Source organism: Actinobacillus capsulatus DSM 19761, from assembly GCF_000374285.1.
Taxonomy (GTDB): Bacteria; Pseudomonadota; Gammaproteobacteria; order Enterobacterales; family Pasteurellaceae; genus Actinobacillus; species Actinobacillus capsulatus.
The window spans coordinates 1-115,343 of the sequence record NZ_KB893931.1 but is presented as its reverse complement, the minus strand read 5'-3'; the positions used below and the strand labels follow the sequence as shown (position 1 = coordinate 115,343).

General features: G+C 40.0%; 86 protein-coding genes, 1 tRNA gene and 3 pseudogenes (1 of these 90 running past the window's edge). 55 read left to right on the top strand and 35 right to left on the bottom strand.

What is annotated here, in order from left to right:
* The 4 genes from C228_RS0101935 to tsf all read left to right on the top strand — a co-directional run.
* Nucleotides 1-1,310, top strand: the 3' portion of a protein-coding gene (locus C228_RS0101935; protein WP_018651027.1) for a TonB-dependent siderophore receptor. The gene continues 829 nt to the left of window position 1, outside the view; only the last 1,310 of its 2,139 coding nucleotides appear in the window; its start codon lies off the left edge, out of view; its stop codon occupies nt 1,308-1,310.
* A gap of 106 nt (nt 1,311-1,416) precedes the next feature.
* Complete coding sequence (locus tag C228_RS0101930; protein ID WP_018651026.1) at nt 1,417-3,201, top strand: ABC transporter ATP-binding protein/permease; 1,785 nt, start codon at nt 1,417-1,419, stop codon at nt 3,199-3,201.
* 262 nt (nt 3,202-3,463) lie between these two features.
* Nucleotides 3,464-4,180: a 30S ribosomal protein S2 gene (gene rpsB, locus C228_RS0101925; protein WP_014991581.1), complete on the top strand. Its 717-nt coding sequence runs from the start codon at nt 3,464-3,466 to the stop codon at nt 4,178-4,180.
* A 96-nt stretch (nt 4,181-4,276) separates the two neighbouring features.
* On the top strand, nt 4,277-5,128 hold the full coding sequence (gene tsf, locus C228_RS0101920; RefSeq protein ID WP_018651025.1) for a translation elongation factor Ts: 852 nt from the start codon (nt 4,277-4,279) through the stop codon (nt 5,126-5,128).
* Nucleotides 5,129-5,338: 210 nt separating this feature from the next.
* Here the strand turns inward: tsf and C228_RS0101915 are convergent, their stop codons facing one another.
* The 7 genes and pseudogenes from C228_RS0101915 to C228_RS13150 form a co-directional block, all read right to left on the bottom strand.
* Nucleotides 5,339-8,164, bottom strand: coding sequence for a lactoferrin/transferrin family TonB-dependent receptor (locus C228_RS0101915; protein WP_018651024.1), 2,826 nt, complete (start codon nt 8,162-8,164; stop codon nt 5,339-5,341).
* 11 nt (nt 8,165-8,175) lie between these two features.
* Entirely contained in the window at nt 8,176-9,891 is a 1,716-nt protein-coding gene (locus tag C228_RS13865; RefSeq protein ID WP_018651023.1) for a transferrin-binding protein-like solute binding protein, read from the bottom strand.
* A 21-nt stretch (nt 9,892-9,912) separates the two neighbouring features.
* Nucleotides 9,913-10,317: an ExbD/TolR family protein gene (locus tag C228_RS0101905; RefSeq protein ID WP_018651022.1), complete on the bottom strand. Its 405-nt coding sequence runs from the start codon at nt 10,315-10,317 to the stop codon at nt 9,913-9,915.
* Complete coding sequence (locus C228_RS0101900) at nt 10,317-10,991, bottom strand: MotA/TolQ/ExbB proton channel family protein (RefSeq protein ID WP_018651021.1); 675 nt, start codon at nt 10,989-10,991, stop codon at nt 10,317-10,319. Before C228_RS0101900 ends, C228_RS0101905 begins: the two co-directional genes overlap by 1 nt.
* A gap of 18 nt (nt 10,992-11,009) precedes the next feature.
* A complete protein-coding gene (locus C228_RS0101895; protein ID WP_050560370.1) occupies nt 11,010-11,852 on the bottom strand; it encodes an energy transducer TonB in 843 nt (280 codons plus the stop codon).
* 76 nt (nt 11,853-11,928) lie between these two features.
* Complete coding sequence (locus C228_RS15110) at nt 11,929-12,156, bottom strand: IS3 family transposase (protein WP_081618457.1); 228 nt, start codon at nt 12,154-12,156, stop codon at nt 11,929-11,931.
* A gap of 337 nt (nt 12,157-12,493) precedes the next feature.
* A pseudogene (locus C228_RS13150) lies at nt 12,494-14,056 on the bottom strand (phosphoethanolamine transferase).
* A 91-nt stretch (nt 14,057-14,147) separates the two neighbouring features.
* Here C228_RS13150 and pyrH point away from each other — a divergent pair.
* Together pyrH and frr are read left to right on the top strand one after the other, a co-directional pair.
* A complete protein-coding gene (gene pyrH / locus C228_RS0101885; protein ID WP_014991578.1) occupies nt 14,148-14,861 on the top strand; it encodes a UMP kinase in 714 nt (237 codons plus the stop codon).
* Nucleotides 14,862-15,066: 205 nt separating this feature from the next.
* Complete coding sequence (gene frr / locus C228_RS0101880; RefSeq protein ID WP_018651017.1) at nt 15,067-15,624, top strand: ribosome recycling factor; 558 nt, start codon at nt 15,067-15,069, stop codon at nt 15,622-15,624.
* A gap of 76 nt (nt 15,625-15,700) precedes the next feature.
* Here the strand turns inward: frr and pdxR are convergent, their stop codons facing one another.
* The 5 genes from pdxR to pnp form a co-directional block, all read right to left on the bottom strand.
* Entirely contained in the window at nt 15,701-17,089 is a 1,389-nt protein-coding gene (gene pdxR / locus C228_RS0101875) for a MocR-like pyridoxine biosynthesis transcription factor PdxR (protein ID WP_018651016.1), read from the bottom strand.
* 10 nt (nt 17,090-17,099) lie between these two features.
* On the bottom strand, nt 17,100-17,699 hold the full coding sequence (gene tadA, locus C228_RS0101870) for a tRNA adenosine(34) deaminase TadA (protein ID WP_018651015.1): 600 nt from the start codon (nt 17,697-17,699) through the stop codon (nt 17,100-17,102).
* Nucleotides 17,700-17,716: 17 nt separating this feature from the next.
* The gene (locus tag C228_RS0101865; RefSeq protein ID WP_018651014.1) at nt 17,717-19,552 is read right to left on the bottom strand and encodes a DEAD/DEAH box helicase; all 1,836 of its coding nucleotides are present in this window, start codon (nt 19,550-19,552) and stop codon (nt 17,717-17,719) included.
* Between the two features lie 232 nt (nt 19,553-19,784).
* Complete coding sequence (gene nlpI, locus C228_RS0101860; protein WP_018651013.1) at nt 19,785-20,723, bottom strand: lipoprotein NlpI; 939 nt, start codon at nt 20,721-20,723, stop codon at nt 19,785-19,787.
* Between the two features lie 64 nt (nt 20,724-20,787).
* Nucleotides 20,788-22,929, bottom strand: coding sequence for a polyribonucleotide nucleotidyltransferase (pnp, locus tag C228_RS0101855; RefSeq protein WP_018651012.1), 2,142 nt, complete (start codon nt 22,927-22,929; stop codon nt 20,788-20,790).
* A 281-nt stretch (nt 22,930-23,210) separates the two neighbouring features.
* Between pnp and parC the strand changes: the two genes are divergently transcribed.
* The 5 genes from parC (at nt 23,211) to C228_RS0101830 (ending at nt 32,776) form a co-directional block, all read left to right on the top strand.
* Entirely contained in the window at nt 23,211-25,457 is a 2,247-nt protein-coding gene (gene parC, locus C228_RS0101850) for a DNA topoisomerase IV subunit A (RefSeq protein WP_018651011.1), read from the top strand.
* A 139-nt stretch (nt 25,458-25,596) separates the two neighbouring features.
* On the top strand, nt 25,597-26,928 hold the full coding sequence (mukF, locus tag C228_RS0101845; RefSeq protein WP_018651010.1) for a chromosome partition protein MukF: 1,332 nt from the start codon (nt 25,597-25,599) through the stop codon (nt 26,926-26,928).
* Nucleotides 26,929-27,007: 79 nt separating this feature from the next.
* Nucleotides 27,008-27,721, top strand: coding sequence for a chromosome partition protein MukE (gene mukE / locus C228_RS0101840; RefSeq protein ID WP_018651009.1), 714 nt, complete (start codon nt 27,008-27,010; stop codon nt 27,719-27,721).
* Nucleotides 27,722-27,741: 20 nt separating this feature from the next.
* The gene (gene mukB / locus C228_RS0101835; protein ID WP_018651008.1) at nt 27,742-32,232 is read left to right on the top strand and encodes a chromosome partition protein MukB; all 4,491 of its coding nucleotides are present in this window, start codon (nt 27,742-27,744) and stop codon (nt 32,230-32,232) included.
* 76 nt (nt 32,233-32,308) lie between these two features.
* Nucleotides 32,309-32,776: an MFS transporter gene (locus C228_RS0101830; RefSeq protein WP_018651007.1), complete on the top strand. Its 468-nt coding sequence runs from the start codon at nt 32,309-32,311 to the stop codon at nt 32,774-32,776.
* Nucleotides 32,777-32,829: 53 nt separating this feature from the next.
* Here the strand turns inward: C228_RS0101830 and acnB are convergent, their stop codons facing one another.
* Nucleotides 32,830-35,436 (bottom strand): bifunctional aconitate hydratase 2/2-methylisocitrate dehydratase, encoded by a 2,607-nt coding sequence (acnB, locus tag C228_RS0101825; protein WP_018651006.1) that lies wholly within the window; start codon nt 35,434-35,436, stop codon nt 32,830-32,832.
* A 119-nt stretch (nt 35,437-35,555) separates the two neighbouring features.
* Between acnB and C228_RS0101820 the strand changes: the two genes are divergently transcribed.
* The 3 genes from C228_RS0101820 to C228_RS0101810 all read left to right on the top strand — a co-directional run bounded on the left by C228_RS0101820 (nt 35,556) and on the right by C228_RS0101810 (nt 39,098).
* Complete coding sequence (locus C228_RS0101820; RefSeq protein WP_018651005.1) at nt 35,556-36,296, top strand: GntR family transcriptional regulator; 741 nt, start codon at nt 35,556-35,558, stop codon at nt 36,294-36,296.
* A 190-nt stretch (nt 36,297-36,486) separates the two neighbouring features.
* Complete coding sequence (locus C228_RS0101815; protein ID WP_018651004.1) at nt 36,487-37,950, top strand: anion permease; 1,464 nt, start codon at nt 36,487-36,489, stop codon at nt 37,948-37,950.
* A gap of 80 nt (nt 37,951-38,030) precedes the next feature.
* Nucleotides 38,031-39,098: a 4-oxalomesaconate tautomerase gene (locus C228_RS0101810; protein WP_018651003.1), complete on the top strand. Its 1,068-nt coding sequence runs from the start codon at nt 38,031-38,033 to the stop codon at nt 39,096-39,098.
* Nucleotides 39,099-39,216: 118 nt separating this feature from the next.
* On the opposite strand, the gene C228_RS0101805 is transcribed toward C228_RS0101810, so the two are convergent.
* Both C228_RS0101805 and C228_RS0101800 read right to left on the bottom strand, forming a co-directional pair.
* A complete protein-coding gene (locus C228_RS0101805; RefSeq protein WP_018651002.1) occupies nt 39,217-40,947 on the bottom strand; it encodes a DUF3413 domain-containing protein in 1,731 nt (576 codons plus the stop codon).
* A gap of 2 nt (nt 40,948-40,949) precedes the next feature.
* On the bottom strand, nt 40,950-41,171 hold the full coding sequence (locus C228_RS0101800; RefSeq protein ID WP_018651001.1) for a YejL family protein: 222 nt from the start codon (nt 41,169-41,171) through the stop codon (nt 40,950-40,952).
* A 248-nt stretch (nt 41,172-41,419) separates the two neighbouring features.
* Here C228_RS0101800 and C228_RS0101795 point away from each other — a divergent pair, with 248 nt between their 5' ends.
* From C228_RS0101795 to glmU, 4 genes are all read left to right on the top strand, one after another.
* Nucleotides 41,420-41,998, top strand: a complete 579-nt coding sequence (locus C228_RS0101795; RefSeq protein WP_026313136.1) for a TetR/AcrR family transcriptional regulator — start codon at nt 41,420-41,422, stop codon at nt 41,996-41,998.
* Nucleotides 41,999-42,026: 28 nt separating this feature from the next.
* A complete protein-coding gene (locus C228_RS0101790) occupies nt 42,027-43,232 on the top strand; it encodes an efflux RND transporter periplasmic adaptor subunit (protein ID WP_018650999.1) in 1,206 nt (401 codons plus the stop codon).
* A gap of 15 nt (nt 43,233-43,247) precedes the next feature.
* Nucleotides 43,248-46,364: an efflux RND transporter permease subunit gene (locus C228_RS0101785; RefSeq protein ID WP_018650998.1), complete on the top strand. Its 3,117-nt coding sequence runs from the start codon at nt 43,248-43,250 to the stop codon at nt 46,362-46,364.
* A 213-nt stretch (nt 46,365-46,577) separates the two neighbouring features.
* Nucleotides 46,578-47,942: a bifunctional UDP-N-acetylglucosamine diphosphorylase/glucosamine-1-phosphate N-acetyltransferase GlmU gene (glmU, locus tag C228_RS0101780; RefSeq protein ID WP_018650997.1), complete on the top strand. Its 1,365-nt coding sequence runs from the start codon at nt 46,578-46,580 to the stop codon at nt 47,940-47,942.
* A 106-nt stretch (nt 47,943-48,048) separates the two neighbouring features.
* Here glmU and C228_RS0101775 read toward each other — a convergent pair whose 3' ends face one another.
* Together C228_RS0101775 and C228_RS0101770 are read right to left on the bottom strand one after the other, a co-directional pair.
* Nucleotides 48,049-48,363, bottom strand: a complete 315-nt coding sequence (locus tag C228_RS0101775; protein ID WP_018650996.1) for a CHY zinc finger protein — start codon at nt 48,361-48,363, stop codon at nt 48,049-48,051.
* 3 nt (nt 48,364-48,366) lie between these two features.
* A complete protein-coding gene (locus tag C228_RS0101770; RefSeq protein ID WP_026313135.1) occupies nt 48,367-48,987 on the bottom strand; it encodes a DUF1919 domain-containing protein in 621 nt (206 codons plus the stop codon).
* Nucleotides 48,988-49,423: 436 nt separating this feature from the next.
* Here C228_RS0101770 and C228_RS0101760 point away from each other — a divergent pair, with 436 nt between their 5' ends.
* Both C228_RS0101760 and C228_RS13145 read left to right on the top strand, forming a co-directional pair.
* Nucleotides 49,424-51,082, top strand: coding sequence for a phospho-sugar mutase (locus tag C228_RS0101760; RefSeq protein WP_018650993.1), 1,659 nt, complete (start codon nt 49,424-49,426; stop codon nt 51,080-51,082).
* 140 nt (nt 51,083-51,222) lie between these two features.
* Nucleotides 51,223-51,792, top strand: a complete 570-nt coding sequence (locus C228_RS13145) for a peptidoglycan-binding protein LysM (protein ID WP_245552740.1) — start codon at nt 51,223-51,225, stop codon at nt 51,790-51,792.
* A gap of 213 nt (nt 51,793-52,005) precedes the next feature.
* Here C228_RS13145 and guaA read toward each other — a convergent pair whose 3' ends face one another.
* Both guaA and guaB read right to left on the bottom strand, forming a co-directional pair.
* Nucleotides 52,006-53,577, bottom strand: coding sequence for a glutamine-hydrolyzing GMP synthase (gene guaA / locus C228_RS0101750; RefSeq protein WP_018650992.1), 1,572 nt, complete (start codon nt 53,575-53,577; stop codon nt 52,006-52,008).
* Nucleotides 53,578-53,712: 135 nt separating this feature from the next.
* The gene (guaB, locus tag C228_RS0101745; protein ID WP_018650991.1) at nt 53,713-55,179 is read right to left on the bottom strand and encodes an IMP dehydrogenase; all 1,467 of its coding nucleotides are present in this window, start codon (nt 55,177-55,179) and stop codon (nt 53,713-53,715) included.
* Nucleotides 55,180-55,437: 258 nt separating this feature from the next.
* On the opposite strand from guaB, the gene rlmE reads away from it, so the two are divergent.
* From rlmE to glnD, 5 genes are all read left to right on the top strand, one after another.
* Nucleotides 55,438-56,064: a 23S rRNA (uridine(2552)-2'-O)-methyltransferase RlmE gene (gene rlmE / locus C228_RS0101740; RefSeq protein WP_018650990.1), complete on the top strand. Its 627-nt coding sequence runs from the start codon at nt 55,438-55,440 to the stop codon at nt 56,062-56,064.
* A 103-nt stretch (nt 56,065-56,167) separates the two neighbouring features.
* Nucleotides 56,168-58,093, top strand: a complete 1,926-nt coding sequence (gene ftsH / locus C228_RS0101735) for an ATP-dependent zinc metalloprotease FtsH (RefSeq protein WP_026313134.1) — start codon at nt 56,168-56,170, stop codon at nt 58,091-58,093.
* Between the two features lie 231 nt (nt 58,094-58,324).
* Nucleotides 58,325-59,539 (top strand): aromatic amino acid transport family protein, encoded by a 1,215-nt coding sequence (locus C228_RS0101730; protein ID WP_018650988.1) that lies wholly within the window; start codon nt 58,325-58,327, stop codon nt 59,537-59,539.
* A 97-nt stretch (nt 59,540-59,636) separates the two neighbouring features.
* Complete coding sequence (locus C228_RS0101725; protein WP_018650987.1) at nt 59,637-60,854, top strand: aromatic amino acid transporter; 1,218 nt, start codon at nt 59,637-59,639, stop codon at nt 60,852-60,854.
* 138 nt (nt 60,855-60,992) lie between these two features.
* On the top strand, nt 60,993-63,548 hold the full coding sequence (gene glnD / locus C228_RS0101720; protein ID WP_018650986.1) for a bifunctional uridylyltransferase/uridylyl-removing protein GlnD: 2,556 nt from the start codon (nt 60,993-60,995) through the stop codon (nt 63,546-63,548).
* A 59-nt stretch (nt 63,549-63,607) separates the two neighbouring features.
* Here the strand turns inward: glnD and C228_RS0101715 are convergent, their stop codons facing one another.
* Complete coding sequence (locus C228_RS0101715; protein ID WP_026313133.1) at nt 63,608-63,997, bottom strand: Z-ring associated ZapG family protein; 390 nt, start codon at nt 63,995-63,997, stop codon at nt 63,608-63,610.
* A gap of 309 nt (nt 63,998-64,306) precedes the next feature.
* Between C228_RS0101715 and rplM the strand changes: the two genes are divergently transcribed.
* The 7 genes and pseudogenes from rplM (at nt 64,307) to C228_RS13140 (ending at nt 69,705) form a co-directional block, all read left to right on the top strand.
* Nucleotides 64,307-64,735 carry a 50S ribosomal protein L13 gene (gene rplM / locus C228_RS0101710; RefSeq protein WP_018650984.1) on the top strand — a complete coding sequence of 143 codons (429 nt, stop codon included), beginning with the start codon at nt 64,307-64,309 and terminating at the stop codon, nt 64,733-64,735.
* Nucleotides 64,736-64,751: 16 nt separating this feature from the next.
* Nucleotides 64,752-65,147, top strand: a complete 396-nt coding sequence (gene rpsI / locus C228_RS0101705) for a 30S ribosomal protein S9 (protein ID WP_005622826.1) — start codon at nt 64,752-64,754, stop codon at nt 65,145-65,147.
* Between the two features lie 120 nt (nt 65,148-65,267).
* Nucleotides 65,268-66,050: a peroxide stress protein YaaA gene (yaaA, locus tag C228_RS0101700; RefSeq protein ID WP_018650983.1), complete on the top strand. Its 783-nt coding sequence runs from the start codon at nt 65,268-65,270 to the stop codon at nt 66,048-66,050.
* Nucleotides 66,050-66,595, top strand: a complete 546-nt coding sequence (locus C228_RS0101695) for a hypothetical protein (RefSeq protein ID WP_018650982.1) — start codon at nt 66,050-66,052, stop codon at nt 66,593-66,595. Before yaaA ends, C228_RS0101695 begins: the two co-directional genes overlap by 1 nt.
* 28 nt (nt 66,596-66,623) lie before the next feature.
* The gene (locus C228_RS0101690; protein WP_018650981.1) at nt 66,624-67,547 is read left to right on the top strand and encodes a cation diffusion facilitator family transporter; all 924 of its coding nucleotides are present in this window, start codon (nt 66,624-66,626) and stop codon (nt 67,545-67,547) included.
* Nucleotides 67,528-68,298 (top strand): Zn-ribbon-containing protein, encoded by a 771-nt coding sequence (locus tag C228_RS0101685; protein ID WP_018650980.1) that lies wholly within the window; start codon nt 67,528-67,530, stop codon nt 68,296-68,298. Before C228_RS0101690 ends, C228_RS0101685 begins: the two co-directional genes overlap by 20 nt.
* 202 nt (nt 68,299-68,500) lie before the next feature.
* A pseudogene (locus tag C228_RS13140) lies at nt 68,501-69,705 on the top strand (cation:dicarboxylate symporter family transporter).
* Nucleotides 69,706-69,807: 102 nt separating this feature from the next.
* Here the strand turns inward: C228_RS13140 and C228_RS0101660 are convergent.
* Nucleotides 69,808-70,470, bottom strand: a complete 663-nt coding sequence (locus tag C228_RS0101660; protein ID WP_018650979.1) for an NAD(P)H-dependent oxidoreductase — start codon at nt 70,468-70,470, stop codon at nt 69,808-69,810.
* A gap of 278 nt (nt 70,471-70,748) precedes the next feature.
* Here C228_RS0101660 and pheS point away from each other — a divergent pair, with 278 nt between their 5' ends.
* From pheS to C228_RS0101640, 4 genes are all read left to right on the top strand, one after another.
* The gene (pheS, locus tag C228_RS0101655; RefSeq protein WP_018650978.1) at nt 70,749-71,735 is read left to right on the top strand and encodes a phenylalanine--tRNA ligase subunit alpha; all 987 of its coding nucleotides are present in this window, start codon (nt 70,749-70,751) and stop codon (nt 71,733-71,735) included.
* A 145-nt stretch (nt 71,736-71,880) separates the two neighbouring features.
* Nucleotides 71,881-74,268 (top strand): phenylalanine--tRNA ligase subunit beta, encoded by a 2,388-nt coding sequence (gene pheT, locus C228_RS0101650; protein WP_018650977.1) that lies wholly within the window; start codon nt 71,881-71,883, stop codon nt 74,266-74,268.
* A 17-nt stretch (nt 74,269-74,285) separates the two neighbouring features.
* Nucleotides 74,286-74,582 carry an integration host factor subunit alpha gene (locus C228_RS0101645; RefSeq protein ID WP_005596864.1) on the top strand — a complete coding sequence of 99 codons (297 nt, stop codon included), beginning with the start codon at nt 74,286-74,288 and terminating at the stop codon, nt 74,580-74,582.
* Between the two features lie 62 nt (nt 74,583-74,644).
* Nucleotides 74,645-75,172, top strand: coding sequence for an NlpC/P60 family protein (locus C228_RS0101640; protein ID WP_018650976.1), 528 nt, complete (start codon nt 74,645-74,647; stop codon nt 75,170-75,172).
* Nucleotides 75,173-75,531: 359 nt separating this feature from the next.
* On the opposite strand, the pseudogene tnpA reads toward C228_RS0101640, so the two are convergent.
* The 3 genes and pseudogenes from tnpA to C228_RS0101630 all read right to left on the bottom strand — a co-directional run bounded on the left by tnpA (nt 75,532) and on the right by C228_RS0101630 (nt 78,139).
* Nucleotides 75,532-75,986, bottom strand: a pseudogene (gene tnpA, locus C228_RS13135) (IS200/IS605 family transposase).
* 173 nt (nt 75,987-76,159) lie between these two features.
* Nucleotides 76,160-76,879, bottom strand: a complete 720-nt coding sequence (gene bioD, locus C228_RS0101635) for a dethiobiotin synthase (RefSeq protein ID WP_018650975.1) — start codon at nt 76,877-76,879, stop codon at nt 76,160-76,162.
* 66 nt (nt 76,880-76,945) lie between these two features.
* Complete coding sequence (locus C228_RS0101630; protein WP_018650974.1) at nt 76,946-78,139, bottom strand: ROK family protein; 1,194 nt, start codon at nt 78,137-78,139, stop codon at nt 76,946-76,948.
* A 200-nt stretch (nt 78,140-78,339) separates the two neighbouring features.
* On the opposite strand from C228_RS0101630, the gene rnd reads away from it, so the two are divergent.
* The 7 genes from rnd to C228_RS0101595 all read left to right on the top strand — a co-directional run bounded on the left by rnd (nt 78,340) and on the right by C228_RS0101595 (nt 87,371).
* On the top strand, nt 78,340-79,455 hold the full coding sequence (gene rnd, locus C228_RS0101625) for a ribonuclease D (protein WP_018650973.1): 1,116 nt from the start codon (nt 78,340-78,342) through the stop codon (nt 79,453-79,455).
* A gap of 140 nt (nt 79,456-79,595) precedes the next feature.
* Nucleotides 79,596-80,078: a leucine-responsive transcriptional regulator Lrp gene (lrp, locus tag C228_RS0101620; RefSeq protein ID WP_005596879.1), complete on the top strand. Its 483-nt coding sequence runs from the start codon at nt 79,596-79,598 to the stop codon at nt 80,076-80,078.
* A gap of 9 nt (nt 80,079-80,087) precedes the next feature.
* Complete coding sequence (locus C228_RS0101615; protein WP_018650972.1) at nt 80,088-83,006, top strand: DNA translocase FtsK; 2,919 nt, start codon at nt 80,088-80,090, stop codon at nt 83,004-83,006.
* Nucleotides 83,007-83,190: 184 nt separating this feature from the next.
* Nucleotides 83,191-84,051, top strand: a complete 861-nt coding sequence (gene ypfJ / locus C228_RS0101610) for a KPN_02809 family neutral zinc metallopeptidase (RefSeq protein WP_018650971.1) — start codon at nt 83,191-83,193, stop codon at nt 84,049-84,051.
* 130 nt (nt 84,052-84,181) lie between these two features.
* Nucleotides 84,182-85,258, top strand: coding sequence for a 3-deoxy-7-phosphoheptulonate synthase AroG (gene aroG, locus C228_RS0101605; RefSeq protein ID WP_018650970.1), 1,077 nt, complete (start codon nt 84,182-84,184; stop codon nt 85,256-85,258).
* A gap of 108 nt (nt 85,259-85,366) precedes the next feature.
* On the top strand, nt 85,367-86,062 hold the full coding sequence (gene tsaB / locus C228_RS0101600) for a tRNA (adenosine(37)-N6)-threonylcarbamoyltransferase complex dimerization subunit type 1 TsaB (RefSeq protein WP_018650969.1): 696 nt from the start codon (nt 85,367-85,369) through the stop codon (nt 86,060-86,062).
* 100 nt (nt 86,063-86,162) lie between these two features.
* Complete coding sequence (locus tag C228_RS0101595) at nt 86,163-87,371, top strand: sugar efflux transporter (protein ID WP_081618456.1); 1,209 nt, start codon at nt 86,163-86,165, stop codon at nt 87,369-87,371.
* Nucleotides 87,372-87,436: 65 nt separating this feature from the next.
* Here the strand turns inward: C228_RS0101595 and C228_RS0101590 are convergent, their stop codons facing one another.
* A complete protein-coding gene (locus C228_RS0101590) occupies nt 87,437-88,018 on the bottom strand; it encodes a thymidine kinase (protein ID WP_018650967.1) in 582 nt (193 codons plus the stop codon).
* A 58-nt stretch (nt 88,019-88,076) separates the two neighbouring features.
* Nucleotides 88,077-88,295, bottom strand: a complete 219-nt coding sequence (gene zapB / locus C228_RS0101585) for a cell division protein ZapB (RefSeq protein WP_018650966.1) — start codon at nt 88,293-88,295, stop codon at nt 88,077-88,079.
* Between the two features lie 185 nt (nt 88,296-88,480).
* Between zapB and glpX the strand changes: the two genes are divergently transcribed.
* Entirely contained in the window at nt 88,481-89,479 is a 999-nt protein-coding gene (gene glpX / locus C228_RS0101580) for a class II fructose-bisphosphatase (protein WP_018650965.1), read from the top strand.
* 58 nt (nt 89,480-89,537) lie between these two features.
* On the opposite strand, the gene C228_RS0101575 is transcribed toward glpX, so the two are convergent.
* The 5 genes from C228_RS0101575 to mazG form a co-directional block, all read right to left on the bottom strand.
* On the bottom strand, nt 89,538-90,311 hold the full coding sequence (locus C228_RS0101575) for a Nif3-like dinuclear metal center hexameric protein (RefSeq protein WP_018650964.1): 774 nt from the start codon (nt 90,309-90,311) through the stop codon (nt 89,538-89,540).
* A gap of 93 nt (nt 90,312-90,404) precedes the next feature.
* Nucleotides 90,405-92,327, bottom strand: a complete 1,923-nt coding sequence (locus C228_RS0101570) for a MacB family efflux pump subunit (RefSeq protein WP_018650963.1) — start codon at nt 92,325-92,327, stop codon at nt 90,405-90,407.
* Between the two features lie 135 nt (nt 92,328-92,462).
* Entirely contained in the window at nt 92,463-93,863 is a 1,401-nt protein-coding gene (cpxA, locus tag C228_RS0101565; RefSeq protein ID WP_018650962.1) for an envelope stress sensor histidine kinase CpxA, read from the bottom strand.
* 76 nt (nt 93,864-93,939) lie between these two features.
* A complete protein-coding gene (locus C228_RS0101560) occupies nt 93,940-94,668 on the bottom strand; it encodes a response regulator (RefSeq protein WP_018650961.1) in 729 nt (242 codons plus the stop codon).
* A gap of 90 nt (nt 94,669-94,758) precedes the next feature.
* Nucleotides 94,759-95,541: a nucleoside triphosphate pyrophosphohydrolase gene (gene mazG / locus C228_RS0101555; RefSeq protein WP_018650960.1), complete on the bottom strand. Its 783-nt coding sequence runs from the start codon at nt 95,539-95,541 to the stop codon at nt 94,759-94,761.
* Nucleotides 95,542-95,883: 342 nt separating this feature from the next.
* On the opposite strand from mazG, the gene accD reads away from it, so the two are divergent.
* The 9 genes from accD (at nt 95,884) to C228_RS0101505 (ending at nt 105,574) form a co-directional block, all read left to right on the top strand.
* On the top strand, nt 95,884-96,774 hold the full coding sequence (accD, locus tag C228_RS0101545) for an acetyl-CoA carboxylase, carboxyltransferase subunit beta (RefSeq protein WP_018650958.1): 891 nt from the start codon (nt 95,884-95,886) through the stop codon (nt 96,772-96,774).
* A 54-nt stretch (nt 96,775-96,828) separates the two neighbouring features.
* Nucleotides 96,829-98,133 (top strand): bifunctional tetrahydrofolate synthase/dihydrofolate synthase, encoded by a 1,305-nt coding sequence (gene folC, locus C228_RS0101540; protein WP_026313129.1) that lies wholly within the window; start codon nt 96,829-96,831, stop codon nt 98,131-98,133.
* Between the two features lie 86 nt (nt 98,134-98,219).
* Nucleotides 98,220-98,296 (top strand) — tRNA-Met (locus tag C228_RS0101535).
* A 219-nt stretch (nt 98,297-98,515) separates the two neighbouring features.
* Nucleotides 98,516-98,977: a ribosome maturation factor RimP gene (rimP, locus tag C228_RS0101530; protein WP_018650956.1), complete on the top strand. Its 462-nt coding sequence runs from the start codon at nt 98,516-98,518 to the stop codon at nt 98,975-98,977.
* A gap of 16 nt (nt 98,978-98,993) precedes the next feature.
* Nucleotides 98,994-100,475 carry a transcription termination factor NusA gene (gene nusA, locus C228_RS0101525; protein WP_018650955.1) on the top strand — a complete coding sequence of 494 codons (1,482 nt, stop codon included), beginning with the start codon at nt 98,994-98,996 and terminating at the stop codon, nt 100,473-100,475.
* Nucleotides 100,476-100,496: 21 nt separating this feature from the next.
* Entirely contained in the window at nt 100,497-102,959 is a 2,463-nt protein-coding gene (infB, locus tag C228_RS0101520) for a translation initiation factor IF-2 (protein WP_018650954.1), read from the top strand.
* A 170-nt stretch (nt 102,960-103,129) separates the two neighbouring features.
* The gene (gene rbfA, locus C228_RS0101515; protein ID WP_018650953.1) at nt 103,130-103,513 is read left to right on the top strand and encodes a 30S ribosome-binding factor RbfA; all 384 of its coding nucleotides are present in this window, start codon (nt 103,130-103,132) and stop codon (nt 103,511-103,513) included.
* Nucleotides 103,514-104,431, top strand: a complete 918-nt coding sequence (gene truB / locus C228_RS0101510; RefSeq protein ID WP_018650952.1) for a tRNA pseudouridine(55) synthase TruB — start codon at nt 103,514-103,516, stop codon at nt 104,429-104,431.
* A 54-nt stretch (nt 104,432-104,485) separates the two neighbouring features.
* Complete coding sequence (locus tag C228_RS0101505; protein ID WP_018650951.1) at nt 104,486-105,574, top strand: lytic murein transglycosylase; 1,089 nt, start codon at nt 104,486-104,488, stop codon at nt 105,572-105,574.
* Nucleotides 105,575-105,648: 74 nt separating this feature from the next.
* Here C228_RS0101505 and dld read toward each other — a convergent pair whose 3' ends face one another.
* Nucleotides 105,649-107,343, bottom strand: a complete 1,695-nt coding sequence (gene dld, locus C228_RS0101500) for a D-lactate dehydrogenase (RefSeq protein WP_018650950.1) — start codon at nt 107,341-107,343, stop codon at nt 105,649-105,651.
* Nucleotides 107,344-107,518: 175 nt separating this feature from the next.
* Between dld and C228_RS0101495 the strand changes: the two genes are divergently transcribed.
* Nucleotides 107,519-107,701, top strand: a complete 183-nt coding sequence (locus C228_RS0101495) for a YegP family protein (RefSeq protein ID WP_005622847.1) — start codon at nt 107,519-107,521, stop codon at nt 107,699-107,701.
* A 101-nt stretch (nt 107,702-107,802) separates the two neighbouring features.
* On the opposite strand, the gene pta is transcribed toward C228_RS0101495, so the two are convergent.
* Both pta and C228_RS0101485 read right to left on the bottom strand, forming a co-directional pair.
* Nucleotides 107,803-109,941, bottom strand: a complete 2,139-nt coding sequence (gene pta, locus C228_RS0101490; RefSeq protein ID WP_018650949.1) for a phosphate acetyltransferase — start codon at nt 109,939-109,941, stop codon at nt 107,803-107,805.
* A 54-nt stretch (nt 109,942-109,995) separates the two neighbouring features.
* Nucleotides 109,996-111,204 (bottom strand): acetate kinase, encoded by a 1,209-nt coding sequence (locus C228_RS0101485; protein ID WP_018650948.1) that lies wholly within the window; start codon nt 111,202-111,204, stop codon nt 109,996-109,998.
* Nucleotides 111,205-111,512: 308 nt separating this feature from the next.
* On the opposite strand from C228_RS0101485, the gene cpdB reads away from it, so the two are divergent.
* The gene (gene cpdB, locus C228_RS0101480) at nt 111,513-113,495 is read left to right on the top strand and encodes a 2',3'-cyclic-nucleotide 2'-phosphodiesterase (RefSeq protein WP_018650947.1); all 1,983 of its coding nucleotides are present in this window, start codon (nt 111,513-111,515) and stop codon (nt 113,493-113,495) included.
* Nucleotides 113,496-113,579: 84 nt separating this feature from the next.
* Here cpdB and C228_RS0101475 read toward each other — a convergent pair whose 3' ends face one another.
* Entirely contained in the window at nt 113,580-115,058 is a 1,479-nt protein-coding gene (locus tag C228_RS0101475; protein WP_018650946.1) for a nicotinate phosphoribosyltransferase, read from the bottom strand.
* Nucleotides 115,059-115,343: the final 285 nt, after the last annotated feature.

Below are 115,343 nucleotides of genomic sequence, written 5' to 3'. Positions count from 1 at the left end.
GTAAAACTAACTTAAATCCGCATTGGTTAGGGCAGACCACTAAAGATGAAACCGTGATGGGGACATTCGAATATGATTTGCCTTACGGAATGATGTTATTCGGCGGTTTAGGCCATATGGAGTCTCGTTATTCGGGTGCATTCGGACAGATTACTTCGCTTAAGCAGAATGGAGAATTTGAAGTAAGCGGTATTCGTGGTATTGATTTCCGTTCTCGTACTACCAGCGGTAATTTGAAATTACAAGGCGACTTTGAAACAGGGGCAATTTCACATAATTGGAATTTAGCCTTTGATTCGGTGGTACGCCAGCGAGATCATGACCAAAGCAGTAAAACTAACGGAAAAATTAAAGGCGGTACAATCTATGCACCAAGCTTTGCGCCGTTAAAAAACTTTGATTTAACTGCAAATACCCAAGGGGTGGATTCAAAACTGAGCGCCAATAGCCTTGCCTTTGCGGATACCTTAGGTTTTATTGAGAATAGCGTTCGTCTAACTTTAGGCGGTCGTTTGCAATGGATTAAACAACAAGATAAAAAAGCCGGTACGGAAGTGAAAGCGGATCGCTTTAGCCCGATGGTAACCCTTGCTTATGTGCCGAATCCGGATTTAGTGCTTTACGGCAACTATTTGGAAGATTTAGAACCGGGGAATATTGATGTTGAAACTGGTGAAATGAATAATCCTCGTGTCAGCAAGCAAATCGAAGTTGGGGTGCGTAAAAATTGGGATAACTGGCTCACTACTACGTTAAGTGCTTATGAAATTCGCCGTCCGGGGATTATTCGTGGTAATCAAGCCACATTGAAAGCACTTGCGGGTAAAGCGCATGGCAAAGAGCGTAACCGTGGAATTGAATTTAATACCTATGCGAGTTTGCTAAATAATACGTTACGTCCGTCCTTAGGTATAACTTATAACCAAGCGAAATTATTTGATTTCCCAACCTATAAGGATACTTTTGTTGACGGCGTACAAGTCACCAGCCCTCGTTGGATGGCAAAAGCGAATGTGGAATGGGATACGCCGTTTGTGGCTAACTTAACGCTGAATGCCGCATTACAATACTATGGAAAATCTTACCAAGATAGCGCAGCGAATTATCGTTTACCGTCTTATACTACGGTGGATTTTGGGGCGAAATATGTGGTGAAAGTAGCGGATAAACAGACGCTGACCTTACGTGGCGGGGTGGAAAATGCCTTTAACAAACGTTACTGGCAGGTGCAACGAGGTCAATATGACCGCAGTTTTGCCGTGTTAGGTATGCCTCGTACTTACTGGGCAAATATGGAATATTCATTTTAAATAGGCTTTGGCAAGCGGTCGGATTTTGCAAAAAATTTGCCAATTCTGACCGCTTGTTTTTTTTTATTTGGAAACGTAATTTGGTATTTTTTTAGACAGTGGTTAAATGAACTGGCAAACAGAATTAAATAATAGTTTTTTGTGGTTAATAAGTGCGCTTTGTTGTGTGTCTGCCGGACTTTTGCTTGCGGGCTGGTTACTCAAACAAACCGAATTCGGTCAGCGCTTTTGGCATATCACTCGCCCTTGTTGGCAAAAAAGCCATAAAGCAAAAACACTCGGCTTACTTTTATTGCTGATCTTTTTTATCCTACTTGAAGTACGGATTAGCGTATTAAATACCTTTTTCTACAATGGCTTATATAAATCGTTGCAAGACAAGGCGGTCGAGGCGTTTTGGTTTTTTGCAGGGATTAATGCGTTATTGGTGGTGGTGAAGATTATTCACTCGATTATCAATTATTTTCTTACCCAATCGTTTGAAATTAAGTGGTTGGAAAAGCTCAACAGTGAGATGTTAAATCGCTGGTTGCAAAATAAAAATTACTATCTGCTACAGTATGAGCAAACGTTGCCGGATAATATCGATCAACGTATCGAACAAGATGCGACTGCTTTTGTAACGGGGACAGTTGAAGTCACTCGAGGCGTGATTAATTCGATTGTGGCAACGATTGAATTTACTATTATCTTATGGGGCTTGTCGGGACTACTGACACTATTTGGTGTAGATATTCCGAAAGGCGTTGTGTTCTTTATTTATTTGTTCATCATTTTTGCGACCGCTTTATCGATTTGGATTGGACGACCGCTGATTCGTTTAAATTTTAATAAAGAAAAGCTACAAGGGGATTATCGTTATTCGCTGATTCGTGTGCGAGACAATGCCGAAAGTATCGCTTTCTATTCGGGTGAATCACGAGAACAGCATAATTTAACCGCTAAATTCGATTATATTATTGCCAATCGCTGGAAAATTGTGCGCAAAATGTTGGGGTTGGACGGTTTTAATACCGGTGTGACACAAGTTGCGATGATTTTACCCTTGATGCTACAAGCGCCTCGTTTTTTTGCTGGTCAAGCGACTTTAGGCGATATGCATCAAACGGTACAGTCGTTTAACCGCTTAATGCGTGCGTTGTCTTTTTTCCGCTTGTTTTATGAAGAATTTACCTTATACCAAGCCCGTTTGAATCGTTTATACGGCTTTTTCACTACCTTGGATAAGCTCGACCAAATGCCGGTAAATGCGCCTTACCCGTGTTCAAGAGGCTTTGTGCTGAAAGATTTTGGCATCAAAGACGCAAGCGGTCAAATTTTGCTGAAAAATATCAATATAGAATTACAAGCTGGAGATTCATTGTTAATTCAAGGGGCTTCCGGTACGGGCAAAACCACCTTATTAAAAGCATTGGCAGGCATTTATCCATTTGAAACTTTCGGCGTGGCGGAACGTGCTTGTTTAGAACAACCGCTATTTTTACCGCAGCGCCCGTATGTGCCGCAAGGGAGCTTGCGTGAAGCGATTTGTTATCCGAATTTAGTTGTGACGGATGAACAATTAAAAGCAGCAATGCAACAGTGTTGTTTGAGCAAATATGTGGGTTCACTGGATTTTGATACCGATTGGCAAGCAACGCTTTCACCGGGTGAATTGCAACGAGTGGCATTTGTACGCATTTTATTAGCGAAGCCGGAGTTGATCTTTCTTGATGAAACGACATCGGCATTAGACGAACCGACCGAAGCGATTTTGTATCGGACAATTCGAAAGCAATTACCGAATAGTATTATTATCAGCGTAGGGCATCGCTGCACTTTACAACAGTTCCATAACAAGCAAATTAATTTGACTGAAAGGGAACGTTGTGAGTGTATGAATTGCGGCTAATACAAGCGGTGAAATTTGCCGGTATTTTTGCAAAAAACTGCTGGCAATTTTGTCCGTTTTTTGGCATAATTCGCCCCGTTTTTTGTCTGAAGAATTTTGGGCGAGAAACATTCACATTTATTTTTAACACTAAAACACACACATATTGCAAGCTAATGATCGGGGTGCTACGTAAGTAGTTGATTTATTAGGATATGTGGAGGCTAAACCCCGCTTTGTCTTTCATAAGTGACAAAGCAAACAACATTTAAGGAAAATTCTTATGGCACAAGTTTCTATGCGCGATATGCTTAATGCGGGCGTTCACTATGGTCACCAAACTCGTTACTGGAACCCAAAAATGAAACCATTCATTTTCGGCGCACGTAACGGTGTTCACGTAATCAACTTAGAAAAAACTTTACCTTTATTCAACGAAGCTTTAGCGGAATTAACTCGCATTTCAAGCAACAACGGTAAAATTTTATTCGTTGGTACAAAACGTGCAGCGTCTGAAGCAGTTAAAGCAGCAGCAGTAGATTGCCAACAATTCTACGTAAACCACCGTTGGTTAGGTGGTATGTTGACTAACTGGAAAACAGTACGTCAATCAATCAAACGTTTAAAAGATTTAGAAGCTCAAACTCAAGACGGTACTTTTGACAAAATCACTAAAAAAGAAGCGTTAATGCGTACTCGTGAGTTAGAAAAATTAGAGTTAAGCTTAGGCGGTATCAAAGATATGGCTGGTCTTCCGGATGCAATTTTCGTAATCGGTGCTGATCACGAACATATCGCAATCAAAGAAGCAAACAACTTAGGTATTCCGGTATTTGCTATCGTTGATACAAACTCTACGCCAGACGGTGTTAACTACATCATCCCTGGTAACGATGACGCAACACGTGCAATCCAACTTTACTTAGATGCAGCATCAGCGGCAGTTAAAGAAGGTCGTGGTTCAAACGTTGAAGCTGAGTTAGAAGCGACAGCTGAATAATCGTTATTAAGGCATAGCCCTTAGATCACTTTGGAGCAGGGGCGATTTTTTATCCCCCTGCTTTTCTTATCTAATTCAACCTTAGAGGAATACAAAATGGCTGAAATCACAGCATCACTCGTAAAAGAACTTCGTGAACGTACTGGCGCAGGTATGATGGAATGTAAAAAAGCGTTAGTTGAAGCAAATGGTGATATCGAATTAGCAATCGACAACATGCGTAAATCAGGTCAAGCTAAAGCGGCTAAAAAAGCAGGTAACGTGGCAGCTGAAGGTGTTATCTTAGCTCGCGTTGCTAACGGTTTCGGTGTGTTAGTTGAAATGAACTGCCAAACTGACTTCGTAGCAAAAGATGCTGGTTTCTTAGAATTAGCAAACGAAGTTGTTGATTACGCAGCAGCAAATAAAGGCATCGCAATTGAAGCATTAGCGGCACAATTTGAAGAAAAACGTGTTGCATTAGTTGCTAAAATCGGTGAGAACATGAATATCCGTCGTGTTCAATACTTAGACGGTAACGTAATTGCACAATACTTACACGGTGCGAAAATCGGTGTGTTAGTTGCAGGTGAAGGTTCTGAAGAAGAATTACGTAAAGTGGCAATGCACGTTGCAGCAAGCAAACCTGAGTTTGTAAACCCTGAAGATGTTTCTGCAGATGTTGTTGCTAAAGAGCGTGAAATTCAAATCGAAATCGCGATGAACTCTGGCAAACCAAAAGAAATCGCAGAGAAAATGGTTGAAGGTCGTATGGCCAAATTTACCGGTGAAGTTTCATTAACCGGTCAGCCATTTGTAATGGATCCATCACAAACCGTAGGTGTGTACTTAAAATCAGTAAACACCTCTGTATCCAACTTCATTCGTTTAGAAGTGGGTGAAGGTATCGAGAAAGTGGAAGAAGATTTCGCAGCGGAAGTTGCTAAAATCAGTGGCGGTAATGCTTAATATTCATTATGAGACAAGAAAAGCAGGCGAAAGCCTGCTTTTTTGTATATTAAGAAATAAATAGGCATATAGGACTAATATTTGATCTTGTCAGTATGTTTAACATATCTTTTAAAATTCCATGTCTTCCATAGCACGTAATTGATGGAAATGTATATACCTTTTAAGATTTGTTCACTGCTACACGGATTATCAGTGTAGCAGGTATTCTTAGAACTTCATTTCAAGCGAAAGGGTGTAGTTTCGCCCAGGGGCTGCGTAGCGTGCGTAATTGCCAACATTACGTTGCTGATGCACTGCATTGGTTGAAGATTGACGGAGTGATTCCCACGTTACATAGCGGTGATTGAACAGGTTATAAATGCCTGCTCGAAGCGTAATATTTTTGTTGAATTTGGCATAGCCAGCCAGATCCACAATTTGCCAGCTACGGCTAGCTTTTGAGGTGGCACTGATATTGTACACACGCTTACCGTGGGTCGATTTTCCGATTAATTCATTAGGATCTTTTCCTTTTGAATAAGTCATCATCGCATTAATCCCCCAACGTTCATCAGGATCGTTGTAGCCTAAGCCAAGGATATAACGCGAGGGCTGGATTGCATCAAGTAAGTAGGTATCAATGCTAGTGAAGCCTGCTCGGTTATCAATACGTGTAGGCTTAACACGGTTATAAGCGAGGGTAGAATATAAGCCTTCAGGTAATTTATCCCAAATGCCGTTCCAGTCAAGTTTTCCGATCAGATTGTAGCCTTGCAATTTGACATCTTGTACATTGTGATAGCCGAGAGAGAATGACTGTTCCGCCTTTCTCGCCAAAGCAATTAAGCCTTTGTAATTATTTTGGAAATAACTGGCTTCCAAGGTTCCCCAATCACCTTTAAAGCCAATTCCGACTTCTTGGTTAAAGGATTTTTCAGGGGCAACATCAGTCGGCTGATATGGATATTTACCGTATTGTTTTTGATATTCCGCTGCATCGGATTTGGAATAACCTGGCACACGGAAGCCAAACATCTCTTGGAAACTTGGCACTCTAAAGCCTGTCGAGGCTCGATAGGCGAGGCTGATTTGTGAGGTTGGTTTAACTACCACGCCTGCATTCCACGAGAAATTTTTGTAGGTTTTGCTGGCAGTCCATTGATCGTTAGAACGTGAACGATAGTGGTCATAGCGTCCGCCTAAGCCTAATTCCAAATATGGGTTTACTTTAATTTTATCTTGCAAGGCAATAAACGTGTTCCGCCCTGTGATTTTACGTTGTCCGCAATTCCAAGGTCCTTCACTTTGGTCATCACAGCCATTTTCCGTGATCAATTCAGGCTTTTCTTTTCGATAAAGATAAGGATCATCAAAATTACCTCGCCCTAATTTGTTTTCACCTCGCACATTGCGATCAAGTAATGTCCATTTTTGTTGCACATATTGGCTGAGACGCTCGCGACGAGTTAAGGTTGAATTGAAAAAATCAGCCCCGAACTGACCGCTTAATTGATGCGTGATCGAGCCTGTTTTAGCTTTTTTATCAAATTGAAGCTGAACAAGACGATGTTTTTCTTGATAGCGATTTTTCTCGGAATGGGTGTAGCTCCAAGGTTTATCTAAGGTCGCTTGGCAATTTTTATCTGCGGTTGGATAAGGCGAGCAGTGCAATTTTTTCAGCTGACTATCCAGTTGAATTTGCTGTTCGTCATAGGATAGCGAAAGATTATCGAACAAGCGGTGGCTTTCTGGCGAAAAACGGTAAAGTAGCCCTTTTCGCACTTTCTGATGCCGTTCATCAAAAAATTGGGTGCGAGACCAATTGAGTGCAGCCTTATCGAAAACGATCCCCTCACCGTAATTTTGCCCAGAGTAAAGTCCTCGATTGGTTGCACGTATTTGCTTGCTATTGCGATCCGCCCCTAAATAATACGTAGGCATACTCATATCACGTATATCATAGCCTTGACGAGTATCTTCTAACACCGCTCCCACATAATGTTGTGGTGAAAACTGATAGCCCAATTTAACTAACCACGAATGGGTACGGTAACGCATTGGATTCGGCAACACGCGGTCCTCTCCTGTGTAATCTTTGGCACTCACCTTTTCGGTTGGGTGGATCAAGCGTTTGGCTTCCGCTTGTTCTTCGGGCGTATAAGGCTCATAACCATTGACGGTACGATCATAGGGGAACTGGTTAGTCGTAGGTTGTGAGGTCGATTTTGCGTTGCAGTTGAGGCTTGGACATTCATCTTCTACGATAAACCAACTGCCACTATTTTTGAGATTAGGTTCACCTCGGAAATCGTAGAGATGAGGGTATGCAGAGAGGCGGGTAATTTCATAGCGAGTGCTTTTATCCGCATCTTTATGCACCTGAGTTTCTCGCCCTGTGCGATGAGTGTATTGTACCAAAGCTTCAAAACCTTGCTGGCGAGTGGCAAAGCCAAGTGATTGGGTGAACTGGCGATTTTTAGTGCTATAGGCACTTTTGCTGGTGAGTCCCCAGTTTTTATCTTTGATTAAGAAATCATCAACCTCTTTGGTACGGAAACCAATCGCTCCCCCTAAGGCACCGTTTCCATATTCCGCTGAGCTTGCACCTTTGCTTAATTCAATCGCGCGCACATTTTCGTATTCTATTTCATTGATTGCCCCGCTTCCGCTATTTACCCCTTGAATAAGGTAAGATTGAATTTGTGGCAAATTGTCCACTAAGAGGGCGACACGATTGCGATCCACCCCACGAATCGCATAGCCTGAACTCGCTCCTCGCCCCTGTTCCACCACGGAAATCCCTGGATCGTAACGGGTAAGATCACGGATATTCAGCACTTGCTCCTTATTCAATGAAGCGGTTGTTTTCACTACTTTGCCTAGCCCTGTCACTTCATTACTTTTGCGAGTGACTTTCTTTTGACCTTTAATGACCACATCATTTAATTGCACAGCCGTCTCCGCTGATGTTTCAGCGAAGGCAGTGGGTATAATGAGGATAACCAATGCGAGGCTGATCGCATTGATTTTAAATGTTGGGGAAGTAGTACGCATTTTGTCTCCTTTTATTGATTTTTAACTTGACGTTTCGCCCCGAAGACGACACCAAAGTTAATCTCTTTATTTATGTTTTCATAGCCAGAGTGAATGCCTGAAAAAGCACCGCCTAACTCTTGAGCTTTGTCGCCATAAAAGCCACCTTTAACTTCACTTTTAATATGGACAATTTGAGTATCATGGGTGTTTTGTGGATCTAAGCTAAAACCCTTGGTACCTGTTTTTGCTTCACCGACAAAGCCATTTTTTTCTAGTTTGCCATTGATAGTAAAGGTTGGGAAAAGGCGATCTTCACCAATTAATTTGCCTTCAATAGTTTTATTGGCAAAATCCACGTTAAATTGTGCCTTGCTTCCCGTCTCAGCATTGCTGGCTGAAGTACTCCATTCCGATTTGCCTGAAATATAAGCGTCCCAAGTGCCTTGATAATAGGCTTGCCCTGCTTGAGGAATATTTGCTGTCGGTGTACGTTCACCTTGCAAAAAATATTGCATATTTCTGTTTTGATATAGTGTACCGAATCGCACATTGTCTAAATTGTGACAGCAAATATTTGCTTGGATCTGACCGCTTGTCGTCTTCATGACAAAACCTTTCTCGTTAGGATAGAGAGGGATTTTTTGGTTATCGACCAATAAAGTGGTTACATCACCGAAAGTGGTCAGATTCTGTGGGGTAGATTTCGGCGATTGTTGATTGATGATTTTCGCATCAAATACGGTTTCTGTTGGCACAACATTACTTTGTTTACCCGAAAATACCGCAAATAAACTATTGTCATTGGCAAGGAATTTTCCGCCTAATTCTTGTGCTTGAACACCATAAAATCCGCCTTCTAGCAGGGAAGAGCTACTGCCAAAAATCGAATCATCGGGTTGAGCGGCTTTGGCACTGCCTCGAAAACGATTGCCGACAATATCTGCTTCCAGCGTATAACGCACTTTTTCTTTATTTTTTTGGACTTCGGTTACTCGCAACGTTTCTTTAAGTGTCCCGGTCAGTTTTTTATTGGCGAAATCCGCTTGAAATTCACTTTGCTGACTTTCCACATCCGCCATTGATGACACTGCACCATAACGATCCGTAGCACGGCTATCATCGAAACCTAGCTCTCTACCTTCGCGCCCACGTTTTGCATCGGTGACATACGCCCAAGTGCCTTGGTAAGTCGCGGTTTTGCCAACGGGCAATTCGGTGGCAGGATTTACACCTTGATAATACACATAGCCATTTGCTCCTTGGCGGAAGGTGGTTATTTTGCCATTATTTCGTTCTATTAAACGAGAAGCAGGATCATAAACATAACCTGCGTGGACAAATTCAAAATTATTTGCTTTATCTTTAAGGGATGCATAGTAGTCGCTTGGCATTTCATCTTGATGAGGAATTTGCTTCGGATCGCCAGCAATCGCTTTGACATTATCCGCCGAAAGTGCGACCTCTTCTTCGGCGTGTTTACCGTCAGGAATTCTATTGCCGTCTTTGTCAAACGGCGAAACATTACGGCGAGGAATAGCCATTTCATAGCCGAGGGCAGGTTGCATAATGCCTTCTACCTGCTTGGGCGTTTGACGAGGTTGACTAGTTTCGTCTTTCCAAACTTTCGGGGCAGGTTTGGGATCGTTATCGACTTTCACGTCTTTGGTTTCAAAACTGCCTCCCGAGCAGGCGGAGAGGGTCAAGGATAGCGAGAATAAAACACTACGTTTGAGTGGAAAAGTCATATTGTCTCCTTAAAATGATGACTAAGGTTGGGTAATGAAGCCGATTTTTTTCAAGCCTGCGTTTTGGGCTAATTCTAATACTTTAGCAATATGTCGATATTCGACCGCCACATCTGCAGAAATGGCTACCACGGTTTCTTGATTTTCGGTAAAAGCCTGTTCAAATCGTACCGCGAGTTGTTCGATTTGAATCGGCTGATTGTTTAAATAAAATCCCTCTTGATTGATCGCAATTTGCAAAATGCTTGGTTGAACGGCCTGTTTTTCCACATTCGCTGTGGGCAATTCGAGTGGGATCGAGTTGGTTAAAATCGGCATTGTGATCATAAAAATAATCAGTAACACCAACATTACATCGACTAAAGGCGTAACGTTGATTTCCGACATCACACTCTCTTGGGATGAATCAAAATTACCAAACGCCATTATTTTTCTCCTGAAAGATTGAGTAGCTGAATGTAAAGATCGTGAGCGAAAGCGTCCAAATCTTGTGAAAGAGTGCGATTAAGGCGAGTGATAGCGTTATACGCTAGCACCGCAGGGATCGCTACAAAAAGCCCTAACGCAGTGGCAATCAACGCCTCACCAATTGGGGCAGAAACGGTGGCAATGCTCACTTGCCCTTGCTGGCTGATATCCATTAAAGCATTGAAAATCCCCCAAACTGTGCCAAATAAGCCAATAAAAGGGGCGACTGAGCCAATTGAGGCTAATGCCACTAAGCCTTGATCAAAACGGCGTAAAACCTTGCTGGTGGCATTGCGAATAATCAAAGTAAAGTAATCTTTAGCGGTCAGTTGATTTTTCAAACCGCCTAAAGTCGGGTAATACTTTTGCTGATAGATTAAATAGGATTGCCAAACCTCTTTCAGCACAATTGCAACTGCCGAATGGTCGTGCTGATTGGTTTCCACCATTTCAGCTAAAGACCCCGATTGCCAAAATTGGGCAAGGGTCTGTTGATTTCGTCTTTTCACGTAAAATTGGCGAAGCAATTGAATGATAATAATCGACCAAGAGAGGACGCTCATCATCACCAAAATTGAAAAAGAAATGGTTAGCACAAGATCTTGTTGTGCGAGTAGTTGGGTTAAGTTCATTCATTGACCTCCAAAAAATTATGCCGAAGCACCGCATTTAAAATGAATGGTAAAACGTACATTGCCTTCCACCGCTTTACCATTGATCCGAGCTGGGCTATAGGTATGGGCTTGGGCAATGCGTTTTGCCTGATTATCCAATCGCTTAATCCCTGATGAAGATAAGAGATTAACCTGTGTCGCTTGTCCCGTTGGAGCCAGCGAAACTAAAACTTGAACACTGCCTTGATCATCAGCTTCATCAGAAAGCTCCGAACAACGGCCTGTTAAGGTTTGTCCATAGCCTGCCCCTAGTGAAGCATTGACGTGGCTATTGCCTTGAGCCGAGTTGCTCCCAGCTTTTCCTAATGGATTTCCCTCTTCTTGAAAGGCATTTGGAGAAGCATTGGCTATGCCGCGTTTCTCTCCAGAATGAGCTGTAGAGCTGTAAGAGGCTGGTTTGTCTCTCTTTTTTGCCTGCTTATTTTCTACCTTAGCTATTTTTGCTGTTTTAATTTTTTCTGACTTATGCACTACAGGTTTTGGCTTTTCTTGAGCTAATTTGGGAGCTGGTTTAAGAATAAAATCCGCCTTAGGGAGGGGAGATTTCACTGTTGTAATGACCTCCGCTCCTGATTCAGGTGGAGGGGAGTCCATTACAGGAGCTGGTTCTTTAATTACAGGAGGCGGAGACGAAACTTCGACTTGAGATTTGGCAGAGCCTAATTTCACTTCCACCATCTGAATTGAACCTTGGAACGAGGTAACAGTTAAAGATGGCGAACGATCAATGGCTAGCCACAGCAAGAGAGCTGCGTGGCAAACCGCCACAATAAAAAGAATAAATCCACTTAAGGTGAATGGGATAGATAAAGGAAACATTGGATAGATTGCAATTGATAATAATTCTCATAATATATCCATAAAAAAACTATTTGTAAATATTTTTAGTTTTAATTTACAAAAGAACAAAAAGAGTACAATTTAAGTGGATGAGAAAAGAGGTAAGATTTTGATTTGTTCCTAAAAAGTTAGGCAAAGTCCACGTCCTGTATTCTACAGGGCTCAGTCCTTTTAATTTCGTTTGAATCTGTTCATTGTTGTCGTAATGAATGTACTCGTCAATTATTTGTTTAAGTTCGGAAAAAGTGTTAAACCATCTGCTCAAATAATATTCGGTTTTCAATCACCTAAAAAAGTTCTCCATAGGTTCATTATCCAAGTAATTTCTTTTTTTCTACATGCTTTGCACAATGCTGTTTGTGACTAATATCGCTTGATGGTCTTACTGATATTGTAAACTTTGTGCGGAATGTAATATTAGTCTTGTATCAGCAAGCTTTGTCACTTTGAAGATAAAACCCGATCGCTTTGTTTGAAAGATTGGTTATATTTTGTCATAAAATCTGCATCTTAATCAGTTGGTTGTTAGCCTAACTTTTGGTGTGCAGATCAAAAATCTTGCTTTTTAGTTTTTAAGAAACAAAGAATAATGTAGCAACACAGCTGCTAAATTTTTGTAATTATTTAGTTGCTTTATATAAATGCCTATTAGGAATTGGTACAGCAGGATCGTCTACTGTGCAATTTTCCTTAATAATTTTCTTTAAGCCATAATCGCTTTTATCGCTTTTGTTATTAAAGAGATTAATCTCTTTATCTAATAAAGTATTCTCAATACCGATCCAATTTGCAATACTGTTTGTAAAATTTAACCCTGATTTAAATGCTTTATGAACATTACGTGTTGTATCATCGCTTGATATTTTAAACAGTGGAATATCGTAATGTAATCGGCTTCTGTCTTTTCCGTTATGAATCACAATATTCTCTTTAGATATTTCGTGTGATAAGCCATGGTCAGATAGATAAATCATTGAGAAAGAGCGTTGATTAATTTTTTGATTTTCCACTAATATTTCATAAACACGATTCAATAACTCGTCGGTTTTTTTAATAGAAGAAATATAACAATTCACATTAAAATAGCGTTTAGGCAACTTTTCATCATCAAATATTTTTGGGTAATCGGTTAAGCGATCGCAAGTAATAGAGTGTGAGCCGTATAAATGTAAGAAAATAAAAGGTTTACCCTTAGTAGGCTCTTCGATTACTTTGGCAAAGTGAGGAAACAGCTCAAAATCACTAACATTCGTATTAAGCGAGTCTCCTGCTTTAGTGAAAATTTTTACATCACTCTTATTGCCGATAGAGGAAATAGGCGTATCATAATTTCCCAAATAGCCTTGGTTAGAAAGCCAATAGGTTTTAATGCCTGCAGATTTAATTAAATCTATGAGTGTTAATTGATAATTTGCCTCCCATTTTTTTGTATCGGGCTTAGTTAGCATTAAACGTAATGAAGCGATAGTATTTGTTCCCCCTGAGGTTAAACCATCAACAAGCGTACCCTTTGCTGAACTCATAAACGGTGTGTTGGGAATGGGATAGCCATAGGCATGGTGGTAATCTTTTCTTGCACTTTCACCCATAATTAGTACATAGTCATCGTAAGTTGAGCTTTCACCTAGTGTCGATTCTCCCCATTCGGAATCTAGCGTTAAATTATTCAATACATCTAACTCTTTTTTCACTTTTAGGCTTGATTGATAAAATTCTTGGAAGAATTTAAATGGAGCAAGTGAGAATAGCATAAGTACAAATGCCACTATTACAAATGTCTTGTTTTTTAAAAAATGAATATTTTAGCGATGTGTAATTTTTCGGTAAAAAATGACCGCTAGCACAATCGCAATGCCTGCCAAAATATGGAGTATAGGAAATTGAGTAATGAATTCTTTACTCTCCATCATATCGGTTGCAAAAATGGAGGCAATATATTCATAAGTTGGCTTGCCGAACTTAAGCCCAACGGGTGTGTATAATGCGTAACTAATGCTAATTGGTAGTAACAGAAAGTAGTAAGTCCATTTGTTGCTGGTAAGCACAATAATTAAGAATATACCGAACAGTATTTCCAAAATAGTCGGTTTAGGAAAAAATCCTGAACCTATCAACATTAAGTAGCTGGCAAATGTTGCTAACAGAAATGCAGCAATAACGCTAAAAACAGAGATTGATTTCATTTTGTTAAAATTTTTCAGTTTATCGTAGAGCAGGATTGCTCTATAATAACGTAATTTTGTGTTTAGTCCATACAGTTAAGAGGCAATTAAAATGAGTAAACCAATCTACAACCGTATTTTATTAAAGTTAAGTGGCGAAGCGCTACAAGGTGATGAAGGCTTCGGCATCGATCCATCAATTTTGGATCGTATGGCGTTAGAAATAAAAGAATTAGTAGAAATGGGCGTAGAAGTTGGCGTTGTGCTTGGTGGCGGTAACTTGTTCCGTGGCGCAAAATTAGCAAAAGCGGGTATGAACCGTGTTGTGGGCGACCATATGGGCATGCTTGCAACTGTAATGAACGGTTTAGCAATGCGTGATGCATTACACCGTGCTGATGTAAATGCAAAATTAATGTCGGCATTCCAATTAAACGGTATTTGCGATACTTATAACTGGTCTGAAGCGATCAAAATGTTACGTGAAAAACGTGTGGTGATTTTCTCTGCCGGTACAGGTAGTCCGTTCTTTACCACAGACTCTGCAGCGTGTTTACGTGGTATCGAAATTGAAGCGGATGTGGTATTAAAAGCAACTAAAGTTGACGGTGTATATGATAAAGATCCGGCTAAATTTGCTGATGCGAAACTTTACAACCAATTAAGCTATGCGGAAGTTATCGACCAAGAGTTACAAGTAATGGACTTAGCGGCATTTACGTTGGCGCGTGATCATAGTATGCCGATTCGTGTATTCAATATGGTTAAACCGGGCGCATTAAAACAAGTGGTAACTGGTACAACTGAAGGTACGATTATTTCTTAATTATCTGAATGATCTACAAGCGGTCTGTTTTCTTTAATGATTTGCAAATCAGGAAAACAGACCGTTTTTTATTGCCTGTTATTTGCTTTTAACGTCTGTAAAATGTTTGAACAAAACGAGAAATTTGGTGTTAGGACTATGAAAATGAAAGGGATTTAGGTAGAATTGGCAAGTTTATTGACTCAAATATTGAAAGGAACAACAAATGATCAACGAAATTAAAAAAGATGCGCAAGATCGTATGGAAAAGAGCTTAGAAGCGTTAAAAAGCCATATTTCTAAAATTCGTACCGGTCGTGCACAACCAAGCCTTTTAGACGGTATCCAAGTAGAATATTACGGTTCTGCGACACCACTTCGTCAAGTAGCAAACGTGGTTGCGGAAGATGCGCGTACATTAGCGGTAAACGTATTTGACCGTTCTTTAATTAGCGCAGTAGAAAAAGCGATTTTAACGTCTGATTTAGGTTTAAACCCTTCATCAGCTGGTGCAACAATCCGTGTTCCACTTCCACCATTAACAGAAGAACGTCGTCGTGATTTAATTAAAATAGTAAAAGCAGAAGGCGAGCAAGGTAAAGTGGCGATTCGTAACGTACGCCGTGATGCAAATGACCAGATCAAAGCGTTATTAAAAGATAAAGAAATCAGTGAAGACGAAGAGCGTAAAGCACAAGATGAAATCCAAAAAATCACTGACGGCTATGTGAAAAAAGTCGATGAAGTATTAGCGGCAAAAGAAAAAGAATTATTAGATTTCTAATCTTTGCTGAATGAAGAAAAAGGCGCGTATTTACGTGCCTTTATTTTTGCAAAAAATCGCTAAATTTGACCGCTTGCTAGCGAGCAATATCCCAACAATGCAACAACTTATTCAATCCTTCCCGAAGCTGTTCCTTCGATAAATGGCCGAAACCTAAACTAAATAATCTGCGTTGCTGATGATGAATCGGATAGACCTTAATTTTCTGTGTTTTTGCCAGTTCAACTAATTGATCTAATGATCTTGTTTCGTTTAATAATTCGATCAGTAAATAGAAGCCGGAATGTTCGCCATAATATTTAATCTGTTTAGTATGGAGCGAGAGTAGCTCACACAATAATTCCATTTTACGGCGGTATACTTTACGCATTCGGTTAATGTGCTTTTCAAATTCACCGGATTGAATAAATTTGGCTAAACGCTGTTGTTCCAACCGTGAAACTGAAGCATTAAAAAAGGCACAATATTGTTGATATGCTGCTAATAAATTGCGTGGTAACACTAAAAAAGCAATCCGCAACGAGGGCATAAGTAATTTAGAAAATGATCCTAAATAGATCACTTTATCTTGCCGGTCTAAACTTTGCAATGAGGGAATCGGTTTGCCGGTATAACGGAACTCACTGTCATAGTCGTCTTCAATAATATAGCGCCCGTCTTGTGCTGTCGCCCATTCGAGTAATTGTTGGCGTTGTCCGATTGTTAAAATATGGCCGAACGGATATAAATGTGAGGGGGTTAAATAAGCGACGTTAATTTGGTTCTGTTCCAAGAAAGGTATATCTAGTTGATAATTTTCCGAGCTGAATGGCATTTTAAAAATCGGCTTTTGATAGAGATTCAACAATTTTTCTACCGTAGGATAACCGTAAGATTCCATCGCCCAATTCATAGTAGGGTTGAGCTGTTGAAATAATAAAATCAATTGCTGTAAGCAGCTTTCTACGCCCGCTCCAATCACGATTTGTTCCGGCTCGCAATTTACCCCGCGTGAAGCCAATAAATATTGGGAGATCTGTTGACGTAAATTGAGGTCGCCTTGCTTGTCACCCATATTTAAAAAATCTTTATTTGTCCAATTGGCACACTTTTTCCAACGGTTCAATGGAAAAGATTGGCTATCGATTTTATTTGAGTTGAAATCTATCTCATACTTTGTAGAAGCGGTCGAATTTATAAAATTTTTTACGACATTAGCACTCGGATAAGTCAGCTCAGCTTGAAAACAGACAAAGAAACCGCTGCGAGGCTTGGATTCGATATAGCCTTCCGCTAACAGCTGTGCATAGGCACTTTCCACCGTGTTTTGGCTGATTTGTAAGTGTTCGCAGAGGTGACGCTTAGACGGCAATTTATCGCCAAGTTGCAATTCTTGGCTATAAATAGACCGCTTGATTTGCTGATAAAGTTGTAAATAAAGTGGTGTAGTTTGCTGCTTATTGAGTAGATAGCTTAATTTTTTCACCGGATATTACCTAAGAGCTTGAGATTGTTTGTTTCTGTTGCTTCTGTTCTTGACGACGACGTTGAAAGAATCGGCTGATTTTTTGGCTACAGTCTTCCGCTAATACTCCTCCTCGAATTTCAAGAAAATGGTTCATTTTGTAATCTTCAAACAGATGAAATCTCGAACCGATAGCACCGGTTTTATAGTCACTCGCACCAAAAACTAAGCGATGTAAGCGACTATGTAAAATAGCTCCGGCACACATAGTGCAAGGTTCTAAAGTGACATATAGAGTACAACCTAATAAGCGATAGTTATTTTGTACTTTACCTGCTTGACGTATTGCAAGCATTTCTGCATGCGCACTAGGATCGGCAAGTTGAATCACTTGGTTCCAGCCTTCACCAATAATGTTTCCATCGCTATCGATCAGAACTGCGCCAACAGGAATTTCACCTATTGCTTCCGCACGATCCGCTAATGCTAAAGCATATTGCATAAAGTGAATATCTTGTGCTGAGATGGCTAGTGAACATTGGGTCGTTTGAGGTTTGATAAACATAATCGTAAAAATTAGAAAAAATTTAACCGCTTGATTGGATAGCAAAATGCCCCAAAACTGGGGCATTTAGTTAACAACGTGAATTAGTCACGACGACCACGACCTTTGCTATTGAAACGTTTTTCTTTAAAACCGCCTTTTTTACGGTCGTTAAAGCCACCTTCACGACGGTCAGAACGACCACCACGATCGCTGTAACCACGATGATCAGAACGGTCATTGCGACGAGTGCCACCACGGCGTTCTTCAAACGGTTGGCTATTCACACCGCCTGCAGGGCCTAATAAAGACATTTGCATTTGTTTATTTAACACTCGTGCTTTTTGTGCAAAGTGTTGCACGATGTGATTCGGCATACCTTGTGGTAACTCAATGGTAGAGTAAGTATCGTGTAATTTAATGTGACCGATATAGCGGCTGCTAATATCGCCTTCGTTAGCGATAGCACCTACGATATGACGTACTTCCACACCGTCTTCACGACCTAATTCGATACGATATAAATCCATTGCTACCCCGTTATTTTCACGGTGTTCACGGCCACCACGACGGTCATTACGGTCTCTGCGACCACGTTCGCCACGAGCTGCACGAATTTCCGGATCCGGCGGAAGAATGAGTTTTTGTTTCTCTTGAAGCATCATCATCATTGCCGCTGCTAATTCCTCGTGGTCTTGGTCGGCAGTAAATAAATCTTCAAGTAATTCACGGTATTTCTCTAAATCGTGGTGTTCTAATTGTGCTGAAACACGTGCTTTGAATTTCTCGCGACGTTTTTCCATTAGAATTTCGTGATTTGGAATTGCCACTTCATCGATCGGTTTTTTCATTAAGTGTTCGATATTACGCAGTAAACGACGTTCACGAGGTTCTACGAATAATAACGCACGTCCCGAACGACCGGCACGACCGGTACGACCGATACGGTGAACATAAGATTCCGCATCTAACGGAATATCAAAGTTTACTACAAGGCTGATGCGTTCGATATCAATACCACGAGCTGCAACGTCGGTTGCAACTAAGATATCTAAACGACCTGATTTTAATTTTTCTAATGTTTGCTCACGTGCCTGTTGAGTCATATCACCATTTAGTGCCGCTGCACGGTAGCCGTTACGCTCACATAATTCGGTAATGTCAATTGTACCGGTTTTGGTACGGGTAAAGATAATTGCAGCATCAAATTCTTCTACTTCTAAGAAACGTAATAATGCATCATTTTTACGGAAGCCGTTTACTAGCCAGTAGCTTTGCGTGATATCTGGCGCAGAACGTTGAGTTGCTTGAATTTTAACTTCTTGCGGATCTTTCATAAAGCGACGAGTAATACGACGAATCGGTTCAGGCATCGTCGCAGAGAATAATGCTGTTTGGTGATTTTCCGGTAATTCCGCCATCACTGTTTCAACATCGTCAATAAAGCCCATACGTAACATTTCATCCGCTTCATCTAATACGATAGATTGAAGTGCAGATAGATCTAATGTGCCACGACGAATATGGTCAAGAATACGACCCGGAGTACCAACAATAACTTGCGAACCTTGTTTTAGTGCACGTAATTGAATGTCATAACGTTGACCACCGTAAACGGTTACAACACGCACGCCTTTCATATTTTTAGTAAATTGTTCGCACGCATCTGCTACTTGGATCGCTAATTCACGAGTTGGTGCCATCACTAACATTTGTGGGTGGCGTTGTGTTGGATCAATTTGTGCAAGTAACGGTAAAGAGAATGCTGCTGTTTTACCACTACCGGTTTGTGCCATACCAAGTACGTCACGACCAGCCAATAAATGTGGGATTGTTTCTTGTTGAATTGGCGATGGGTTTACAAAGCCGATTTCATTTACTGCGTCAAGAATTGATTGTGGAAGACCTAAGTCTGCGAAAGTTAAAGAATTAGTTGTCATAAAAAACCATAAGTAATGGGTAATGGACTTAACATAGATAATTTAATTATGGATTACAATGCATAACAAATTATCTCAAGCTCCATTATCAATTGATAATAAATTGTTGAGTTTAGGAAAGAAAAAATAAAGTAATGAAGCAAATCAGATGCTTTTAACAATTTGTCCCAAAGAAGAGTTGAAGCGGTCTGTTTTTACAAAAAATTTGCAAAATTAGACCGTTTAAATCGTCCTAATTATTCCCAACAACGGGAGTAATTTGAGCTGCTGCGCTATTACTACGTAGCTGAGAAAGCTCAAATAAGGCAAAACGATACTCAACAAAGTTAAACACTTGATTTGCAAGAGAGAGACGGAAAAGCGTAGTTGCTTCGTCCGTTTTATTTAGTTTGAGTTGTTGTTTTGCTAGATAAAAATACGTTTCGGTTAGAATTTCCGCATAAGAAGCAGTATTTGGTTTCGCTTCTTTTTCTATTCTATCACGAAGTTGTCCAAGAGTTAACTCCCCTAAGAAATAATGTACCACATTTGTTCCCCAAAAATCTGGAGATAATGATTTGGCTCGAACAATTAGATTTGCTTTTGCTTCATTAGGTTTGAGTTCTAACTCATTGAAATATAACCATAATGCACGATATGGATCTTGCTTTTCTTCTTCATAAAAACGCAATAAATCACGTTCTGCTTCCGAATAACGTCCACTATAATAAAAAGCTAAACCACGGTTTAAGTAGGTATAATTATAGTTTGGATCAAGTTCCAATACGGCATTGAAGGCATCAATAGCGCTGTCGTAATCATCTTCAAGTAACAGATATAAACCCATATAGTTATAAGCTGCAGCCATTTTTTGACTGAGACCGATAGCTTGAGCAAAATCATAACGAGCAAGTGACCATAACCCTAAGCTGTCATAGAGCACACCTCGTTCAAAATGAAGATCTGCACGTTCGGCAGGGCTTAATTTTGCTTCTTGTAATACCTGTGTTAAACGAACAACCATCACTTCTTGTTCAAAGCGTAATTGCGGGTTTAATTCGGCTAATGCTAAATGATTTGACGAAACCATTTCTGAAATATTGCGATTGACACAACCGGTCAGAAATAAGAATGTGAAAAGATTGAACATTAAGAAGCGGATATGAAACACTTTAAATATCAGTGAAAACATTAGATAAGCAGCCTTTGAGAAAATATCTACCCTCTGCTAAAGAGGATAGATTGTGTGAGTGCGATTAGATCTCAGCTTGTTGCTCTTGGGGCTGAGCTTCAGTTTCTTCTGCTGGGGTTGCAGCATCATTGTTGATGTCTTTCATCGTTAAACGAATACGGTTTTGACGATCGATTTCAACCACTTTCACAGTCACTTCTTGACCTATGCTTAAGTAGTCGGCAACACGTTCAACACGTTCATTTTTGATTTGTGAAATGTGAACTAAGCCTTCTTTACCGCCTAAGATAGATACAAATGCACCGAAGTCTACAACACGAGTAACTTTACCTTTGTAGATCGCATTTACTTCAACTTCTGCAACAATATCTTCGATACGAGCCATTACAGTTTTTGCTGCATTGTTATCAGTTGCCGCAATTTTCACAGTGCCGTCGTCATCAATATCAATTGAAGTACCGGTTTCTTCTGTTAATGCACGAATTACCGCACCACCTTTACCGATAACATCTTTGATTTTCTTCGGATCAATTTTCATTGTGTGGATTCGAGGCGCAAAATCAGAAATGTCTGCACGAGGTGCCGGAATTGCTTGTTCCATTATGCCAAGGATGTGCATACGAGCACCTTTCGCTTGGTTTAATGCAATACGCATAATTTCCGGAGTGATACCTTCGATTTTGATGTCCATTTGAAGTGCAGTTACACCTTCACGTGTGCCGGCTACTTTAAAGTCCATATCGCCTAAATGGTCTTCATCACCTAAGATGTCTGAAAGTACTACGAATTTCTCTTCTTCTTTTACTAAGCCCATTGCAATACCGGCAACTGCCGCTTTAATTGGCACGCCAGCATCCATTAATGCTAAAGATGCACCACATACAGAAGCCATTGAAGATGAACCGTTTGATTCGGTGATTTCAGAAACCACACGTACTACATATGGGAATTCTTCCGCCGTTGGCATTACCGCTAACACACCACGTTTTGCTAAACGACCGTGACCGATTTCACGACGTTTTGGCGAACCGATCATACCTGTTTCACCTACAGAATATGGAGGGAAGTTATAGTGGAATAAGAAGCGGTCAGATTTCTCACCGGTTAATTCGTCAATAATTTGCGCATCGCGCTCAGTACCTAAAGTCGCAACTGCTAATGCTTGTGTTTCACCACGGGTGAAGATCGCAGAACCGTGAGTCCGAGGTAAAACGCCGGTACAAATATCTAACGCACGAACTGTATCTACGGTACGACCGTCAATACGTGGTTCGCCTGCAAGAATACGACCACGCACTACAGAACTTTCTAAAGCGGTAATGATATCAACGATTGCACCTTCAGAAATTGTTTCGTCTTGTGCGGTTAATTGTGCGATAACGTCTGCTTTAATTGCATCGATTTGTTCATAACGTGCTTGTTTTTCAGTGATACGGTATGCGTCACCGATACGCGCTTCCGCTAATGCTTTAACTTGATTGATTAATGTAGTATTCGGCTCTGGAGCAACCCAATCCCAACGCGGTTTACCTGCTTCTTTTACGAATTCTTTGATGTTTTCGATTACAACTTGTTGTTGTTGATGACCGAATACAACCGCTGATAACATTTGTTCTTCAGAAAGAATATCCGCTTCAGATTCAACCATTAATACCGCTTTATCTGTACCGGCAATCACTAAATCTAAACGGCTTTGTTTTTGTTCTGAAATAGTTGGGTTAAGTACGAATTGGTCATTAATGAAGCCAACACGTGCCGCACCGATAGGACCGTTGAAAGGTACACCTGATAATGAAAGTGCTGCTGAAGCACCTATCATTGCGACTAAATCTGGGCTAATTTGAGGGTTTACAGAAACAACGGTTGCAACCACTTGGATTTCGTTGAAAAAGCCTTCTGGGAAAAGTGGGCGAATAGGACGGTCAATTAAACGAGCGATTAATGTTTCGCCTTCGGACGGACGGCCTTCACGCTTGAAGAAACCACCTGGGATACGACCAGCTGCATAAGTACGTTCTTGATAGTTAACGGTTAACGGGAAGAAATCTTGGCCTTCTTTTACATCTTTTTTAGCCACTACGGTAACGAATACAGTTGTATCGTCCATACTTGCCATAACTGCTGCCGTTGCTTGGCGAGCGATAGCACCTGTTTCTAATGTTACGGTATGTTGACCGTATTTAAATTGCTTAACAATTGGATTCATTTTTGAAATTCCTTAATTTACTTTTTAATCGTTTCATTTTATTTCTTTAAATTGCGACTAACAAAAACTCTCTGGGTGCTAGCAAACAGCTTTTGATAGCCGCCTCTCTAAAATCAAGAAATAAAACGAATCCATTATACAGAAAAATTTATAGAAAATCGTTAATTATTTTAGCGGTGGTTAGATTTTTACAAAATCCTAGCGCTTATAATTTTTAAGGTGGACAAATATCCATAAATCATAGAAAATAAGCGGTCTTTTTTACTAAATTATTTGCAAAAATGAGTACAGAAATTAATTACGAAGGCGTTGAACAAATGCCGATTAAGCGTTTCACCGAAGACGCTTACCTCAACTATTCGATGTACGTCATTATGGACCGTGCTTTGCCGTTTATCGGTGATGGTTTAAAACCCGTACAACGCCGTATTATTTATGCCATGTCCGAATTAGGCTTAAATGCTTCGGCAAAATATAAAAAATCTGCGCGTACGGTCGGGGATGTGTTAGGTAAATTCCACCCGCATGGTGACAGCGCTTGTTATGAAGCAATGGTATTAATGGCTCAGCCGTTCTCTTACCGTTATCCGCTGATTGACGGACAAGGAAACTGGGGAGCACCTGACGATCCGAAATCTTTCGCCGCAATGCGTTATACCGAATCGAAATTGTCAAAAATGGCGGAGGTATTGCTTGGCGAATTAGGACAGGGTACGGTTGATTACCAATCAAATTTCGACGGCTCGCTTGAAGAACCGAAATATTTGCCGGCACGTTTACCACATATTTTACTGAACGGTACGATGGGGATTGCGGTCGGTATGGCAACCGATATTCCGCCGCACAATATTAATGAATTAGCTGATGCGAGCGTGATGTTGTTGGAAAACCCGAAAGCAAATCTTGCCGAATTAATGACGGTAGTGCAGGGTCCGGATTATCCGACCGACGCGGAAATTATTACCCCTAAGGCCGATATTGCCAAAATGTATGAGCAAGGCAAAGGCTCAATCAAAATGCGTGCGGTATGGAAAAAAGAAGACGGAGAAATTGTGATTTCGGCATTGCCGCATCAAGCTTCGCCGTCAAAAATTATTGAACAAATTGCCACCCAAATGCGTAATAAAAAATTACCTATGGTGGATGATATTCGTGATGAATCGGATCATGAAAACCCAATTCGTATCGTGATTGTTCCTCGTTCAAATCGCATTGATCTTGAGGCGTTAATGGATCATTTGTTTGCCACAACCGATCTGGAGAAAAGCTATCGAGTCAATATGAATATGATTGGGCTGGATGGTAAACCGGCAGTAAAAAATCTGAAATTGATTTTAACTGAATGGTTAACATTCCGCCGTACTACGGTAACACGCCGTTTAAATTACCGTTTAGATAAAATTTTAAACCGCTTACATATTTTAGACGGGTTGATGATCACCTTCCTCAATATTGATGAAGTGATCGAAATTATCCGCAATGAAGATGAACCCAAAATGGCATTAATGGCTCGTTTTAATTTGAGCGAAGTACAAGCCGAAGCAATTTTAAATTTACGTTTACGTCATTTGGCAAAACTGGAAGAACACGAATTGCAGGCGGAAAAATTACAGCTTGAAAAAGAACGTGATGAATTACAATTAACGCTTGGTTCGGAACGCCGTTTAAATACGTTGATCAAAAAAGAAATTCAGGCGGATGCAAAAGCGTTCGCCAGCCCTCGTCGTTCGCCATTGGTTGAGCGTGCTGAAGCAAAAGCGATTTCTGAAAGTGATTTAAGCCCGACTGAAGATGTGACGGTGATTCTATCGGAAAAAGGTTGGGTGCGTTGTGCGAAAGGGCATGATATTGACGTACAAGGATTAAGTTATCGTGCCGGTGACGATTATCTTGCACATGCTCACGGCAGAAGTAATCAGCCGGTCGTGTTCCTAGATAGCACGGGGCGAGCTTATGCGCTTGATCCGACTTCGCTACCATCGGCACGTTCTCAAGGTGAACCGCTTACTGGTAAGATTACTTTACCGGAAGGGGCAACCGTTCAGCAAGTATTAATGGCGAACACGGAAACCAAAGTCCTGATGGCATCGGATTCCGGCTATGGTTTTATTTGTAGCTTTGAAGATTTAGTTTCTCGCAATAAAGCGGGTAAAGCAGTGATTTCTTTAACCAAAAATGCCAAAGTGTTGCCACCGCAATTAATTGATAACGAAGCTGAACTTTCGCTTGTTGCAATGAGTAGTGTCGGACGAATGTTAGTATTCCCGATCACCGAATTACCACAGCTTTCGAAAGGTAAAGGGAATAAGATTATCAATATTTCCGCACAGGCGGCAAAAGAAGGTAATGAATTACTTGCCCGTTTATTACTGGTTAAACCGACACAATCGTTAGTGTTTATTTCCGGAAAACGCAAAATCACCCTTAAACCGAGTGATATTGATAATTATCGTGGTGAACGTGCAAGAAAAGGTTCTCAACTTGTACGAGGCCTAAGCGCGACTTCGACAGTGGAAATTGTAGACTAATTATTTCCTAATCAGACAAGCGGTTAAATTTCGTAAAAACTTTGCGGAATTTGACCGCTTCTTTTTTTGATTTCATTCCTATTTGATTCACATTCCTGTACAATAAAAGCCATTTTTCATCAACAAACGACAAAGCTGTATGCAAAACGAATTGGCACAGACAATCCCTGAACTGATCAACTGGGCGAAAGAGCGAGAATTTTCACTTGCGTTATCTTCTGATCGCCTTGCCTTTCTCTTGGCGATTTCCATTTACAATAACGAGCAAACGGACGGAGAGCTTTTAGAAAGCGATCTTGTTGATCTTTTCCGTTATGTTTCAGAAGCATTCAACCAATCGGAAGCAACTCTTACACAACGTGCCAATAATGCGATTAATGATTTAGTTAAACAGCGTTTTCTTAACCGTTTCTCCAGCGAATTTACCGAAGGTTTAGCCATTTATCGTGTCACTCCGTTAGGTGTTGGCGTGGCGGATTATTACGTGCGCCAGCGGGAGTTTTCCACTTTACGTTTATCCATTCAGCTTTCGATTGTAGCGGACGAGATTCAGCGTGCTTCATCGGCGGCAGAAGAGGGCGGTGACGAGCGTTTTTGGCGTAATAACGTGTTTGCACCGCTTAAATATTCGGTAGCGGAAATTTTCGACAGTATCGATCTTTCCCAACGTATAATGGATGAAAATCAACACCAAATTCGTGAGCGAATTGCCGAACTGTTAAGCCAAAATTGGCATGAAGCGATTCTTAGTTGTGAACAGTTACTGGATGAAACCTCGGGTAATTTACGTGAGCTACAAGATACGCTTAATGCGGCAGGTGACAAGTTACAGGCGCAATTACTGCGTATCCAAAGCTGCTTGATTGGGCGTGATGATTTGGATTTTGTTGATCAACTGATTGTTAATCTGCAAAACAAATTGGACCGCATCATTAGCTGGGGACAACAAGCGATTGACCTGTGGATCGGTTATGATCGCCACGTACACAAATTTATTCGTACTGCGATTGATATGGATAAAAATCGGGTGTTCGGTCAGCGTTTACGCCAATCTATTCAAGATTATTTCAATGCGCCTTGGTTACTTTATACTGCGAAAGCGGAATCGCTATTAGATCTGCGTGATGATGAAGCGATGCTGAATGAGGCGGAAGCAGTCGGTGAATTACCGAGTGAGTTGGAATATGAATCGCTTTCGGATGTTCAAGAACAAATTATCAGCGTAATGCAAGCGCATTTAGCGCCGTTTAGAGCGGAAGGTAAACCAATCGATCTCGGTGTGGTATTACGTGAGCAATTGGCACTCTATCCGCAATCTCGTCATTTTGATGTAGCACGAATTATTGTGGATCAAGCGGTAAAACTCGGTATGGCAAGCCTTGATAGCCAAGCGGTTTATCCGGAATGGCAAGCAATTAATGATAATGGAGCCGAAGTTCAGGCGAACGTAATCGACCAATATAACAAATAGTAGGGTGGGCATTTTGCCCACCATTGGAAAAACAGAAAGTTTAATGGTAGGCGGAAAGCCTGCCCTACGAGAGTAAAATATGACAGAGCAAATTCAAGACGTTATTTCTCAAAAATTGGCAGTGGCAATTGCCAACCCGATTTTCCCAGAGCTAGACAGCCAACTTCGTGCCGGTCGCCACATTAATACGGAACAGCTGGATGAACACGCTTTTTTAATGGACTTCCAAACCGAGTTAGAAAGTTTTTACCGCCGTTATCACGTGGAATTAATTCGTGCGCCGGAAGGCTTTTTCTACTTACGTCCGAAAGCATCAACCTTGATTGCTCGTTCGGCAATGTCGGAAATGGAAATGTTAGTAGGTAAAGTGCTTTGCTATCTTTACCTCAGTCCGGAGCGTTTGGCACAACAAGGTATTTTCAGTCAAGACGATGTGTATGAGGAGCTGATGAATCTTGCCGATGAAAGCAAGCTACTTAAAGCGGTTAATCCTCGTTCGACCGGTTCTGACTTAGACAAAGCAAAATTAGCCGAGAAAGTTGGTGGTGCGTTACGCCGTTTGGCACGTATCGGTATCATTACCCGTATCGGTGAGCAAAACAGCAAGAAATTTGTCATCTCAGAATCGGTTTTCCGTTTCGGTGCGGATGTTCGAGTGGGGGATGATCCGCGAGAAGCGCAATTACGCTTAATTCGTGACGGCGAAGCGACAACACCAGCAATTTTAGCGGAACAAGCGGTCAAATTTGCAGAAAATTCTGCAACTGACGAATTAGAAGATGAAACAGAATAACGGCTAACGAGATAAAGCAAATGACAGATACAAACGAATTATTTGAAAATCAAACCACTGCGTTGCAAAATTCTGCACCAATCGCACCGCTTGCTAATCCTCAACATACAGTGAGTCGTGGTAAATTCCGTTCGCTTACGTTAATTAACTGGAACGGTTTTTTTGCACGTACCTTTGATTTAGACAAGTTGGTGACCACGCTTTCAGGCGGTAATGGTGCGGGTAAATCCACCACAATGGCGGGCTTTGTGACCGCTTTGATCCCCGATCTTACCCTATTAAACTTCCGTAATACGACAGAAGCCGGTTCAACCTCGAGCTCTCGCGATAAAGGTTTATACGGTAAATTAAAAGCCGGTGTATGTTATGCAGTATTAGAGTCGCTGAATTCACGTGGGCAACGTGTGATTACCGGTGTACGTTTACAACAAGTAGCAGGACGTGACAAAAAAGTTGATATTCGCTCGTTCTCGTTACAAAACGTGCCGATGAATGATTCAATCATTAGTGTACTGACTGAACAAGTCGGCGAAAAAGCACGTGTATTACCGTTAGCGGATTTAAAAGACAAATTTGATGGTTCGGAAGTGGTATTTAAGCAATATCACTCGATTACTGATTACCACGGCTTTATGTTCGATTTAGGCGTGATTCCTAAACGTTTACGTTCTTCGGCGGATCGCAGCAAATTCTATAAATTAATTGAAGCATCGCTTTATGGCGGTATTTCAAGCGTGATCACCAAATCATTGCGTGATTACTTACTGCCGGAAAATACCGGTGTTCGCCAAGCATTCCAAGATATGGAATCGGCATTACGTGAAAACCGTATGACATTGGAAGCGATTAAAGTCACGCAATCTGATCGTGATATGTTTAAACACTTGATCACCGAATCGACTAACTACGTATCTGCCGATTATATGCGTAATGCAAATGAGCGTCGTGGCAACGTACAAATTGCACTAGAGCAACGCCGTGCATGGTATGAATCGAAATCTAAACTTGAGTTAGAACAGCAGCGTTTAATTGAATTTAGCCGTGAAGTTGCAGATATTTCGGAAAACGAAAGCGGTTTAGAAGCGGAATATAATTCAGCAAACGATCACTTAAATTTAGTGATGAATGCGCTTCGTCACCAAGAAAAAATTGAGCGTTATCAAGATGAAGTTACGGAACTCAATGAAAAGTTAGAAGAGCAACAAATTGCGTTAGAAGAAGTTTCCGAACAAGTGGAATTTGCACAAGCAAGAGCGGATAATGCTGATGATCAAGTGGAAGAATTACGCTCACAAATAGCGGATTATCAGCAAGCGTTGGATGCACAGCAAACTCGTGCGTTGCAATATCGGCAAGCAATCGCCGCTTTAGAAAAAGCGAAGCAACTTTGTGGCTTACCGCATTTAGATCTCCATAATGTGGAAGATTATCATGCCGAGTTTGCCGCACAAGCGGACGATTTAACCGATCAAGTTTTCGAGCTGGAACAGCGTTTATCCATTTCGGATATGGCAAAAACGCAATTCGAAAAAGCTTATGAATTAGTTTGCAAAATTTCCGGCGAAATCGACCGCTCTGAAGCGTGGAATGAAGCGAGAAGTTTGTTGACAGCATTTACCTATCAAAAAATGCAGGCAACACAAGCGGTTGCTTTACGCCAAAAACTTGCAGATTTAGAGCAACGTTTACATCAACAACAAAATGCGGAACGCTTATTAGCCGAGTTTAATCAAAAAGCACAAACGCAATTTGAAACGGCGGAAGAATTAGAAAGCTGTTTCGAACAGCAACAAGCTCGCCTTGAAGATGTGGAATCAGAATTAGCGGAATTTGTTGAAGTGCGTTCGACGCAGCGTCAGCAACGTGAACAGCTTAATCAGCAATATAATCAACTAGCGAAAACTGCACCGGCATGGCATACGGCGCAATCCGCATTAGCTCGTTTAGAAGATCAATGTGGTGAAAAATTTGAAGCCAGCCAATCGGTAATGCAGTTTATGCAAAATATGCTGACCAAAGAGCGTGAAGCCACTTTAGCACGTGATGAATTAGCACGCCGAGAAGCAGCGTTAGACGCACAGATTACTCGTTTAAGTCAGCCGGACGGTTCGGACGATGTTCGCTTAAATCAATTGGCGGAACGTTTTGGCGGCGTATTACTTTCTGAATTATATGATGATGTATCGATTGACGATGCACCATATTTCTCAGCACTTTACGGTGAGACTCGCCATGCAATCGTAGTACGTGATTTAGAAAGCGTTAAAGTACAATTAGAAAAATTAGACGATTGCCCGACCGATCTTTATTTGATCGAAGGTGACCCGTCAGCCTTTGATGATGCAGTATTTACCGTAGAAGAATTAGCCGAAGGTGTTGTGGTCAAAGTATCTGATCGCCAATGGCGTTATTCTCAGTTCCCGGAAGTACCGTTATTCGGTCGAGCGGCACGCGAGAAACATTTAGAAACATTAAAAGCGGAACGTGATGAAGTTAGCGAACAACATGCGGAACGTGCATTTGATGTACAAAAATGTCAGCGTTTACATCAGCATTTAAGTCAGTTTGTCGGTGCGCATTTAAATTTAGCCTTCCAGCCGAATCCGGAAGAGCAAATGCAAGAAATTGCGGCGGAACGTACTGAAATCGAACGTGAACTTAATCAAGCGGCAAGCAACGAACAGCAATTACGTACCCAATTAGATTCGGCAAAAGCGAAATTGCAAATGTTGAATAAAATTCTACCGCTTGTCAGCTTGTTAGAAGATGAAACGCTCGCTGATCGTGCCGAAGAATGTCGTGCACAGTTAGATGAAGCGGAAGAAGATGAACAGTTTGTTCGTCAATTCGGTAATTACTTAACTCAATTAGAACCGATTGCTGCGAGCTTGAAGAGCGATCCGACGAAGTTTGAGCAGTTGGAGCAAGATTACCAACAAGCTAAAGCGGAGCAAAAACAAGTTCAACAAAAAGTTTTTGCACTATCTGATGTGATTCAACGTCGTGTGCATTTTAGCTATGAAGAAGCGATCGGTTCGGAGGGTTCGGCACTGACCGAACAATTACGTGCACGTTTAGAAAATGCGCAGCGTGAACGTGAGCAAGCCCGTGATCAATTACGACAAGCACAAACGCAATTTAGCCAATATAATCAAGTTTTAACCGGTTTACGCAGTTCGTGTGATGCGAAAACGCAGATTTTGCAAGAATTGATTCGTGAAATCGATGACTTGGGCGTACGTGGTGATATTGGTGCGGAAGAGCGTGCAAGAGCTCGTCGTGACGAATTACAACAACGTTTAAGTCAACAACGTTCTCGTAAAGGTTATTTAGATAAACAATTAGGTACGATTGAAGCGGAAATTGATAATTTAACGCGTACGCTACGTAAAGCGGAACGTGATTACCACACACAACGTGAGTTAGTGGTACAAGCGAAAGTCAGCTGGTGTTTGGTACTTAAACTTTCACGTAACAGCAATGTGGAAAACCGCCTGAATCGCCGTGAGTTAGCTTATCAATCGGCGGAAGAATTACGTTCGATTTCCGATAAAGCGTTAGGTGCTTTACGTACGGCAGTGGCGGATAACGAATATCTTCGTGACAGTCTACATGCTTCGGAAGATAGCCGTAGGCCGGAAAATAAAGTGGCATTCTTTATTGCGGTTTATCAGCACTTACGTGAGCGTATTCGTCAGGATATTATTAAAACTGATGATCCGATTGATGCGATTGAACAAATGGAAATTGAGTTATCTCGTTTAACCAACGAATTAACCAGCCGTGAGAAAAAATTAGCAATCAGTGCAGAATCTGTGGCAAATATCTTGCGTAAAACGATTCAACGTGAGCAAAACCGTATCTTGCAGCTTAACCAAGGGCTACAAAATATTGCCTTCGGTCAGGTGAAAGGGGTGCGTTTAGTAGTGAATATTCGTGATACGCACGCAATCTTACTGAACGCATTGAGTAATGGCAGAGAAGAGCATAAAGATTTATTCGATAGCCAAAAACTCAGCTTCTCAGAAGCGTTGGCAATGTTGTATAAACGTGTGAATCCGCATATCGATATGGGACAACGTACGCCACAAACGATCGGTGAAGAGTTATTGGATTACCGTAACTATTTAGATCTTGAAGTGGAAACCTTCCGTGGCGCAGACGGTTGGATGCGTGCGGAAAGTAGTGCGCTTTCAACCGGTGAGGCGATCGGTACCGGTATGTCAATCCTGTTGATGGTGGTACAAAGCTGGGAAGAAGAATCTCGCCGTATGCGCGCGAAAGATATTTTACCGAGTCGCTTATTATTCCTTGATGAAGCGGCACGTTTGGATGCAACTTCAATCAATACCTTATTTGAATTGTGCGAACGTTTAGATATGCAGTTATTGATTGCCGCACCGGAAAATATCAGTCCGGAGCGTGGTACGACTTATAAATTGGTGCGTAAAATTACTAATAACCAAGAGTATGTACACGTGGTCGGATTGAAAGGGTTTGGGCAACACTAAAGTGCGAATTTACAAGCGGTCAGAAATTGCAAAAAAATTGCAAAATCTGACCGCTTAATTTTTTAGGAAGAATAAAATGATTACAAGAAAAGAACAGCGCAGACTTTCATTTTTACGAGTGTTTGCATTTTCACTGTCTGCATTTATTTTTAATACCACAGAGTTTATTCCTGTGGCACTGTTATCAGATACACACGCTATTTTCTTGCCAATAACCGCTTCGCTGGTGATTCGTGTTGCACCGAAAGATAAGAAACAACAGGCGCTAGGGCTATTAGCGTTAGGTAGCTCATTGGCGATGATTCTCGGTTTGCCGTTAAGGCGAATGATTGGGCAAGCGTTCGGTTGGCGTGAAACTTTTGCTCTGATAACGGCAATTTATTCAGGCATTTATAATGTTGGGATTGGTGGCGGCGCATTAATCGGTAGCCAAGTGATTCAACATGTCGGCTTACCTTATATCGGATTAGTTGGTAGCGGATTAGCAGGGATTGCAATCTTGTGGTTTGTGTTTATTTCACTACGCTATCGAGCGATGAAATAACAGTTTTAAAAGGCAAATAAAAAGTGGGCTAATTGCCCACTTTTGGTTTTCGCTTAGAGTGCGGTTTGGAAAATCACACTTTCCGCTTTTTGTGCATAATTTGGTAGCTGATCAAAATTGAGGTAACGATAAACTTCATTGTGTTGTTCATCGAGCGTTGCAACCGCTTCCAAATATTCTTGCGGTGATGGTAAACGTCCTAAAATCGCTGCGACAGAAGCCAGTTCTGCAGATGCAAGATAAACATTAGCACCTTGTCCTAAACGGTTTGGAAAGTTACGAGTTGAGGTTGAAACCACTGAAGAGTTTGGACGTACACGTGCTTGGTTACCCATGCAGAGCGAGCACCCCGGCATTTCGGTGCGTGCGCCGGAACGTCCGTAGATATTGTAGTAACCTTCTTCGGATAAGCGAGCCGCATCCATTTTGGTCGGTGGAGCAAGCCATAAACGGGTATTAATCTCACCACTTACTTGGCTGAGTAATCTACCGGCAGCACGGAAGTGACCGATATTGGTCATACAAGAACCGATAAACACTTCATCAATTTTATTACCTTGTACTTCAGATAATAAATGCGCGTCATCAGGATCGTTAGGTACACATAAAATCGGCTCTTTGATTTCATCTAAATTGATTTCGATAATTTCCGCATATTCCGCATCACTATCCGCTTCTAGCATTTCAGGATTTGCGAGCCACTCTTCCATCGCTTTAATACGATTTTCAAGAGCTTGTGCATCGCTGTAGCCGTCGGCAATCATACTTTTGAGCAAGACAACATTTGAGCGTAAATATTCTTCGATCGAAGCCTGACTTAATTTAATCGTACAAGCAGCAGCTGAACGTTCTGCAGTTGCATCAGAAAGCTCAAACGCTTGTTCTGCGGTGAGGTGTTCTAAACCTTCAATCTCAAGGATTCGACCGGAGAAAACATTTTTCTTATTCGCTTTTTCCACGGTGAGCAAGCCTTTTTGGATAGCGTAATAAGGAATTGCATGAACTAAATCACGTAATGTAATGCCTTTTTGCATGGTACCACTAAAGCGAACTAACACGGATTCCGGCATATCAAGCGGCATCATACCGGTTGCTGCGGCAAAAGCTACCAAACCGGAACCGGCAGGGAAAGAGATCCCGATCGGGAAACGAGTATGCGAGTCACCGCCCGTACCAACAGTAAACGGTATTAACATACGATTTAACCAAGAGTGGATAACACCGTCTCCTGGGCGTAGTGAGATACCGCCACGGCTTGTGATAAATTCCGGTAATGTTTGATGAGTAATCACGTCACTTGGTTTCGGATATGGTGCGGTATGGCAGAATGATTGCATGACAAGCGGTGCGGAGAATTTTAAGCAAGCGAGATCTTTTAATTCGTCACGAGTCATTGTGCCGGTTGTATCTTGTGAACCTACGGAAGTCATTGTCGGTTCACAATATTGTCCAGCACGTACCCCTTTTACGCCACAAGCTTTACCTACTATTTTTTGTGCGAGCGTATAACCTTTGCCGGAGTCAGTGACTTCAGTAAGTTTAGCAAACACATCACTTTCCGGTAAACCAAGTTCCGCGCGTGCTTTAGCGGTTAAGCTACGACCAATAATCAACGGAATTCGACCGCCGGCACGTACTTCATCTAACAACACATTGGTTTTGTATGAGAAGGTAGTAATCACTTCATCCGAATTATGTTTGCATACTTTGCCTGCATACGGGTAAAGATCAATTACATCACCCATATTTAACGTAGTAACATCTAATTCAATTGGTAATGCACCGGAGTCTTCAGTCGTATTAAAGAAAATCGGTGCAATTTTGCCGCCAAGTATAAAGCCGCCGGTGCGTTTATTCGGAATATACGGAATATCGGTACCCATATGCCATAATACGGAGTTTGCTGCAGATTTACGTGATGAACCTGTACCTACCACATCGCCGACATATACTAATGGAAAACCTTTTTCTTTTAAGGCAGCTAATTGTTTTAATGGACCAACAACACCTTCTTGATCCGGTTCGATACCTTCACGTTTCATTTTTAGCATTGCATTGGCATGCAATGGAATATCGGAACGACACCAAGCATCTTGTGCCGGAGAAAGATCATCGGTATTGGTTTCACCTAATACTTTAAATACGGTTAGTGTGATTTTTTCTGCAAGTGTTGGACGAGAAGTAAACCATTCGGCGTCTGCCCAAGATTGGATAACTTGTTTAGCGTAAGCATTGCCTTGTTGTGCTTTAGACGCAATGTCTTTAAAACTATCGAAAATAAGCAGAGTATGAGAAAGGGCTTTAGCAGCAAGCGGTGCTAATTGAGCGTGGTCTAACAAATCAACAAGAGGTGCAACATTATAGCCACCACTCATTGTACCCAATAATTTTACTGCATGTTCAGGAGAAATAAGTGAGCTAGTTATGTTACCATTAGCGACATTCGTGAGAAATTCAGCTTTAACTTTAGCAGCAGCATCCACACCAGCAGGAATGCGTGTTTCAAATAGTTCAATAAGCTCGCTTTCTTTACCAGCAATAGGCGATTGTAGCAATTCGATTAACTGTACAGTTTGTTGAGTATCCAATGCTTTTGGTACAATCCCAATTGCTGCACGTTCGGCAACGTGTTCATAATATGTTTGAAGAAAATTAGACATGACTGTCACCCCACAATAAATTAGAAGTAGAATAAATCTATAAACATATAGATGACTATATGTCGAAACACTACTTATTTTTCGGTAGTGAGTCAATTGATTTTAAGAGAAAAATATAAATGTTTAACTATGATCAAAAATATATCGATTTAAATAAAATTCCCCGTTATCTACAAATTAAATATGAATTGCAAAGATTTTTAGCCGAAAATAATTGGAGCTTTGAGAAAGCAATTCCTAGTGAGCAAGAACTGGCCGCAACTTATGAGGTATCCATCGGAACCGTACGTAAAGCAGTTGAAGGCTTGGTGGAAGAAGGGGTGCTGATTAAGCATCAAGGTAAGGGGACTTTCTTAAAACATCCTGCATTTGTTGAGTCATCGATTGTGCGATTCTATCTGCGTAATGCCAAAGAAGGGAGGCCGGAAACGCCAATCGGTGAAGTTAAATGCATTAAAAGTGTAAAAGCAAACCCGAAGATTAATCAGTTATTAGGCGAGCCTGTGGAACAAGAGCTTATCTACCTTGAGCGTGTCCGTTCCGTAGATAATAAAGTGATCGTGAGCGATAAGATTTGGCTGTCTCCGGAAAAATTTGGTGAATTACTTTCAGTAAAACCAGAGCAATTTGAGAATCTGCTTTATCCGTTTTATTTTAAGAAATGTGGGCAATTAGTCGTCTCAGCAAAGGAGCAAATGACGATTTTATTAAGCCATAGCGATACCTATTTAACGGACGGGCAAGAGAAAACCGTGATTAAAGTGTGTCGTGCAGCGAAAGGACTGGACGGGAGCATTATTGAGTATCGAGAATCTTATGGTCTAGCGGAAGATTTCTACTACGAGACGATTATTACCTAAGAAAGACTTTAAACAAGCGGTCAAATTTTGTAAAAAAAGTGCAAATAATAGAACAATAATGGGCAAAGAGTAATCTTTGCCCTTTTTTATGATTTATCTCAAATTTTTGCGAGATCGGCGCTTGCAAGTGTAAATACAACTAGTTATATATATGACTATACGAATTTATACTTACAATGAGGTATTTCTTATGAACCTGAAAAAACTTTTGCATTATGCAATTATTCTTGCATGCCCTATTGCAACCTATATTTATCCTACACCTGAAGGCTTATCTGTGCTTGGCTGGCACATTTTGGGTGTTTATATCGGCACTATTCTTGCTCTCATTCTCAAACCTTTCCCTGCTCCTCCTCTTCTTCTAGCTGCCGTTGCGATTTCCGCTATTATCATTGGTAATACACCTGCTGAAGTTTTAGCGGACGGTACAAAAGTCGCAGTAAAACAAGGCTCAGTATTAGATGGTTATAAATCAGGTACAACTTGGCTAGTGTTTGCGGCATTCTCTATGAGCGCAGCATTCGTACAAACTGGTTTAGGTCGCCGAATCGCTTATAAAATGATTGGTGCATTCGGTAGCACAACATTACGTTTGGGCTATGTAAATGCGATGTTAGATTTATTAATTTCGCCTGCAATGCCATCAACAACGGCACGTGGCGGCGGAATTCTTGCCCCGATTATGCAATCTATCGCGGTTTCTTTAGGTTCAGAACCTGAAATTTCACCTCGCAAAGCCGGACATTATTTGCTGCTTAATACTTATATGGTGGTTAAAACCACAGGTTTTATCTTCTTAACGGCAATGGCACCAAACGCGGTTGCACTTGAGTTAATGCGCCCGATTTTAAATATTGATGTTAGCTGGACTCAGTGGTTTATAGCCGCATCTGTTCCCGGCTTACTAACTTTATTACTTTTACCTTTTGTCACTTATGTGCTTTACAAACCGGAGCTTAAAAATGTCGATAACAAAACAATCGCCCGTGAAGGTTTAGAAGCAATGGGGCCAATGACGGCAAAAGAAAAAATGTTAGCCGGCGTATTTATCAGTGCGGTCTTAGGCTGGGTGTTCTCAAAACAACTAAATTTATCTGAATTTACTGTAGCGATTGCAGCAATGGCGGCCATTGTGATTACATCCGTATTGTCTTGGGATGATGTGCTTAAAAACAAAGGCGGGTGGACGACATTGACTTGGTACGGTGGCTTATTAGGTATTGCTGCTGTGTTGTCACAAGCAAAATTCTTTGTTTGGTTATCAACCACAATGAGTCAGTTAGTACCATCAGATTTAGGCAGTCCAACAGTCGTGACGATCTTAATCTTAGTATTAAGTATCTTAGCACGTTATGTGTTTGCATCAGGTGCCGCTTATGTGGCTTCAATGGTGCCGGTATTTTGTGCAGTGGGTATAGCAGCCGGTGCTGATCCTGTATTCTTAGCATTCGGCTTATTATTTTCTAATAGCTACGGCAGTATGGTAACTCACTATGCGTCAGCACCTGCTGCGGTTATCTACGGTTTAGGGTATCACGATGTGAAATCATTCTGGATTACCGGTGGAGTGTGTGCGTTAGTGACATTACTTATCCAAGTAACAGTCGGTTTCGGTTGGTGGTCAATGCTCCAAAGTATGGGTATTTTGGGCTAGTAAAATAATTCAAAAATTTGACCGCTTCTCATTTGTAGCAAGCGGTCAAATTTCATAACTTTTTTGCAAAGGTGGAAAAAATGAAAAAAATTCCTTGTATGATTATTCGTGGCGGTACATCAAAAGGCGTGTATTTCTTAAAAGATGATTTACCGGTAGATGTAGCTGAACGTGATAAATTCTTAATGGCAATCATGGGATCAGGCGATCCGACCCAAATCAACGGTTTGGGCGGTGCGACAAGTGTAACCAGTAAAGTGGCGATCGTTTCAAAATCTGAAAAAGAAGGAGTTGATTTAGATTACTTATTTGCTCAAGTCGGTATCGGACAAAAAGTGGTGGATACGGCGCCTTCGTGTGGTAATATTTTATCTGGTATCATTTGTTTCGCGAGTGAAAAAGGCTTAATTGCATTACAAGACGGCATCACGAGCGTAGTAGTAAATAACGTTAATACCAACAGTATTATCGAAGTTTCTGCCGAGTCGCCAAATAAACAATTGAAATATACGGGTAATGCGGAAGTATCCGGTGTACCAGGAACAGGTTCGCCGGTGAATTTGAATTTTAGCCAAATTGAAGGGGCAAAAACCGGTAAAGTTTTCCCGACCGGCAATAAACAAGATAGTATCAATGGCTATAATGTGACTTGTATTGATGTAGCGATGCCGATGGTACTGTTTAATGCGCAAGATCTTGGCTTAACCGGTAAAGAAACCAAGGCGGAATTAGATGAAAACCGTGCATTATTCGAGATTATCGAGCCTATTCGCCGTAAAGCGGGTGAAATGATGGGATTAGGAGATGTGTCCGAAAAAGTTATTCCCAAAATGGGGATCTTATCGGCAGCGGCTGGCAAAGGTAATATTACGTCTCGCTACTTCGTGCCGGACAAATGCCATTCAAGCCATGCGGTAACCGGTTCAATTTGCGTATCTGCAGCGTGTAATATTGAAGGTACGGTTGCACATCCGCTTTATAAAGATACCGGTAGTGTCGTAACTATTGAGCATCCGTCCGGTTTTATCAGCGTTGATATGGTTTGCGAGAACGTAGATGGTGATTATAAATTCACCCGAGCAGCACTGGTGCGTACTGCTAAACCACTAATGGTAGGTGAAGTATATTATGATGAAACGGTAGAATAGTGCGTTAAGTTTTTATATACTGAAAATATAAATGCTTATAGATAAAACAAGCGGTCAAATTTAGCAAAAAATTTGTAAAAAACTCGCTAAATTTGACCGCTTGTTATATTTCTAATCTTTATTTCTCTACAAATTGATTACTTTGCTGAATCATTTGTAAGAAGAGCGGTAAAGGCGGGCGATCGCTTTTCTCTTTTTCGCTCTGAGCATTAAATTTTTCAAAATGGCCTTTACGATCAATACGATATTGTTCACCGTCAGGCATAATTGCAACATTCCAGTTATGGTTAGACGCTAACACCCATAAACGATTATTTTGAGCGGTTAAATTGATCCCTTGTGAATAGTCGCTAAGCGGATTGAGTATGCCAAAGAACTGAGTTAACAGTGTCGGCATAATATCTAAATGGCTTGAGAGTAAATCATATTGTTTTACTTCACCTTGCCAATAGATAATTAGTGGCACTTGCATATCTTGCTGAGCAAAACTCATCTCCCCAGTTGGATTAGCTTGATCAGAAGTAATTATCACTACCGTATTGGCTAATAAAGCATTTCTTTCTAATTGTGACCAAATTTCACTAAATTGCCAGTCGAGTAATTTAGTTTGCTGCTCATAGGTATTAGCCTGCGGTAAATTTAAATCCAAATAGCTGAAAAAAGGCTGATTAACATTACGCTCTTTCACCCATTGCTTCCATTGTGAAATGGCATCTAGATTATTTTTTGATTCAGGTAACAAAATACCAGCAAATGCCGCTTGGTGGTACACAGGATCTGCAAAGCCGTTATGTGAGAACAAACCGAACTGATAACCGGATTGACGGAAGGCGAACATCAGTGGTGATGCTTCTTTATTACCTAATACCGAGTCTAAATATTTACCACTTAAACTATAGAAGATCCCTAATATACCGGCAGAGCGAGAATCTCCGCTGGTATAATGTTGCATAAAGCGTAAGGACTTACGGCTAACTTCAGCCAGTGACGGGGTGTTTTCACTACTGATTGCACTATTACGTAAACCCGACAAATTAATCAATAAAATATTTGAGTGAGGCTTTTTGGTAAAGGTCAGTTGATGTTTCGGATAATTTAAATAGAAACTATCTAAACGACCGTTTTCTTCAATTTCTTGCTGTAACTCGGCACGATCAATTAGTCCATGCTTTTGTAAGAAGGTACGAGCGGTCATTGGATACGATAACGGATAGTTTGCCTTTTGTGCGGTAATCGGACGGTATAACGTCATATCCGCCCAAGCGTAAATCAAATGTGTCGCGGTAAAACAGCTTAAGAAAAAATAAGCAATATATTTACCCCATTTTTGGCGATTAAAGCTACGTAATTTTTGCCAACACCAACGTGAATAGAGCATTTCTGCTAACAAAATAAGTGGCATTGGTACAAAGAGTAATTGCCATTGACGAGTAAGCTCACCTTGTTCGGGATTAACTAATAAGTCCCAAACAAGCGGTGATAAATGCAGATAGAATCGCTTAAATACTTCGGTATCGACTAAAAGAAAAGTTTGCCCGATGGTAGCTAAAATAACTGAAACACCACGGAAGGTGCGATCATTTTTAATTACAAAGCTTAGCGGAAAGAGTAATAATAAATAGCAGGCAAACACAATGAAGCTGAAATGCCCGAATAAACTGGTAAAAAAGTAAAGTTTACCTGACAGTGTATTAGGCCAATCGGCATTAAAAGCGTAGCGGGAAGAAATAAGTAACGCCAACAGCACATTAAAAAGGGTAAACCAATGACCCCATGTAATGCGTTGTGAGGTTTCTTCTCGGTATTGACGAGAATTGGTCGGTAATAATGAGCGAAGGCGTGCAAACATACTTATTTCGTTTTTAAAGAATTTTTTAATGCATTTGAGAAAGCATCCGCTAAAGCATGACGCTGTACTTCGGTTTGGACATTTTCACGTAAGATATTGGTGATCAAATTCCCCAGTGCCATTAATGAAAGATCAACAGGCGCTTTATGTTTTTCAAGAGTAGCAATAAGGTCGCTAGATAATGCACCGAATTGTTTTCTTTGATATTTTGATTGAGTTGCCATATTAAAAGATAGGTTAGAAAAATTTGCTAAATAGTAGCATAAAATTAGCCGAAATGAGAGTAATAAGCGGTGGGATTTTCCATATTTTTGCAAATTAGGGTAAAAAAATCACTATGAAAGGGAGTTAGTGATAAAATGTTCAGTCAATTTTTCTCGAATGTCTATCAGTCGAGATATTTTGCTTTTCAATTATAATGAATAAATATAGAATGAACGACTGTTCATTGGATTTAAACATGGGAGGTTTTATGTCCAGACGAACTGATCCGAATGATATGATCAATCATATCTTATCGACAACGGAGTTACTTGTAGCAAAGGAAGGCTTACAGAATTTATCAATGCGCAAGATAGCAAAAGAAATTGGCGTGGCAGCCGGTACACTTTATTTATATTTTAGTACAAAAGATCAACTATTGAGCCAGTTAGCCAATCATATGTACGAACGTTATAGTTGCTATATCAACATTGATTTTGATTCAAACGAATCTCTCTTCAAGCAATATCGTCAACTGTGGGTTAGAAAGTGGCAGTTCTTGTCTGACAACCCCATGATTGCTATTCACCTGTCCCAATACCAAGCGATGCTTGGTTTCAGCGAAATTGTTTATAGAACAATTAATGATCCAGAATTTATTTGGAACCGATTTGTTGACGAAGGTAAAAAGCAAGGCGTGATTGTCGATTTACCTAACGAGGTGTTGTATTACATGAGTATGGGAACGGCAACGGATATTGCCTATTTACAACAAGTTAAGAAAGATGTGGTTCCGGAAGAATATTTTGAGGAAATTATTTTACGTACTTGGAAAGCTATTACTTTCTAAATTTAGTTAATTTGTCTATGGAGAATATATGACAGTAGAAAGCCAAAAGCCCTCTCGTGGCAGAAAGTTTTTAATTGTGACAACCCTAGCTGTAGTGCTGGTTGCCTTTGGTGGCGTTGCTGGAATGCAAAAATTTATTGCGGGTAAAAAAGCCGAAGCAGCAGCTAATATGCCGGAAACCGTAAGCGAAATTACTGCAATGAAAGTAGAACCACAAGAGTGGACACCGAGTATTGCGGCAGTGGGATACATTCGCCCAAATCAAGGTGCTATGCTAAGTGCAGAAGCAACAGGTACAGTAACTCGAGTACATGTACGCTCGGGTCAGCGTGTAAATAAAGGCGATTTGTTGGTAGAGTTTGATAGTGCCGTTGAAGAAGCTACTTTACGTGCATCGCAAGCGCAATTACCAAATGCAAAAGCAAATTACGATCGTTTCCGTAATTTGGTCACATCAAATAGTGCATCAAAAGCTGAATTAGATAATGCGCAATCAACTTATAACCAATTACTTGCGAATATTGAGTCACTTAAAGCCTCTATCAGTCGCCGTAAAATTTACGCACCGTTTAGCGGTATTGCCGGTATCGTGAATGTAAACGTAGGGCAATATATTCCGGCAGGTACGGAGATTGTGCGAGTTGAAGATCAAAGTGTAATGAAAGTTCGCTTTACTTTACCGCAAACAGATGTACAAAAAATTAGTGTAGGCCAAAAAGTAACGGCAGTAATTGATGCATTACCGGGCCAAACATTTCCGGCGAATATCGTAGCAATCGATCCAGCAGTGGATCATACAACGGGCTTAATTAATGTAGAAGCAGTGATTACAGAGAACCAAAATCTTCTTTTATCAGGTATGTTTGCTCGTCTGAATGTTGCATTACCGACGGAGAAACAGCAAATTGTTGTACCACAAATTGCAGTGACATACACAATGTATGGTGAAACACTTTATGTATTGCAACCGCTTTCTGAGGAAGATAAGCAATTAGTTGCAAAAATGGCAGAGCAAAATCCGAAATTAGATGTGAATAGAATGTATCGCGCAAAACAGGTTGAAGTGAAAACATTAGACCGAAGTGGTATTTATGCACAATTAGCTAAAGGTGCGAAAGCAGGCGATTTAATTGTAACGGGAGGTTTCCAACGTTTAAATAATAATGCACTTGTGATTGTTTCAGAGCAAGAGGCAGTCGGTGTAACACAACCAGCTAAAGTAAGTAGACTTTAATTGAGGTAATAATCAATGAAATTTACTGATGTTTTTATTAAACGTCCGGTACTTGCAGTATGTATTAGTTTATTGATTACAATTTTGGGTTTGCAATCTATTAATAAACTTCAAGTACGTGAATATCCTGAAATGACCATCTCAATTGTGACGGTTAGTGTAAATTATTCGGGTGCAGATGCAAGTCTGATGCAGGCACTTGTAACTTCACAAATTGAGGAAGCGGTATCGAAAGCGGATAACATTGACTATGTGACTTCATCAAGTAGTCCAAGTACTTCAACCACCACAATTAAGATGAAATTAAATACTAACCCGCAAATGGCGCTAGCGGATATTTCTGCGAAAGTGAATGCAATTCGGGCGAATTTACCAAGTGGGATTGATGATCCATCAATCAGTGTTTCATCAGGTTCAAATGATGCGTTAATGTATATTCGATTTGTTTCTGATGAATTGAGTTCTCCACAAATTACCGACTATATTAATCGTGTGGTTAAACCGCAATTCTTTACGGTAAACGGGGTTTCAAGTGTAGATATTTTCGGTGCGGCAAATTTTGGCTTACGCATTTGGTTAGATCCTGACAAAATGGCAGGTAATAATCTTTCTGGTGCAACGGTATTAGCAGCATTAAATGCAAATAACCTTAATACAGCTGCAGGTAATGCGAATGGTTACTACACTGTTTATAAAAATAAAGTGGAATCAAGCACACCATCAGTTGAAGAGCTAGAAAATGTGACGGTAGCAACCACTTCTGATGGTCGAATCATCAAATTACGCGATATTGCACAAGTTGAGTTAGATAGATATCAAGATAGCTCTCGTGTAGTGGCAGATGGTAAAGAAGCGGTAGTTTTAGCGGTAACGGCTTCAACAACAGCTAACTCTTTAACTGTGGCAAAAGATATTTATCCAATGTTTAGACAGGTTCAAGACAACTTACCAGAATCTGTTAAAGGGGAAATTCTTTATGATAAAACGATTGCGATTAACAGTTCAATTAATGAAGTATTCCGTACTATAGCTGAAGCAACAGTTATCGTATTGGTTGTAATTGTTTTATTCTTAGGCTCATTGCGTGCAATGATCGTGCCTGTTGTGACGATTCCGATTTCGATGATCGGTGTATTGTTCTTCTTACAAATGTTAGGGTTCTCAATTAACCTATTGACCTTACTTGCTTTAGTGTTGGCAATCGGTTTGGTGGTAGATGATGCGATCGTGGTACTTGAAAACGTAGAACGTCATGTAAAAGAAGGTAAGTCTCCGTTTGATGCTGCTATTATCGGTACGCGAGAGATTGCTATTCCGGTTATTTCGATGACGATTGCACTTGCTGCAGTATATTCTCCAATGGCGTTAATGGAAGGTGTTACAGGTTCTTTATTTAAAGAGTTCGCTTTAACTCTTGCTGGGGCAGTAATGATCTCAGGGGTAACTGCATTAACGTTGTCGCCAATGATGACCAGTAAAATATTGAAAGAACACAACGAAGAGCATGAAACACGCTTTTCTAAACTGGTAAATAGTACTTTAGATAAAGTAACCTCTATTTATGTTGGTTTATTAAGAGGGGTGATGGCAGTACGTTGGTTCGTGGTGCTATTTGCGCTGGGTATTTTTGTCAGTTTACCAGTATTACTTGGCTCACTTTCATCAGAAGTTGCACCAACGGAAGACCGTGGTTTCGTTGTAGGTATGGGGACAGGTCCTTCTAATACCAACTTGGATTATACGCAAGAGGCAACAGAAAACTTCAATAAAAAAGTTAAAGAACTTCCTGAAGTTCAAGCAATGATGACGGTATCAGGTTTTAACGGTAATAATACTGCACTTTCTATTATTTCATTAAAAGATTGGAACGATCGTGCTCGTGAGCGCGCAGCTATTTCAAATGATGTTGCAGCGATTGGTAAAGAAGTGGTGGGAATGGACATCAATGCGATCTCTTTCCCGGAGATTTCAACAGGTGAAAATGGTTTACCATTCTCATTAGTACTAACCACAGCCGATAACTATGCAAAATTAGCTGATGTGGCAGGTGATTTCCTGAAAAAAGCGCAAGTCTCAGGTCAATTCTTCTTCGCAAGTTTGGACTTGAAATTTGATACGGTAACGATGAAATGGAAATTTGATCGTGAAAAAATGGGAACTTATGGAGTAACGATGCAACAAGTAAGTAATACTTTAGGGGCTTACTTATCAGGTGCGATTATTACTCGGGTGGATATTGATTCACGTGCGTACCCAATCGTGTCGCAAGCAATGCGTAAAGATCGTTTAAATCCTGATGATTTAACTAAGTATTACGTTACTACAGCAAAGGGCGAATCAATTCCACTAAATTCGATTGTTTCACTTGAATTAAGTACAGAACCTTCAGCCTTACCTCGTATGAGCCAATTAAACTCAGCGACGATTTCAGGGGTTGTATCAGGTTCAATCGGTGATGCGGTAAATTGGGCAAAAGGAGAGTTAGATCGTTCATTGCCAAAAGGTTACCAATATGACTTTAAGGCGGAAGCTCGTCAGTTCGTACAAGAAGGTAATGCGATGGCATTAACCTTTGCACTAGCGGTTGTGATTATCTTTATTGTACTTGCGATTCAGTTTGAATCTTGGCGAGATCCAATGGTAATTATCATCTCTGTACCGTTAGCATTAAGTGGTGCTTTGGTTGTGCTGAATGTATTAGCGATTGCTGGTAAAGCAGGTGCGACAATGAATATCTATTCACAAGTAGGTTTAGTAACACTGGTTGGTTTAATTACTAAACATGGTATCTTAATGTGTGAAGTAGCGAAAGAAGAGCAGTTATTACATGGCAAATCTCGTTATGAGGCGATTATCCACTCTGCAACGATTCGTTTACGTCCGATCTTAATGACGACAGCCGCAATGGTAGCGGGTTTAGTTCCATTACTCTTTGCAATAGGTGCTGGAGCAATCTCTCGCTTTAGTATGGGGATTGTGGTTGTGGCAGGTTTAAGTATCGGTACACTATTTACCTTATTCGTTCTACCGGTAATTTATACCTTCTTAGGTGAATCACACAAACCACTACGCGAGTTTGATGAAGAAAAATACGCTAAAGAAGTAGAAAAAATTGAACACGCAAATGCGTAATTAATTAAGAGCTCCGTCCATTGGTCGGAGCTTTTTATTTTATATTTTATAATTGATAAAATATTGCAAAGAGATTCGAGCTACTTGGATGAATTCGTATCCAATAAAAGGAAATTAAGTAAAATGAGTGCTAATTAATATCGCCCATTCTGTTTATTACATTTTTCTATTACAATATTATAGTATTTATTTAATTCATTAAGGGATCACACAATGACTCAACTAAGCGTAGTAATTTTAGCTGCGGGTAAAGGTACTCGTATGTATTCTGATTTACCTAAAGTGCTTCATACCGTTGCAGGAAAGCCAATGGTTAAACATGTTATTGATACGGCAAAGCAGATCGATGCCAAACAAATTCATTTAATTTATGGTCACGGTGGCGAATTATTACAACAACGCTTAAGTTCTGAGCCGGTAAACTGGGTATTACAAGCAGAACAATTAGGTACAGGTCATGCAATGCAACAAGCTGCACCATTCTTTGCTGATGATGAGAATATCTTAATGCTTTACGGTGATGCGCCGTTAATCACTAAAGAAACCTTAGAACGTTTAATTGCAGCAAAACCAGAAAATGGAATTGCATTGTTAACCGTTGAATTAGAAAATCCGACCGGTTATGGACGTATTATTCGTGAAAACGGCTCGGTAGTTGCGATCGTAGAACAAAAAGATGCGAATGCAGAACAATTGAAAATCCGTGAAGTGAATACCGGCGTTATGGTTGCAAGCGGAGCAAGTTTCAAAAAATGGTTGAGTAATTTAAATAACAACAATGCACAAAGCGAATATTATATTACGGATGTGATCGCAATGGCAAACCAGGACGGTTATAAAGTACAAGCAGTACAAGCGAGTGAATTTATGGAAGTTGAAGGGGCAAATAACCGTTTACAACTTGCGGCATTAGAACGCTTCTACCAAAAAACACAGGCAGAAAAACTCTTATTAGCCGGTGTACGTTTAATTGATCCAACACGTTTTGATATTCGAGGTAATTTAACACACGGTAAAGATGTAGAAATTGATGTGAACGTGATGATCGAAGGAGAAGTAAAACTGGGTAATCGTGTTCGTATCGGAGCGGGTTGTGTACTTAAAAACTGTGAAATTGCTGATGATGTAGAAATCAAACCATATTCTGTAATTGAAGATGCGGTAGTGGGTAAAGCAGCACAAATCGGTCCATTCTCTCGTTTACGTCCAGGCGCAAATCTTGCGGAAGAAACCCATGTTGGTAACTTTGTTGAGATTAAAAATGCTCAAGTAGGTAAAGGTTCAAAAGTAAACCATTTAACCTATGTCGGTGATGCGGAAGTAGGTAGCAATTGTAATATCGGTGCGGGTGTAATCACTTGTAACTATGATGGTGCAAACAAATTCAAAACGGTTATCGGCGACAATGTGTTTGTTGGCTCAGATAGCCAATTAGTCGCACCGGTTACTATCGCAGATGGTGCAACGATCGGTGCGGGTGCAACCATTACCAAAGATGTAGCGGAAAACGAGTTAGTCATTAGTCGTGTACCACAACGTCATATCCAAGGCTGGCAGCGCCCAACTAAGAAAAAATAGTTCTTAGTTACTCAATACATATGTAACAAGCGGTCGGATTTGCAAAATTTTCTGCAAATTCAACCGCTTGTTTCTATTTATATGCGAACTATTTCGAGCTTTAAACTCATTCTTCAAAATAGATCGAATAATGTTTCTGACAGCCACTATTGAATTGTGCTTGGCAATAAGGGCAATGTGTAACGTGCATGTATTGCTGAATGGTTAATGTGTAGTGACAATTGCCACACAAAATTGCTTGCTTATCAAATTCAGCTACTTGCCAGCGCTCAATAGGGTGTGTTTCACAGACCTGATGGCATTGATAACACGGGTAAAACTTATCACAACATTTGAACTTTATTGCGATAATATCCAGTACAGAATGATAATGCTGGCAGCGAGTTTGATTATCTACGGTCAAGCCATAAACCTTAAACATAAACTAGAATCCTTTCCCGTTAAACCAACTCACATAATTCAGCTGATCGTAATATTTCTTACCATTCCAGCCAGAAAACTTAAATAAATCGCCGACTTGTGTTTTATCTTCGAACCCTTTCACATATAAGGCCGATTTAAACTCTGGATAAGGTTTATGAGTAAATACCACTTTATTTTCGAATGGTAAGCGGTCAAATTCTTGCAAATCTTGGTAAGTGCAGCCGTCACGGTCGGTCATCATCACAAATAGGTTATCCAAATTGATGCGTTTGGTACGTTCCGCCCACTTGCTTGCCGCTGCTTGCTCAGAATGGTAGTGCATAAAATGAATGGTGAGATCATCTAATTTACCCACCGGATAACGTTTTTCCGTGGCTAAAAAAGTGAGTTTCGCCTGCATATAATGCGACATATTTTTTAAGTATTTTAGAAAGTCTGCTGGTGAAAGGTATAAATTGACAAATGGTGAACGAAATTGCTCACCTAATTCATGTAAGATAAATGCACCGTTACAATTAATAGACAGCACCGACATGGAGTGATTTTGTAAACGTTGGCGATTTAATGCGTTGATGATTTTACGCAAGGATTTATTCAATACTTTGGGGATAAAATTAAACATAGTCGTTAACGTATTTAAACGGAAAGAAAATTTCAAAATAACTAGAAAAGAGCGCATTCTGATCTTATCCGAGAAATTTATCTATTAATTTTAAAAAGTTTACAATAAGGATTTGTATCAGTTGATAAGCGGTCATTTTTTGTGAAAAATTTGTAAAATTTAACTGAAATTTGACCGCTTGTTTAGGAAGATAACAAATGTCTTTCCATGTAAAAAATGGCATATAATATACCAATAGCCTTTTAGGCTGTATAAAATCTGATTAATGCGAAAAAAGCTTATTTTTCATTTAAATAACCGCAACCGTTTGTTTGATTTTTTTTGCGAAATAGATCACAAACTTGCTAAAAAGATGAAATAAATCATTTTTATTTATGCCGTTTTCGGATAGGCTATACATGTTTTCATTCATTATTTTTTAGTTTAAGGAATTGCTATGAGTACAATTTTTACTATTGCACAAAACTGGTTAGCAGAAGACCCGGATCAAGAAACTCGTGCCGAATTGGCTCAACTTATTGAAACGGCGCAAGCAGGCGATGAAAAAGCATTAGCAGAGCTAACAGCTCGTTTTGATGGTCGTTTACAATTCGGTACGGCAGGTTTACGTGGTCGTTTGCAAGCGGGTTCTATGGGGATGAACCGAGTATTAGTGGCTCAAGCTGCTGGTGGTTTAGCGGATTACTTAAAAGGCTACGATAAAGAACCTTCAATCGTTATTGGTTATGACGGACGTAAAAACTCAGACGTGTTTGCACGTGATACTGCGGAAATTATGGCGGGTGCAGGTATCAAAGCTTACTTATTACCTCGTAAATTGCCAACGCCTGTACTTGCGTATGCAATTAAATATTTTGATACCACAGCGGGTGTTATGGTAACCGCAAGCCACAACCCACCGGAAGATAACGGTTATAAAGTTTATTTAGGTAAGGCAAACGGCGGCGGCCAAATTGTTTCACCAGCGGATAAAGATATTGCGGCATTAATTGATAAAGTGGCGGCAGGTAATATTGCAGATTTACCACGCAGCCAAGACTTTACTGTACTAAATGATGAAATCGTAGAAGCATATATTGCAAAAACAGCTGCATTAGCGAAAGAGCCAGCAGCAGAGATTAACTATGTTTATACCGCAATGCACGGTGTCGGTTATGAAGTGTTAAGCAAAACGTTAGAAAAAGCCGGCTTGCCACAACCACATTTCGTCGCAGAACAAATTCAACCAGACGGTTCTTTCCCAACAGTGAATTTCCCAAATCCGGAAGAAAAAGGTGCATTAGACTTAGCAATTAAATTAGCGAAAGAGAAAAATGCGGAATTTATCATTGCAAACGACCCGGACGCAGACCGTTTAGCGGTGGCAATGCCGGATGCACAGGGCAACTGGAAAGGTTTACACGGTAACGTTGTAGGCTGCTTATTAGGTTGGTATTTAGCTAAACAGTACCATGCACAAGGCACACAAGGCGTATTAGCTTGCTCATTGGTGTCTTCACCGGCATTGGCTGAAATTGCGAAAAAATACGGTTTACAATCGGAAGAAACCTTAACCGGCTTTAAATATATCGGTAAAGTAGACGGCTTATTATTCGGTTTCGAAGAGGCGTTAGGCTATTTAGTTGACCCAGATAAAGTACGTGATAAAGACGGTATTTCAGCAGCTATCGTATTCTTAGACTTTATCCGTAACTTAAAAGCACAAGGTAAAACATTACAAGACGCAATCAACGATTTCAATAATGAATTCGGTGCTTATGTAAGCGGTCAAATTTCAATTCGTGTAAGCGATTTATCTGAAATCGGTAAATTAATGACGGCATTACGCAACAACCCACCAAGTGCAATCGGTGGTTTCAGCGTGGCTCAACTAATTGACCATACGAAAACAGATCGTCAAAGCGACATTCTTGTATTCGTATTAGAAAATGGCAGCCGTTTAATTACTCGTCCGTCAGGCACAGAACCGAAAATTAAGTTCTACTTAGATGCGAAAGGTAAAGATGCGGCAGATGCAGACAAAGTATTAAGCCAATTTGATGAAAGCGTACGTGAATTACTACGCCAAGAGCAATACGGCAAACAAGATTGCTGATAATTAATTAGTAGATAATATTAAGAGCGAACCGAAAGGTTCGCTTTTTTTATGTCAATTAATTAAGGAAAAGACAAAAACTGAACCCAATTATAGATTGACTGCCAAAAGGCATTATTAAACTCAAAAAGGTGGTAAAAATGAGTTTAATTAAAATGGCAAAGCAAATTGCTGATTTAGCTTTAAAATCAATTGGAAAGGGGAAGACAGTAAAAAGACTCACTTTGAATCAAACCAAAATGTTATTACAAGCACTGGTCAAGCGTGAGAGTGGAGGAGATTATACGGCAGAAAATAGCTATGGCTATTTAGGTGCTTATCGATTCGGTGCTGCGGCGTTAGTAGATGTTGGTTTGATTCAAAAAGATAAATATGCAGCAGCAATTAAAACAAAACCGGGTATTGCCAGTGGTGCAAATGCTGTTCAGCACAGAGCTTTTCTGGAAAATGCAGATAATTGGGTATTAGTCGGCGGAAAGTCTGCCTTTTTGAATTCAAAAATGATTCAAGATGATGCTGTTATTAAACTGATGAACCGCAATGCTCGTACAATGGAAGCAAGAGACGTTTATCAAGGCAGTGCAACACATAAAGCAGGACTTCTTTCTATTCGCTGCACACCTCAAAGGCGTCGGCAACGCAATCAAATTTGCGCAAAATGGCACAACAACCAAAGACAGCTACGGTACCTCAATAAAAGAGTATTATGAGTTGGGGAAAGAAAGTGTTGGGAAGCAATAGTATTCTACCGTCATTGATTTGACGGTATTTTTTATCTTTTGCTGACTAGTGTAAGGCTGTACCATCAATTTTACCGTCAGAAAAACAAACTACTACGAAATACTATGAAATAGAAAAGCCCTGCAATTACAGGGCTTTGTACTATTTAGGATATGAATTGAAATCAACTGAAAGGCGGATTTTTATTCCCACTCAATCGTTGCAGGAGGTTTGCCTGAAACGTCATACACCACGCGGGAAATACCGTCCACTTCATTGATAATACGGTTTGAGATTTTACCGAGTAAATCGTATGGTAAATGCGCCCAATGTGCAGTCATAAAGTCGATAGTTTCCACAGCACGGAGTGAAACAACCCAGTCGTATTTACGACCGTCACCCATTACACCCACCGATTTCACCGGAAGGAATACCGTGAACGCTTGGCTTACTTTGTAATACCAATCCGCTTTGTAGAGTTCTTCTATAAAGATTGCATCTGCTTTACGCAGTAAATTACAGTATTCTTTCTTGATTTCACCTAATACGCGCACGCCTAAACCAGGGCCTGGGAATGGATGGCGATTTAACATTTCTGCCGGTAAACCAAGAGCTAAGCCGATTTTACGTACTTCATCTTTAAATAATTCACGTAACGGCTCAACTAAACCGAGTTTCATATAATCCGGTAAGCCGCCTACGTTATGGTGAGATTTAATCACGTGTGCTTTACCGGTTTTGCTTGCTGCCGATTCAATTACGTCAGGGTATATTGTACCTTGCGCCAACCATTTTACTGAGGTAAGTTTTTTCGATTCATCATCGAATACATCGACAAACACTTTACCAATGGTTTTACGTTTTGCTTCTGGTTCATCAATACCTTTTAACGCATCTAAGAAACGATCTTCGGCATTTACACGAATGATGTTTAAACCGAATTTATCGCCAAACATCTCCATCACTTGATCACCTTCGTTTAAACGAAGTAAACCGTTATCTACGAATACGCAGTGTAAGTTTTTGCCGATAGCACGGTGCAATAGCAATGCAGTAACTGATGAATCTACACCGCCTGATAAGCCTAAAATTACCTCGTCATCGCCCACTTGCTCTTTAATACGAGCAACAGCGTCTTCAATAATGTTTTCTGCTGTCCATTTACATTCACAGCCACAAATACCTACCACGAAGTTGGTTAATAACTCTAAACCGCTTTTCGTATGTGTTACTTCTGGATGGAACTGCACACCGTAGAAACGGCGACTTTCGTCTGACATTGCTGCAATTGGACAAGTTGGGGTTACACCAGTGATTTGGAAACCTTGCGGTAAACGAGTTACTTTATCTCCGTGGCTCATCCAAACATCTAATTTCGGCTCAGAAGCGGTCAAATTATCGTTTAATTTTGCAAATAACGCATCGGTTGCTTGTAAATCAACTGAAGCATAGCCGAATTCACGGTGATCAGAAGTTTCAGTTAAACCGCCTAATTGCATCGCCATGGTTTGCATACCGTAGCAAATGCCAAGCACTGGTACGCCTGCATTGAATACATATTCCGGCGCACGAGGGCTGCTTTCTTCAGTGGTACTTTCAGGACCGCCTGAAAGAATAATCCCGGTCGGGTTAAATTCACGAATTTGTTCTTCCTTTACGTCCCACGCCCAAAGTTCGCAGTAAACCCCAATCTCACGCACACGACGTGCGATTAATTGCGTATATTGTGAACCGAAGTCCAAAATTAAAATTTTATGATTGTGAATATTGTTCATTTAAGTTCTCTTTTTTATAAAAACCTAGGACAATTTGCATTAGGCTACGCATAGTTGAGCTACTCTGTAGCTCTTGTTTATTTGTAATATCAAGCTCCAACGGAGCTGATGATGTCACACAAGATAGCCTAAGAATTAACCCATACGATAGTTAGGTGCTTCTTTAGTAATGGTTACGTCGTGAACGTGAGATTCTTTAATACCTGCACCGCTGATACGTACAAATTGTGCTTTAGTACGTAGATCTTCGATGGTTGCCGAGCCAGTTAAGCCCATACAAGAACGTAAGCCCCCCATTTGTTGGTGAATAATTTCTTTTAAATAACCTTTGTAAGGGATACGACCTTCAATGCCTTCTGGTACAAGTTTATCCGCAGCGTTATCTGATTGGAAATAACGGTCTGAAGAACCTTTGCTCATTGCACCCAATGAACCCATACCACGGTAAGATTTAAATGCACGACCTTGATAAAGTTCGATTTCACCCGGTGCTTCTTCTGTACCAGCAAACATAGAACCCACCATTACACAGCTTGCGCCCGCTGCGATTGCTTTTGAGATGTCGCCAGAGTAACGGATACCACCGTCTGCAATCACTGGAATACCACGACCTTCTAATGCTGCAGCAGCTTCTGCAATCGCAGTGATTTGTGGAACTCCCACGCCGGTTACGATACGTGTAGTACAGATTGAACCTGGACCGATACCTACCTTCACCGCACTTGCGCCGGCATCTGCTAATGCGATTGCGCCTTCAGCGGTTGCGATATTACCAGCAACGATTGGTAAATTAGGGTATTTTGCACGGGTTTCACGTACACGTTGTAATACACCTTCAGAATGACCGTGTGATGAGTCGATTAATAACACGTCCACGCCAGCTTTCACTAACGCATCAATACGTTCTTCGTTACCCGGTCCGGCACCAACAGCTGCACCAACACGTAAACGGCCGAATTCATCTTTACACGCATTCGGTTTTTGTTCCGCTTTTTGGAAATCTTTAACCGTGATCATACCTTTTAGTTTGAAGTTATCATCAACTACAAGCACTTTCTCAACACGGCGATCGTGCATTAATTCTAAAATCTCATCACGTGTTGCGTTTTCTTTGACGGTTACAAGACGTTCTTTTGGTGTCATTAATTTAGAAACTGGTTTGCTTAAGTCTTTCACAAAGCGAGTGTCACGACCGGTAATGATACCGACTAAGTTATCTTCACTATCTACTACTGGGTAGCCGGCAAAACCGTTTTTCTTTACTAATTCGGCAAGTTCGGCAAGAGTAAGGTCCGGTGATACAGTAACAGGCTCAGAAACGATACCGCTTTCAAATTTTTTCACCTTACGTACACGATCCGCTTGGCGTTCGATGGACATATTTTTATGAATAAAGCCGATACCGCCTTCTTGCGCTAAAGAAATTGCTAATTTGGTTTCGGTTACAGTATCCATTGCAGCTGAAAGCATTGGGATATTCAAACGAATCGTTTTGGTCAGTTGAGTTGAAAGATCTGCAGTATTGGGAAGCACGGTAGAATGTGCTGGGACGAGTAAAACATCATCAAAGGTAAGGGCTTCTTGTTTGATACGTAATGCCATTTGCAATAGTTCCTTAAAAGATAAAATAAAATTGCTGTCTAGAAATTATTGCGGGCGAATTATACAGGTGTTTTACAAAGTTGTAAAATTGAATTTTACGCAAACGGTTGCGGTTGATTGTTTTTGTAAAAAACGACAAAAATCGACCGCTTATTACAAAATTTTAACTTTACTTCTCTTTTCGATCTTGAATAGCGCCAAATTGTCCTTATTATGATAAACTAGATTTTTTAAAAGGCAGGAAAGAGATTTATTTTAATGGGCAGAAAAAGAAGTGCGAGTTCATCACGTTGGCTGGCAGAACATTTTAAAGATCAGTTTGTACAAAAAGCACATAAACAAAAATTACGCTCACGAGCTTATTTTAAACTAGATGAAATTCAACAAACCGATTGCTTATTCAAACTGGGGATGACCGTGGTGGATTTAGGTGCGGCTCCGGGCGGTTGGTCTCAATATGCGGTAACGCAAATCGGCAGTAAAGGTCGTATTATTGCCTGTGATATTTTAGATATGAATCCGATTGTCGGCGTGGACTTTTTACAAGGAGATTTCCGAGAAGAATCAGTACTGAATGCGCTGCTAGAGCGTGTCGGTGATGATATGGTGGATGTGGTAATGTCGGATATGGCACCGAATTTCAGTGGTATGCCGTCAGTAGACATCCCTCGAGCAATGTATTTAGTAGAACTGGCTTTAGATATGTGCCGTCAGGTACTTGCACCTAAAGGCAGCTTTGTCGTTAAAGTGTTCCAAGGCGAAGGCTTTGATGATTATTTAAGAGATATTCGTGCAATGTTTAGCACCGTGAAAGTGCGTAAACCTGAAGCTTCTCGAGATCGTTCAAGAGAAGTTTATATTGTAGCAACGGGTTATAAAGGCTAATAAGCGGTTAAAAATTGCAAAAAATTTGCAAAATCAGACCGCTTATTATTTAGTGATATAACAAGTTTTTTTATTCTAAAAGAGGAAATTAACCTTGAGCGATATGGTTAAAAATATTGTCCTTTGGGTAGTGGTTGCAGTTGTTTTAATGACTGCCTTTGAGGGCTTTAACTCAAACTTTGGTAGCAATAATACGGTTGCTTATTCAACATTCTTGAACGATATCAAATCGAATAATCTGAAAGAAGTGGATTTCAAACGTAACGATGAAACGATCTCTGTTACTAAAAATGATGGTACGCAATATCAAACCGTGATGCCGATGTATGATGAATACTTATTGGCGGATCTGGCAAAAACAAATGCAACGGTTACCGGTCAGCCGGAAGAACGTCGCGGTTTGTTATCTCAGATTTTTATTTCGTGGTTCCCGATGTTAATGCTGATTGGTTTTTGGGTGTTTTATATGCGCCAAATGCAAGGCGGTGGCGGTCGTGGCGCAATGAGCTTTGGTAAAAGCAAAGCAAAAATGCTGACTGCCGAGCAAGTTAAAACACGTTTTACCGATGTTGCAGGCTGTGATGAAGCGAAAGAAGAAGTCGGTGAAGTCGTGGACTTCTTAAAAGATCCGAACAAATTCCAAAAATTGGGTGGACGTATTCCAAAAGGTATTTTAATGGTTGGTCCTCCGGGTACGGGTAAAACATTATTGGCGAAAGCAATTGCCGGTGAAGCGGGTGTACCGTTCTTTACTATGGCGGGTTCTGATTTCGTTGAAATGTTTGTCGGTGTCGGTGCTTCTCGTGTACGTGATCTTTTTGAACAAGCGAAGAAAAATGCACCTTGTATCATTTTTATCGATGAAATTGATGCAGTCGGTCGTAAACGTGGCGGTGCCGGTTTTAGCGGTGGCCATGATGAGCGTGAGCAAACCCTTAACCAGATGTTAGTTGAGATGGACGGTTTTGAAGGCTCGGAAGGCGTTATTATTATCGCTGCAACGAACCGTGCGGATGTGCTTGATGATGCGTTAACTCGTCCGGGACGTTTTGACCGTCAAGTAACGGTAGATTTACCGAACGTGAAAGGTCGTGAGCAAATCTTAAAAGTACATATGAAAAAAGTACCATTGGCACCGGATGTTGATCCAATGGTGGTTGCACGTGGTACGCCGGGTTATTCAGGTGCGCAGTTAGCGAACTTAGTTAATGAAGCCGCATTATTTGCTGCACGTAAAAACCAACGTGTCGTAACTATGGACGACTTTGAAAAAGCACGCGATAAAATCAATATGGGACCAGAGCGTCGTTCAAATACGATGACCGAAAAAGAATTGATGAATACCGCTTATCACGAAGCCGGTCACGTTATTGTCGGTTATTTAATGCCGGAACACGATCCGCTCAATAAAGTAACCATTGTGCCTCGTGGTCAAGCGCTTGGCTTTGCACAATTCTTACCGGAAGGTGACCGTGTAAGTGAAACTTTTACCAAATTGGAAAGCCAGCTTTCAACCTTATTTGCAGGACGAATTGCCGAAGGGCTTATTTTTGGTGAAGATAAAATTACCACTGGTGCGTCTTCGGATATTCACCGTGCAACGCAAATTGCTCGTGCGATGGTAACCCAATGGGGATTCTCTAAAGAGCTAGGTCCGTTGTTCTATCAAAATGAAGATGGTATGGGGGCAATCAAAGGCGTATCGGAAGAGTCGCAAAAGCTGATTGACCAAGAGATGCGTAAAATCATTGATCGTAATTATGAGCGAGCGAAGAAAACGTTAGAAGACAATATGGATATTTTACATGCGATGAAAGACGCATTGTTAAAATATGAAACCTTAGATCGCAAACAAATTGATGATTTAATGAATCGCCGTCCAGTTGGCGAGCCGGCAGGTTGGAATGATAAGAACGATAATAGTTCGTCAAATGATTCTAGTACCGCAGAAAAGCCGGACGCAGAGCAGCAACCGACAGATACACCGAATACGGATACAGAGGTTGCAGATAAACAAGCAGATGCTTAATTATTAGCACAATAAAAAAGCCGAGAAGCAAAAGTTTCTCGGCTTTTTTATTGCAATAATTTGTTGATTTTACAAGCGGTTGAATTTTTTTGGAAACTTGCAAGCCTAAAAATGAAGCTAACGCATTGATTTTAATGCGTGTAAAATTATATTTACAATGAAATTTTTTCGTTACATTTGTTTTTTGTTCTTGTAGAATAGCCCACCTAATAACAATTTTAGAGGTTAAATATGCAAAACAAAACTCTTGGAAGCACATTAATTGTTGCGGGGACGACAATTGGTGCAGGAATGCTGGCAATGCCTCTTACTTCAGCGGGGATTGGTTTCGGCTGGACGTTAGCATTGCTTATTGCTCTTTGGTTATTACTTTGTTTTAGTGCGTTATTGTTCGTTGAGCTTTATCAAAATGTGGAAAGTGATGCCGGTATCGGTACTTTAGCCGAAAAATATTATGGTAATTTCGGACGTATTGTTTCCACAGCCGTGTTAGTGATTTTTTTATATGCGATTCTTTCCGCTTATGTTTCCGGTGGTAGCTCATTGTTGGCAAGTATTATGCTGACTATTAATGATGCTGAAACAACCAAAAGAATTGCGGGCGTTATTTTTACCCTTGTATTTGGTGCTTTTGTTGTTATTGGCACTACAAGTGTAGATGTTATTAACCGTATTTTATTTTTAACTAAAATCGGTGCGTTTTTATTGGTATTAGCACTGTTATTACCGAATATCTCTGTAAGCAATTTGCTTGAGATGCCGATTGATAATGCATTATTAATTTCTGCAACCCCGGTTTTCTTTACAGCCTTCGGTTTCCACGGTTCAATTCCTAGCTTAAATAAATATTTAGGCGGTAATGTGAAAGCGTTACGTATTTCGATTTTAGTCGGTACGGCAATTCCATTAGTGGCTTATGCATTATGGCAACTTGCGACACACGGTTTATTAAATCAAGCCGCATTTTTACAGTTAATTGAAAAAGATCCGACTTTAAATGGATTGGCGGAAGCAATTCAGCAAATTACCGGTAGCTCGATAATTGGCGGCGCAGTGAAATTATTCTCAGCATTAGCTTTAATTACATCATTCTTAGGTGTGGCATTGGGTTTATTTGAGTGTTTAGAGGATTTATTTAAACGAGTACATATCAATATGCCTCGTATTTCTCTTGGTGCATTAACCTTTATTCCGCCAATGTTATTCGCCTTTTTCTATCCGGAAGGTTTTATTGCCGCATTGGGTTACGCAGGACAAATGTTTGCTTTCTATGCGTTAGTTTTACCGATTGCGATGGTATGGAAATTCCGTAAATTGTATCCGGATGCTAAATACAAAGTATTTGGTGGCAATGTGGCATTATTGATTGCATTATTATTAGCAATATTTATCATTAATGTGCCATTTATTATTGAAGCCGGTTATTTACCGAGAGTAATTGGCTAATGATGAGTGAAAGCGGTCGAATTTGGCTAGAAAATTACAAATTTTGACCGCTTGTTTTAAGTTAACTGTAAATACAATCTAATTGGTTATTATATAAATGAAAAATAAAATTTTAGGCAGTGCCTTGATGATTGCAGGCACAACAATTGGTGCGGGAATGTTAGCGATGCCGCTCACTTCAGCGGGAATGGGATTTGGCGCAACAGTCGCGTTACTTATTTGCTTATGGGCGTTATTAGCTTATACCGGTTTGCTGTTTATGGAGGTCTACCAAACCGCTCCGAAGCAAGATATTGGCGTGGCAAGTTTAGCGGAACAATATTTTGGTATCACGGGGAGAGTATTAGCGACAGCAAGTTTACTAATTTTATTATATGCATTATTAGCCGCTTATATTACTGGCGGCGGCTCGCTACTTTCTGGCTTATTACCTCAAATTGGCGATGCGCATACTACAACTCAAGTCGGTATTTTGCTCTTTACCATTCTACTTGGTTCGTTCGTGGTAATTGGTATTAAGGGGGTTGATGGTTTAACTCGTTTATTGTTTATCGGGAAAATCGTTGCGTTTGTTTTTGTATTGCTAATGATGTTGCCAAAAGTTAAATTGGAGAATTTAACCGCAGTTCCTCTCGATAATTTATTTGTCGTATCAGCGATTCCGATTTTCTTTACTTCATTCGGTTTCCACGTGATTATGGCGAGCATCAATACCTATTTAGATGCAAATATTCGTAAAATCCGTATTGCAATTTATATCGGTACAGCGATTCCGTTAGTGGCATATTTATTATGGCAGCTTGCAACGCACGGTGTATTAACTCAAGCAGAATTTGTGGAAATCTTAAAACAAGATCCAACGCTAAACGGTTTAGTTAAAGCAACCAGCCAAATTACCGACAGTACAATTTTAGGTGAAATGGTGCGTTTATTCTCAGCACTTGCATTGATTACCTCGTTCTTAGGTGTGGCAATGGGCATTTTCGAGTGTGTTGGTGATTTATTAAAACGTGTGAATTTACCGGCAAATCGTTTATGGCTGAGCTTAGCGACCTTTATTCCACCGGTATTGTTTGCATTATTCTATCCCAACGGATTTATCGCAGCGTTAGGTTATGCAGGCTTGCTATTTGCATTCTACGGAATGTTATTACCAATCGGTTTAGCATGGAAAGCTCGTAAGCTACATCCTAATTTAGCTTATCGAGTCATTGGCGGTAATACAGCACTTGTGATTGCGTTAATCGCCGGTGTCATTATTATGATTATTCCGTTCTTTATTCAGCTAGGTTACTTACCACAAGTTGCCGGCTAGTTAGAAAAAACAAGCGGTTAGAAATTGCAAAAAATTTGCAGATTCTAACCGCTTTTTTATTTATCTTTAATCTTGCTGATGTTATTTTGTTGAGAATGGATGTGCTATTGAAGCACGTTATATTTTAGAGATAAAAAGATGACAAATACAACGTTGAAAAACCAACTTGCCGAATTTAACTTGCAACAAAAAAATGGTTTTACCGTCACAGAAGTCGTTACGTTGTTACGTCAACGTAGCGATTTTTATGATCAGCTATTACTGAATTTATGGCAACAATTCGACTTTGCAGCACGCCAAGATTTAACGCTTATTGCTGTAGGAGGCTATGGCAGACAAGAAATGTTTCCATTGTCCGATTTAGATATTTTAGTAATTACAGCACGAACATTAGATGATGAAACGCATTCAAGACTGAATGACTTATTTAATTTGCTATGGGACAGTAAATTACAAGTCGGCGCGAGTATTCGTACGCTTGAAGAATGTATTGAGATCGGCAAAAGCGAATTATCGGTGGCGACCAATATGTATGAAGGGCGTTATTTAATCGGTAATAAAGCGCTATGGCAGGCACTATTCGAAAACTTATATGCGGAAGATTTCTGGCCGATTGATTGCTTCTTTAGCGCTAAAATGCAAGAGCGAAATGAGCGCTATGCGCGTTATCATAATACCAGTTATAACCTTGAGCCGGATTTAAAACACACTCCGGGCGGGTTGCGAGATCTACATTTGATTGCTTGGATCTCATTAAGACACTTTGGTACTTATGCGTTTGAAAGTTTATTGAATAAAGGGATTATTTTCCCTGAGGAATTTAGTGAACTGAATGAAGCGCAAGCGGTGCTCTTCCGGATGCGCTTTGCATTGCACTTACAGCTTAAACGCTATGATAACCGTTTGCGGTTTGACCGCCAATTACAGCTAAGCGAACAGTTAGGCTATCAAGGCGAGGGAAATCAGCCGGTTGAAGCAATGATGAAAGCGTTCTTTCAAGCTACTCAATCCATTTCGCAACTGAGCCAATTGCTACTGGATAACTTCGAGCAAATTATTCTCGGTCAGCAAAATGTTGCCGAAAAACGACCGCTTGATCAGAACTACTATTTACAAGGAACAGAGATTGTTTGTCGTCATCGCCGATGTTTTACGCAAGATCCGGTATCAATTTTAGATCTTTTTTATCATTTAGCGCAGCATCCGGAAGCTAAAGCTAATGCTATCACACTACGTAATTTACGATTGGCATTAAAAAAACAGCAACAGCCGTTATCTATGGATGCTGAAGCTAGAGCCCGTTTTATCTCGTTATTTTCTCAGCCGAAGGTGGTGGAACGTGCGATTATACCAATGCATCAATTGGGCGTGTTATCCGCCTATTTGCCACAGTGGGACGGCATTAAAGGGCTGATGCAGTTTGATCTGTTCCACATCTATACGGTTGATGAGCATACGATTCGTGTTATGCAGAAATTGGAAAGCTTTTTAACTGATGATGCTGAAGAATTACATCCTTTATGCTGTAAATATTTCCGGGCTTGTACACATAAACCTATTTTGTATCTTGCGGCATTATTCCATGATATTGCGAAAGGCCGAGAAGGTGACCACACTCAAGTCGGAGCGGTCGATGCTTATCAGTTTGCTGTATTACACGGTTTTTCCGAAGCGGAAGCGCAACAAATCACATGGCTAGTGAGAGAGCATTTAACCATGTCATTAACTGCACAACGCCGTGATATTCATGATCCTGCGGTAGTGAAAAGTTTTGCAAAAATAGTGGAAAATTCGACCGCTTTAACCGATTTGATGTGCCTAACTATTTCGGATATTTGCGCAACTAATGAAAGTTTATGGAATGATTGGAAGCGTTCTTTGTTTACGCAACTTTATCAATTTACTATCGAGGAACTAGAAAAACGACTGGATTATCAACGTGTTAGCCAGCAAAATCGTTTAGATGCGTTAGAACTTATGAGGTTTGCCTTATCACCTCTAGAACGAACACGCTTGCAAGACTTTTGGGCGCCTTGTCCTGATAGTTACTTTTTACGTAATACGCCAAAGCAGCTAGTTTGGCACGCATTGGACTATCTCAAACATAAAACGTTACCAATGGTATTAGTGAGTAACGAATATGCACGAGGGGCGACCGAAATTTTTGTGCACTGTAATGACCAACCGCAATTATTTGCGCGTATTGCTCAAGCGTTGAGTCAGAAAAAGATCAGTATTCACGATGCACAAATTATCACGGGTGATAATGGCTTGGTATTCGATAGCTTCATTGTCACGGAATTAAGCGGAGCAGAGCTTGACCCTTCTCGTTGTGAACAAGTTCGTCAATCTTTGCAGCGAGTACTGACCGATGCGGAAAGCGTAACGTTTAAATTATTGAAAAAACCGGTGAAACATCAATCTTTTAAACGCACAACCAAAGTTAAATTTCTCTCGGATGAACATCCAAACCAAACCTCATTCGAGTTATTTACTTTAGACAGAGATGGGTTACTTGCCCAAGTTAGCCATATTTTCGGACAATTAGAACTCGTCTTGGTTAATGCAAAAATTACGACTATCGGTGAACGGGTAGAAGATTTCTTTGTGGTTTGTACTGCTCAAAATCAAGCGTTAAGTAAAGAGCAGCAAAAACAGCTGAAAGCCAGTTTGTTAGCGGAATTAGATTCTTAGCATAAAAAAGACCGCTTATGAGGTGATACTCGAATAAGCGGTCTTTTTTCGATGAAATTTTACGATTTTAATAAGCCGGAAGAACCTTCCGAATAATCTCTCGGTTGATCTTCACTATTTTCATGTTTGAGTGGAAGTTGGGATTGTTTGAAAAAAGCGATTTGTTCAGTTTCAGGTAATAGTTTTTCCGAACTTTGCGCTAAATGCTGATACAATTTTTTGTAATCTTCAGCAAGTGTTGAGAGTAAAGCGGCGGATTGTTCAAAATGTTGCTCAAGCTGTTGTTTTTGTTCTTCCACTTTCGCTTTAGTTTCTTTTAACTCATTTTCGAGTTGAATATGTTGCTTCACATTGCCCTTAAAAGCACGTACAATCACGCACCCTACAATGATGCCAATCACAAAGGCAACGCCAATTGCAGACCAAACATCTAGTGTCCATTGTCCCATCATAATAGATTCCTCTCAGTAGTGAAAACTTAGCTTTTTGTATCATGTTCCGTTAGGCAAGAGAAGGGATTTAAGCGATTAAATTCTGAAAATTTGAGCTTTCCGACATTTTTTAGATTTAATGCAAAAAAACTTAGCTTTTTAGGTAAAATATCTGTATAATGCCTCCACCCTGTTTTGTTTGGACTTTCCCGCCGAACAAGTTTGGTTAGATTTTGACTCGAAGGGGTCGGATTCTACCCGTTATATAGGTAATTCACTTGTTTATAAGTGGATTGGGTTATAACTAAAATTATTGGTATTTAATTAATGAAAACTTTTGTAGCAAAACCAGAAACCGTCAAACGTGACTGGTATGTAGTAGATGCGACAGGTAAAACTTTAGGTCGTTTAGCTACTGAATTAGCACGTCGTCTTCGTGGTAAACACAAGGCTGAGTATACTCCGCACGTTGATACAGGTGATTACATCATCGTAATCAATGCAGAGAAAGTAGCTGTAACTGGTAATAAAGAAAATGGCAAAATCTACTACTGGCACACTGGCTATGTAGGTGGTATCAAAGATGCAACCTTCAAAGAAATGATTGCTCGCCGTCCAGAAGCAGTGATTGAGATCGCAGTAAAAGGTATGTTACCGAAAGGTCCATTAGGTCGTGAAATGTTCCGTAAATTAAAAGTTTACGCAGGTAGCGAACATAACCACGCTGCACAACAACCACAAGTTTTAGATATCTAATCACGGAGCATCGAAAATGACAGCAGCAAATCAAAACTACGGCACAGGTCGCCGCAAAAGCTCTTCAGCTCGTGTATTTATCAAACCGGGCAGTGGTAACATTACCATCAACCAACGTTCTTTAGACGTTTACTTCGGTCGTGAAACTTCACGCATGGTAGTTCGTCAACCATTAGAATTAGTTGAGTTATTAGATAAATTAGATTTATATATCACTGTTAAAGGTGGTGGTATTTCTGGTCAAGCAGGTGCGATCCGTCACGGTATCACACGTGCATTAATGGAGTACGACGAAACTTTACGCCCTGCATTACGTGCAGCGGGCTTCGTTACTCGTGACGCACGTCGCGTTGAACGTAAAAAAGTGGGTTTACACAAAGCACGTCGTCGTCCACAATACTCAAAACGTTAATTTCGAGTATTACCGATATACGAAAGTATTATCAGCATAAGGCAGGATTATTCCTGCCTTTTCTGTTTTTATCGCCTGACAAATGCTAAAATAAGTCAAATTTTTAACCAAGGTTTTTTTATGTTAGTCATTATTTCTCCTGCCAAAACATTAGATTTTGAAACGCCCGCACCTAATTTTTCATTTGCAAATTCTCAACCGATATTAACCGCTTATAGCCAACAACTGATTGATATCTGTAAACAGTTCTCACCAGCAGAATTAGGTTCTTTAATGTTGATTAGCGATAAACTTGCAAGTCTGAATGTAGCTCGTTTTGCTGAATGGCAATTAGAACACCACGAACAAAATGCCAAAGCGGCTTTATTTGCATTTAAAGGTGATGTTTATACCGGACTGAATGCGGAAACCCTTACTCAAGCGCAAGTAGAATATGCACAGATGCATTTACGTATGCTATCCGGCTTATATGGCTTACTCAAACCGCTTGATTTAATGCAGCCATACCGCTTAGAAATGGGAACGAAGCTCGCTAATCCGAAAGGCAAAGATCTTTATGCGTTTTGGAGTGAGATTATTACCCAACATTTACAGGCTGCGATTGATGAACAAGGCGATAGTATCTTAGTGAACCTTGCTTCGGATGAATATTACGGTGCGGTAAAAGCAAAACAATTGCAAGCAACCATTATTAAACCGGTATTCTTAGATGAAAAGAACGGCAAGTTTAAGCAAATCAGTTTTTATGCGAAAAAAGCGCGTGGTATGATGGTACGCTTTATTTTAGAAACGCAACCGACTAGCGTGGAACAATTAAAAGCCTTTAATTATGGTGGCTATTGGTTTGATGAGGAGTCTTCCAGTACAACGGAACTCATCTTTAAACGTGAGGAGCAAGCATAATGCGTTGGCTTTTTCTTGTAGGATTTTCGGTATTTTTGACCGCTTGTAGCCTAACCCAAAAGCAATTTGATTTACCTGAAAAAGTGGATTTCCAAGGTAAGTCTTATGTGAAGGTAACGGATAATCGTATTGATGAAATGCGACAGTTGCTCTATTTACCGGCTAATGGAAAACAAGATCCCGAACATTGGAATAATGGGATTTTATTTTTCTTAGATCAAAATTCTCAAGGAAAAACTTTGCAACAGCGGGTAGCACTTCGTCAAGCTGCATTTGCGCAACAAAATAATACGCAATCTAAAGTAAGTATCGAACAGCAAGAATTGCGCAGTGAAGTGATTTATCCGCCGACAGAACGTTTTAATGACGTATTACTTGAAGTCTCTCGAGGTAAAGATTTGCAGTGTGGCTATGGGCAAATTCAGTATTCGGACAAACGCACTGTGGTTGCAAAAAAATGGCAAAATTCGATTGTTTATCAAGGCTCATTAGTCCAATTGGCACAGCAGCTTGCGGCAATGCCATGGCTAATTACTTGTAAGTAAGGACAAATAATACATACTTGGGAGAAGTATGGAGCAGCAATATATTAAATTAGTGAAAAGAGCGGCAAATCTTGCGATTTTGGTGGCTTGTTTGCTAATTGTCATTAAGGCGTTTGCATGGTGGAAAACCGACTCAATTTCGGTTTTAGCGGCAGTAACCGATTCGGTTGTGGATTTATTAGCCTCGATTACTAATATTTTAGTATTGCGCTTTGCACTTTTGCCGGCGGATGAAAACCATGCTTTCGGGCATGGAAAAGCGGAATCGCTTGCAGCTATTGCTCAAAGTGCGTTTATCGGCGGTTCAGCGGTTTTCTTAGTGCTACAAGGCGTTCATAAATTGATACACCCACATTTTATGGAAGGCTCGGAAATAGGGATAGTCGTCAGCCTGATTTCTATTATCGTGACCGGCGCTTTAGTGTGGTATCAAAAACACGTTGTGGTTTTAACTAAAAGTCCGATAATTGCAGCGGATTCTCTACATTATCAAACAGATTTATTAATGAATGCTGCGATTTTAGTCGCTATGTTGCTAAGTCTGTATGGCTTTGTTTATGCTGATGCGATTTTTGCAATTGGGATTGCTCTGTATATCGGTATTAATGCTTTTAAAATGTTTTGGGAAGCGGTACAAGTACTACTAGATCAAGCATTACCACAGGACGAAATCGATCAAATTTTAGAACTTGCCGCACATCATGAGCGAATTATCGGTATGCACGATTTGCTTACTCGCCAAGTAGGAGCTGTGCGTTTTATTCAACTTCATTTAGAGCTGGAAGATAATCTGACTTTACGGGAAGCACATGATATTACCGATTCACTGGAGCAAAAAATTCTAGCGATTTTCCCTCGTTCGGAAATTATCATTCATCAAGAGCCGACCTCAATTGTTCAGCAAGAACTTAAATTAGGACAAGTAAAAGATTATGTACCAAGTTATCGCTAACTTTAGTTATCAAGGTTTTAAAAGCGATCCTGTCACGCTAATTAACCAAATTATCAATCAATGGCGTTTTAACGGACAGATTATCGGCAGAGAATTTGCGGTGACTTACCATCAAAATCCGCAAGCACATTTTCAAGTACGAGTTTCAACTCCGGAGCAAATCAGTCTGATGCCGGAATGGAATAGTGCAGAAGTCAATGAAGCATTATTACAGGCAGAGGAAAATGGCGTAAAATTCGATTCGTTTGAGATTGTCGGCAGAGATTATCAAGCGGAACAAACCAGCGAATTTGAACAACAGGTATTCCAAATTCTTTATACCACCCATTTAGATAGTTGCTCGCCGGTTTATGGCGGTGAGGATTTTCGTGCGATTCCACTCTATAAGGCAACTGAGCAACAGCAACAGCTTGGCAAACAGTTGATTAAATGGCAAGAAAATTGGCAAGCCTGTGATCAGCTACAAATGAATGGTGGTGTACTAGAACAGCAGGCTTTAGAGCAAATCAGCGAAGTAGATAGTGAATTATCACGAACGGGAATGGCGCTATGTCATCAACTTGAAGCGCTAAGCTGTGTGCCGACTTTCTATTATTTATATCGTTTAGGTAATGATTTAACTGTAGAACATCAGCGCAAATGCCCTAAATGCCAAGGAGAATGGAAATTAGCACAACCGTTGCATCAAGTGTTCCACTTTAAGTGTGATAAATGTCGTTTAATCTCTAATTTAAGCTGGGAAGTACAATAATATAACTTTTAGTAGTGCTATAAAATGATAAAGTTATATTGAAGATATAGGGCGAGAGTTATATTCTCGCCTTTATTTTTTATTGCGTTGGAGATTCAGATGATTATCCTTAATTTAGCTGTGTTTACAGCGTTACTATTCCTACTGTATAAGAAATACGCAAAAATTAGGACAAACTGTTTTTGTCGGCTTATTACTTGGGGTGGTAAGCGGTGCAATTTTGCAAAATTTTTACCAAAAGTCAGAAATTGACGCAATGTTAGAGTGGGTTAATTTAGTTGGCAACGGTTATGTGCGTTTATTGCAAATGATCGTGATACCGTTAGTGTTTATTTCGATTTTGTCTGCGATTACCCGTCTAAAACAAGTGGGATCATTGGGTAAAATCAGCTTTAGTGTACTATCGGTTTTATTGATTAGCACCGCAATTGCTGCTGCAATCGGTATTGCAATGGTGTATTTATTTGATTTATCAGCGGAAGGATTAGTAGCCGGAGAGAGAATTAGCCGCGCAAAGCAAAGTGGCAGGGCGTGCAGAGCAAGTATCAAATTTATCTTTACCAGCAATGTTAGTCTCTTTTATTCCAAAAAATCCATTCTTAGAATTAACCGGTGCAAACCCGACTTCAATTATTAGCACGGTAATTTTTCTGTATTTTTAGGTGTAGCGGCATTAAGCCTTGCCAAAGAAGATGCCGCATTAAGTGAACGTATTGCAACCGGGGTGGATACGTTAAATAAATTGATTATGCGTTTGGTCCGTTTCTTGATTCGCTTAACCCCCTACGGCGTATTCGCACTCATGTTAAAAATGGCAGCTACGTCAAAATGGGAAGATATTGTGAATTTAGGTAGCTTTATTGGGGCAGCTTACTTAGCAATCAGTTTTTAGTACATGGCATTCTACTTTTCGTGGCAAAAGTGAATCCGATGGATTACTACAAGAAAGTGCTACCGACCCTTAGCTTTGCTTTTACCTCTCGCTCAAGTGCTGCAACTTTACCGTTAAATATTGAGATGCAAACCGATAAATTGGGTAATAATAATGTTATCGCTAATTTCTCGGCGACTTTTGGTGCAACCATTGGGTAAAATGGCTGTGCAGGGATTTATCCGGCAATGTTAGCAGTGATGATCGCACCAACTGTAGGCATAGATCCGTTTAGCTTCAGCTACGTTGTCACGTTAATTCTGGTAGTAGCGATTTCTTCATTCGGCATTGCCGGTGTAGGCGGCGGAGCAATTTTTGCAGCGATTGTAGTGCTTTCCGCTTTAAATTTACCAATTGAATTAGTTGGCCTATTGATTTCGGTTGAACCGCTAATTGATATGGGACGTACCGCATTAAATGTAAATGGTTCAATGGTGGCAGGAACATTAAGTAACAAGTGGCTTAATCGAGCATAACAAGCGGTGATTTTGGGCAAAAATTTTACGAAATTTGACCGCTTGTCATCAAAAATAGAAAAGGGGCGTAAGCCCCTTTGTTATTGATATGAATAGTAGAATTTATTCCACCCAACTAATCACATCTTCAGCCGGTTTACGGTATTTTTTGGTAATCGGTTTCGCACGATAACCGAAGGTCACCATACAAGAAACACCGTATTCATTAGCATCAAATAAACCTTCTTTCGCTAAGATTTCGTTTACCACATCATAGTTAAAGCCTTCAATCGGGCAAGAATCAATCCCAATCATCGCCGCACCGGTCATCATATTGCCAAGAGCAATATATGTTTGTTTTGAACACCAATCGAATAAGGTGCGTTCACTTTCTAATACCTTAATATCATCGGTTTGGAATGATTTATAACGGGCAATAGTGGCTTCCATTTGTTCCGGTGTTAAGCCTCGTTTAGATAAGCCTTGACGGAAGAAATCCGAATCATAGCGCGCATTTTTCTTAGCTAAGATCACGATTAAATGGCTCATTTCGTTCATTGGGTGTTTGATTCCCCAAGAAACAGGCGCAATTTTTTCACGGATAGCCGCATTTTGCAGCACAATGAATTTCCAAGGTTCGGAACCCACAGAACTTGGTGATAATCTACCGAGTTCTAAAATATATTCCATATCTTCACGGCTGATTTTTTTAGCCGGATCGTAGCTACGACAAGCAGCACGGAAGCTAAATACGTCTAGAACGTCTTGTTTGGCAATATGTGACATAATTTCCTCATTTATAGTTGTAGTAAACGCTGTGATAATACGCTTTTCTCAACTATTAAGCTAATGCTTCATAAAAGCAAATCACCAAACTTTGTTTTATTTCTAATTTTTGCAAAAAAAACTCCAAAAATAAACCGCTTGTATAGATAAATCATTCAAATTAATTGTTTTTGCGAAACCTTAAAAATCAACACTTTAGCCTAACTTTACATTTACTTTCTTCAGACAAAGTATTATCATCACAATAATTTTTCATCAATATATTTAGAGGATAGGTAATGCAGCACCTAAAAGAATTAACAGAGAAAGCAAGAAGTGCTTTAGATGCCTTAGATCAAGGTTTAGATGCGTTAGAAGAGTTCCGTGTTGAATATTTCGGTAAGAAAGGTCATTTTACTGCGTTAATGCAAGAATTACGCAATGTTTCGGCGGAAGAGCGTCCGGCAATCGGTGCGAAAATCAATGAAGCGAAGCAAACGATTCTTGATATTTTAAATGCAAAAAAAGAAGCATGGGAACAAGAAGCATTAAATGCAAAATTAGCGGCAGAAAGTATTGACGTATCATTACCGGGTCGCAAAACCGAATTAGGTGGTTTACACCCAGTCTCAATTACGATTGAACGTGTCGTAAAATTCTTCTCTGAATTAGGTTTTACCGTAGCGAGCGGTCCGGAAATCGAAACGGATTACTATAACTTTGATGCGTTAAATATTCCGGCGCACCACCCGGCTCGTGCGGATCATGATACGTTCTGGTTTGATGCACAACGTTTATTACGTACACAAACGTCAGGCGTGCAAATTCGTACTATGGAAAATATGCAGCCGCCAATCCGTATTGTGGCACCAGGCCGTGTATATCGTAATGACTACGACCAAACACACACACCGATGTTCCACCAAATAGAATTACTTTATGTGGATAAAAAAGCAAACTTTACCGAGTTAAAAGGTTTGATTCATGATTTCTTAAAAGCGTTTTTTGAAGAAGATTTACAAGTGCGTTTCCGTCCGTCATTCTTCCCATTCACTGAGCCTTCGGCTGAAGTGGATGTAATGCGTCAAAACGGTAAATGGTTAGAAGTGTTAGGCTGCGGTATGGTGCATCCTAACGTATTACGCAACGTAGGTATCGATCCGGAAGAATATAGTGGTTTTGCGGTAGGTATGGGAGTTGAGCGTTTAACGATGTTACGATACAACGTAACAGATTTGCGTTCATTCTTTGAAAATGACTTACGTTTCTTAAAACAGTTTAAGTAGAAAATCTTCCTTAGCTCCTCTTTATTCAATAGAGGAACTGAATGATAGGTGAGAAAGAAAGTTCCCCTCTTTTGTAAAGAGGGGGTAGGGGAGCTTTAACAAGCGGTGAAATTTCCCAAAAATTTTACAAATAGGACAGAAATAAATGAAATTTAATGAATCTTGGTTGCGTGAGTGGGTAAATCCTGCTGTATCAACAGAGCAATTATGCGACCAAATTACCATGTTAGGTTTAGAAGTCGATGATGTTGAGCCGGTTGCCGGTGCATTTAGCGGTGTGGTTGTAGGTGAAGTGGTTGAATGTGCTCAACACCCAGATGCGGATAAATTACGTGTCACTAAAGTGAATGTCGGCGGTGATCGTTTATTAGATATCGTATGTGGCGCACCAAACTGCCGTCAGGGCTTAAAAGTGGCTTGTGCAATGGAAGGTGCGGTATTACCGGGTAATTTTAAAATCAAGAAAACCAAATTACGTGGTCAGCCGTCTGAAGGTATGCTTTGCTCATATTCTGAATTAGGTATCAAAGAAGATCATAGCGGTATCATCGAATTACCGGCGGATGCGCCAATCGGTAAAGATTTCCGTGAATATTTAGATTTAAATGATGTGGCAATTGAAATCAGCTTAACCCCAAACCGGGCGGACTGCTTAAGCATTGCCGGTATCGCGCGTGAAGTAGGCGTAATTAACCGAGCGGGAGTAAAAGCACCAGTGATTTCAGCCGTACCTGCAACGATTGCAGACAAAGTTGCTGTAGAATTACAAGCACCGGAAGCTTGCCCGCGTTACCTTGCTCGTGTTGTGAAAAATGTAAACGTAAAAGCAGCTTCACCATTATGGCTACAAGAGAAATTACGCCGTTGTGGTATTCGTTCAATCGACTCGATTGTCGATATTACTAACTTAAGCCTGTTAGAACTTGGTCAACCGATGCACGCTTTTGATGCGTCTAAAATTGATGGTGCTATCCAAGTACGTATGGCAAAAGAGGGTGAAGAATTAGTTTTATTAGACGGTACAACAGCAAAATTACAGCCAAATACTTTAGTAATTGCCGATAGCAAAGGTGCATTAGCAATGGCGGGTATTTTTGGTGGTGAAGCAAGTGGTGTAAATGAAAATACGACTGACGTAGTATTGGAATCTGCATTCTTTGCACCGTTAGCGATTACCGGTCGTGCACGCCAATATGGCTTACACACCGATGCATCACACCGTTTCGAACGTGGTGTTGATCCGCAATTAGCACGTGATGCAATGGAACGAGCAACCGCATTATTACTTGAAATTTGTGGCGGGGAAGCGGGCGAAATCGTTGAAGCGGTAAGCGCACAATATTTACCGGTACGCAATACGGTTACCTTACGTCGTAGCAAATTAGATGCGGTAATCGGTCATCACATTGAAGATGAAATTGTAACGGATATTTTAACCCGTTTAGGCTTAAACGTAACCTTTACAAATGATAGCTGGGCAGCGGTAGTACCAAGTTGGCGTTTCGATATTGAGATCGAAGAAGATCTTATTGAAGAAGTTGCACGTATTTACGGTTATAACAGTATTCCGAATAACTCTCCGCTTGCACATTTAACTATGAAAGGCACACCGGAGAAATTATTAGAAGTAAGCCGTATTCGTACTGCATTAGTGGATAGTGATTATCAAGAAGTGGTGACATATAGCTTCGTTGATCCGAAAAAACAATCATTATTGCATCCGAATCAAGAAGCGTTAATTCTACCTAACCCGATTTCAAGCGAAATGTCAGTAATGCGTTTATCGCTATTAACCGGTTTATTAGATACAATCGTTTACAACCAAAGTCGTCAGCAAACACGTGTTCGTATTTTTGAAGGCGGTTTACGCTTTATTCCAGATGCAACAGCAGAATCAGGTGTTCGTCAAGAATTCGTATTCGGTGCGGCAATTGTCGGTGATAAACGCCCGGTACATTGGGAAAATAAAGGTGAAGCAGCAGACTTCTTCGACTTAAAAGGTGATATGGAACGTGTATTATCGTTAACCTCAGCACGTCATGATTTGCAATTTGTGGCAAAACAGTTCCCAGCATTACATCCGGGGCAATCTGCGGCAATTATGTTAGATGGCAAAGAAATCGGTTTTATTGGTTCGATTCACCCATGTATCGTACAAAAACTGGGTATCAAAGGTAAACCTGTTGTATTTGAGATTCTAAGCGATGCAATTGCAAATCGCCCCGTTCCAACGGCAAAAGAGATTTCTAAATTCCCTGCGAATAACCGTGATATTGCAGTTGTGGTAGATGAGAATGTACCGGCTGGTGATGTATTAGCAGCATGCCGCAATGCAGGCGGCTCAAAATTAGTTGCGGTAAACTTATTTGATGTTTACCGTGGCGCAAATTTAGAAGCTGGTAAAAAAAGTTTAGCAATCAGCTTAACGGTTCAAGATACTGAAAAAACGCTTGAAGAAGAAGAGATTTCAGCTGTAACTCAAGCGGTCTTAGCTGAATTAGCACAACGTTTCCAAGCATATCTAAGAGATTAGATTTAAGGATTATTTTTATGGCACTCACTAAAATTGAACTCGCAGAAAGCCTCGTTGAAAAATGTGGCTTTGATAAACGTATCGCTAAGCTCTTTGTAGAGCAATTTTTCGAAGAAATTCGTAGTTCTCTAGAGAAAGGCGAAGAGGTTAAACTATCCGGTTTCGGTAATTTCTCACTACGTGAGAAGAACGCTCGTCCGGGGCGAAACCCTAAAACCGGGGAGACTGTTGCTGTGACAGCTCGCAGAGTAGTGGTATTCAAGCCCGGTCAGAAGCTTAGAGATAGAGTCGAAAATGTAAAAGTGAAGGCATAAACAGCATAGCATTCTACAGGCGAAATAAGGCCTGTAGGATGTTTTTTTATAGGCAGTGACATATGATTAAATTCAACAATAAAAAACGATTTTCTTCATTTGCTATCTTAGCTTGTGCAGCGCTATTAACAGCATGTTCAAGTAGTGACAACACATCAGGACCAATTAAGGCAAGAGCAGGAATTTTCCGTACTCATCACAGTACTTTATCAGATCCGATTATGGCGATTAGCAGCTTGAGCGAACAGCAACATGAGTGGAAAGGTACGCGTTACCGTTTAGGCGGGAATAGTAAAGCGGGCATTGATTGTTCTGGCTTTATGCAAGTGACATTCCGTGATTTATTTGGAATTGACTTACCGAGAACGACTTCAGAGCAGGCCAAAGAAGGGACGAGAATCGATCGTGATGAGCTTAGAACCGGCGATTTAGTATTCTTCAAAACAGGACGAGGTCCTAACGGTAAACATGTTGGTGTATATGTAAAGAACGGGCAGTTCTTACATGCTTCAACCAAGGGAGGAGTTATTTATTCAGATATGAACTCACCATATTGGTCGAGAACCTTCTGGCAAGCTCGTCGTTTATAATTTAAAAATATGACAGAGATCACATTTTTAGAAAAAATATCACAAATTTATTGGAATAAAATTTGAAAAATTTAATAAATTGACGTATTCTATACGTACTTAACAAAAAGTGTTGTGTTCAACAACCAATTTCATAAATTTGCTTTCCGAGTAGCCCCTAGTTGAGGGGCTTTTTTTATACCTAAATTTGTATAAGCGATTGAATTTCTTATCTTTTTTGTCAATTTGACTCAAGCAGTAGCAAATAACAATCCGACCGTAAAACGGGCGGTTTTTAGGCTACCCTATAAGGGCCTAGGACTTCACAAGCCCCTCAAGGGGCATGTGAAAGACTGACAACTGCACAATAACACCATGGCTTACCCCTTAAAGGGGTCTATATATTCTTTCTTCGATAGACTATCTGAAATCATATCTTCCTTTTCTTGAATATTCCTCGACTACTTTTGTATTAAGCCTACCATACTCACATAATATCCCTTTGCCCAAAAATTTCGGTTTCCATACTTCTACTTCAGATTCGCATGCTTTTCGAATATTATCAGCGAAGATTTTCCTTTCAAATATCCCATAAAACTTGATATTGCCAATTTCGGGGGAATCTTTACGAGCATATGAATATGGTTCTTCATTGCATGTGCTTTGATAATTTCCACATTTTTATAGTGACATAATTGCTTTAATATCCTTCTATATCCACTCGCAATTTACCATAAATCACTTTTCTTCTATATTTGGGAATAAAAACAATAGGATACTTACAGTTCCATCTGGTGTGTGATAGACTTGAATCGTCATTGGATTTACTTACCATGACCTATCCTCCTATATGTTGAATTTTGGTTGTCAGCCACATTCATTATAGGAGGATTTTTTATTCTCTCATCGCTTAAGCTCTTTGATTCCACACGCATAGCATATGTTTTTTATAGCTAGACATAGTCTAGCTATAATAAAAAGCCTCCTTTAAGGAGGCTTTTGGCATTTTTATTTTTGAAAATATTGTAATAATGGTTCAGGATTTTGAATATATGGCGTCAAATCTTTCTTATTCGGATAAGCGATATAAGGAATTTGACCAAGTAACGGCGCTTTAATTTCTTGACTCAATAATTCGATTAATTCTGCATAGTGGCGTAAACCTGGGTTAATACGATTTGCAATCCACCCAACTAACTGAACACCTTTCTGTTTAATCGCCTGTGCGGTTAATAGCGCATGATTAACGCAACCCTCTTTAATTCCCACCACTAATACGACAGGCATTTGATTATTCTTCACCCAGTCAGCAAAACTTAAATCTTTATTGATCGGAGTTAGCCAGCCATAAGTACCTTCAACCACAACATTCGGATAATTTTGCTGTAAACGGGTTAAATCTTGGTTTAATTTTTCTTCTTGAATATGGTGAACGGCATCCAATGCAGCAAATACTGGCGTACTGGAGTGAATAAAGGTATAACTGTTAATTTCTCGATAAGCAACGGGCGTAGGACAACTATCCAGAATCGTCAATACATCCGGATTATCTTCGCTAGCATAGTCTGCTTGATTAGGTTCTGTCGGAAGAGAATCATCGCCGCCACAAGCAATCGGTTTATAACCAACCGCCGCAAATTGATTGGCAGCTAATGTTTGTAAAATAGCACGAGTAACAATGGTTTTTCCCACATTGGTATCCGTGCCGGTAATAAATAATGAAGGCATATTTATTTCTCTATTATCTAAAAATAACAAAAAAGTTACAAAATTGCCTAGATTTTAGCTCAAGTTTTAAAGTTGAATGATGTCCTTGATCAAATTTCCTTCATAAATCCCTTGTTTTATTGCGGAACAAGCAATAAGTGGACTATTCCATTCAAATTGACTGGTTACCAAGTCTACTTGGTGGTTACCGATAAGTAGTTCATTTTGCAATTTTTGCTGAATTTGTTTGAATAGAATATGTTTAATACGTAAAAGCGGCGAGTTAAGCATAATTTTTTCAGTTGAAAAAATATTAATCAGATTCATTAATACATAAGCCAAATTATCACTAATATGCTCCAGAATCATCAGTGCAGCTTCATTTTGCTGTTCAATTTGTTCACATAAATACTGAATTTTTTCATTGTACTGAGTAAATTTATTCGGTAGATAACGATCAACTAAACGGATAATAGCAGGGAAGGTAACCTGATGGTTAAGCTGATAGCGCTGGATTTCGTCACAATCACTTGGTGCGGCAATATCACTCAACGAGCTGAATTTTGGCATCAGCATTTTATCCACACTCATTTTTGATTGTTGATGAAGTAAATTACCACGTAATAAGACACTTAGATTTACTGCTTCATCTAGCTGCAAGAAAATTACGTTATCATTATTAATTAAGCTACCTAAAGTTGATTCCGTTAAAAGCCATAATTGAAAATGCTCATTTAATAAAATAGGACAATCGAATTGTGCTTTTAATGTTTCCACAAATGCACATTCGATAGATGTATCACCTAAACGTGTAATCTTACTATGTTCAGCATTAATTTGCCCAACAACACTAATTGATACGGCTAATATTCGATTTGTCTCCATCGGCGAATGCCAGAAAAGATCATTTAGACAAGTTTGTAAGTAGTTATCAAGTTGCGGATAGTCTTTGGAAGAAAGAGGGTAACGTTTGGTTTGAATTGGTTTGCCATTTAATTCGCACAATGAAATTTCTACGTTATCTGGAGAAAGGGTAAAATAGAGTAATTGCCAGAAAAAATTAGATACGGCTAAGCCTACAGCAGGTCTGCCTCGTGAAGTGTTATTTTGTACCGTACGTTCCAAGATAAATTTATTATCAATTAATGATTTGGTGAGATTCGTAATTGAAGCTGGTGCTAAGCCCGAGAGTTTAGCAAGATCTGTACGCGAAATAAGTTCAAATTGTTCCACTAGTCGATAAATTGTACCAAGATGTTGGGTTTTATTATCAGAAATCATAGTATAATCCTTAGGTTAAACGGTATTTCATACTTATAAGAAGAAGCACCGCTATTAAAATTTACAAAAGCAAACACTCCATAAGATAATTATTTTTGCTTCAATACATTTGAAGTACAACCACTTTATTGTAATTCTGTGAGTTAGCTCACATAATTAATTTTTATTTTTTGAAAAAATTAACTAAAAAGAGCATACAAATGAATCAGAACATTCACTATATTTGGGTTGGTACCAATCAAAAATTAGCCGAAGTTTGCCGAAATGTAAGTCAAAAGCCAGCAGTTGCATTGGATACGGAATTTATTCGTACTCGTACTTATTATCCTAAATTAGGTTTGATTCAATTATTTGATGGTGAACAGGTGAGTCTTATTGATCCAACCACGATTGATGAGTTTTCGCCTTTTATTGAGTTATTAGCAGATCAACAAGTAGTAAAAGTTTTACACGCTTGCAGTGAAGATCTCGAGGTTTTCCAACATCGCTTTAAACAATTGCCGACGCCATTGGCGGATACACAAATTATAGCGGGTTTTGCTGGAATCGGTGTTTCGATGGGATTCGCTAAATTAGTAGCGCATTATTTACAAATTGAACTGGATAAAGGTGCATCTCGTACAGATTGGTTAGCCCGTCCTTTAAGTGAAGAGCAATTACAATATGCGGCAGCGGATGTATGGTATTTATTACCGGTTTATCAACGCTTAGTTGCGGATCTTAATGTTACCTGTTGGCAGAATGCAGTAGAAGAAGAGTGCCAAACTCTCTTGGAAAAACGTCAAAATTTACCGAATAGTTCAAAAGCATATAAAGATATTTCTAATGCATGGCGTTTAACTTCAGCACAATTAGCTGTGTTACAAGTTTTAGCCAAATGGCGTATGGAAGAAGCGGAGAAACGCGATTTAGCGCTTAACTTTGTGGTAAAAGAGCAGAACTTATTTGAAATCGCCAAAATACAGCCTAAACATACCTCGCAGCTATTGGAGTTTATGCACCCTAACGAAGTACGCATACATGGCAAAAAATTATTATTGTTGGTCGAACAGGGCAAAGCAGTTGCAGAGGAAGATTATCCGCCAGCGATTTTGCGTCTTGTTGATGAACCGGGCTATAAACACAGCTTGAAATTATTGCAGCAAAAATTAGCAGAAATTAGACCACTTGATCTTGCTCCTGAATTATTAGCAAGCAAGCGCCAATTAAATCAATTATTTAGTTGGTTTATTCAAGGGCAAAATCCGGATAAATTGCCGGAATTGCTCAAAGGTTGGCGAGAAGAGTTCGGTATGCAACTAGTACAAGTTCTCTAAAATTAAACCTTAGATGTGAAAGGGAAAGATTAGCGTAACAAGCGGTAAAATTTCCCTTATTTTTTGCAAACTCAATTAGACCAATGCGCTTAAACCCTGTACAATGACTCATTAGCACAAAAAACTATAAAGGGTAAAAAATGGAACATAAAAAACTACCTAAAGCATTAGATGCGATTGATTTAAAAATACTGAATGAGCTACAACGTAACGGAAAAATTTCTAATATTGAGCTTTCTAAACGTGTTGGTTTATCACCGACGCCTTGCTTAGAACGTGTAAAACGTTTAGAGAAGCAAAATGTGATTATGGGATATCGTGCGTTGCTTAATCCAGAATTACTGGAAGCACCATTACTGGTGATTGTAGAAATCACTCTTGTACGAGGTAAACCGGATGTGTTTGAGGAATTTAATCGTGCTGTGCAACAACTGGATGAAATTCAAGAGTGCCATTTAGTTTCCGGTGATTTTGATTATTTGCTCAAAACACGTGTAGCGGATATGGCGGCTTATCGTAAATTATTAGGCACGACTTTACTTCGTTTACCCGGTGTGAATGACACTCGTACATACGTGGTCATGGAAGAAGTAAAACAAACTAATTATCTCTTATTAAAATAAGGAGTGAGTGTGATCGAACGATTCAAACCACGATTAAAGGGTAAGGAAAATGTGATTAACCTTGCATTAATTTTGACGGGGTTATTTGGCTTTTATTTGATCGTGGCATGGGCAAGTTATAGTCCGCTAGATAATGCTTGGAGTACGGCAAGTAGTGTCACGGAGCATAGAGTATTGAATAAAACGGGTGTATTCGGCGCTTGGACGATGGATTTACTGTATGCCTTCTTAGGTAAAGTTGCGTTTATTGTACCATTTACCTTATGTGGCGTATCGGTATATTCATTGGTTTTCCGCTTAGCAAATGAGTGGACATGGAAACATTTCTATTTGCGTTTCAGTAGCTTTATCTTATTGCTAATTGGGTTAGCAGGGCTTGTCAGCGTAGTGTGGTCAAATAATGCCTATTATTTATCCGGTGGTTTTATCGGCGGAATGTTCCAATCCTTACTTGCAAGTACGATCGGTCAATTCGGTGCATTACTTGTAGCAATGATCTTTACCGGCATTGGTTTCTATTTTTGTTCAGGTCAATCACTCCTACCACTATTTGCTCAATTCTATGATTGGATTGTGGCAAAAGATCAGCCTAAAGAGACGGCAGTAGCTACAAATACGGAAGCAAATGGAGCCCATTTGCAAAATTCAGAAGAAATTCAACCGCTTGTTATTGATGAGAATACTGCAGAAGAGTCACAAGATGATTCCGAGACTCAGCAGCTTACGGATGTTTCAGTATTTAGCCGTCCAAATATTACCGGCTTAAAATCACAGTCTGAAACTTCAAATGAGACAGATGCCGAATTAGCGAATCAAAATATGTTTAACGTAGAAACTGAACTTGAGTTACCAAAAGTTAATATTCAAGGCGTAGAAGTACCGGCTCCTACAGTAGCTACACAAGAATTTACAGAACCTCATGCAGAAATAGAACTACCTAAAATCCGTTTAAATCCATTAACTGAACTGGCAGTAACTCAATCAGCAGTGATTTTGCCAACTGATAAATTCAAGCAAGCGCTTGAGCAGCAAAACGAATTTGAGGTGGTAGAGAATAATGATGAGGCGGATGCAACGATTGAATATCAAGATATGACCCCGCCAGTGCCGGCATTTGTCCAAGAAGCAAAACCGGTGGTATGTCTACAACCGGTGCTTGAAGAATCAACACAGAAAGAAGAGCTTGAAGAAGATTATGAAGCATTATTGGCAAAAGAATTTGAACAAGCGGAGCAGGCTCGTTTAGCGCAAATGGAACAACGTGCTAAAGCGCAAGGTTTAGAGCAAACATTTGAAGAAATTATCAAGAGTGAGCCAGAACCAGTCGTTATGCCAAGTGTGAAAGTGGCTAATATATCGCAGGAAGTTGAACCGGTATCAGTGCCTAATTATCCAAAAGGCTATGGCGATACATTAATACACCCATTGTTACAACGTAATCATACAACAGAAAAGCCGACAACGCCGTTACCGACACTTGATTTGTTAGACGAGTCGCCTCGTCAAACACAGCAAATTACCGAGCAAGAAATTGTGGAAACTTCTCATCGTTTAGAAAGCGCATTAGCAAATTATGGCGTAAAGGCAACGGTTGAAGATGTATTGGTTGGCCCGGTTGTGACTCGTTATGAAATCAAACCGGCTGCTGGTGTTAAAGCCGCAAAAGTAGTCGGTTTAGCGAGTGATTTGTCCCGTGAATTAATGTTTAAAGCGATTCGTATCACTGAAGTGGTGCCGGGTAAACCTTATATGGGGATTGAAACGCCTAACAAACAGCGTGAAACGGTTTGGCTTCGTGATGTGTTAGATAGTGATGCCTTTAAACACAGCAAAGCAACCTTACCAATGGCGCTAGGTAAAGATATTAGTGGCGAACCGATTGTGGTTGATATGGCAAAAATGCCGCATTTACTGGTTGCAGGACAAACCGGCGGTGGTAAATCGGTTGGGGTCAACACCATGATCTTGAGCTTACTATTTAAACTTTCTCCTGAACAAGTGCGTTTTATTATGATTGACCCTAAAGTGGTTGAGCTTTCCATTTATAACGATATTCCGCATTTATTAACGCCAGTCGTGACCGATATGAAAAAAGCGGCAAATGCTTTACGTTGGGCAGTGGAGGAAATGGAACGCCGTTATTTACTAGTAAGTCACTTAAGTGTGCGTAATATTGAAGGTTATAACGATAAAATTGATCAAGCAGCCGCGATGAATTACCCGATTCCTGATCCAACTTGGCGTCCGGGCGATTCAATGGATCAATTACCGCCGGCACTAGAGAAACTCAGTTATATTGTACTGATTGTAGATGAGTTTGCGGACTTAATGATGTCTGCCGGCAAAGAAGTCGAAGAATATATTATGCGCATTGCGCAAAAGGCTCGAGCGGTTGGCATCCATTTAATTCTTGCAACGCAACGTCCTTCAACTGATGTAATTACCGGCGTGATTAAAGCCAATATTCCAAGCCGTATTGCGTTTACCGTAGCAAGTCAAATTGACTCGCGTACCATTTTAGATGCAGGTGGTGCAGAGGCATTATTAGGTCGAGGCGATATGCTGTATTCCGGTGCAGGCACTCCGGATATTATTCGTATTCACGGTGCATTTATGAGTGATGACGATGTGCAACGTGTGGCGGATAACTGGCGTGCACGAGGCAAGCCGCAATATTTAGAAAGTATTGTCGCTTCCATTGAAGAATCCGAAGGTACGGAACGTATTGGTGGAGCAGGTGACTTAGATCCACTTTTTGATGAAATTGTCGAATTTGTGATTGAAAGCGGAGTGACTTCAATTAGCGGTCTCCAACGCCGCTTCTCATTAGGCTTCAACCGTGCGGCACGAATTGTTGACCAAATGGAAGCACAAGGTATTCTTTCAGAGCAAGGAAAAAACGGAAAACGTGAAATTTTAGCAAGATAAAAGCGACAATGTAACGTTTTGAGTGTAAACAAGCGGTTAGATTTGGACAAAACTTTGCAAGTTTTGGTTTGAATTTAACCGCTTTTTTCTATTTAGATCTAATGAGGGAATTACTTATAGGATATCTCTAGATATTCGTATAAAATTAATTAGATTTATCATTTTTAGTTTCAAGGAAAGCAAAATGCGCTTAGAGAATGAAAGAGAAAGTTCGAACGTAGAAGATAGACGTGGGCAATCCGGTTATGGTCGTCGTTCTTCCGGTGGCCGTGCTAAAGGTGGGATTTTAGGTTTTATCGTTGTATTAATCGGAGCTTATTATGGCGTAGATTTAACCGGTTTGATGGGATATAACGACTCACAATCTTCTTACCAGCAGCAAACTGCACAGATTATCTCAGCTGAAGAAAAGGAACTTGAGGCGATTAGCTATAAAGTTTTGTATGCGACGGAACGTATATGGGGTAATTATTTTAAACAAAACGGCTTAATTTATAGGGAGCCCAAATTAGTGCTTTACCGTGGTGTCACGCATACCGCTTGTGGCACAGGACAATCTGCTATGGGGCCATTTTATTGTCCGGCAGATCAAAAAGTTTATCTCGATTTATCGTTCTATGATGATATGAAGTCACAGCTCAGAGCATCAGGTGATTTTGCATTTGCTTATGTCATTGCACATGAAATTGGCCATCACGTTCAAAACTTATTAGGTATCAGTGAGCAGACTCAAAGAGCACAACGTAACGCTCGTAACCAAGCGGCTGCGAATAAAATATCGGTAAACGTAGAGCTTCAAGCAGACTGTTTTGCAGGTGTTTGGGGTTACCAAATTCAAAAAGAAGGAAAATTGGAAGCCAGTGATGTAGAAGAGGCATTTATTGCTTCACAGGCTGTTGGTGATGACCGCTTGCAAAAACAAGCTCAAGGTTATGTTGTGCCGGATAGCTTCACACACGGCTCTTCTGCCGAGCGTTTAGCCTGGTTCCGCAAGGGTCTACAATCCGGTGATCCGGCCATTTGTAATACGTTTTCTAGCCGTTAAGCTAGTTTAGATGAATGATTTTTGTACTAGTTAAATAGTGCAAAAATCATTTGACATCATTATATAATTTTATTAAGTTAGATTCATACCTTATTTCTAATAACTGTTTAAAACAATAAGAGAGCACACAATGTCTTACAAGAATGATGACCTACGTATTACTAAAATTGAAGAACTTTTGCCACCGGTTGCGTTATTAGAACGTTTTCCGGCAAGTGAAGTTGCTGCTGAAACGGTGGAAAATGCTCGCCAAGCTATTCATAAAATTATTCATGGTGCGGATGATCGCTTATTAGTAGTGATTGGCCCATGTTCAATTCATGATCCTAAAGCAGCCTTAGAATATGCACAACGTATTAAAGCCCTTCGTGCCGATCCTAAAATTAATCAAAATCTTGAGGTGGTGATGCGAGTGTATTTTGAGAAACCTCGTACCACAGTCGGTTGGAAAGGACTAATCAATGACCCATATCTAAACGAAACTTATGCGCTAAATGACGGTTTGCGTATTGCGCGTAAAGTATTGTCCGACATTAATGACTTAACCGTACCGGCAGCTGGTGAGTTTTTAGATATGATCACGCCGCAGTATATGGCTGATTTTATGAGCTGGGGGGCAATTGGTGCTCGTACGACAGAGTCTCAAGTACATCGAGAATTAGCTTCAGGTTTATCTTGTGCGGTTGGCTTTAAAAATGCAACAAATGGCGGTGTAAAAATTGCTTTAGATGCGATTGGTGCAGCAGAAGCACCGCACCATTTCTTATCAGTTACTAAATTTGGTCATTCTGCGATTGTCTCTACCGCAGGTAACCCGGATTGCCATATTATTTTGCGGGGTGGTGATAATGGTACAAACTATGATGCGGAGTCTGTTGCAAAAGTGTGTGCGGATATCAAGAAATCTGGTCGCCGTCCGCACGTGATGATTGACTTTAGCCACGCAAATAGCCAAAAGCAATTTAAACGCCAAATGGACGTTTGTGCTGATGTGTGCCAACAAATTGCGAATGGTACAGAATTTATTTCAGGTGTAATGATTGAGAGCCATTTAGTTGAAGGTCGTCAAGAATTAGGCGATGGTAATTTAGAGAATTTAGTATATGGTCAAAGTGTGACGGATGCATGTATTGGCTGGGAAGATAGTGAAAAAGCGTTATTTGCATTAGCTGAAGCGGTTGAACAGCGTCGTGCTAAGCATGCTTAATCACTAAAATTAATATCAGAAACACGGAAATAATTGGTTTTTGCAAACTTTTTTGTAAAATTAACCGCTTGTTTCCGTGTTTTCTGTCGTTTTTAGGATAATAAATTAATGAACAAAACAATTCTTGCTATTGATACGGCCACTGAAGCTTGCTCTGTGGCGTTATTACATAATGGACAAATTTCTGCATTTGATGAATTAAGTCCTAGAACGCATACGCAGCGTATCCTGCCCATGGTAGATGAATTATTGGCAAAGGCAGGAATTTCTCTTAAACAAGTCGGTGCACTAGCATTTGGTCGAGGGCCGGGAAGCTTTACCGGTGTTCGAGTAGGTGTTGGCATTGCTCAGGGGCTTGCAATGGGAGCGAATTTACCTGTTGTGCCGATTTCAAATTTATTAGCAATGGCACAAGCGGCTTACGAAAAAATGGGAGCAACAAGTGTTGTTGCTTTAATTGATGCACGTATGAATGAAGTGTATTTTGCTCAATATGAGAGAGTAGGGCGGTACTGGCAAACAATTGTTGCTGAGCAAGTATGCTCACCAGAGCGTGCTATCAGCCAAATACAACAACCGAAGGATAATACTGTGGTTGTAGGTACCGGTTGGGCGGCATATTCGCAATTTTCTAATGCACAATTACCTCTTTTAGTGAGTGACATTACCTTGCCTTCAGCAAAATCAATGCTTACACTTGCAGAATCCGAATTTTCTCAAGGGAATACGCAATCAGCACTACAAATTGAACCGGTTTATTTACGTAATGAAGTGACTTGGGAAAAATTACCGCATAAGCGTTAGGATTTAGATCAAACAATCCTTTGTTTTTGTAGAAAAATACAAATAAATTATAGAAGGCACGTTATAATTACGTGCCTTTTCTTTTTGTGAGATCCTACAAATGCAAAATTCTGACAATTTAAGACTGCTTGTTATACAAAGAGGCTTGTTAAGATCGGCTTCTTTTGCTTTCCTGATTGTTATCTTTATGACGGGGCTTGCAGGAGCGTTGAGGGTGCCTGCACTCAGTGTTTTCCTGCATGATGAAGTAACAAATAACCCCTTTATGATTGGTATATTTTATTCGGTTAACTCCTTGATGGCGATGGTGTTGAGTCAGATCGTAGCCCATTATTCAGATCTTTATACAAACCGTAAATGGATCATTACACTTAGCTGTGTTATGCAACTGAGCGGTTGCTTACTTTTTGCATTTAACCGAGATTATTACACTTTACTAATTGTCGGTACCTTGATTATCGGATTAGGTTCGTCCGCTACCTCACAAGTCTTTGCACTTTCTCGAGAATATACCGAAAGCAAACAAAAAGACGGGACGATGTTCAATACGATTTTACGAGCACAACTTTCACTTGCTTGGATTATCGGCCCGCCAGTAGCTTATTATTTATCGGGTAATTTCGGTTTTACCTTTATGTATATTGTTGCTGCCTTGATTTTTGCCGTTTCTATTCTTATTGTGGTGCTGATGTTGCCATATTCGGTACAACGTCACGTTAAACCAAAGGAAACGGATGAAACATTGCGAGAAAATGGTATTGAAAGTAACCGCAAATCTACGATATTTTTAGCCTTAGCGTGTTTATTGATGTGGACTTGCAACAGTATGATGTTTATCAATTTGCCATTACATTTGAAACAGAATCTACATTTATCGGAACAAGTTGCAGGTGTAATGATGAGTACTGCGGCGGCGATTGAAATTCCGGTGATGCTTTTTGCGGGATATTGCACAAGATTTATCAGTAAGAAAATGTTACTAATTATCGCTATTCTTGCCGGTATTTATTATTACATCGGTTTGTCTGTGGCTCAAACGGAAAGCCAATTACTTGCTTTACAAGTGTTTAACGGATTGTTTATTGGCATTTTAGCTTCAATTGGAATGTTGTATTTTCAGGACTTAATGCCATATAAAATGGGTAGTGCAACGACATTATTTAATAATACAAGTAGTGCGAGTTGGGTGATTGCTGGGCCTGTTGCCGGTATGGCGGCTAGCTATTTCGGCTATCAAAGTACATGGTATTTATCATTAATACTATGCCTTGTAAGCTTGCTGGTGATGCTACCGGTAAGAAAATTGTAACAAATAAATAAGCGGTCATTTTTACAAAAAAATATGCAAATATGACCGCTTGTAAGAGTTTAAAACTAGAGTTTATTTAGCTTCTGTTTATAGTGATAACGACAAACAGAGAGATATTTATCATTACCGCCAATTTGGATTTGATCACCATCGGCGACAGCTTCGCCATTCTCGTTCATACGAATAACAAAGTGGGCTTTTTTTCCGCAATCACAGATCGTTTTGAGTTCTTGTAATTCATCTGCCCAAGCTAATAAATATTGGCTTCCCTCAAATAATTCACCTTGGAAATCGGTGCGTAAACCATAGCATAGCACCGGAATTTTCAGTTTATCAACTACATCCGTTAATTGATATACCTGTGTTTTTGTAAGAAATTGTGCTTCATCAATTAAGATACAGTGTAACGTTTTTTCTTGGTTAGCACGTTGAATTTCATCAAATAAATTTGATTCCGATTGAAATAATTGTGCTTCTTGTGAAATACCAATACGAGAACTCACTTTGCCAATACCGTAACGATCATCAATTGCCGCAGTATAAACCAAAGTATTCATACCTCGTTCTTGATAATTATAAGAGGATTGAAGCAGGGTGGTTGACTTTCCTGCATTCATTGAAGAGTAATAAAAATAGAGTTTTGCCATAACCTTACACAAATAAAAAACGGCTAATACGCATTAGCCGTTCTACAAAAAAGGAAAATTATACGTTGTCGATTTGACCTAAAAGTGAACGTAAACGATCTTGGAAGCTTTGTTGCTCAGATTTTAATTGTTCAAATTCTTGGCGTAATGTTTCTTTTTCTTGCTCTACAGTGTTGTTTTTTTCTTTTAATTCTTCCACTTCTAATTGAAGTAATTGAATTGTTTCTACTGCTTGTTTAATTTTTTCTTCAAGTTGGTCAAGAATTGATAATGACATAATTGGGTTCCCTCTTAAAAACAGATATGTAAAGTGTAGGAATTATACCTCAGTTAGGCGTTGATTTCATTGAAAAGTTCATACATTTTGGAATTTTTCTTCATTTGCTGATTTTTTAGTAACGAAACTGATTGCTAGCTGATAAAATATGGTAAATATTGGTCATTTTATATAAAGGATGTTAAATGAAGCGTGCTATTTCTTTCGAATTTTCCCGTGTAACAGAAGCCGCTGCACTTGCAGCTTATGACTGGATTGGGCGAGGCGATAAAAACGCAGCGGATGATGCCGCAGTAAAAGCAATGCGTTTGATTATGAATAAAATGGAAATCCGTGGCGAAATTGTAATTGGTGAAGGCGAAATTGACGAAGCGCCAATGCTTTATATTGGAGAAAAAGTTGGTCGTTCTCAACTTGAAGACGATGAAGTTGCGATTGCGGTTGATCCGATTGACGGTACTCGAATGACCGCTATGGGACAGGCAGGGGCATTAGCCGTTTTAGCTGTCGGTGGCAAAGATACTTTTCTTAAAGCACCGGATATGTATATGGAAAAGCTGGTGGTTGATAGCGAAGCAAAAGGAATGATCGATTTAGATCTTCCGCTTGAGCAAAATATTCGCCGTGTTGCGTCTAAAAAGGGGAAATTACTCACGCAAATGACCGTTGCCATTTTAGCTAAACCTCGCCATGATGAAATTATTAAGGCGGTACAGAACTTAGGTGTGAGAGTGATGGCGATTCCTGACGGTGATGTCGCAACAGCGGTACAGTGCTGTTTGCCGGATAGTGATTTAGATTTGGTTTATGGTATCGGTGGTGCGCCTGAAGGCGTTGTTGCTGCGGCTGCAGTTCGTGCCTTAGGTGGAGATATTCAAGGGCGTTTAATTCCTCGTAATCAAGTGAAAGGCAATTCGCCGGAAAATCTTTCTGCGGCGGAAAAAGAGCTTTTACGCTGTGCACAAATGAATGTACCAGTTAATAAAGTATTAAAATTGGAAGATTTAGTACGCGATGATAATGTGCTGTTTGCAGCAACTGGAATTACTAGCGGCGATTTATTAAAAGGCGTACAACGCAAAGGCAGTATGATGTTTACAGAGACATTATTAATTCGAGGCCGCTCTCGTACTATTCGTAAGCTGGCTTCTTATCACGATATTTCTCGTTTATCTGAAGACTAAGAGCTAGTGACAAAAAAGTCGTATCTTTTCCGATACGACTTTTTCGTTTATTAGCTGATTAAGCAGGATTATCGATATCAATAAATTCCACGTCTAAACCGTATTCTTGGGCGAGCCATTCGCCGAGTGCTTTAACACCGTCTCGTTCCGTTGCATGGTGTCCGCAAGCAAAGTAATAAATACCTTGCTCACGGGCGGAATGGGTGGTTTGTTCTGAGATTTCACCAGAAATAAACACATCACAGCCTTTACTTGCTGCTAAATCGATATAACCTTGTCCACCACCAGTACAAATGCCAACTTTGCGAATTAATTTATGCGGATAGCCAACAATAAATTCATCACATAAAATTGGTTTACGGTTAAGCACTTGTTCAATACGTTCCGCTAACTCTTTTGCAGAAATCGGCGTTTCAAATTCTCCATATGCCGGAATTGAATTAGGGCGGTCTTCTAATCCTTGTAGATTGATCACACCTAATTTTGCCGCCAATTGTGCGTTATTGCCTAATTCTGAATGAATATCCAACGGCAGGTGATAGCCAAATAAATTAATGTCATTCACTAATAATTGTTTAATACGTTTACCTTTCATACCTCGGATACAAGGTGATTCGTTTTTCCAAAAATAACCATGATGTACTAAAATCGCATCGGCATTTTTTTCAATCGCTTTTTCAATCAGTGGTAGTGTCGCAGTTACACCAGTCACAATACGTTGGATATGTACTTTTCCTTCCACTTGCAAACCGTTTGGTGCATAGTCACTAATCGCTTTGCTATTTAATTTTTCATCAATAATTTGTTCCAATTCGAGATTAGACAGTCCCATTTTTTATTCCTTTTTAAGATAAAACAAGCGGTTAAATTATCTGAAAAATTTGCAAATTTTTCGACAAATTCAACCGCTTATAGAGCGTTAATTTTACTCTTGTGCCAATGCGGTAATTGGGTTAAGTTTAGAAGCATTTTTTGCCGGCATATAGCCGAATATAACGCCAATTAAGGTCGAGCAGAATACTGCCAACACCACTGATTCCGGTGAAAGAACCATTTGGAAATCCGAGCCTAACGTATTGAATGATACAATAATTGTAATTGCCAGTAGAATACCGATTACACCGCCGAGCAAACAGATAAGAATGGCTTCAATTAAAAACTGTTGCAAAATATTATTTTGTTTTGCTCCAATTGCCATACGCACACCAATTTCTTTCGTTCGTTCCGTGACCGACACTAACATAATATTCATTACACCAATACCTCCAACAACCAATGAAATCATCGCAATAGAGGAAATTAATAGCTTCATCGTATTCGTAGTGCTGGTAATGGTTTGCTTAATGGTGTCGCTATTCATTATAAAAAAGTCTTTTTTACCGTGTTTAGCCATTAATAGCTCGGTAATACTTTTTTCCGCAGTTTGACTTTCAATATCGTCTTTGACCTTAACCGTCAAGGAATCAATATGCTTTTCGCCAGAAATACGTTGCATTAAGGTCGTATAAGGCATCCACATTTTTAAGCTGGTTTGATTCATATTGTTGGATTCCGCCGCTAAACCAATAATTTTTAACGGTTTTTTACCAACAAGAATCACTTTCCCTTCAACCGGTTCGACTAAACCAAGGTCATTTTTGGTATTGTCATCAATAACTACCACTTGAGCGGACAACGCTACATCTTCGGCATTAAAGAATCGCCCGGAGACCATTTTTAACCCTCTAACGTTCAGATATTGTTCACCAACACCATTTACCGTTGCGGTGACGTTCGTATTACCTGAAATTACCGTTGCATTTAGGCTGCTGAGTGGCGTAGTACTATCAACATAAACTTGTTTATTCAGCATTAATGCATCGCTGATGGTTAAGTTTTTGGTTAAATTGGCTCGTCTATCACCAAAGCCCGTCCCGTTCATAATTGTCATGGTATTCGTACCAAGATTATTAATATTAGACAAAATACGCTCTTGCGATCCTTGCCCAAGCGCTACTACTGATATAACCGAAGTGATTCCGATAACAATACCAAGCATAGTAAGCAGCGCTCGTAATTTATGCGCAATAATCGCACTGGTAGCCATTTTAAATGATTCAACAAGTTGATCAAAGAAGCGGGGCGGACGGTGTTCTCGTTTCGCCAGTTTTAAGTCTTCCGAATACGGCTGTTGACGTTCATCACGAATGATTTGTCCGTCTTTAATCTCAATCACTCGGCTTGCCGTTGCCGCAATATTCGGATCATGAGTGACCATAATAATGGTATGACCTTCTTTGTGCAGGTCTTGCAAGATTTGTAACACGGTTTCGCCGCTTTTGGAGTCTAAAGCGCCGGTCGGTTCATCAGCAAGAATAATTTCCCCACCGTTCATCAAAGCTCGAGCAATACTTACTCGTTGTTGTTGTCCGCCTGAAAGCTGATTTGGGCGATTAAGCGTTTTATCGGACAATCCAAGTTTATCCAATAACTGATCTGCCCGTGCTTTACGAGAACTGCTATCCACGCCCGCATAAATTGCCGGTAGTGCCACATTTTCATTTGCGGTTAGGGCGGAAAGGAGGTTATAGCGTTGGAAAATAAAACCAAATTTTCGCTGCCGCAAGTCTGAAAGCTCATCACTGTTCATTTGTTGTGTTTCTTTGCCGCCAATACGGCAAATCCCAGAACTAGCGGTATCTAAGCAGCCGATAATATTCATCAGCGTTGATTTACCGGAACCTGAAGCACCGATAATCGCTACAAAGTCACCTTGATCAATCGTTAAATTAACATTTTTTAGAATGTGTGCTTTGTTATCGCCTGAACCAAAATACTTATTCAGATTTTCAATTTCAATTAATTTCATTGTATTCCTAAATTCCGAGTATAAACGGTAAAATTTGCGATTTATGCGATGTAGACAAGAGATATGCAGTTTAAATCAATACAAGCGGTGAAATTTTGCAATTTTTTTGCAAAAAATGACCGCTTGTACTAGAGCTTATTCAATCCAAAGCGGTAAACGAATTTCTACTCGTAAGCCGCCAAGAGTACTTTTCATCGCTTCGACAGAACCTTTATGCTGTTGCATTGCGTTCGCCACAATCGCCAACCCTAAGCCGGTTCCACCGGTTTGTCTGGCTCGAGCCTCATCTACACGGTAAAAAGGACGGAAGATTTGTTTATATTCGCTCTCCGGTACGCCTTCACCATCATCATCAATTGAGATAACCAATTCGGCATTATCAATATACATTAAGACTTTAATGCTTTTATTTGCATATTTTTGCGCATTACGAATCACATTCTCCAATGCACTGGCTAAAATATTCTGATTACCATTAATGTAATAACGTTCAGGATTGGCAACACGTTGGCTAATAAATAAATCGATATTATTTTGTTCCGCTTCAAATTTAGCATCTTCCAAAATATCGTTCCAAATATGGTTAATCGAAAAGATTTCGCGGGTCAGATGCTGATTTACCTGCTGGCGAGAGAGTACTAATAAATCGTGAACCATGGTATCTAATTTCAGCACCTGATTATCTATACGAGTTAATTCCGGTGATTCACCATTACGGCGACGGATCAATGCTGTTGCCAAATGTAAACGAGCCAGCGGCGTTTTTAATTCATGTGAAATATCCGAAAGTAATCGCTGCTGATGTAGAGTTAAATCTTGCAAGGAAGTAATCATTTGGTTAAAGCTTTTTCCTACCTCTCGCAATTCATTGATACCTTCAGTTTCAAGTGCCGGGTTGATAGAAAAGTTGCCAGTAGCGACAGCATTAGCTGATAATCGTAATGCTTTTACTGGGCGAGCGATTTTCCATGATAGCCATAATAAAATCGGCACACTTACACTTAAAACGATCAATAGCATTAACCATGGTGAGTCAAAAATTTGGTTAAAAAGTTCTTCTTGTGGATCAACCATTTTCGCAAAATATTGATAGTATTCTCGTTTATTCGTCCTGATTAAAAATGGCCCGTAAATTTCCAAATTACCAAAGCGACGTTGTAATGGTTCTGTAATATTTTTCGCTCTATATAAAAATACTTGGAACGAAGTTACTTTATTTGGATCCGCACCGACAAAAATTCCAGATTTCCGATCCAACAAAATAACATCAAAACCATTAGCGGTAGAAACAAAAAGCTTACGTTCAAAAATTTCATCTAAATTATATTGCAATTCGGTACTTTTAGTTTCTTGTTCAAAGAACAGGCGATCTTCCGTTTCAATCGGAGAGAATGAGCGGGCATCAAAATTAGGTATGGTAAGGGTAATAGCCAGTAATATAGAAAAGGTAAGCCCAAAATAGGCAAAAAGCTGATAAGCAAGATAATTCCTGACGGAAATAATTTTACTAAGGAAATGAGAAATATATTTAAGCATTAGTAGTACCCATCAATCAATATAGAAAAAATCCCTCGAAAGCCGAGGGATTGTTTTTTTATATTAAAAAAGACAATTATTTTTCCGTCACGAGTAAATAACCACGTCCACGTAATGTTTTGAACCATGGTAAATTGTCATTACGCTCCGGTAATTTCTTACGAAGGTTTGAAATATGCATATCAATTGCACGATCGTAAGGTGTTAAACGCTTACCTAAAATTTCAAGGCTAAGTAACTCACGAGAGAGGATTTGACCTGGATTACGCATTAACATTTGTAATAATGCAAATTCTGTACCGGTAAGATCTAAATCACGACCTTCAAAAATTGCTTGCTGACGACCTGGATGTAATTCCACTCCTCCGAAAGAAAGCTGTTTACTATTTTCCTCAGGTGATTGATTTGCTGAAGTAATCACATCAGCATTGTTTAAAGCGGTTGAAACGGTACGACGCAAAATTGCTTTGATACGAGCTACGAGTTCACGATCGTTAAATGGTTTCGGTAAATAGTCGTCTGCGCCAAGCTCTAAACCTAAAACACGGTCGATTTCATCATCACGTGCACTTAACATCAATACCGGTGTGGAGTATTTCTGGCGTAATTGTTTTAAAGTCTCAATACCGTTTAATACAGGCATCATTACATCTAATAAAATAAGATCATAAGATTGTAATTCTAATTCAGTGAGAGCATCTTGACCATTGTGTACACAGTGAATATCAAAACCTTCTAGTGAAAGTAACTCTGCTAAAAGTTCAGTCAATTCAACATCATCATCAACTAGTAAAATTCTAGGCATAATTAATTCCTATTTTTTATTCAATTATATTTATTGCTGTAATTACTTGACATAACAGCTACAATTTACAACTTTATCAAAGTTTGTCAATTATTCCTGAGATTTTATTTGTTCCCAGATTGAATCCAGCTCAGATAAAGAGCATTTTGCCACAGTTTTGCCTCGTTGCTTAACAAGCTTTTCTACTTTTTTAAATCGACTTTCAAATTTGACATTTGCATTACGCAAACTTGATTCTGCATCAACATTATAATGGCGGCATAAATTTACCATTGCAAAGAGAAGGTCCCCCAATTCTTCCTCAAGTTTTCCAGCACTCTGAGGATATTGGACTATCTCATCTTTGACTTCTTGTAACTCTTCTTCTACTTTTGCAAGCACATCTTGAGGGTTAGTCCAATCAAAACCAACTTTTGCGCAACGTTTTTGAAGTTTGTTCGCTCGAGTTAGCGCTGGCAAAGCAAAAGGTACATCATCTAAAATTGATTCGTGTTGTTGGCGCTTGGCTTCCGCTGCTTTACGTTCTTCCCAATTCTTTAATGCTTCTTCACTATTCTCGGCTGGACTATCGCCAAAAACGTGAGGATGTCGATAAATTAATTTCTCATGAATATCGTTTAGTACATCGTAAAAATTAAAAGTTCCTTCCTCCTTAGCCAACTGGCTAATAAATACAACCTGTAGTAATAAATCTCCTAATTCTTCGCGGAGAGCAGTGCGGTTTTTGGTATGAATTGCTTCGGCTACTTCGTAAGTTTCTTCTAACAAACAAGGTAGCATCGAGTTAAAATCCTGCTTAATATCCCACGGGCAACCTGTTTCGGGATCACGAAGTTGTGCTACAATATGAAGAAATTGGTCAATTTTAGTCATTTTTACCTCTATTAATGTCAAAAACGTTAAACTATTTTGGCACTTTACCTCTCTAACATTCAACTAAAAACCAATAAAATACTCACAACCCCGACCAATTTTATGGCATTATGTTAACGATTAGTTAAGGAGAAAGTATGGCAGCGGAAAAACTCACAAAGAAAAGGCTTATCCAAATTGTAGTAATGCTATGTATCCTAATTATCGCTTTTCTTTATCGTACTTATACATATAGCTGATATTTCAGCTGATCAGATCAGATTGTATTATTCAGGCATATCCAAAAGGCCGAAATTATGTTTTAATATCAATTATTTTTTGTCAAAATAACAAGGTAAAAAAATGAGCTGGATTGAAAGAATTTTAGGAAGAACCTCTTCATCATCAAGCGGTAAATCTAAAGTGCCGGAAGGCGTTTGGACAAAATGTACGAGCTGTGAACAGGTGCTATACAGCGAAGAACTTAAACGTAATATGCAGGTTTGCCCAAAGTGTAACCATCATATGCGTTTTGATGCTCGTACTCGTTTATTATCGTTATTAGACCAAGATAGCGCACAAGAAATTGCGGCGGAGCTAGAACCGCAAGATATCTTAAAATTTAAAGATTTGAAAAAATATAAAGATCGTTTAACCGCAGCACAAAAACAAACCGGTGAGAAAGACTCTTTTATTACGATGTACGGTACATTGCATGATATGCCAGTTGTGGTTGCATCATTTAACTTTGAATTTATGGGCGGTTCAATGGGCTCGGTTGTCGGTGCAAAATTCGTACGTGCGGCAGAGCGAGCTTTAGCGGAAAATATTCCGTTTATCTGTTTCTCTGCATCTGGCGGTGCTCGTATGCAAGAAGCATTGTTCTCTTTAATGCAGATGGCGAAAACCAGTGCAATTTTAGCGAAAATGCGTGAGAAAGGTGTGCCGTTTATTTCTGTATTAACTGACCCGACACTAGGCGGTGTTTCAGCTAGTTTAGCAATGTTAGGTGATATTAATATTGCAGAGCCTAAAGCATTAATCGGTTTTGCTGGTCCACGTGTTATCGAACAAACCGTACGTGAAAAATTACCAGAAGGCTTTCAACGCGCAGAGTTCTTATTAGAACACGGCGCAATTGATATGATTGTGCAACGTAAAGATATGCGCGATACGCTTGCTCGTTTATGTGCAAAAATGACTAATAAACCAACGCCGTTTAAAACAGCAGAACTTCTTGTTGAAGAAGCGTAATTTTATTTAGCATAACTAAGCCACGTTATACGTGGCTTTCTTTTTGGAGAATCAATAATGAATACTTTAACAGCTCCAAGTATTAATGACAGTCTCACTACGTGGCTCAACTATTTAGAAAAATCACATTTTAAGCCGATTGATATGGGGTTGGAACGTATAAAAAACGTTGCTGAACAGCTCGAATTACTTCAGCCGGCACCTTACGTCATTACCGTTGCAGGTACTAACGGGAAGGGGTCAACCTGTCGCTTATTAGAAGTGGCTTTACTAAAAGCGGGTTATCGTGTCGGTGTCTATTCATCGCCTCATCTGATTCGTTATAACGAACGAGTGAGAATTCAAAGCGAATTACTCAATGACGAAGCCCATGTGCAATCATTTGCAAAAATCCAACAAAAAAAGACCGCTTCTTTAACCTATTTTGAGTTTAGTACGCTTTCGGCACTGCAGCTTTTCAAAGAGGCAAATTTAGATATTGTCATTTTAGAAGTTGGGCTTGGCGGACGTTTAGATGCAACCAATATTGTTGATCCGCATTTAGCGATAATTACTTCAATTGATATCGACCACGTGGATTTTCTCGGCGATAACCGAGAAGATATCGGGCGAGAGAAAGCAGGCATTTTCCGCGAAAATATACCGGTGATTATCGGCGAACCGGATTGTCCAAGAAGTATTTTGCAGCAAGCAAAAGCACTTAATTGCCAAGTAGTTAGACGTAATGTGAATTGGAAATTTTCTATAGAAAATAACCGCTTCCACTGGCAGTCGGAATTTATTGATTGGCAAGATTTACCGATGCCACAAATTCCAATTCCAAATGCCGGTACCGCTTTAGCCGCATTGGCTCAACTTCCGTTTGAAATAAATGAACAAGTAGTTAGAGCCGCATTGCAAGAAGCACAAATGACTGCACGTTTCCAAACGCTAACCGAAAAAGATTTTGCAAACTTTTCCGGAAAACAACCGCTTGCTCAAGTGATTATTGATGTCGGACACAATCCGCATGCGGCAAAATATTTGGCAGGGCGAATAAGTTCGCTGAAACAGGAGAATCAAAAGATTTATGCCGTATTTAGTGCATTAGTTGATAAAGACTTAAGCGGAATCGTAGAGCCATTGGAAAATGTTATTGATGAATGGTATTGTGCCGGTTTAGCCGGATATCGAGGGCAGTCAGGTGAAGAGGTCTATCAAAAACTTGCAAAAGTTTTACCAAATTCGACCGCTTGTTATTACCAAACCGTTCCCGAAGCAGCTGAATCATTATTCGCCAAAGCGAGCAAAACCGACATTATCCTGATTTTCGGCTCATTCCACACCGTGAGTGATTTTTTGATTTGGATTGGGCAGTAATTTGTTGTTTTGTTAACCAAACAAAAACAAATTTGAAAAAAGTGCTTGCATTGATTTTGGAAGTCTCTATAATGAGCCACATCAGACGCGGGGTGGAGCAGCTTGGTAGCTCGTCGGGCTCATAACCCGAAGGTCGTTGGTTCAAATCCGGCCCCCGCAACCAGTTTTAAGGCTCACAGTTTTGATTAAAGCTGTGAGTTTTGTTTTATATAACTTTTGCTAACTTTCGATAACGAACATCGTTTGCAAAATTTTGTATAAAACAAACCGCTTAAAGCCCCACGGTTTTCCGTCTGGGGTTTTTTTGTGGCTGGTACATAATAATCGTATCAAAAGAGCTGGTTAAGGCTCTTTTTTTATATCTGTCATTTAGGAGGCCTCCTTGGCAACTTTAGAACAAAAATTAGAAGAACTCGTTTCTGACACCATTGAATCAATGGGCTGCGAATTAGTCGGTATTGAGTGTCAACGAGCAGGGCGTTTTTTAACCGTACGTTTATATATTGATAAAGAAGGCGGTGTAACCATTGATGATTGTAGTGATGTTAGCCGTCAAGTGAGTGCAATTCTAGATGTTGAAGATCCGATTGCGGATAAATACAACTTAGAGGTTTCATCACCAGGTTTGGATCGTCCGCTGTTTACCCTTGCACATTATGAGCGTTTTGTCGGACAAGAAATCGTGATTCACTTACGTATTCCGATGTTCGATCGCCGTAAATGGCAGGGTAAATTAGAGAGCGTAGAAGGCGATTTAATTACACTGACGGTAGATAACGAAGCTCGTCAATTTGCATTCGGTAATATTCAAAAAGCAAACTTAGTTCCAGTTTTTAATTTCTAGAAGGTTAATCCAAAAAATGAGCAAAGAAATTTTATTAGCCGCAGAAGCGGTATCTAACGAGAAATTATTGCCAAAAGAAGCTATCTTTGAAGCGCTTGAAACGGCATTAGCCATTTCGACTAAAAAGAAAAAAGAAATGGATATCGATGTGCGTGTGGTAATTGACCGCAAAACCGGTGATTTCCAAACTTTCCGTCGTTGGATTGTGGTTGAACAAGTACACAATATGACACGTGAGATCAGCTTAGAAGCGGCGCAATACGAAAACCCTAGCGTGCAATTAGGCGATATCGTTGAAGATGAAGTGGATTCAATTCCATTCGACCGTATTACGATGCAAACTGCACGCCAAGTGATCAGCACAAAAATTCGTGAAGCGGAGCGTAACAAAGTTATCGACCAATTCCGTTCACAATTAAATACCATCATCACTGCAACTGTTAAGAAAGTAAACCGTGATCAAATTATTTTAGATTTGGGTAACCAAGCGGAAGCAGTCATCGTACGCGAAGATATGCTTCCACGTGAAAACTTCCGTCCGGGTGACCGTGTACGTGGCGTATTATATGCGATTAAACCTGAGTCAAAAGGCCCGCAACTTTTCGTAACACGTGCAAAACCGATTATGTTAGAAGAGTTATTTAAACTTGAAGTACCAGAAATCGGTGAAGATGTAATAGAAATTAAAGGTGCATCTCGTGATCCGGGTTCTCGTGCGAAAATTGCAGTGAAATCACACGATAAACGTATTGATCCGGTAGGTGCTTGTGTCGGTATGCGTGGTGCGCGTGTTCAAGCAATTAGTAACGAATTAGGTGGTGAGCGCGTAGATATCGTACTTTGGGACGATAATCCGGCACAATTCGTCATTAACGCAATGGCTCCGGCAGATGTAAGTTCTATCGTGGTTGATGAAGATAAACACGCAATGGATATTGCGGTTGAAAGTAAAAACCTTGCGCAAGCCATCGGTCGTAACGGTCAAAATGTACGTTTAGCAACCCAATTAACCGGTTGGACATTAAACGTAATGACTACTGAAGATTTAGATAAGAAACATCAAGCGGAAGATAATAAAGTTATCGATTTATTCGTAACTTCATTAGAAATCGACCAAGAATTTGCACAAATCTTAGTAGATGAAGGTTTCTCTAGCTTAGAAGAACTTGCATTCATTCCAGTAAGCGAATTAACTTCTATCGATGGTCTTGAAGATGAAGATTTAGTGGAAGAGCTACAAATGCGTGCAAAAAATGCGATTACCGCAAAAGCATTAGCGGAAGAAGAAGCATTAAAACAAGCGCATATTGAAGATCGTTTATTAAACTTAGAAGGTTTAGAGCGTCATATCGCATTAAAACTGGCTGAAAAAGGTATCACAACGCTTGAAGAATTAGCAGAACAAGCTACGGATGACCTTTCAGATATTGAAGAATTATCAGCAGATAAAGCAAGCGAATTAATTATGGCTGCACGTCAAATTTGCTGGTTTAACTAATCGTTGTAAGGAGATAAAACAATGAGTGATAACGAAATTAAAAACGAAGCACCTAAAAAATTGAGCTTACAACGCCGCACAAGAACAACTGTTGCAGATGGTAAAGTTCAAGTTGAAGTGCGTAAGTCACGTAAAATTGATACGGAAGCGGTTAAAAAAGCACAAGAAGAAGCCGCTTTAAAGGCGAAACAAGAAGCGGAAGCAAAAGTACAAGCTGAAAAAGAAGCTGCCGAAAAGGCGGCAGCAGAGAAAGCGAAGGCTGAAGCGAAAAAGTACGCTGTACCGGTAATGCCGAATAACAAACCGAAACAAGAAAAGGCGCCTGATCCGGAAAAAGAAGCGAAGAAAAAAGAAGAAGCCGAACTCCGCCGTAAACAAGAAGAATTAGCGCGTCAAAAAGCGGAAATGGAAGCGAAACGTGCAGCAGAAAATGCGCGCCGTTTAGCGGAAATTACACGTGAAGAAGCGGCTGAAAGCGGTGAAGAATTTGAAGATGATCGTTTTACTTCAACCTATGCGCGTGAAGCTGCTCGTGATAATGACCGCCGTAGCGAAGCAAATCGCGGTCGTGGTAAAGGCGGTGTAAATAAAGCGAAAAAAGGCGATCGTGAAGATAAAAACGAACGTAGCGCAGACCGTCGTAATCAAAAAGATGTGAAAGGCAAGAGTAAAAATGCGAAGAGAGGTTCAGCATTACAACAAGCCTTCACCAAACCTGTCCAAGTAAATAAAGCTGACGTAGTTATCGGTGAAACCATCACTGTTGCTGAACTTGCTAATAAAATGGCAGTAAAAGCAACCGAAATCATCAAAACGATGATGAAAATGGGAGAGATGGTAACGATTAACCAAGTTATCGACCAAGAAACAGCTCAACTTGTTGCGGAAGAAATGGGTCATAAAGTTATTTTACGTAACGAAAACGAACTTGAAGACGCAGTAATGGGAGATCGTGATGTTAATGCGGAAAAAGTGACACGAGCGCCAGTAGTAACCATCATGGGTCACGTTGACCACGGTAAAACGTCATTACTTGACTATATCCGTAAAGCGAAAGTGGCGGCAGGCGAGGCGGGTGGTATTACCCAGCATATTGGTGCTTACCACGTTGAAACCGATGATGGTAAAATGATTACCTTCTTAGATACACCGGGACACGCAGCGTTTACTTCTATGCGTGCACGTGGTGCGAAAGTAACAGATATCGTTGTTCTTGTTGTAGCAGCAGACGATGGTGTAATGCCACAAACTATCGAAGCGATTCAGCACGCGAAAGCGGCAGGCGCACCGATTGTAGTTGCGGTAAACAAAATTGATAAGCCGGAAGCAAATCCTGATCGTGTAGAGCAAGAATTACTCCAACACGAAGTGATTTCAGAGAAATTTGGTGGCGATGTGCAATTTGTTCCTGTTTCTGCGAAGAAAGGTATGGGGATCGATGACTTATTAGAAGCAATCATTCTTCAATCTGAAGTACTTGAACTAACCGCTGTAAAAGATGGTATGGCAAGCGGCGTGGTAATTGAATCCTACTTAGATAAAGGTCGTGGTCCGGTTGCAACCATTCTTGTTCAATCTGGTACATTAAACAAAGGTGATATCGTACTTTGTGGTTTTGAATACGGCCGTGTGCGAGCAATGCGTGATGAAAACGGTAAAGACATCAATTCTGCTGGTCCATCAATTCCGGTTGAGGTATTAGGCCTTTCAGGCGTACCGGCAGCCGGTGATGAAGCAACCGTTGTACGTGACGAGAAGAAAGCACGTGAAGTAGCATTATTCCGTCAAGGCAAATTCCGTGAAGTGAAACTTGCTCGTCAGCAAAAAGCGAAACTTGAAAATATGTTTAGCAATATGACGGCTGGTGATATTGCTGAGCTTAATGTTATCGTTAAAGCGGACGTACAAGGTTCGGTAGAAGCCATTTGCCAAGCGTTAGCAGAGCTTTCAACGGACGAAGTAAAAGTGAAAGTAGTGGGTTCTGGTGTAGGTGGTATCACCGAAACAGATGCAACTTTAGCTGCCGCTTCAAATGCGATAATGGTTGGTTTCAACGTACGTGCGGACGCATCGGCTCGTCGTGTAATTGAAGCTGAAAATATCGACTTACGTTACTACTCAATCATCTACGAATTGCTCAACGAAATCAAAGCGGCAATGAGCGGTATGTTACAGCCAGAGTTCAAGCAAGAAATCATCGGCTTAGCAGAAGTACGTGACGTATTCCGTCATCCGAAATTCGGTGCAATCGCTGGTTGTATGATAACCGAAGGTGTGGTGAAACGTAACAACCCAATCCGTGTATTACGTGACAACGTAGTAATCTTTGAAGGCGAGTTAGAATCGCTCCGCCGTTTCAAAGATGATGTTTCAGAAGTGCGTAATGGTATGGAATGTGGTATCGGCGTTAAAAACTACAACGATGTAAAAGTTGGCGACCAAATCGAGGTATTCGAAGTGGTTGAAGTGAAACGTACCATCTAATTTCGTTTCATTATTGAAAGCGGTCAGATTTCTGCATAAATTTGCAAAAATTTAGTGGAAACTGACCGCTTGTTTTTGGCTAAACATCGCTAATAACGACAAATTAGGGTATAATCCTAACAAAAATTTGAGGCGCTTTTGTGGTGCCTCGTTTACCTTTTGGAGAAAACATGAGCAGAGAATTTAAACGCAGTGATCGTGTAGCACAAGAGCTACAAAAAGAGATCGCTGTGATTTTACAACGTGAGGTGAAAGACCCTCGTATCGGTATGGTAACGGTATCTGATGTGGAAGTAAGCCGTGATTTGGCTTATGCAAAAATCTTTGTGACTTTCTTATTCGATAATGATCAAAGCGCAATTGAACAGGGTATGAAAGGTTTAGAAAAAGCAAGCCCGTATATTCGTTCACTAATTGGTAAAGCAATGCGTTTACGTATCGTGCCGGAACTTCGTTTTATTTACGATCAATCATTGGTAGAAGGTATGCGTATGTCTAACCTTGTATCGAATGTGATTAAAAACGATGAAGCTAAACATAAAGAGGACGAATAGGTGTCTAGACCTCGTAAAAAAGGGCGTGATGTTCACGGCGTATTTTTATTAGACAAACCGCAAGGAATGTCGTCAAATGACATTCTGCAAAAGGTCAAACGCTTGTTTCAAGCAAATAAAGCTGGGCATACCGGCGCATTGGATCCGCTTGCGACCGGCATGTTGCCGATTTGTTTGGGTGAAGCGACTAAATTTTCGCAATTTTTGCTTGATTCGGATAAACGTTATCAAGTGACTGCAAAGCTAGGCGAACGTACCGATACGTCGGATGCAGAAGGACAAGTGGTTGAAACCCGTCCAGTGAACGTTGGAGAAGCCGAAATTATTGCAGCGTTAGATCAATTTCGCGGCGATATTTTACAAGTTCCAACCATGTTTTCCGCATTGAAACATAACGGCAAACCACTTTATGAATATGCTCGTCAAGGCATTACAGTGGAACGAGAAGCTCGTCCGATTACAATTTTTGAGTTACGCTTTATCGAATATTCCGCGCCTTATCTTACGTTAGAAGTACATTGCTCAAAAGGCACTTATATCCGTACTTTGGTGGATGATTTAGGTGAAGTATTAGGTTGTAGCGCACATGTTACGGTTTTACGCCGCTTGGCGGTTGCAAATTATCCGATTGAAGCGATGATGAGCTATGAAGATTTGCAAAATTTAAGTGAAAATCAACCGCTTGAAGCGCTGGATCAACATCTTCTACCTTTAGATACCGCAGTAGAAAGTCTGCCTAAAATAAATCTAACAGCAGAGCACACCAAAGCGGTTGGTTTCGGCCAAAGAGTCAAATTCGAAAATATCAATCAAACCTATGGTCAAGTTCGTTTATTTTCAGAAAATAGTCAATTCCTCGGAGTAGCAGAAATCACAAATGATAATGTGATTCGCCCGAGTCGAATGGTAAACCTTTAGTTTTATGGTCTGTTTTTATCAAGTGAAAACAGACCGCTTAATGCACAGAACAATATGAAATTCAAATTCTTAGCCATTCCTTTTACTGTCATGACACTGGTAATAGTTGGCTGTTCCAATAAAAATGCGTTTCAAGAGTTACCGATTGATGCGCAATATAGTAAAGCTCGTACACTCAATAATTTTAATGATTACGTACATTTTCTAAAACAAAAAGCAGCGGCTGCCGGTGTTTCGGATAAAACGCTCAATGCACAGCGTTTTATTCATTACAATGCTAGAGCGGTACAGTTAGATCAGCAGCAAGCCGGGCGTAAGAAAGAGCCGAATGCGCCGGCACCTCGACCGAATCCGAATGGCGTAACTAATTATCTCAACAAAGTGCTAACACAGGCTAAAGTGAATGCGGCTGTTGAGAATTGGTACGAATTCAATGTTCCACTGACTAAAGCTAGTCGGAAATACGGCGTTCAAAAAGAATATATTATGGCGCTTTGGGGTATGGAAAGTAGCTTTGGTCGTTACCAAGGTGATTTCGATGTGTTATCCGTTTTAGCTACACTCGCTTTTGACGGTCGCCGTGAAAAGCTCTTTACCCAAGAATTTATTAATGCGATGAAAATGCTAGACGATGGCACCATTAGCCGTTATGAAATGCAAGGTTCTTGGGCGGGCGCTATGGGGCAAACGCAATTCATGCCGACTGCTTATTTAAGCTATGCCGCAGATGGTGACGGTGACGGTAAAAAAGATATTTGGAACAATGAAGCGGATGCGTTTGCTTCAATTGCCTCTTATCTTTCTACCGTAGGTTGGGATGATAGTTTACCTTGGGGAATTGAGGTTAAGTTATCCAGTCCAATTGATATGTCATTTTCAGGGCTTGCGGAGAACCAAGCGAAAAGTTTAGGTGAGTGGCAATCGTGGGGTGTTTATCTCGCTTACCCAACTGCACAGGACAGCGCGAAATTAAGCGCATTAAGTGGTAAAAAATTATGGTTAGTTCGTCCGGATAAAGAAGTCGGCAGAGCATTCTTAGTAACTAGTAATTTCCGTACCTTAATGGATTGGAATAGATCAAATAATTTCGGTATAAGTATTGGTAAATTTGCTGATCGTATTAATGCTTCTGTTGGGCAATAGCTAAAACAAGCGGTTAAATTTGTAAAAAATTTTGCAAATCTAACCGCTTGTTTATTTAATGAATGCAAGAAAAGCTATTCTTGCCAATATTTTTTCTTAGTGGTTTGCCCGATACCTGGATTAAAGCTATTGGTCGGATCGAGAGCCTTATAGAACTTACGTAATTCTGGTTTTGCTTCATAGAGATGACCCACATTATGTTCCGCCGGATACTGCGCACCACGTTTATCTAGCAACTTCAGCATTTCGTGTTCTAATTGCACACAATCACAGCCTTTCTTCACAATATAGTCTTGATGGAAAACATGGCACATAAAATGACCGTAATAAAGTTTATGGCTAATTTGCGCATCAATTTCTGCTGGCAATTGCTCAAACCAATCCGGATCATTACGGCGTAATGCAACATCCAGCGCGACAATATCTTCCACTTCCTGTTCGTGAATTGCACGATAACGAATAGCAGCACTCGCAACCGCAAAACGGTGTAGCATCGCTGCTTGCGTTTCTAGCGCATTACATTCAAAAAAACCACCTTTTTCATGTTGAGTAAAATAGTGTTTAAGGTAGCTACGAGCTTCATCAACGCCTTTACCCCCCATTTTGATAATTAAATGGTGTTCATAACGATCACGGAATTGCCATAAACTTTGCGGTAAATGCTCAGGTAGACCTTTTGAAATTAATTGCATTACTTTATCACTCAGATGATGCGGTAAAAATGGTATCTTTTTACTGAGACGATCGACATTTGCCTTTAAAGCAAAGAGTTTTGGCAACCATTGTGTACCAAATTTCTTAATCACCCAGAATGTATCTTTACCATAACGAGCGGCAATATCAAATGCTTCTCTGTGAATATATTCGCCGGAAATTGGTAATTGTTCAAATTGACTCAGCATATGGCGGCGTAAATCATTAAGAACATTGGTTTGATTGGTACCGATATAAAATACAGCAGTATCTTTTTCGAGAGGGAAAGTATCTAAACGGACAGCGAAGATGGTGAGTTTTCCAGCGCTACCGGAAGCTTCAAAATGGCGAGTTGGATCAGCATTGAAACGAGCAGGGGAGTTTTCATCTACTTGACGAACATGATTGCAATAGCTGTGATCATGACCTTTTCCGCAATCCTGCTGAATATCTTTTTGCTGATAACGGCGCGCTTGCAAATTAGTGAGGATTTCTTCTGGCGTTGTTCCTAACTCAATGCCAAGATGATTATGTAATTCCAGTTCACCTTGTTCATTCAATTGCGCATAAAGTGCCATTTCCGTATAAGCAGGCCCTCGTTGTACCAATGCACCGCCCGAATTATTACAAATACCACCGATTACAGAAGCACCAATACAAGATGAACCGATGACCGAATGCGGTTCTCGCCCATGTGATTTTAACTGATTTTCAAGCTCATTCAGTGTCGAACCGGGTAAACAAACTACTTGCGTTGCATTATTAATCAATTGAATATCGTCAATACGCATCGCATTAATAATCACGATATCACGATCGTAATCATTGCCACTTGGGGTAGAACCACCGGTTAAGCCCGTATTTGCCGCTTGGTTAATCACAATCACATCATGCGCAACACAAGCTTTTAAAATCTGCCAAAACTCCAATAAATTGGCAGGTCGAACGACTGCAAGCGCTGCACCAGAACCAAAGCGATAACCGCTTCGATATGACTCTGTTTTAGCCGGATCGGTAATAATATGTTGATTACCTACAATTTGAGTAAGTTGTGCAATAAGTTGTTGTGCAGACATTTTGTTATCCTCTTGTAATAAGAATTAACAACATCATAACAGACAAAATATCTACTTGTTGAGCAAATTTACGTAAATAAGCGGTCATTTTTTGCGAAAAATTTGCAATTTTTCATTAAATAAGTAATCTTGTCGCTACCAAACACGATGTTTGGTTTTAAATGAGGAAATAAATATGTATTTTGAAATTTATAAAGATGCGAAAGGTGAATTCCGTTGGCGTTTAAAATCTGGCAATCACCAAACTGTCGCAACAGGTGGGGAAGGCTATGCAACTAAGCAAAGCTGCCAGAAGGGTATTGAAGCGGTGAAAAAAATTACTGCGGAAACTGAAGTTAAAGACTTAACCAAAGAATAAGCATAACCTCTATGCAATAAGTAAAGCGCTGAGATTCAGCGCTTTTTTCTTATATATAAAAAATGCCCTCAAACGAGGGCATTTTGCTTTAAAAGGATTAATTAACCTTGAGTTGCTTGAATTGCAGTTAATGCGATTGTATATACGATATCGTCAACTAACGCACCACGAGAAAGGTCATTAACCGGTTTACGCATACCTTGAAGCATTGGACCGATAGACACTAAATCTGCAGAACGTTGTACCGCTTTATATGTCGTATTACCGGTATTTAGATCAGGGAACACGAATACCGTTGCTTTACCCGCTACCGGAGAGTTAGGCGCTTTAGAGCGAGCTACATCTTCCATTACCGCCGCATCATATTGTAACGGACCATCGATAATTAAATCTGGGCGTTTTTCTTGTGCGATACGGGTTGCTTCTTTTACTTTCTCTACATCTGCACCAGAACCTGATGTACCTGTTGAGTAAGAAATCATTGCAACACGTGGGTCAATACCGAATGCTTTCGCTGATTCCGCAGATTGAATCGCAATTTCAGCTAATTGTTCTGCTGTTGGATCTGGGTTTACTGCACAGTCACCGTACACAAGCACTTGGTCTGGTAATAACATAAAGAAGATTGAAGAAACAATCGAGCTACCTGGTGCAGTTTTGATGATTTGCATTGGTGGACGAATCGTATTTGCTGTGGTATGTACCGCACCAGATACTAAACCGTCAACTTCACCGGCTTCTAACATCATCGTACCAAGTACCACAGTATCCGTTAATTGCTCACGCGCAACCACTTCTGTCATACCTTTGTTTTTACGTAATTCAACTAAACGAGCAACATAGTTTTCACGCACATCTTCAGGGTTGATAATAGTAATACCTTTACCTAATACCACACCTTGAGATTCCGCAACACGTTGAACATCTGTCGGATTTGCTAAAAGCACACATTCTGCAATACCACGTTCAGCACATAATGCCGCTGCTTTAACCGTACGAGGCTCATCACCTTCCGGTAATACAATGCGTTTTTTCGCTTGACGTGCATATTCAGTTAATTGATAACGGAATGCTGCCGGAGATAAACGACGAGCACGAGTTGCCGCTTTAGACACTTCATCAACAAAACCTGCGTTGAATTGGCTTGCTACATACTCTTTGATTGAAGTGATACGTTCTTTATCATCTACCGGTACTTCTAAGCTAAAACTTTGTAAGCTAAGCGCTGTTTGCCATGTATTACCTTCTACGCGGAATACCGGCACACCAGATTCAAATGCTTGTTGGCAAAGTTTTGCAATTGGTGTTTCAATTTTATAACCACCGGTTAATAAAATAGCACCAATTTCAACGCCATTCATTACCGCTAAAGATGCAGCCACTAACACTTCCGGACGATCCGCAGACGTTACTAATAAACTACCTGCTTTGAAGTGATCAACCATATGTGGAAGGCTACGTGCACAGAATGTTACACCACGGATACGGCGAGTTTGGATTTCACCTTCGTTGATAATTGCTGCATGTAAGTGTTTCGCTAAATCGATCGCACGAGTTGCAATTAAATCAGATTTCCACTCAACACAAGCAAGTAATTTGATTGGGCTTTTCGCAAATAATGCTTCCACTTCAGCAACATTTTGTGTGCTGTGTTGGAATGAATCAAAAATTTCAGTTAAATCCGGGCGAGTACGGCCAGACTCATCAACCGGTGCATTAAATTTGTTGATGATCACACCTAATAAGTTAGGATTGTGACGACCACCGAATTCTGATGCAGCTGCTTCAATACGTTCTTTTAATTGTGCCGGTTTATCTGAACCTGGTGCAGCAACTAAGATGATTTCTGCATCTAACGCTTGAGCGATATCATAGTTTACGCTGTTTGCGTATGAGTTCTTGCGTGTTGGAATTAAGCCTTCAACAACGATAACTTCATTATTTTTTGATAATTGTTGGTGACGCTCAACCACTTTTTCTAATAAAACATCACTTTGGTTTTGACCAATTAACGCTTCCGCTTCGCTTAGCATAAATGGTTCACCCACTTCTGTGGTTTGCGCTGCTTTAATGATAGAAGTAGAGCGGTCTAAAGTATCTTCACCGGTAATCGGTTGTGCGATAGGTTTTAAAAAGCCAACTTTTGTACCTTTTTGCTCTAATGCATGAACTAAACCAAGGCTAACACTTGTTAAACCTACACCGGTTGTGGTTGGAATAAGAATAATCGTTCTAGACATATTTAATCCGTTTATGTGAAATAGGAAAAGGGCAGAATTGTCTGCCCCTTGGAATTATAATGCTAATTTAGCTGTATCTTGTGCAATCACTAATTCTTCGTTTGTAGGGATTACTACTGCTTTGAATGCTGAGTCATCTGCAGTAATTGTGCCTGATTTACCGAAGCGTGCTGCTAAGTTACGTTCGTTATCTAATTTGATACCGAATAATTTTAAGTGATTTAAAGTCAATTCACGTACGTGACCTGAGTTTTCACCAATACCGCCAGTAAATGCGATAGCGTCTAAGTGAGAATCACCTAAGATTGCCATATATGCACCGATATATTTTGCTAAACGGTAGCTATATACGTCTAATGCACGTTTTGCTTCAGGTTTTGATGCATCATCGTAGTTGTCTTCTGCATAACGACAGTCGCTAGTTACTTCTGTTAAGCCTAAAAGACCTGATTTTTTCACTAATATATCTTCGATTTGCTCCATTGACATACCTAAGTTTTTATATAGGTAGAAAATGATTGCAGGGTCGATGTCACCTGAACGAGTACCCATCACTAAACCTTCTAATGGTGTTAAACCCATTGAAGTATCAATACATTTGCCGTTACGAACAACAGATACAGAACCGCCGTTACCTAAGTGACAAATAATTGCGTTTGTTTGATCTACCGGTTTACCTGCTAATTCAGCAACTTGTGATGTGATAAATAAATGGCTAGTACCGTGAGCACCATAACGACGGATACCATTTTCTTTATATAGTTTATATGGAAGTGCGTATAAGAATGCTTCTTCCGGCATTGTTTGGTGGAAAGCTGTATCGAATACTGCAACGTTTTTCTCTTTTAATTCAGGGAAAATACGGAATGCTTCTTGGATACCGATTAAGTGCGCTGGGTTGTGAAGAGGAGCGAATTGAATTGCGTTTTCGATGCCTTTAACTACATCGTCATTGATAACTACAGATGAAGTAAATTGCTCACCACCGTGAACGATACGATGACCGATAGCACCAATGCTTGCTTTTAATTCTTCCGATAATAATTCATTTGCAATGAATGTTAATGCTTCGCTATGTGCTGCACCCGCACCTAAATCTGCATTGCCTTTTTCGCCGTTTAATTTCCATTTGATACGAGCGTCTTCTAAATGAAATGCTTCTGCTAAACCAGATAATTTTTCATCACCTGTTTTAGGATCTAAGATAGCAAATTTTAGAGAAGAGCTACCACAGTTAAGGATAAGGATTAAGTTTTTAGACATGTCAAACACCTTTTTTTCTTTGTTTATGAAAGGATTGATAAATTGACACACAGTGGCGTGTGTACGTCTTTATAAGAATACACTTTTCGGCACATAAAATAAATTCCTATTCCAAAATAATAGTGAAAAACTGCTTAAAATTTGATTCGAGCCAGCATTTTATTTCAAATTAAAGTACAAATTCTGAATGAAGGGCCAATTTTTATTTGCACTCGATCACGAAATAGGAAAAAAGCGCTAGAGCATAAGCGATTATTTTCTTACAATAATTTGCAATTTTTTATGCTCAAATAAGGAGGAGTGTTTCTATGTTAAATAGAAGACGTTTTATTCAATTAGGTGCAAGCGCAATGCTTGTGTTAGGCACACATCGCTTTACATTTGCCGCTGGCAGCGCAAGCAATCATGCGGATTTACGTATCATTGCGACAACCGATATTCATAGTTTTTTAACTGACTTTGACTATTACAAAGACGCACCGACTGAAAAATTCGGTTTCACCCGTACGGCAAGTTTAATTGAGCAAGCACGTAAAGAAGTGAAAAATAGTGTGTTAGTGGATAATGGCGACTTAATTCAAGGAAACCCAATTGCCGATTATCAAGCAGCGGTGGGTTCAAAAGAAGGAAAAACAGATCCGGCTATTAAGGCACTTAATGCAATGAAATATGAAGTCGGTACGCTCGGTAACCACGAATTTAACTATGGTTTAAGCTACTTAGATAACGTGATTAAACAAGCGCAATTCCCGATAGTGAATGCTAATATTGTAAAACCAGGTACAGACGAACCGTTCTTCCAGCCTTACTTTATTCAAGAAAAAGCTATCGTTGATGCAAACGGCAAACCTCAAACATTAAAAATTGGTTATATCGGCTTTGTTCCACCACAAGTTATGGTTTGGGATAAAGCAAATCTTGAAGGCAAAGTTGAAGCACGTGATATTGTCAAAACCGCCGAAAAATATGTACCAATTGTTAAAGCGAAGGGCGCTGATGTGATTATCGCATTAGCACACACAGGCCCTTCTGATGAACCATATAAAGAAGGGGCAGAAAACTGTGCATTCTACCTTGCTGATGTGACAGGTATTGATGCGGTTATTTTTGGTCACTCACACCGCTTATTCCCAAATAAAGAATTTGAAAAATCACCGAATGCCGATATTGCAAAAGGCACAATGAAAGGTGTTCCTGAAAGTATGGCCGGCTATTGGGGTAATAACCTCAGCGTGGTTGATTTAAGTTTAGCGGAGCAGGACGGTAAATGGGCAGTTGTAGATGGAAAAGCGGCATTACGTCCGATCTATGACGCTGAAAAGAAACAAGCGACGATTGAAAATCATCCGGAAATTACTGCATTACTTAAAGAAACGCACGAAGCAACCCGTAAATTTGTGTCACAACCGATTGGTAAAGCGACGGATAATATGTATAGTTACTTAGCGTTAGTACAAGATGATCCAACGATCCAAATTGTAAACCAAGCGCAAAAAGCTTATGTTGAAAATGTGGTTGTGAAAGGTTTACCGGAACTTGCTGGCTTACCAGTATTAAGTGCTGGTGCGCCATTTAAAGCAGGCGGACGTAAAAATGACCCGACCGGTTTTACCGAAGTGGATAAAGGTCAATTGACTTTCCGTAACGCAGCGGATTTATATCTCTATCCAAATACTTTAGTGGTAGTAAAAGCGACAGGGGCAGAATTAAAAGAATGGTTAGAATGTAGTGCCGGTATGTTCAAACAAATTGATCCGGCTAGCTCACAACCTCAAGGTTTATTAGATTGGACCGGTTTCCGTACTTATAACTTTGACGTAATTGATGGAGTAGAGTACCAATTTGATATTACTCAACCGGCGCGTTACGATGGTGAATGCAAATTAATCAATGAAAATTCGCACCGTGTGGTTAACTTAACCTTCAAAGGTAAACCGGTTGATCCGAAGCAAGAGTTCTTAATTGCAACCAACAATTACCGTGCATACGGTGGTAAATTCCCGGGTACTGGTGATAGCCATATTGTCTTTGCTGCGCCTGATGAAAACCGTCAGATTTTAGCGAATTACATTTCGGCAGAAAGCAAAGCAAACGGTCATGTTGTACCGACAGCAGATAAAAACTGGCGTATCGCACCAATTAATGCGAAAGCTAAATTAGATGTTCGCTTTGAAACTTCTCCAACCGAAAAAGCAGCGGCATTTATCAAGGAGAAAGCGCAATATCCAATGACATTGGTAGGTACTGATGACGTAGGTTTTGCAGTATATCAAGTGGATTTAACTAAATAATTTTAGTTATTCTTAAATCAGCACGGAATATACGAATTACACAGAAATTTCTTGAGCGTAATTTGTGTATTCCGTGTTTTTTATTTATAGCTGAGCGTTAATATTCTCTCTGATTTGATCAAAACTAATGTGTTTCACTAATTTGCCATTCTCAAAAACCAGTTCTAACATATCATCAGCAAAATCATCCGTTGCTGTTAATCCATCAATATAATGTTCAAATGAGAGTACCTTCACCCGACCTTTTTGCGATTTCTTCAAACCATCATCTGTTTTAGGATTTTTAAAAATCGCTTTCTCAGTACCATTAATCGTAATTGAGGTCGCCTTTACCGCAAATCCAAGCGTATCTCGCGTATTACGCTGATAAGTTTGCGCTCCGACACCAAACACGATATTACTTGAAGCAAAACCTTTTTGTTCAAGCCCTTCCAATACAGCTAACATTTTATCGTAAGTCATGCCATCACCGTAAATAGCGCCAATATGCGGGTCTAAAACTTTATAACCTTTGGCATTGACGGTTCCACCAAAAATATCCCATAAACATTCAATTAAACCTTTACGTTCATGCTCATTACAAGCGGTCGAATTTCCGCAAAGAATTGCAAAAAAATCACCGCTATCAGGACGAATAACGACCTTAGCATGCGCAGGGCGAGCCATAATTTCATCTTTTAGCAATGGCAAATTCACGCTAATGTTATGCCAAAAATCGGTCGTATCTGCCACAATGGATAACATACTATCCGGAAATTTCTGCATTAAATAGCGGAAGGTGGGTAGCTCATCCACACCATGTGCACTCATAACCGAATGTTCAGAGGCGGGTATAGAAGTGCCAATTAGGAGCTGAGAACCATAATAACTGCTGATAAATGAAATCGCCGGAATCGTATCCGTACCTAAAAAACAAGTTAAATGGCCAGCACCGGACGCCTCAGCTGATTCTAAAGAACTCATCCCACGCATTGAAAAGTCATGCGATTGAAACAGAATATGATCTTTATTATCGCAGGTCTTATCAGCAAATTTAGCCAGAGCAGAGCGATAAGCAAATGCAATTGATGCAGACGTCATAGGCTGCCATAAACAGACATTAATCAATGTTTCTAAATAGTTGGTTAACCAAAAGAAATCAGGATGTGTATTTTCAATGGTCATTACTGGCAATTTAATTGCAACCGATTTTCCCTCCGGAATCGCTTTAATGCGAATAGGTAAATAGCCTAATTGATGTAATTGAGCAATGTGTTCAGCCTTATCGGCAATTTGTAACGTTTGTTCAATAAATTGCGAATATTCTGATACAACCTCAGATTCCGGGCGATTAAAAAAATTATCATTAAAGTAATGGATTAAATATTTAGTAATAAATGCTTGAAAGCCAAAAGAAACAACACGGGTTAAATAAGGCGCTTGTTTATTACTACGAGGGGTAAAGGTGCTATACAGAATTTGCGTATTTTCAGGATACTGAATTCGATGAGACGTTTTATAAAAGTCGCATAATAAGGATGGAATCGCACTCGATCTTTGATGTTTGTTTAATAAACTACACATAATACTACCTTAATCTCTTTAAAACTAAAATAAAGTCTATCATATGCAACAAATAAATAATAAGGATTTATTTCATTTCTATAACTATATGCACGGATAATGACAAAGTTGCAAATTTCTGAACAAATTTGGCCGCTTATAGAATTAAAGCCAAAAATAAACAATCCTTATAAATCAATTGGTTATGTTAACTTTACTTCGCATAATGTTTATCAGGTTATGTTATAATTTGAGGGCTGTATAATTGTTTGAACAGCCCGAAAATTTACACATAACCTGTTTTAT

Coding starts and splice junctions, on each gene's coding strand:
- mazG (WP_018650960.1), bottom strand. CDS start 95,541: ATGACTAAAATTGACCAATTTCTTCATATTGTAGCACAACTTCGTGAT.
- C228_RS0101895 (WP_050560370.1), bottom strand. CDS start 11,852: ATGTTTCCTTTATCTATCCCATTCACCTTAAGTGGATTTATTCTTTTT.
- cpxA (WP_018650962.1), bottom strand. CDS start 93,863: ATGCTTAAATATATTTCTCATTTCCTTAGTAAAATTATTTCCGTCAGG.
- C228_RS0101715 (WP_026313133.1), bottom strand. CDS start 63,997: ATGGGACAATGGACACTAGATGTTTGGTCTGCAATTGGCGTTGCCTTT.
- C228_RS13865 (WP_018651023.1), bottom strand. CDS start 9,891: ATGACTTTTCCACTCAAACGTAGTGTTTTATTCTCGCTATCCTTGACC.
- infB (WP_018650954.1), top strand. CDS start 100,497: ATGAGTGATAACGAAATTAAAAACGAAGCACCTAAAAAATTGAGCTTA.
- aroG (WP_018650970.1), top strand. CDS start 84,182: ATGTCTTACAAGAATGATGACCTACGTATTACTAAAATTGAAGAACTT.
- ypfJ (WP_018650971.1), top strand. CDS start 83,191: ATGCGCTTAGAGAATGAAAGAGAAAGTTCGAACGTAGAAGATAGACGT.
- rplM (WP_018650984.1), top strand. CDS start 64,307: ATGAAAACTTTTGTAGCAAAACCAGAAACCGTCAAACGTGACTGGTAT.
- nusA (WP_018650955.1), top strand. CDS start 98,994: ATGAGCAAAGAAATTTTATTAGCCGCAGAAGCGGTATCTAACGAGAAA.
- C228_RS0101505 (WP_018650951.1), top strand. CDS start 104,486: ATGAAATTCAAATTCTTAGCCATTCCTTTTACTGTCATGACACTGGTA.
- C228_RS0101900 (WP_018651021.1), bottom strand. CDS start 10,991: ATGAACTTAACCCAACTACTCGCACAACAAGATCTTGTGCTAACCATT.
- C228_RS0101475 (WP_018650946.1), bottom strand. CDS start 115,058: ATGTGTAGTTTATTAAACAAACATCAAAGATCGAGTGCGATTCCATCC.
- C228_RS0101820 (WP_018651005.1), top strand. CDS start 35,556: ATGTTTAACTATGATCAAAAATATATCGATTTAAATAAAATTCCCCGT.
- C228_RS0101690 (WP_018650981.1), top strand. CDS start 66,624: ATGGAGCAGCAATATATTAAATTAGTGAAAAGAGCGGCAAATCTTGCG.
- accD (WP_018650958.1), top strand. CDS start 95,884: ATGAGCTGGATTGAAAGAATTTTAGGAAGAACCTCTTCATCATCAAGC.
- tadA (WP_018651015.1), bottom strand. CDS start 17,699: ATGCCCCAGTTTTGGGGCATTTTGCTATCCAATCAAGCGGTTAAATTT.
- nlpI (WP_018651013.1), bottom strand. CDS start 20,723: ATGTTTTCACTGATATTTAAAGTGTTTCATATCCGCTTCTTAATGTTC.
- C228_RS0101695 (WP_018650982.1), top strand. CDS start 66,050: ATGCGTTGGCTTTTTCTTGTAGGATTTTCGGTATTTTTGACCGCTTGT.
- C228_RS0101785 (WP_018650998.1), top strand. CDS start 43,248: ATGAAATTTACTGATGTTTTTATTAAACGTCCGGTACTTGCAGTATGT.
- C228_RS0101915 (WP_018651024.1), bottom strand. CDS start 8,164: ATGCGTACTACTTCCCCAACATTTAAAATCAATGCGATCAGCCTCGCA.
- C228_RS0101810 (WP_018651003.1), top strand. CDS start 38,031: ATGAAAAAAATTCCTTGTATGATTATTCGTGGCGGTACATCAAAAGGC.
- bioD (WP_018650975.1), bottom strand. CDS start 76,879: ATGCCTTCATTATTTATTACCGGCACGGATACCAATGTGGGAAAAACC.
- dld (WP_018650950.1), bottom strand. CDS start 107,343: ATGTCTGCACAACAACTTATTGCACAACTTACTCAAATTGTAGGTAAT.
- pnp (WP_018651012.1), bottom strand. CDS start 22,929: ATGAATCCAATTGTTAAGCAATTTAAATACGGTCAACATACCGTAACA.
- C228_RS0101485 (WP_018650948.1), bottom strand. CDS start 111,204: ATGTCTAAAAACTTAATCCTTATCCTTAACTGTGGTAGCTCTTCTCTA.
- glnD (WP_018650986.1), top strand. CDS start 60,993: ATGACAAATACAACGTTGAAAAACCAACTTGCCGAATTTAACTTGCAA.
- rpsI (WP_005622826.1), top strand. CDS start 64,752: ATGACAGCAGCAAATCAAAACTACGGCACAGGTCGCCGCAAAAGCTCT.
- C228_RS0101575 (WP_018650964.1), bottom strand. CDS start 90,311: ATGGGACTGTCTAATCTCGAATTGGAACAAATTATTGATGAAAAATTA.
- yaaA (WP_018650983.1), top strand. CDS start 65,268: ATGTTAGTCATTATTTCTCCTGCCAAAACATTAGATTTTGAAACGCCC.
- ftsH (WP_026313134.1), top strand. CDS start 56,168: ATGGTTAAAAATATTGTCCTTTGGGTAGTGGTTGCAGTTGTTTTAATG.
- C228_RS0101770 (WP_026313135.1), bottom strand. CDS start 48,987: ATGTTTAATTTTATCCCCAAAGTATTGAATAAATCCTTGCGTAAAATC.
- C228_RS0101790 (WP_018650999.1), top strand. CDS start 42,027: ATGACAGTAGAAAGCCAAAAGCCCTCTCGTGGCAGAAAGTTTTTAATT.
- rnd (WP_018650973.1), top strand. CDS start 78,340: ATGAATCAGAACATTCACTATATTTGGGTTGGTACCAATCAAAAATTA.
- glpX (WP_018650965.1), top strand. CDS start 88,481: ATGAAGCGTGCTATTTCTTTCGAATTTTCCCGTGTAACAGAAGCCGCT.
- C228_RS0101560 (WP_018650961.1), bottom strand. CDS start 94,668: ATGCCTAGAATTTTACTAGTTGATGATGATGTTGAATTGACTGAACTT.
- pyrH (WP_014991578.1), top strand. CDS start 14,148: ATGAGTAAACCAATCTACAACCGTATTTTATTAAAGTTAAGTGGCGAA.
- rlmE (WP_018650990.1), top strand. CDS start 55,438: ATGGGCAGAAAAAGAAGTGCGAGTTCATCACGTTGGCTGGCAGAACAT.
- C228_RS0101725 (WP_018650987.1), top strand. CDS start 59,637: ATGAAAAATAAAATTTTAGGCAGTGCCTTGATGATTGCAGGCACAACA.
- mukB (WP_018651008.1), top strand. CDS start 27,742: ATGACAGATACAAACGAATTATTTGAAAATCAAACCACTGCGTTGCAA.
- C228_RS0101760 (WP_018650993.1), top strand. CDS start 49,424: ATGAGTACAATTTTTACTATTGCACAAAACTGGTTAGCAGAAGACCCG.
- zapB (WP_018650966.1), bottom strand. CDS start 88,295: ATGTCATTATCAATTCTTGACCAACTTGAAGAAAAAATTAAACAAGCA.
- C228_RS0101805 (WP_018651002.1), bottom strand. CDS start 40,947: ATGTTTGCACGCCTTCGCTCATTATTACCGACCAATTCTCGTCAATAC.
- tsaB (WP_018650969.1), top strand. CDS start 85,367: ATGAACAAAACAATTCTTGCTATTGATACGGCCACTGAAGCTTGCTCT.
- C228_RS0101660 (WP_018650979.1), bottom strand. CDS start 70,470: ATGTCACATATTGCCAAACAAGACGTTCTAGACGTATTTAGCTTCCGT.
- frr (WP_018651017.1), top strand. CDS start 15,067: ATGATCAACGAAATTAAAAAAGATGCGCAAGATCGTATGGAAAAGAGC.
- parC (WP_018651011.1), top strand. CDS start 23,211: ATGAGTACAGAAATTAATTACGAAGGCGTTGAACAAATGCCGATTAAG.
- C228_RS0101775 (WP_018650996.1), bottom strand. CDS start 48,363: ATGTTTAAGGTTTATGGCTTGACCGTAGATAATCAAACTCGCTGCCAG.
- C228_RS0101865 (WP_018651014.1), bottom strand. CDS start 19,552: ATGACAACTAATTCTTTAACTTTCGCAGACTTAGGTCTTCCACAATCA.
- pta (WP_018650949.1), bottom strand. CDS start 109,941: ATGTCTAGAACGATTATTCTTATTCCAACCACAACCGGTGTAGGTTTA.
- C228_RS0101930 (WP_018651026.1), top strand. CDS start 1,417: ATGAACTGGCAAACAGAATTAAATAATAGTTTTTTGTGGTTAATAAGT.
- rpsB (WP_014991581.1), top strand. CDS start 3,464: ATGGCACAAGTTTCTATGCGCGATATGCTTAATGCGGGCGTTCACTAT.
- C228_RS13145 (WP_245552740.1), top strand. CDS start 51,223: ATGAGTTTAATTAAAATGGCAAAGCAAATTGCTGATTTAGCTTTAAAA.
- acnB (WP_018651006.1), bottom strand. CDS start 35,436: ATGTCTAATTTTCTTCAAACATATTATGAACACGTTGCCGAACGTGCA.
- C228_RS0101590 (WP_018650967.1), bottom strand. CDS start 88,018: ATGGCAAAACTCTATTTTTATTACTCTTCAATGAATGCAGGAAAGTCA.
- C228_RS0101685 (WP_018650980.1), top strand. CDS start 67,528: ATGTACCAAGTTATCGCTAACTTTAGTTATCAAGGTTTTAAAAGCGAT.
- C228_RS0101730 (WP_018650988.1), top strand. CDS start 58,325: ATGCAAAACAAAACTCTTGGAAGCACATTAATTGTTGCGGGGACGACA.
- C228_RS0101645 (WP_005596864.1), top strand. CDS start 74,286: ATGGCACTCACTAAAATTGAACTCGCAGAAAGCCTCGTTGAAAAATGT.
- C228_RS0101830 (WP_018651007.1), top strand. CDS start 32,309: ATGATTACAAGAAAAGAACAGCGCAGACTTTCATTTTTACGAGTGTTT.
- glmU (WP_018650997.1), top strand. CDS start 46,578: ATGACTCAACTAAGCGTAGTAATTTTAGCTGCGGGTAAAGGTACTCGT.
- cpdB (WP_018650947.1), top strand. CDS start 111,513: ATGTTAAATAGAAGACGTTTTATTCAATTAGGTGCAAGCGCAATGCTT.
- rbfA (WP_018650953.1), top strand. CDS start 103,130: ATGAGCAGAGAATTTAAACGCAGTGATCGTGTAGCACAAGAGCTACAA.
- C228_RS0101795 (WP_026313136.1), top strand. CDS start 41,420: ATGTCCAGACGAACTGATCCGAATGATATGATCAATCATATCTTATCG.
- C228_RS0101630 (WP_018650974.1), bottom strand. CDS start 78,139: ATGATTTCTGATAATAAAACCCAACATCTTGGTACAATTTATCGACTA.
- C228_RS0101495 (WP_005622847.1), top strand. CDS start 107,519: ATGTATTTTGAAATTTATAAAGATGCGAAAGGTGAATTCCGTTGGCGT.
- pheS (WP_018650978.1), top strand. CDS start 70,749: ATGCAGCACCTAAAAGAATTAACAGAGAAAGCAAGAAGTGCTTTAGAT.
- C228_RS0101815 (WP_018651004.1), top strand. CDS start 36,487: ATGAACCTGAAAAAACTTTTGCATTATGCAATTATTCTTGCATGCCCT.
- C228_RS0101800 (WP_018651001.1), bottom strand. CDS start 41,171: ATGGCAACTCAATCAAAATATCAAAGAAAACAATTCGGTGCATTATCT.
- mukE (WP_018651009.1), top strand. CDS start 27,008: ATGACAGAGCAAATTCAAGACGTTATTTCTCAAAAATTGGCAGTGGCA.
- mukF (WP_018651010.1), top strand. CDS start 25,597: ATGCAAAACGAATTGGCACAGACAATCCCTGAACTGATCAACTGGGCG.
- C228_RS0101570 (WP_018650963.1), bottom strand. CDS start 92,327: ATGAAATTAATTGAAATTGAAAATCTGAATAAGTATTTTGGTTCAGGC.
- tsf (WP_018651025.1), top strand. CDS start 4,277: ATGGCTGAAATCACAGCATCACTCGTAAAAGAACTTCGTGAACGTACT.
- pheT (WP_018650977.1), top strand. CDS start 71,881: ATGAAATTTAATGAATCTTGGTTGCGTGAGTGGGTAAATCCTGCTGTA.
- C228_RS0101640 (WP_018650976.1), top strand. CDS start 74,645: ATGATTAAATTCAACAATAAAAAACGATTTTCTTCATTTGCTATCTTA.
- C228_RS0101595 (WP_081618456.1), top strand. CDS start 86,163: ATGCAAAATTCTGACAATTTAAGACTGCTTGTTATACAAAGAGGCTTG.
- guaB (WP_018650991.1), bottom strand. CDS start 55,179: ATGGCATTACGTATCAAACAAGAAGCCCTTACCTTTGATGATGTTTTA.
- C228_RS0101905 (WP_018651022.1), bottom strand. CDS start 10,317: ATGGCGTTTGGTAATTTTGATTCATCCCAAGAGAGTGTGATGTCGGAA.
- guaA (WP_018650992.1), bottom strand. CDS start 53,577: ATGAACAATATTCACAATCATAAAATTTTAATTTTGGACTTCGGTTCA.
- lrp (WP_005596879.1), top strand. CDS start 79,596: ATGGAACATAAAAAACTACCTAAAGCATTAGATGCGATTGATTTAAAA.